Origin of the sequence: Rhodococcoides kyotonense (assembly GCF_900188125.1) — a bacterium.
Classification (GTDB): domain Bacteria; phylum Actinomycetota; class Actinomycetes; order Mycobacteriales; family Mycobacteriaceae; genus Rhodococcoides; species Rhodococcoides kyotonense.
Window position 1 is genome coordinate 173,014 of the sequence record NZ_FZOW01000010.1, and the last position, 85,906, is coordinate 258,919.

The following is an 85,906-nucleotide window of genomic DNA, read 5'->3' on the forward strand; positions in this document are numbered from 1 at the left end:
GCTCGATGTGTCGATCGCTGGCTTTCTCGTTTCCCGACAGGTCGGCCGAGCTGGCTACGTTGAACTCACGAAGCAGTGTCGAGAAGGCAGGCGCGAGCCGTGCGGATCGGGTGCGCACGGCTTCGATCCTCGTGCGCACCGAGGACAGTGCCGAGCGGGCCTCTCGCTCGCGCGCCGGGGCGGCCTCGATCGCGGCCTCCAATGCTGTTGCCGCGTCGCGCACGTCGTTCGCGGCGGCCCGCGCGCCGAGCGGGTTGTTCGACGCGGTTGCCGCGTCGAGAGCGCCGACTGCCGCATCGACCGCCGACCACGCCGTCCTGACGGACGGATAACCGATGAATTTCTCGTCGGCGTCGGCGACGGCCAGCTGGGCCTTCTGCGCAACAGCTTTCGCATCCTGAGCCAGTCGCGGCGTTGCAGCGAGCATCGCGCGAGCCTGTTCGAGGTCGGTGCGGTGTGCCTCGTAGAACGAGTCGACGGCTCGGCTCGCCTCACCGAGCGCGCGGGTCGCGTTGTCGAAGGCAGCCTGAGCAGCAGGTGTGACGACCCCGTCGAACTGCTCCATCGCTGCGAGATAGGCCGCTCCGGCGGCGAAGCACTTCTTCTCGGAGTCGGACCATGCGGCCGAGATGTCGCGGTCGGGCGTCAGCGAAGTGATCGCGTCGACACCGGTCGACGCGATCGACTGACGCTTGTCCATGTCGAGAAACGCGGCGACGGCCTGGTCCTGCGATGCGCGCGCGGCGGATTCGGCTCCCCCACCACGGCGAAAGGCCCCAGGCCAGCGACTTGTCACGAGCCCGATAGTACTGACGGGAACTTCCCGATGTGGTGCGCGCGTTGGCTGAGTACAACCGGATGAACTCACACGAATCGGACAGACCACCACTACGGTGAAAGCCGTAGCGGAATCCACATCGAAAGGACTTCTCCATGGGCGTCAGCCTCAGCAAGGGCGGCAATGTCTCTCTCACCAAGGCGGCACCGAACCTGACTGCGGTCACGGTCGGGCTCGGCTGGGACATTCGTACGACGACCGGAACGGACTTCGACCTCGACGCCAGCGCCATCGCGCTGAGCACGGAGAAGAAGGCGCTCAGCGACCAGCACTTCGTGTTCTTCAACAACCTCAAGTCCCCCGACGGCTCGATCGAGCACACCGGCGACAACACCACCGGTGAGGGCGAGGGCGACGACGAGGCCATCAAGGTCGATCTGGCTGCGGTTCCGCCGAACGTCGACTCGATCACGTTCCCCGTCTCCATCTACGACGCGGATGCTCGCTCGCAGTCGTTCGGTCAGGTGCGCAACGCGTTCATTCGCGTCGTCAACCAGGCGGACAACACCGAGCTCGCGCGCTACGACCTCAGTGAGGACGCGTCCACCGAGACCGCGATGGTCTTCGGTGAGCTGTACCGCAACGGTGCGGAGTGGAAGTTCCGCGCAGTCGGTCAGGGCTACGCCTCCGGCCTCGCCGGCATCGCCCGCGACTTCGGAGTAAACGTCTAGTAAAGGCGTTCTCAAGATTGGGGATACCCCCGTTCCATCGTTCATGATGGGCGGGGGTTTTCCCGTTTCATCACGTTTTCGCCGGTAAGAGAGAAAGGCCACCGATAGTGGTTCTGCGAATATTCGGTTGGTCCATCGGAGTCACCATCGTCTCGATGGCTGTGGCTTTCCTCTACGGCGGATGGCAGGCACTGTTCCTGGTCGCAATCCTCGGTGTGCTCGAGGTGTCGCTGTCGTTCGACAACGCCGTCATCAACGCCACCGTCCTGCGCCGCATGAGCGAGTTCTGGCAGAAGATCTTCTTGACCATCGGCATCGTCATCGCCGTGTTCGGCATGCGATTGCTGTTCCCGCTCGTCATCGTCTGGGCTGCGTCGGGCAAGGGCCCGGTCGCCGCACTGGATCTGGCTCTCAACCCGCCTGCCGACGACGCCGCCTATTTCCCGGACGGGTCGCCCAGCTACGAGACGCTGCTGACGGATGCCCACCCGCAGATCGCGGCGTTCGGCGGCATGTTCCTGCTGATGCTGTTCCTGAACTTCATCTTCGAGGACCGCGACATCACATGGTTGAGCTGGCTCGAGAAGCCGCTCGCACGCATCGGACGCCTGGACCAGCTTTCCGTCGTCGTCGCAGGTCTGCTGCTCGTGCTGAGCGCCGAGTTCCTCGCCGCAGACGACAAGATTTCCACCGTGATGGTGTCCGGCGTGCTCGGCATGATCACCTACATCGCCGTCAACGGTCTCGGTGAGTTGTTCCACGTCGACGAAGAAGGCGAAGAGCCGACCGGCGGACCGTCGAACCTGGCCAAGGCCACCGGCAAAGCCGGCTTCTTCCTGTTCCTCTACCTCGAGGTGCTCGACGCGTCGTTCTCGTTCGACGGCGTCATCGGCGCGTTCGCGATCACCGCGGACCCGATCATCATCGCCCTCGGCCTCGGCTTCATCGGCGCGATGTTCGTTCGCTCGATCACCGTCTACCTCGTCCGCAAGGGCACGCTGTCGGACTACGTGTACCTCGAGCACGGCGCACACTGGGCCATCGGCGCCCTGGCAGTCATCCTGCTCGTCTCGATCGGCGTGCACATCAACGAGATCATCACCGGCCTCGTCGGCGTGTTCTTCATCGGAGCGGCGTTCATCAGTTCGATCATGCGGAACCGCAAGCTCGAATCGAAGGGTGTGGACACGCACACCCACGTCTGACGCACGCCCCCTCCGGGAGCGAATGTGGCGATTCGGACACTCGAGGTGACCGAGGGTGACATTCGCTCGGCGAGGGCGTCACCAATCATCGAGTTTCGTCAGGCCGTCCTGTAGCGCACGCGCGAACAGGGCGGCCTTCGTCGGTGCAGGTCGTCCGACCGACGAATACTTCTGCCGGATGCGCGTCAGATGCGTGTTGATGGTGCCGACGGAGATGTGTACCGATTTCGCGGCCTGAGTTTTCGAATCCGACGCGAACCACGCGATCATGACTTCGACTTCGCGGGCGCTGAGCGGCGGCTTGCGGTACAGGTGACCCTGCGGCGAGTCGTCGTCTCGAGGTGAATTCGGCGGACGTGGTGGGATCACTGGTTCGTCTCTCCTCCTCCGATCGTGTGACGCGGAGTCCATCCCCGCGCCGTCGAGCGTCCGACCGCCTGGTCTGATTTTGCCCGTTTTATCGGGTGATGTGCCACTTCGACTGTTGGGTCCGTACAAGGTCAATACGCCCGATATCCCCCTGACCTGCTGCGAATCGACTCCTGCCCTATAGTTCCTCCATGAATACCGACCGTCCGGAACCTTCCGAGATCACCTCCCGAGCCGATCTCGCGGCAGGGTTGCGAGCGCTCAGAGAGAGTTCCGGGGTCACCTATCGGGAACTCGTCGAGCGGTCCGGAGGCCTTCACGGGACCGTCAGCGGATGGTTCTCCGGTCATCACGTGCCGGTGAAGGCAAGCGCGGACATGTTCGACCGCGTCCTCTCGGTTTGCGGAGTCGACAGCAAGGCGGAACGGCAGCAGTGGTGGGAAGCCGTCGGGCGGGTTCGGTCGTCACCGGGGCGCAAGCAATCCCGCAGAGGCCCGGCGCCGTACAAGGGTCTGGAATCGTTCGACGCGGCGGACCGCGACTGGTTCTTCGGCCGCGGTGAGGTGACCGATGCGCTCGTCGAGCGGGTGGATGCCCTGGCCGCGGCGGGCGGTGGCGTCGTCGTCGTGCTCGGGGCGTCGGGATCGGGCAAGTCCTCGGTTCTGCGCGCGGGTCTCGCCGGCAGGCGAGCCGAGGTGACGGTGCGTTCCGGACTCGCCGACGTGCACGGCTTCGCGGAGAGCGAGCAGTGCGATCCGGTTCTGGTCTTCGACCAGATCGAAGAACTGTGGACGCTTGCGTCGGACGACGAGCGGACAGCATTCCTCACGTCGATCGAGCGAGTGCTCGACGGTTCCGACGTGGTCGTCGTGTTCGGTCTGCGCGCGGACTTCTATCAGAATGCCGTCGCCGAGGACGTCCTGATGCGTGGCCTCGTCGACAACCCCGTCATAGTGGGTCGGCTCGGTCCGAAGCAGGTGTCCGACGTCATCGTCGAGCCGGCGCGTAAAGCGGGAATGACCGTCGACGACGCGCTGCTTCGGGCATTGATCAAGGATTTCGAACCGCGGGGATCGACGTTCGCCCACGATCAGGGTGCGCTTCCGATGCTGTCCCATGCACTGCTCTCGACGTGGCAGCTCGCCAAGGGAACCACGTTGACGGTCGACGACTATCACGCGACGGGTGGGCTCGCAGGTGCGGTGCAGCAGAGCGCGGAGACGGTCTTCGCGTCGCTGACGACGGCCCAGCACGACCAAGCCCGGCGGATCTTCGTACGGCTTGTCAACGTCGACGACGACGTCCTGACGCGCAGGCGTGTGGCTCGAGTCGAGCTGTTTCGTGGTGACGGCGTCGATGCCGATGTCGAGTCCGTGATCGAGGCGTTCACTGCAAGCAGGTTGCTGACGGTCGAGGAAGAATCGGTGTCGGTCACTCATGAAGTGCTGCTGACGGCATGGGACCGCCTGCGCTTGTGGATCGCCGACGACCGTCAATGGCTCGTGACGCACCGCCGACTCACCGATGCTGCGGTGTTGTGGGACGAGACGGGTCGTGAGAACAGTGCGGTCCTCCCGCGGACCCGACTCGAGGCAGTGCAGGAGTCGATGGCCGAGGGTGATCGGCACGAGGATCTCAATGCCGTCGAACGTGATTTCCTCGATGCCAGCCGTGACCGAGTACACCACTTCCGAGATCGGCGTCGCCGACGTCGACGAGTGATGGAAGGACTCACGGCCGCTCTGACCGTCGTCACGATCGTCGCGGTCACGTTCGCGGGCGTTGCGTTCTTCGCGCGAGCCGACGCAGACTCGAGGCGCGCCGACGCCGAAGCTGCACTCGCAGGGCAGGTTGCCGGAACCGCCGAGAGGTTGCGAGAACTCGACCCCGGCCTGTCCGTGCATCTCGCACTGGCCGCATACGACATGAATCCGACCACTGCAGCACGATCCGCACTGCTCGACGCGTCGGCGATCCATGCGCCGGTACGCCTGCCCGGTGTCTCGGGGGAAACCCGAGCCCGAATCGACTCGACCGGAAGCACACTGGCGACGGCAGGTTCCGACGGCGTCGTGCGGCTGTGGTCCATGTCCGGCTCTTCGGCCCAGGCGCGAGGAGGTATCGATCTGGCAGGGCCCGGGTCGACGGTTGCCCTCGCGTTCGCTCCGTCGGCGCCGGTCGTTGCCGTCGGAGGTGCCGCGGGTACGAGTCTGTGGGACGTCGGCGATCCCGATTCACCCGTCGAGCTGTCGACGGTCGGGAACGTCGAGACGTCGAAGACAGTGGCATTCGGCGCCGACGGCCGTACCCTCGCGCTGGTGTCGCCGGAGGGCGCTGTTTCGCTGTGGGATGTGGCGAGCACGAGTGCACCGCGGCTCGTCGCGGAACTCGACACTGCCGGTGCGGTGAATGCCGTTGCCTTCAGCCCGGACGGGTCGGTGTTCGCGACGGCGGGAGTCGGGAGATCGATGCGTGTCTGGAACACCGTCGATCTCGACGTGCCGGTCGTCGACATCTCGTCCGACGGTTCCACCAACGACTTTCTGTCCTTGACTTTCTCTCCGGACGGTCGTTCGCTCGCTGCGGGGACGACCGCTCGAAACGTGGCTCGGTGGGCCGTCGACCCGCGCGGTGGCCTGACGGAACTTCCCGCGCTGGACGGGTTCACGAGTTACGTCAACGACGTCGCGTTCAGCTCCGACGGCTCGGAACTGGCCGCGGTCAGTTCGGACAACTCCATCCGAACCTGGGACGCGAACACCGGCGATCTCCACGAGGTGCTCCCGGGCTCGAGCGTGGCTCTGTCGGTCGCGTACAGCCCCGACGACTCCGTGTTGATCACCACCGGGCAGGACGGGATCACTCGGCTGTGGCCTCTGCCCGGGCCGGTGATGAGCGGTCAGACGGACACGGTCTACATCAACCCGATCGACGGCGACGGCACGCGGCTGGTGGCGGGCGTCGGCGCCCGCGGCGACGGGCTGCGTTTGTGGGACGTCACAGATCCCGACCGGCCGGTCTCCGCGTCGCGCAACCTGACGGCCGCCACACCCGACGACCCGCTGACGGGTGCCGCCGCGATGTCGTGGGACGGGACTCTGGTCGCGGGCGGAACCGCGTCGGGAGCATTTCAGTTGTGGAACGTCGAGAGCACACTCGACCCGATCCCGATCGGCGGCGCCTACCCGGCCGTACGAACCCTCGTCGGTGCCCTGGCGTTCACGCGGTCCGGGGATCTGCTCGCGGTGTCACCGCAGAACTCGACCGACATCGCGCTGTGGGACGTGCGTGAGCCGGCTCGGCCGGTCCAGCTGGCGACGTTCGAGGTGGGGAACAATCCGCAGGTGATGGCATTCAGTCCCGACGGACAGGTGCTGGCGGTTCCGACGCTGGGTGACGTGGTGGAACTGTGGGACGTCACGTCGCCGGAAGCGCCGCGCTCGACGACGACCCTCGCAGGCTTCGAGGACGACGCGTCGACTGTCGCGTTCAGTCCCGACGGCCGGATGCTCGCGGCGGGCAGCGCCGACGGATCGGTGCGCCTGTGGAACGTCGACGATCTAGAGACGCCACAGCACATCGCTCGCATCGACGGCCCGCGCGACGCGGTGTACTCGCTGGCGTTCGACCCGAGTGGTACCCGCATCGTCGCAGGTGTCGGCGGCCGGTCGATGTGGATCTGGGATATCTCCGACCCGTGGAATCCGCACACGTACGCGACGCTCACCGCCTACGGAACCAGGGTCAACGACGCCGTCTTCACCGCACGCGGCGACGCGATCGTCGGTGGCGGACCGGCCCAGGACCTCCGCGTGTGGCGAACGGATCCGGATGAGGTTCGGTCCCGAATCTGCGAGGCAGGTGGGCTGTCGATCACGCCCGACGAATGGGAGCAATACCTGCCAGGAACGACCTACCGAGAGTTGTGCTGACGGCTCAGAGATCTGCGATGTCGACGAGGCCGTCCTGCAGTGCGCGGGCGACGAGGGACGCCTTCGTCGACGCGGGCCTGCCGACCGCCGCGTACTTCGCGCGGATGCGGGTCAGGTGTGTGTTGATGGTTCCGAGCGACAGGAACAGCGACTTCGCGACTGCGGTCTTCGAATCGCAGCGGATCCAGCCTGTCAGCACCTGAATCTCGCGGTCGGTCAGCACGGGCTTGGTGAGAAACGGGCCGGTGGGCGGGGTTGCAGGCGGCAGCTGCACGGGCGGTGGAACCAAGCTCATGGTGCGCCGCGTCGACAGATCGACGACTGGGCCGACCGTGCGAGTCGCACGGACAGCTGCGGCTTCGAAGCTAGTTGACATGAGTTCTCCCCGGGTTCCTTCGGTTGTGGCAGACCACAACCACTCTGACAAGATCTTCACAGGTAACGCTCAGGCTGTCTGCCCTGAAAAATAGGGGCATTGAAACGACAACCTCACCGGCGCGCCTCCGTCGAGCCCCTCGCGCCGGTGTCGGTCAGTTCTGTGGATGCACTTCCGGCATGGGCAACCAGCCGTCTTCGACAGCACGCTTGTACAGATCGGTCTTCGTGGGCGCCGGCCGTCCGGCCTCTGCGTACTTGTTGCGGATGCGGACCAGATAGTCGTTGACCGTCTGCTCGGACAAGCCGGCAAGCCGGGCGACGCGACCGGCCTTCTCTCCCGACGCATACAGCGCGAGAATCTCGCGCTGGCGAGGACTGAGTCCGACGTCGGGCAGCTGTGGATCGCCGTCGATGGCTGCCGCCCAATCGGTGGTGACGACCTGACCGCCGCCTGCTGCACGACGAATCGCCGACACGATCGCCGCTGCTGGTTCGGATTTTCGGACGACGCCGAGGACGCCTGCGCGAGCCGCGGAACGTACGAGGAAGGGGTTCTCTGCGCTGGTGTAGACGAGCACCTGCAAGCCGCAGGAGTGCAGCTTCTCGACGTTCGCGCGAGGCGACGAACCGTCACCGAGCCGCAGGTCGAGAACCACGAGGTCGAGCGTGCCGGTCTGGGCGAGAAGTTCGTCGACCGTCGTTGCGACTGCCACGAGATCCAGATCGGACTCGTCGGCGAGGATCGCGCGAAGACCCATCGCGACGGATTCGTGATCCTCGACGAGTCCGATCCTGCGTAGCGTCACCCCGATGTCCGACGCCACCGATTCCTCTGTGCCCTGAGTCATGTTCTGCCCCTGTTCCACCGATGGGCACGATCGATCCGCCCGATCGACTAGTCGGCGGATCCGATCGGTTCGTTACGGGCCGCCGAGAAAAGGGTCAGGACGTCGCCGACGCCCGAGTTGTCCGAATCTCGGGAGCCGGCGACGGAGGATCGGCCGTGAGGCCGTCGAATCTCAGACGGGCACGCGCGAACACGAAGAACAGGACGACGAGCAGAACAGCCCGGCCCCAGACCCCGACCTCGACGAAGAACTGCTCGGTCGAGAAGTCTTCGCCGGCAGCGAGCGCAGCGAAGTACTTGAAGACGCCGATTCCCATCGACAGGTCTGCGACGAGGTACGCGACGACGAGTCCCCACGGCACCCGCAGCAGCACGAAGAACGGAATCAGCCACAGCGTGTACTGGGGTGAGTGCACCTTGTGGAACAGAAGGAAGCCGCACAGCATGGACCCGCTGACCGCAACCCACGGGTAGACGGCGTCGACCCGGGCTCTGCGCAGCCCCAGGACCAGTGCGAGTGCAAATGCAGCGAACACCAGCAGCGGCGACAACACGTCGATGGTGTTCTGGAAATTCGCTTCGGCGCGCTCGTAGTCCTCGGCCGTCATCGAATCGGTGACGTAGAAGTGTCGTACACCCCAGTACCAGATCGAATTGGTCGTGATGTCCGCCTGCCGCAGGCTCTGGAAGGCGAACGACGCCCGCCACCCTTCGTAGCCACCCAGGGCGAACGGGAGGTTGATCGCGACGACCGTCGCAGCGGCAGCACCCAGAACGGCCAGACCGCCTCGGAAGTCCCATCGACCACGGCCGCCCTCGTACACGACGTACGCGGCGAGCGGCAGCACGAACGCCCCTGGGTAGAGCTTGAGGCAGAACCCGACCGCGAGTAGGACCGACGCCAGCACTGCTCGTGTCCGCAGCGGCAGGCGCGACGCCATCACGAACACCGCTCCGACAGCCGCCGCGACGACGGGCAACTCCCAGTTGTGGAACGCGTACATGACGAGAGGCGGACCTGCAGACCACAGGAATGCGGCCCGTCCGGCGAGGCGTCCGAGCATCCATGCCGTCAGTAGGCCGAACGGTGCCAGCAACAATGCCGAGTACAGCAGGAACTCCCCGTCGGTGTGCGACGGAATCGCACCGAGCCACATCAGAACACCACTGAGGACCGGGTATTCGACGGTTCCGCCCGTCAGGACTCCGTTCGAGGTGATCGCACCGTCGACGTACGGAAACACATGGTTGTTTATGTCGCGACCGAGCCACAGGAACTGGATGTCGGAGTAGCAGACCGAGCTGTCCTTGATCGCGTCGAACGCGGTACTGCGGCCGTTCTCGTCGAACGGTGCCAACGCGCAGCGCGCCTTGTTCAGATATCCGAGAATCAGCGTGAACGCACACAGCGTCACCACGGCGATCATCGTCGCCGGTGAGGTCCGCGCCCCTGATCGCATGAAGCAAGCCTATGTCGCCGATGGCCCCGGATCGGTACCGTCATCTGATTTCGCAGGTCAGGGGCTGCTCGTGTACCCTCCAAGGGTTGCTGACGCAACGACCCTCCTGCCACGGATAGTCCGTGGCCGTTTTCACTAGTCCACAGGAGGTGATGAGGTCTTATGCGTCATTACGAATTGATGGTCATCCTGGACCCCAGTCTGGACGAGCGCACTGTCGCTCCGTCGCTGGATACGTTCCTCAACGTCGTTCGCAAGGACGGCGGCAGCGTCGACAAGGTCGATGTCTGGGGCAAGCGTCGTCTGGCCTACGAGATCGCCAAGCATGCCGAGGGCATCTACGCCGTTGTGAACATCAACGCCGAGCCTGCCACTGTCAGCGAACTCGATCGTCAGCTCGGACTCAACGAGTCGGTGCTGCGCACGAAGGTCCTGCGACAGGGCAAGTGATTGTCGTTGCTCGCCTCTAGGCTGGCATCAACAAACGACTTTCTACTGAAAGAGGAACCATGGCAGGCGAGACCGTCATCACCGTCATCGGCAATTTGACGGCAGATCCAGAACTTCGCTTCACCCCGGCCGGTGCGGCCGTGGCCAACTTCACCGTTGCGTCCACTCCGCGCACGTTCGACCGTCAGTCCAACGAATGGAAAGACGGAGACGCACTCTTCATGCGCTGCAACATCTGGCGTGAAGCTGCGGAGAACGTGGCCGAGAGCTTGACCCGCGGCTCGCGAGTGATCGTGAGCGGCAGGCTCAGGCAGCGTTCGTACGAAACGCGTGAAGGCGAGAAGCGGACTGTCGTCGAACTCGAAGTCGACGAAATCGGGCCCTCCCTGCGCTACGCCACCGCCAAGGTCAACAAGGCCAATCGCGGCGGCGGCGGTGGAGGCGGAGGCAACTTCGGTGGTTCCTCAGGCGGATCGAGCGGTGGCCGCTCGAACTCGAACTCGGGATCCAATTCCGGTGGAGACGACCCGTGGGGCAGTGCCCCGCAGGCGTCGGGCTCCTTCGGCGGCGGATCTCGCGGCGGGGACGACGAGCCTCCGTTCTAGATCCTTCGCGATCGCCGAACAACCAGACGTAACGGAGAAAGACCCATGCCGAAACCGCCATTGCGCGACAAGGTGCTCAAGAAGAAGGCGTGTTCCTTCTGCAAGGAAAAGAACACGCAGATCGATTACAAGGACACGACGCTGCTGCGTAAGTACGTCAGCGACCGCGGCAAGATCCGCGCGCGTCGAGTCACCGGCAACTGCGTCCAGCATCAGCGTGACGTGGCCGTTGCCGTGAAGAACTCGCGTGAGGTAGCTCTGCTCCCTTACGCCGCGACGGCTCGATAAGAAAGGAGCGATCACTCATGAAGCTGATCCTCACCGCTGATGTGGACAACCTCGGTGCGCCCGGCGACACCGTGGAGGTCAAGGACGGCTACGGCCGTAACTTCCTGCTGCCCCGCGGACTGGCCATCCAGGCCACCCGTGGAGCTCAGAAGCAGGTCGAAGGCATCCGCCGCGCTCAGGAAGCTCGTGCCGTCCGCGGCCTCGAGCACGCCAACGAGCTGAAGCAGGCCATCGAAGGACTCGAGTCCGTGTCGCTGTCGGTCAAGACCGCAGGCGATTCCGGCAAGCTGTTCGGCTCCGTCACCGCGTCGGACGTCGCCTCTGCCCTCAAGGCAGCCGGTGGACCCGTCGTCGACAAGCGCAGCATCGATCTGCCGAAGGCTCACATCAAGGCAACGGGCAAGCACGACGTCGTCGTGAACCTGCACCCCGATGTGGCTGCCAAGTTCAAGCTGGAGGTTGTCGGAAGCTGATTTCGGCTTCTGGCCCACAACGGCTGAAGAAAGCCCCACGAAACATTGTTTCGTGGGGCTTTTTTCGTGCCATGTCACAAACTGTCAAGGGCTGCAATCGATTCCAATTGTGAAGCAGGTCTCATGAGCGGCACCTCGAGGTCTATTTGCGTACCCTTTAACGAGGGGCGACACATGCACAGAGACAACACGACAACGACACGCACATGACCGACAGACGTCTAGACGCCCGGAGGACCTGCCGTGACAGCGACAGTGGAAAAGGATTCGGCTGACGCCGAATCATCGAAGAAGGATCCCGAGCAGCAGTCTCGGATCGGGGGAATACTCAGATACGACGTACCCGCGTCGTTGGTCGTTTTCCTTGTGGCAGTACCGCTTTCGATCGGCATCGCCGTCGCGTCGGGAGCGCCCATCATGGCCGGACTCATCGCTGCGGTGGTCGGTGGCATTCTTGCCGGCGCGCTCGGTGGATCGGCCCTCCAGGTCAGTGGTCCTGCTGCCGGCCTCACGGTGGTGGTCGCCGAGCTCGTCAATCAATTCGGTTGGGCAGTAACGTGTCTCATCACCGTAGGCGCCGGCGCAGTGCAGATAGTGTTGGGGCTCAGTAGAATTGCTCGCCATGCGCTCGCTATTTCGCCGGTCGTCGTGCATGCGATGCTCGCGGGTATCGGCGTAACCATTGCGCTGCAACAGATTCACGTTCTGCTCGGCGGCGAATCCGAGAGTTCCGCCGTCGAGAACCTGCTCGCCATCCCTACATCGGTCGCAGCCGGACAGTGGCCGTCGATCCTCGTCGGCGGCGTCGTCGTCGCACTGATGCTCATCTGGCCGAGGCTTCCAGGGGGCGCGTCCAAGGTTCCCGCTGCACTCGTCGCCGTGGTGACGGCAACGGCCATCTCGGTGTTCATGGACCTCGATGTCGAGCGAATCGACCTGCCTGGCAACCTGATCGAGGCCCTGGCGCTTCCTGGGATTCCCGATGGCCAGTGGGCCGGAATCGCGACGGGCGTCATCACGATCGCATTGATCGCCAGTGTGGAGAGCCTGCTGTCGGCAGTCGCCATCGACAAGATGCACACCGGGCCGCGTACCAACTTCGACCGCGAACTGCTCGGGCAGGGCACGGCGAACATGGTGTCCGGTGTCGCGGGTGGCCTACCCATTACCGGCGTCATCGTACGCAGCGCAAGTAATGTCAAGGCAGGAGCCAAGACTCGCGCGTCGGCAATTCTCCACGGTGTCTGGATCCTGATCTTCTCGGTCCTGTTCATCTCGGTCGTCGAACTGGTGCCGTTCGCGGCGCTCGCCGGCCTCCTCGTGATGATCGGTGTACAGCTGATCAAATTGGCGGACATCAAGATTGCGCGCAAGACCGGTGACATCGCCGTCTACGCCGTCACCGTGATCGGTGTGGTGGCACTCAATCTTCTCGAAGGTGTTCTGATCGGGCTCGCGCTCGCGATCTTCCTGGTTCTGCGACGCGTCGTCTGGGCGCACGTGCATGCCGACGAGACGGTCGACGGAACGTGGCGCGTGCACATGCAGGGTTCGTTGAGCTTCCTGTCGCTGCCGCGCTTGACGCACGTGCTGTCCTCGGTGCCCAGTGGCACCAAGGTGCACATGGAGTTGGCCGTCGACTTCCTGGATCACGCTGTGCACGAACAGCTGCACGAGTGGATACGCCAGCACGAACTCGGCGGTGGAACGGTGTACATGGAGGAGAACGGGTCGGCATCGATGGCCGCTGCGGCGGAAGGTCCGCCGAAGCGTGGACTGGCGGCAGTGCGCGGGTCGCTGGCGCCGTGGTCTGCCTGGCAGCTCAAGGACGACGCGGCGTCCGACGACAATCCGCCTGCGTTGCGTCCGGTGCTGTCCGGTGTCGCCGAATATCACCGGACACACGCCGAAGCGATCAAGCCGCATCTGGCAGGGCTGGAGGAGTTCCAGGATCCGGACACGTTCTTCCTGTGCTGCGTGGACTCGAGGGTCATGCCGAACACGATCACCAGCAGCGGGCCAGGTGACCTGTTCACGGTCCGGAACATGGGCAACATGATTCCCGCGCAGGGCCAGGACACGTCCGTCGAGGCGGCGTTGGCGTACGGCGTCGACGTTCTCGGCACCAGCTCGGTGGTCGTCTGTGGACATTCCGGCTGCGGCGCCATGAAGGCCGTCATTGCGGGTCCGGAGAAGGCAGGGGACGAGCGGGTCAGCGAATGGCTGGAGCACGGTCTGGCAAGCCTGGAGGCCTACCGAAGCGGCCATCCGGTCGGCCGTGCTGCCGAGGAGCTCGGATTCGCCGAGGGCGACCAACTGGCCATGGTCAACGTCGCGATGCAGCTGCAGACCCTGACCCGGCACCGTGTGGTCGGACGCGCCTCCGCGGAGGGCAGACTGCGAGTCACCGGCCTGTTCTTCGACATCCCGTCGGCCAGGGTCCTCCAGATCGGCACGAGAGACATCACCGTTCTGGACGGTTCGACGGTCTAGAGCTCGATCGAAACCCGCGTCGTGGATCCGTCCGTGGCGCGGGTTTCGGCGTATCCAGGCGAATGGGCGCGCAGGTTGCAACGTGTGCGTGTGCTGAAAGGTGCGCAATTCGGTAAGGACGCGGGCCCTCGAAACTTGTGACGAAACGTCTGCAAAACCGGGGACCGACTGGTCTGTATCTACTCTCGGGTAGCAAATTCGGGGCCTATGCCCGATTTTGTGAGTGTTACCAGACACTGTGACCGAATTCACTCTTCCGTTCACTTGCCATTTACTCAACACGCCCGAGTTGTCAAACTTCGACGACACGCCGCACTGTAATCCATACACAAGGCAAAAAGTTTCTACACACCCTTTGAACTGCGGAAAAGGCACCAACGCGCAGAGTTATACCCAGGTTATCCCCAGATGGTCAACACAGTTGTTCGACGCTGTCCACAATTGATCCACAGATTCATCCACAGGCCGTGTTGTGACGGGAGACTAGACCACATAACGTGCCTCCAGCGTGTCTCCGCAGCCCGAGGCGTCTGATCGGAAGCGGCGAAAGGTCGGCGTCGGCAGGGGCTGTCGGACTGGCGATGTACAACTTGTTCCGGTAGGTCGCTTCAGGTAGCGGCTGACGGTGTGGCGATGGGAAGGACGGTCGAGTTCGCGTGGCAGTTGTGGACGATCGAGGGCAGCCGGACTACTCCTCCGAGCCGCCTCCCAGTGAAGCCCCCGGTGAGGATTTCGGTCGCCAGCCACCGCAGGACATGGCTGCTGAACAATCGGTCCTCGGCGGCATGCTGCTGAGCAAGGACGCCATCGCCGACGTCCTCGAGGTCCTTCGTCCGGGCGATTTCTACCGCCCGGCACACCAGAACGTGTACGACGCGATTCTGGACCTCTACAGCCGCGGTGAGCCTGCCGACCCGGTCACCGTGTCGGCGGAGCTCGACCGTCGCGGTGAGCTCAAGCGAATCGGCGGGCCGCCCTACCTGATCACTCTGACCCAGACCGTGCCCACGGCGGCCAATGCCGGCTACTACGCGGAGATCGTCGCGGAGAAGTCGATTCTGCGCAGGCTCGTGCAGGCAGGCACCCGCATCGTGCAGTTCGGCTACGCGGGCTCGGACGGCCAAGATGTCGCCGAGGTCGTCGACCGCGCGCAGGCCGAGGTCTACGAGGTCACCGAGCGTCGTACGTCCGAGGACTTCCTCCCCCTCGAGGAGCTGCTGCAGCCGACGATGGACGAGATCGACTCCATCGCCAGCCGTGGTGGCATCTCCCTCGGTGTGCCGACGGGATTCGCCGAACTCGACGAAATCACAAACGGTCTCCACGCGGGTCAGATGATCATCGTGGCGGCGCGACCTGGTGTGGGTAAGGCTCTCGCGCTCGACACGAAGCTCCCGACGCCCGACGGCTGGACCACGATGGGCGAGGTCATGGTCGGTGACCAGCTCATCGACGCGCACGGCAAGCCCACCCGTGTCGTGGCCGCGACGGATGTCATGACCGATCGGCCGTGCTACGAGGTCGAGTTCTCCGATGGGTCGGTCATCGTTGCCGACGCGCAGCACCAGTGGCTGACGGAGACTCGCGCTTCGCGAAAGTCCGCACAGGCCGCCAAGACTCAGTACAACGGCTATCGCTCTCAGCAGACCTTCGCGGAGGTGCGTACCACCGAGGAGATCGCACAGACGGTTCGCTGCAACACCAAGGATGCGCGCCTCAACCACTCGGTGGTGAACGCCGAGGCAATCCAGTTGCCCGAGCGCGATCTCTTGGTGCCTCCCTATACGCTGGGCGCGTGGCTCGGCGACGGCTCGTCGGCATGCGCTCAGATCACCAGCGCGGACCCGGAAATCCTGACACGTATCGAGGGTGAGGATGAGTCAGGCGGCGGGCTCGAAGCAGTGGCCGCGCGCCTGCACACTATTGAGGTGTTGGGCGACAAGCACATTCCGGTCGAGTACCTGAGGAGCTCAGAGGCCCAGCGTCGAGCACTTCTCGCAGGCTTGCTCGACACGGACGGAACGGTCACCCATGGTGGCTCGGCGCAGTTCAGCGTCACCAACAAGCGTTTCGTGGACGACGTTCGCGAGCTCCTCGTCAGCCTGGGCTACCGGGTACAGATGTCGACGAAGCGAGTCAAGGGACGTCGCGAGGAGTCGTCGACTGCCTACACGCTGACATTCGCGACCGATGACGTCGTGTTCGGATTGCATCGGAAGCAGTTGCTGCACAAGGAACGTCGTGCCGCTAGCACCACGGTCCGATCGGGCTCCAGGTTCATCGTCGACGTTCGCCCGATCGCATCGGTGCCCGTTCGGTGCGTCGAGGTCGACAACGCGGACCATCTGTACCTTGCTGGTGAATCGATGATCCCGACGCACAACTCGACATTGTCGATGGATTTCATGCGCTCGTGCTCGATCAAGCACGGGATGCCGAGTGTCATTTTCTCTCTGGAAATGAGCCGCACCGAGATCGTGATGCGACTGTTGTCCGCAGAGGCGAAGATCAAGCTCGGTGACATGCGTTCGGGCAAGATGACCGACGACGACTGGACGCGGCTTGCGCGTCGTATGAGCGAGATCAGTGAAGCGCCGCTGTTCGTCGACGACTCCCCCAACCTGACGATGATGGAGATCCGCGCGAAGGCGCGTCGGTTGAAGCAGCGCAACGGTCTGAAACTCGTTGTGGTGGACTACCTTCAGCTGATGTCGTCGGGCAAGAAGGTCGAGTCACGCCAGCAGGAGGTCTCGGACTTCTCGCGTCAGCTGAAGCTGCTCGCCAAGGAACTCGAAGTTCCGGTGGTCGCGGTGTGTCAGCTCAACCGTGGCCCCGAGCAGCGCACCGACAAGAAGCCGATGGTGTCCGACCTTCGTGAGTCGGGATCGCTCGAGCAGGACGCCGACATGGTCATCCTGTTGCATCGTCCCGACGCGATCGAGCGCGACGACCCCCGTGGTGGCGAGGCGGACTTGATTCTCGGCAAGCACCGTAACGGACCGACCGCGACCATCACCGTCGCGCACCAGCTGCACCTGTCGAGGTTCGTCGACATGGCCAGGGGCTGAGCCTCGATCGATTCGGTCGCGGCGTAGAGCGTCTCGCGTCGTCGATCACGATTGTGACTGTGCCAGCGGCGGGTCCGGGATTCCCGGACCCGCCGTGGTTCGTATCAGGCGAAGGGGCAACCGACGTTGTAGTCCCAGTCGGTACCGCCGGGGCCCGTGACCTTCACCAGAACCGAGGTGTCGGTCCCCGGAGGCAGGTTGATGACGGTGCCGCCGGTGCCCTCGTTGATGTTGTCGCCGATCGATCCGGTGGTGAAGACGAGAGCGCCCTGGTAGAAGACGTCGATGACGTCCGGGATGTCATACGTCTCCCACGATATGCCGAACGACAGCGGACCACTCCGCCCCAAATCGTGGTTCGTCTGGGTGATGCCAGGCCCACCTGCGATGGTCGCGTTGTTGCAGAACTGCCGTGGAGCTGCCGATCCCGAACCCGGCAAGCTGTTGAAGATCGAGATGCCCTCGTCGAAGATCTGACGCGCGCCGCCGCGGATGTCGCCGTCGAGAATGCTGCTTCCCGCGTCGAGGAAGGCGCTACCACTGTTCACTGCGCCTTCGGCGCTGCCTGTCGTGATGTCGGCGCTGCCCGGAACGGGTTGAGCCGACGCCATTCCCGGTGCGAGTAGGGCTAGTGACGCCGCTGCGGCGACAGCGGTCAGTGCAAGATGAATTCTTCGTCCAACCAACATGTTTACTCCGACTGATGGGAGGGGCAGGGGTCGGAATCATGATGGCAGCGGTCATCCGCTTGGTATATCCGCTGATCGGCTGACCGTCGATGAATATACGTCGACGGTCAGTTCGGCTGATAGGCCCTGATGAACACGTCGACGCCGACCGTGACGGCCTTCTTGACAACGGCGTCGGATACATCGCGGGTTCCGAGTGACGTGAGGTCCGGCAATTCGACTGTAGCCAAGGCCATCAATTGTTTCGCGGCAAGCAGCGGATCGTCGATGCTCAGAACGCCGGTGTTGGCCAGCATGGCCAGGCGACCGGCGAGAGCTTCGATCACCGGATCGTGGCCGGCCTCGCGTACTGCGGTGAATACCGTTGGATCTCTTTTGATTTCAGCGTTCACCAGTCGGGACAAGGCGCTGGCGCAGTCACTCCGTTGACATGAGGTGAGCTCCACTGCCGTGCGGATGAGGCCTGCCCGCCAGTTCTTGGCGCGCACGTCGAACGACGTGACGGCGCTGATCGAGTCCGAGTTGAGGCTCCGCGCCGAGTCCGCCACCGATTCGCGGAAGAGTTCTTCCTTGCTCCCGAAGTAGCTGTAGATGGTCGGCTTCGACACCCCGGCGGCGGCCGCGATCGTGTCGATGCTGGCTCGCTCGTAGCCGACCTCGCCGAACACCGGCGCCGCGGCATCGAGAATGCTGCGGCGCTTGTCGACGCTGCGACGCCGCCCAGGGGTGCGTCGGACATCTTCGGGCGTGGTCATTCTTCGAATCCTAGAGCACTGGACAAAACTAAACCGTGTAGTAAAGTCTCGCGCCATGACGGTAAAAAGTGTTGCCGACGGAACGCCCGATCGGCTCGATCGCCGCACACAGATCCTCGTGACAGTCCTGGGAGCAGCCGCATTCGTCGCCGTACTCGACGGCACCGCGGTCACCGCTTCCCTCGGTACGCTGACCACGTCGTTCGATACCACGCTGCCGGTCGTGGTGTGGGTGACCACGGGCTACCTACTCGCCGCGGGCAGTGTCCTTCCCCTGGTCGGGTGGGCTGTCGATCGGTTCGGTGGGCGGGCGGTGTTCCTTGCGGGGCTCGGTGCCTTCGTCGCCGGATCGGTGCTCACCGGCCTTGCCTGGTCGATCGAAGCCCTGATCGTGTTCAGGGTGCTTCAAGGCTTCGGCGGCGGACTCGTCGAACCGGCCTCCATCGCAGTGGCGGCGGCGGTGGCGCCGCGAGAACATGTCGGGCGCGTGATGGGCCGCTTCTCCCTCATCATCAACATCGCACCCGTCGTCGGCCCACTGCTGGGCACGTTGTTCGCGGACAACGGCCTGTGGAGGATGATCTTCCTGATCAATCTGCCCCTCGGTGCTCTGATCGTGCTGGCAGCCGTTCGGTGGGTGCCGACGACGACGGGATCCACGACGCCACAGCCACCGGATCTTCTCGGAATGGCCTTGCTTGCACCAGGATTCGTCTTCGTATTGCTGACCGTCAACCGTTGGGGCGCAGGAGCGGACGCATACCTGGTGGTCCCGCTGGTCGTCGTCGGCGCGGTACTTCTCGGTGCATATGTCGTCCATGCTCTGCGCACCTCACGTGTACCGGTCCTCGACTTGAGGCTTTTGCGCACACCGGCTTTCGCCGCTGCGCTACTGGTGATGTGCGTCGTGGGATTCATCATGTTCTCGCAGCTGAGCATGCTTCCACTCCTCGCGGAGCAGCAGTTCGGTCTGCATGGAATCGCCCGTGGTGTCATCACGTCCGCTCTGGGCGTGGGTCTGTTGTTCTCGATGTCCAATGCCGGACGAATCAGCGATCGCGTCGGGCCGCGTCCGCTCGTGGTCGGCGGTTCGGTCCTCACGGCGCTCGGATTGGGCGCTGTCGGGGTGGTGTACGACGCGTGGCCACTCCCGGCACTCCTCGTCCTCTATGTCGTCGTGGGCCTCGGGTTCGGATGCGTTGCATCGCCGAGTTTCGCCAGCGTGTACCGAATACTGCCGCCCGAGTCGGCAGCGCAGGGAACGACGGCCCTGTTCATCGCGGTACAGCTCTTCGCTTCGGTTGGAGTGACCGTCATGGGACTGCTGCTGGACCGTGGAGGCGACAGCGTGTACTCGACGGTCTTCACTGTGCTGGCCGTGGCCGCAACCGCCGCGGCGGTCATAGGAACGAGGTTGCCGGGTAGGCCATGAAGTCGGGTTCAGGGATACAGCTCGCGCATCTCAGCGCATCGCAATCCGCGGGCTCCTTCGTCAGCACCCGTCCGGCGACGGTCGTCGCCACTGAGTGGACGTCGTCGGCGAGCGTGTCGCGTGACTTCGTATCGGATCCGTGGAGAATGGTCGTCGATCCGACTGTCGCACCGCAGTATTCGATGATTCCGTGTTCCATCTGGATACGAATGGCGTCGTGGATTCGATGACGCTCGAAGCTGTCTGCGTCGTCACCTGCAACCGGCACGAGATGGATCGTCAGCCGCTCCAGTTTCTTCTCGAAGCTGCTGCCGGGGGTGTAGTCGAATGCCCACCCGTTCACGAACACACGGTCGATCCACCCTTTGAGCAGAGCCGGGAACGACCACCAGTACATCGGGAACACCAGGATAAGGTGATCGGCTCGGTCGATGCGTTGTTGTTCTGCTGCAACAGCTTCCGGCGTCGAACCGGTTCCTCGGTAGAAGTCGAGATCGCTGGAGTCGAAACGAGGATCGAAACCCTCTGTGGCCAGGTCGGCGATGTCGACGCCACCGCCGGACGTACGCAGAGCGTCGGCTGTCGCGTGGGCAACGTGGTGCGTCAGCGAGTTCGGATCGGGGTGTGCGACCACGACGAGGCTGTTCATATAGTTTCCTTCCAACGGCGAATGCGCTATGTACCAACCGTAGGTTACTATTGGTACATAGCGCAAGGAGGTGTCCGATGGTTCGAACGAGGTTGTCGCGGTCCGAGCGGTACGACCAGCTGATCGACGTGTCGTGGTCGTTGGTGCGAGAAGAAGGCGCCGACGCGTTGACCCTCGGTCGCCTTGCCGAACGCGCGGGAGTCGCCAAACCCGTCGTGTACAGCCACTTTGCCTCTCGCGCTGCGCTATTGGCCGATCTTTACAAGGAGTTCGACGATCGTCAGGGTGTGACTCTCGAGCGGTACGTGTCGGAAGCGGATCCCACACTCGAGGGGCGGGCTGCCGCGATCGCGAATTCGTACGTCGGGTGCACACTGGCGCAGGGGCGGGAGCTGACCGGCGTGCTCGCCGCGCTGGAGGGTTCGCCGGAGTTGGAGCAGGTCAAACGGTCCGCGGAGGACGCCTATTCCGCCAGGTGTCGGGAGCTGCTCGAACCCTTTGCGGGCGCGATGGGTGTCACGCCATCGTCGTTGACGGCCATCTTCGGTGCGGCAGAGGCACTCTCGCGTGCTGCCGCATCGGACACCCTCTCTCCGGACCATGCCCGGACCGAACTCTCCGCATTGATCGTCGCGATGGTCGGTAGGGCGTAGCCGCTCGAAGTTCGACAAGGCCTATTGCCATCGCGCCTGTTCAGGACTATACGTATATGTATGCGTATAACGAGCTGGACGGTTACGATGGTCTCGTGCCCAACAAGACCATCTACGTGTCCGACGCCGACCTGCCGCTTCTCCAGCGAGCGCAGGAGCTCACCGGCGGGAACATGTCGGCGGCAATCGTCGAGGCGTTGCGCCGATTGGTCGACGTCGAGGAAGGCAAGCGCGAAGGCTTCCACGAGGTGGTCGTCCGCGTCGGACCTGGTGAGGGGCGCAAGCAGCGCTTCGTCGGAGTGCTTCTGGTCGAGTGGGGTCGCTCCACCAAGGATCGCGTCGAGGAATTCCGCGTCTACCGCGGCCGCACCGGCAAGTTCGTCGTCCATACCAAGAGATCACCCGAAACCTCCTGGACCGCAGGCGCCGACGGCTCGGCTCGTGGATGGCGCAAGCACATCAGTAGCGACCAACAGTGGAGCACGACGGCCGCGATCGCCACCCTCGAGATCGCCGACGACCTGGAAGCATTGCGCGCGTTGATCCCCGGCGAGCTGTACGCGTCGGTGGCGGACTCCGTCGCAGACCCGGTCGTCGAAGATCTCGATATCTGAACTGCTGCACCATATTCGACTGCGCATACTCGCGCATCCTCTCGCACCGCCGCCCTCGGGGTGACGCGGGCGATTCACACTGGCCCGAATGCTCGGGTCGTTCACGGGAGACCACATCATGGCCCTGTCCACTCGATCGACCGCGGTGCGTGTGCGCGGGCTTCGTAAATCCTACGGCGACAACACGATCCTCGACGGGATCGATCTCGACGTACCGGCGGGCACGGTGTTCGCACTGCTCGGCCCGAACGGTGCGGGTAAGACCACCACCGTCCACATCCTGTCCACCCTGGTCACACCGGACTCGGGTGAGGTTGTCGTCGCCGGCCACGATCGATACGAGGACCCGAACGGAATTCGGCGATCCATCGGTGTCACAGGGCAGTTCTCGGCAGTCGACAAGCTGCTGACGGTCGAGGAGAACCTGCGACTCATGGCCGATCTGCACCGTCTCGGCCGCACGGAAGGGAAGGAACGGATCGAATCGCTGCTCGATCGATTCGAACTCGCCGATGCTGCACGAAAACCGGCCGCAGCGTGCTCCGGCGGCATGCAACGCAAGCTCGACCTGGCGATGACCTTGGTCGGCGAACCGAGCGTCGTGTTTCTCGACGAGCCGACCACCGGACTTGACCCTCGTGCACGAAAAGTGCTGTGGGACATCGTTCACGAACTCGTCGCCGACGGGATCACGATCGTGCTGACCACGCAGTATCTCGACGAAGCTGATGAACTCGCAGATACGGTTGCCGTGCTCGACGACGGCCGAATCGTCGCGAAGGGCTCGCCGACAGAGCTGAAGAGGCGCGTGCACGGCGGAAGTGTCCGGCTGCATCTGGCCGACCCAGTGGCGCTGAGTCTTGCGGCACAGGCTTTTCCGGATGGAATTGTCGACATCGACACCTGCGTCCTCACGGTTGCGGGCGGTACCGACGTCGCTGAACTGCGTTCGGTACTCGATCATCTCGATCGGGCTGGCGTCGAGCCAGACCGTCTCGAGGTGACGACGCCGGACCTCGACGACGTGTTCTTCTCGCTGACCGACTCCACTTCTCGAAAGGTCGCGCCATGACATCGACGAGCCTCGCAATCAGGGACTCTGCGGTGATGTTCCGCCGCAATCTGATTCATCTCAGGCGGTACCCGAGCATGACTGCACTTCTCATCGGTATGCCGGTCGTGTTCCTCCTGCTGTTCGTGTATGTCTTCGGCGGAACTCTGGGCGCCGGATTGCCTGGAGCAGGCGGACGTGCCGCCTATCTTGCATACGTGACTCCGGCAATCGTCGTCATGGCCGCGGCCTCTGCGGCGCAAGGCACAGCGATTTCGGTCGCGACCGACATGACGGAGGGCATCATCGCGCGGTTCCGGACCATGGCCATCTCACCAGGATCCGTGCTCACCGGACATGTGGCCGCCAGTGTCGTGCAGGGACTGCTGGCGATGACAGCGCTCCTGCTCGTCGCGATCGGACTCGGGTTCAGGCCGGAAGCGAGTCCACTCGACTGGCTGGCGTTGCTGAGTGTCCTTACGATGCTGTCGCTTTCGCTGACTTGGTTGTCGGTCGCGCTCGGATTGGTATCGGACAGTGTCGAGACGGCCAGTAACCTGCCGATGTTTCTCATCATCCTTCCGTTCCTCGGTAGTGGATTCGTTCCGACGGACTCGATGCCGACGGCCCTGCGGTGGTTCGCCGAGTACCAACCGTTCACGCCCGTCATCGAAACCGTGCGCGGCTTACTGGAGGGTCAAGCACAACTCGGGACGTCGGCCCTCGCACTCGGATGGTGCGCATCGATCACCGCGGTCGGCTATCTGTGGGCGCGAGCGTCGATGCGACGGGAACGCACCCGCTGACCGACGGCGTCGGTTGTCCTCTTTCGAGGACTGTCGCGGGCACGAAGCCACGATTATCGTGTGTGTGCTGGGCGGCCGATACCGCTCTCACAACGAGATTCGATTCCCCAGGAGGACCTCATGACCGGCTTGCTCGAAGACAAGGTCGCCATCGTCACGGGCGGATCGAGTGGCATCGGGCGTGGGATCGTCGAAAAGTATGTCGCCGAGGGCGCCAAGGTGGTCATCGCAGATATCCGCGACGACGACGGTTCGGCACTTGCCGGCTCGCTCGGCTCGCAGGCCGCGTTCGTTCATTCGGATGTCACATCGGAAGAGTCGATCGACGCGACAGTCGCGTTCGCCGTCGACACCTTCGGCCACCTCGACGTGATGGTGAACAACGCAGGCGCACAAGGAGATCCAGCGACTATCCTCGACGCGCACGCCGAGGGCTTCGACAGGACAGTGGCTCTGCTCGCCAGGTCCGTCCTGCTCGGCACCAAATATGCAGCGGCTCAGTTCATCCGTCAGCACACACAGGGTTCCGTCATCTCGACCGCGAGCGCTGCTGCCATTCAGGGCGGTTGGAGTGCCGTCGGTTACACGGCGTCCAAACATGCCGTCGTCGGGTTGGTGAAGCAAGCGGCAGCAGAGCTTGGGCAGTACGGCATCCGATCCAACGCCATTGCGCCTGGAATCATCATGACTCCCATCATGTCTCGTACGTTCGGCGTCGAAGATTCCCGATCCGACGAGTTCACGGCCTTCCTGGCAGATCGCCTCGGCCCGGGGCAGCCGTCACGACGCGTCGGGTACCCGGCCGACATCGCCGGTGTTGCAACCTTCTTGGCCAGCGACCTGTCCCAGTACGTGAGCGGTACGGTCATTCCGGTCGACGGCGGTGCTACCAGTGTCACACTCGGCACCTTTGCAACGGACGTCGTGAAGGCTGCGGAAGAGTTCGTTCAGGGGTCGTAACGTCGACGTCTGGGCTTGCGCGCGGGAGCGGTCACTGTCGGCATCACGCGGAGCAGGTATTCCGCGGCTGCCGGCGCCGTGAATGCAGCGGTTCCGCCAGGGCGCAGGTAGAGCAAACCCTTCTCGACCAGATCCGTTCTGGTATGCGCACATTGGTGAGCGGTCCGCTCGAGGAGTCGTGCGGTCTCGGTCTCCTCGGTCGCGTCGACCACGGCGCGTAGGTACGACAGCTCCAGTTCCGTTGCCCGCGACAGCATGGATCCGAAGAAGCTCTTGTCCACCTTGTCCTCGAAGGCAACGGACGCCGAGGCTAGATCCTGCGGCGTCACCGTCGCACCGCGGGACTTCTCCCATAGAACGTGTCCCAAGGCGTGCACGAAGGCAGGAACGCCGCGGGTCCTGTCGAACGCCGATGCGATCGCGTCGTCGTCCCATTCCTGGCCGGTTCGCAGCAGAGCGGCGACATCCGACTCGGACAGTGGACCGAGGTCGGCGAAATCGAAGAGTCTGTTCGCGCGCACTTGGGTCTCGGGCGGAAGTGCGTCGGATCTGGGGATCCCGGCGCCGACGAGGGTGATGGGCAGCTCGCGGAGGTAGGTGCGATGCAGACCGTCGACCAGCGCTGCGAGTTGTCCGACGGTCAGGCGGTGGATCTCGTCGACGACGAACACGACGCCGGTTCCGCTTTCCTGTGCAGCCTCACCGAGCGCGAGCAGTGTTGCGGTGACATCGGCCGAGAGGTCACCAGTGTCCGCACTGCTCGGCGTCGGGAAGTCCCACCGGTCGGTGAGCGGGCTGTCCACACCCAGCGTCGACGCGAACGAGCCGAGGACTCCGGCTGCAGCTTTCGTCTTGTCGCCCCAGCGTGTCCGAGGTGAGAGCGACAACAGTGCGCTCCGGAACTCGAACGTGAATTGACGACGGAACCCCAGGTCGTCGCGTCGGGCCGCGGCGGTGTCGACGACGGCCCATCGCCGCACGCGCGCGGACTTGGCGAACTCTCGCAGCAGCGCGGTCTTGCCCATGCCCCGCAACCCGGTGATGATCTGTGATTGTCGGGGATGTCCACGGTCGAGCCCGTCGAGTAGCGAGGTGAATGCTGTGGCGAATCCCTCGCGCCCGACGAGCCGGCCAGGAACGGCGCCGAAGTCAGGTGTATAGGGGTTTTCCATACCGAAAGTTATATTGGGTCGCTCGGACTAAGTAAATCGCTGGAGCTGAACATCAGGGAAATGTCACGTCCAGCCGTGCGCGGGTCGAGCCACCGCTGGTTTCCCGGCGGCATACCGGCCGAGGTCAGTAGGGTGTAGCCGGCGGGACGAGCGACGAGTCGGGGGCGCGACCATGAGTATCCGAAGCAGGCTGGACAGTGTGAGGCCGACGCTCGTCTTCAGTGATCCCCACACGACTGACGACGGCACGACCATCGTCGGCGTCTCGTCCGTTCGTGCGGACGGATCTGCTACTGCGGTAGGTATGTTCGTCGTGTCGGGTGGACAGTGCACCTGGTCGCCGGTGGTGGATCGGACTCGAATCGCGATATTCGGCATCTCGGTCGGTCTCGTTGCGGCGACATTCTCGGCGCTGGCGGTTCTCCGACGGCCACCGTGGCCGGATCTGACGGGCACGGTCGACCTGTCGCGTTGACGGCGAATCGGTTTCGTCAGCTGGTGAGGAACGTCATCACGGTGTCGGTCTGTCCGACGATGGCGTGACCGGTATCTGGAAGGACAACGACCGAACTGTCGTCGATGAATCGTTCTGCACGACGGACTGTTTCGGTCGAGTCCATCATGACGTCCCGGTCGCCTACGATCACTCCGACAGGCACGGAGATCCCGCGGAGGTCGTCGTCGGAGAAGACCGGTAAACGTTCCGTGCGCGGCTTGAAATGCGCAAAGATCCGCACCACATCGTCGAGAACAGTTGCGGCGGAATCGCCGTCGAGTCCCGTCACGATCTGCGCGGTTCGTCGACGCCCTCGCTTCCCGAAAGCGCGTAGGAGCAGGACCTTCGGTAGCCACCCCATAGTCTGTCGACCGATGCCGCCCGGGCACAGAACGGCAAGCCGGTTCACTCGCGCGGGCCTGCGGATCGTGAAGTCCAGCGCGGTCCAACCGCCGAGCGACATTCCGACGACCGCCGCGTCGTCGATGGCGAGTGCGTCGAACACTTCGTCGAGCCACGATGCGGTGTCGTCGGTGCCCAGCGGAAGCCGGACTGCGTCACTGCCACCGGGCTCGCCGAGCATGTCGACCGCGTAGCAGCGGAAGCGGCGCGACCAGGTCGCGATGTCGCCGAGCCACGTTCCGGAATGGGAGCCGGACCCGTGCAGCAACACCAGTGGAGGGGCGTCGACGGGACCCGACGCCACGACGAAGGTGTTGCCCGCTCGCGTAGGGACGATGAGCTCCTGCGACGGCACCGGCCAGCTGTCCAGGAGTTCCCGGTACCGACGGCGAACATCGTCGGCACCCACCTGTGATGTGAAGATCTGAACGCTCGTCATGTACTCATACTGCACTAAATATCTGTAATAGGGAAGAATAAGGAACTTTCAGCCAGTATGTACCGGCGGAAGCGGTCGACCACCGCTGTCGGGCGGTGTTGCGCAGACGTGAGTGCGACGTCCGTTAGCGACCGACTGGAGCGCATAATCCCGAGGAACCCTCTGCCGGTGGAGGTTTCAGACCCTGAACCCGGGGAAACAATCCGAAGGGTATGGTTCGTCCATGGTGTGGTCACGGGGCATGGGGCGGTCGGCGGCCTACGCTGCCGTGTTGGTGGTTCTGGCCACGGGAACGGCGGCGTGCAGCGGGTCGGTACGGGCTTCGGATGAACGCTGTTCCGGCGGTGAGGCGCCGAGCGTCCGGATCACCGGCGACGAGGCGCCGCTCTGGGCCGACCGGTGGGTGCCGGGTGCGGGCGGTTCGCTGGGCGGCGGCGTCGTGACACAAGCGGGCGACGACGACAGCACATTCCAACGCGTCTATTCCTGTGTCGGTCTGGCCGACGGGACCTGGACCGCGATGTCCATGGGTAGCAGCACCACCGAACAGCGCGCTGTTCGCGTCGGTATCGAGGACTACTTCTACCGTGCCGGCGACCTGACCGTCGAGGATCGGCGTTACGCCGTCGATGTCATTGTCGCGCAGACCGATTCGGAGGAAGCGCGATTCGGCGTCGCGTTCTGGCCGCTGGTGGAGCCGCGATCGCTCGACGACATCTACGGTGGGGCGTACGTGGTTCAGCGGATGCGTGAAGCCGGGGTGTTCTGACTCGTCGCGTCGTCGGGGGCGGTGTCGGCGAGTGCCTCGATGAGGTCTCGCTGTATGTCTGTTTCCGGAACCGATGAGGCGACGACAGCGGATACGGCCAGCTGGAGTCGATGCTGCGCCTCGGTGCGGAAAGCGAGGCCGGTCTTCGGTGTGCTTTCCGCAGTGCTGGCGTAGATGATCGACCAGCATTCCGGATGATTGAGCAGTTCGGCGCTCGCGGTGTGGTCCGGAGCGACGGGCGGGCCGAACGTCAGACGGAGACCGCTGCGCTTCATCGCGCCCTCGATCACGCGGTGCAGCAGGATCTGGTCGCTTCGCTTCGGGAGCAGCAGCGGATAGGCCGCCAGCTGTTCGAGGCTCGGGTTGTCGCCTCCGGCCAGTGGATGCCCCTCGGCGAGCACCACCACGAGATCTTCGGTCCACAGTTCGGTGACGTGCAGGCTCGTCCGCTCGACACTGCCTCGGATGAGAGCCACCTGGCAGTCGCCGGACATGACCGCGTCGATTTGTTCGGCGAATCGTTTCAACACGAAGTCGATCTCTGCCTCGGGGTGGCGTTCGCGTACACGCACGATCGCAGCGAGCGCATTCGCGGCGAATGTCATGTTGCCTGCGAGGCGCAACTGATTCTGCTTGCGTGTCGTCAGTGCAAGTGCTGCCTGTTCGAGTTCGAGCATATGACGCGCAATCGACACCAATTGTGCTCCGACAACGGTCAATCGAACCGACCGCGACGACCGTTCGAACAGCGGCTCGCCCATCTCGCGTTCCAGCTTGGCTATCTGGAGACTGATTGCAGATTGCGACACGTAGCACCGCTCGGCGGCGCGCGAGAAATTCAGCTCTTCGCCGACGGCCAGAAAATATTTCAGCTGCCGTAGCTCCACGTGACCTCCATCCATGAGTTCTGCTCATCGATACTATTCCAACTTTCGCGTTGATAACGACCCCGGACACGAGTTCCATGGAGGTTGGAATCGTTCCAACAAACGTCGCGGAGAGGGAAGCAAGAAAGTGGACACGTACGAGGTCGTCATCGTCGGATCGGGATTCGGAGCACTGGCCGCCGCCAAGACTCTGGGCAAGGCGGGCGTGCGGTTCTCCCTCGTCTCCAGCACAACCGAACATCTCTTCCAGCCGTTGCTCTATCAGGCCGCGACGGGAATGCTGTCGACCGGCGAGATCGCTCCGCCGATCAGGCGCATCCTCGCCGAATACGAGTCGGCCGACGTTCGTCTCGGACGCGTCGTCGACATCGACACCGACAAGCACCAGGTCACCTACACCGCAGCAGGCGCGACGCACACCATCGGATTCGGAAAGCTCATCGTCGCAACGGGCGCTACGCAGGCGTACTTCGGCCGCGACGAGTTCAAGGACCGCACCTTCGCGCTCAAGACCGTCGACGATGCCATCGCGCTACGCGAGCAGATCCTGAGCTGCTACGAGAACGCCCATCTGGCGTCGGATCCTGCGGTCGAGAAGGATCTGCTCAGCTTCGTGGTCGTCGGTGCAGGCGCGACCGGCGTCGAACTTGCCGGGCAGATCCGCGACCTCGCGCACAGGTACTTCGCCGGCTCGTTCCCCGACATCTCCCCCGACGACGTCACCGTCACGCTGGTCGACGGCGTCAAGGACGTTCTCCCGGCCTTCGGCGGCAAGCTCAGCGCCTATGCACGCACGAAGCTCGAGAAGTCGGGAGTCGATGTCGTCACCGGAGCGATGGTCACCGACATCGCCGACGACGTGGTCACCATCCAGGACGTCGACACCAAGACGTCACGGACCATCGCTGCGAAGACAGTGATCTGGTCCGCAGGCGTGCAGGCCAGCGGCCTCGCCGCCACTGTCGCCGAACGCACCGGCTGCGACACCGACAGGGCAGGGCGACTCCTCGTGCACGACGACCTGACCGTCGGAACGTCGAAGGACGTCTACGCCATCGGCGACGTCACGTCGCTGAACGGTCTTCCCGGCCAGTCGCCCGTTGCGATGCAGCAGGGACGCCACGTCGCGAAGATGATCACCGGCAAGGTGAAGGCGGGCACCGCGTTCTCGTACGTCGACAAGGGAAGCATGTCGATCGTCGGCCGATTCAGTGCTGTTGCACGGCTTTTCGGCAAGGTCGACATGTCCGGTCCGATCGCGTGGGTCATGTGGCTCGCGGTGCACCTGATGTACATGGTCGGGTTCAGGAACCGGTACGTCGCGGTGGTGTCGTGGTTGAGCTCGTACATCGGCGACCGCCGCCCGCACTTCCAGTACACGGACAAGTGGGAAGAGGCCGAGGTGCCGGAAGAAGAACGTGCTGCGGCCTGACCGATCGTCATTCCATGACGTAGAGGACATTTCCGTCGGGGTCCGAGAACTCGAACATCGGCGGAAGGCCTTCCCACAGAAGTAGTTCGCTCACCTTCACGCCGTTGTCGGTGAGGTGTGCGTGCAGGGCAGCGGCATCGGGCGTCGTCAAACGCACTCCGGTGTCGCGCCCGGCTTCGAAGCTCGGATAGCCGGGAATCAGCGCGATCGACGCGTCCGCCGAGCTCATCTGGACCCATCGCGTCCCAAGCTCGTCGATGAAACCGTCGACCGTCGTCTCGAATCCCAGTGTCGTGCTGTAGAACTCGATGGATGCGTCTTGGTCTGTCACTGGAATGGCGATCGTTCGGACGCCTGTGATCCAGGTCGGCGTTGTATCGGTCATCGTTCCTCCTCTGTAGGGGTTCGTGACCGTATCGACCCTAGGGTCGACCGAAACTCATCGGTCGTCGAACAGGACGCCCGGATTGAGGATGCGATTCGGGTCCCAGGCGCTCTTCAACGCGTCCATGGCTCGTACCTGGACGTCGCCTCGCTGACGATTCAGCCATCGCGTCTTGACTCGCCCGATGCCGTGCTCGGCACTGACGGTTCCACCTGCCGACAGCACGTGCTCCAGAACGGCGTCCTCGAGCGCCTCGGCCACCGGCTCGGGGAACGTTCCCTCCGCGGGGAGGATGTTCACGTGAATGTTGCTCTCCGCGAAGTGGCCGAACAACACGGGAATTGCGCTCGGCTCGACTGCGTGCACGACCGACGACAGAGACTCCACGAATGCACGAAACTCTGCCGCGGGTACCCCGACATCCAGCTTGACGGGAATCCCTGCAGCGCTGATGGATTCGGTGATGCGTTCGCGGAAGGACCACAGCGTTCGACGGTCCGCCGCCGACGCGGCTACGGCGATACGGTTCTCGCTCAGCCCTGACGCCGACAGGGATTCGATCACGGGCTCCGCGACGTCGACAAGACTGCCGCCGCCGACGTGCGAGTCTCCGAGTTCGGCGAACACCCAGAAACCATCCGAGGGTAGGGGCGGCGTCGTGTCGAGTTGCGCCGCAGCACGTTCGACGGCGCTCCCCTCGGCCCACTCCAGTGCGTCGAGGCCGGGCAGAGACAGCAACGTCGTCAGCGCATCGGTGGCTGCCTGCGCGTCGGTGAAGGACATCGCGAGAACCACTCGATCACTGTGTGGTGCAACCAATTTCCACGTGACGTCGGTGATGACGGCGAGTGTGCCCTCGGATCCGACGACGAGGTCCGTCAGGTCGTATCCGGTGTTGTCCTTCCGCAGGGCCGAGCGGCGATCGATGACGTCACCGTGTGCGAGGACGGCGCGAACCCCGGAGATGCGGTCGCGCGCAGTTCCGTACCGCAACACCCGTGCGCCACCGGCATTCGTCGCCGCCACGCCTCCGACCGTCGCCGATGCGCCCGACGCCAGCGCCAGGCCCGCAGTCATGCCGTTCTCCTGCGCGAGTCGTTCCAAGTCGTGCAACGTCACGCCTGCGCCGACGGTCACCGATCCGTTCTCGCGCACGGGTCCCGTCGCCGTCAACGCCTCGGTGCTCAGCACGATGCTTCCCGAGGGCGGTACCGCACCTCCGACGAGTCCGGTGTTGCCTCCCTGCGCGACGACGGCAACCCGATGTTCGGTGCAGGCGGCCAGAATTGCGGCGACCTGCTCGACCGTCCGTGGTCGTGCGACCGCTCGTGGTGACCCTGTCCACCGGCCCGTCCAATCCGTCGAATATCGGGCCATGGCATCGACGTCGCGCAGGATCCGGCCGGGCGCAGCGGCATCGAGGGCGGCGTCGAACTCGGAGTCGAAGTCCATCAGGCCAGGCTATCGGGAGAATCGCCCGAGGACAGGGCGTCGAGCCTGCGGTGCAGGAAGCGGCGGGTGTGCGCGTCGGGCGTCAACGAGATCGCCTTGGCGTATGCCGCTGCGGCCTCGTCGACGCGGCCGAGTCGATGGAGAAGATTCGCGCGAGCTGCCCACGCGGGCTGAAAGGGTCGGTCCGTGCCGATCTCGTCGAGGATGTCCAAACCAGCTGCTGCACCGTCGATTTCGGACATCACGACGGCACGCGCCACCGATCCGCCGAGCGTCGGCGCGATCGTCTGCAGTGCAGTGTGCAGCGACGCCAGGTGCTGCCAGTCCGTGATTCCGGTGCGTCGTCGGGCGCAGTGGACGGCATCGATGGCCGCTTCGAGCTGAAACCGGCCAAGGGGTGATCCCCGCGTCGCCGACGCGTGTGCTGCGCGGAGATGGTCCTCCCCGCGCGTCAGGAGTTCCGAGTTCCACCGCGTTGTGTCCTGCTGGTGCAGAGGAACGAGGGCATCGTCGACGTAGCGCGCGGGTTGCCTGCCGACGGACAGGCAGATCAGCGCGGCGAGTCCGTGTGCCTCGGCGTTGTCGGGGAGCAGCGCGCACAGCGTTTCGGCGAGATGCAGCGCTTCGCCGGTGAGCCCGTCGCGCATCTCTGTTCCCGTGCTGTGCCAGTCGATCGCGAATGCGCCGTAGACGGCGGTCATGACGGCATCGAGTCGGCCGGGCAGTGCCGAGCGGTCGGGCAATTCGAACGAGATGTGTCCGTCGCGGATACGTTTCTTGGCCCGTCCGAGTCGGGCCGCGAGGGTCGACGACGGGAGCGCGAACGCCTGTGCGATCTGCTTCGCCGTGCACCCGAGAACGACGTCCAACATCAGGGGTGTGTGCACTGCCTGGTCGATCGCGGGGTGCGCACACACCAGCATCAACCGAAGTCGCTCGTCGGGAACGGCATCCGGATCGACGTCGTCGAAGTAGGTGGGTGCGTGGACTGCCGGATCGAGCGGTACGCCTGTCCGGTGTGCCGCCGACTTCCAGCCGTCGCGCTGCCGATTGCGAGCCGCGGTGAGCAGCCAGCCGTCGGGATTGGCGGGAACTCCGTCGCGAGGCCACGTCGTCAGTGCTCGTTCGAACGCGTCGGCCAGGGCATCTTCCGAGCCGGTGATGTCGCCGCTCGCCGCGGCGAGGATCGCGAGAAGCCGCCCGTACGACGTGCGGGCGGCGGTCTCGGCCGGCGAGGTGGGGTCGCTCAGGTCCATGACCCGTCGACGAACGACGTCGCGACGGGACGAACCTCGACGACGCCGTACTGGGTGCCTGGGCATCGTTCGGCCCACATCATCGCCGAGTCGAGATCGGGGACGTCGACGATGAACACACCGCCGAGCGCCTCCTTCGTGTCGGCGAACGGGCCGTCTTGAATCTGCAGATCGCCGTTGCGCCTCGTCACGGTCGTGGTCACGGAGTTCGTGGCAAGGACCTCCGCCGCGACGAGAACGCCTGCTGCCTGCAGCGCCTTTCCGTAGTCGCCGAATGCTTGCTGCATCTGAGCGATTGCTTCCTCGGGGATCTCACCGGCAGCGGGCTCGGCATTGTTGAGAAGAAGTGCGTAACGCATCGTGTGCTCCTGATCGCCAGAGAATGGTCGGACACAGTGATGACGATCGACCGACGTCGAGATCGACACGTCCGAGTATCTCGCTGGGCGCGCCGCGACTCCCCGATACCACGCGTTTCGGTCGCAAAGACGGATCAGGCTTCGGAAATCAGTCCTAAAGTCGGTTTGTTGCCTTATTGTGATCTTGATGTATGTTTTCCAGCCGTTCTGAAAGGTGAGCTCGGATGCCGACGACGAGCACAGCGGAGACGGTCACCCTGGGAGGGCGGCCGGCGTCGCACTGCCTGCGCAGCACACGCGATGCGACGCTCACGGTAGTCGAGCGCATTCTCGCCAGCACCGATTGCCGGGAGCTGACCGACGAGACGGGTCGCGGCGAGGTGGCCCAGATCGCTGCGCTGTGCGTCGAGCTCGCGGCCGATGTCCTGGACAGCGGGACACAGCCGTCGTCGATCGATCTGTCCCGTCTGAGGGAATCGGCCGGCAGGTGGGCGCGCGCAGGCATGCCGATCGCCCCGATCCTGCACGCGTTCCACGCAGGCTTCTCCGCGGGACTGCGCCTGGTCGCCGACACCGCAGGCCCCGGCGAACACGCCGCGCTCGTCGACGGCGCAGTGTTGATGTTCGGGCTTCTCGACGTCGTGTCCGAGGCTGTGACGTCGTCCTATCTGGACGAGTACAAAGCCGCGGCGTCGTTGATGGGCGACGTCGGGCATTCGCTGACTACCGCACTGCTGGCCGGTGATCCCAGGGCGCACCGTATCGCCGAGCGATCCGGGATCGAGCTGGCTGCGTCGTACGAGGTCGTTGCGCTGCATTTCTCGGTGCACCCCGACGAATCGGGGTCACCCGCCGAGCGGGACATCGCCGCAGGCATGAAGCAGCGCAGAATCCACGCCGCCATCGCCGACGCCGTCTCGCCGTCGCATCCACTGGCGGTGCTCAGCCCGTCGGGCGGTACGGTCCTCGTTCCCGACACGGCGCCGAACACGGTCGAGGCGATCGTGGACGGGATGAGTGCGGCAGGCGGAGTTCCGATCCATGCAGCCTCGGTGACGGCGGTACCGTCGCGCATTCCGGAGGAGGCAGAGAACGCTTACGAGCTCTTGAGGCTCGTACACAGACTCGAGTACCGGCCCGGTGTGCACCGAATCGCCGACCTCGCACTGGAATTCCAGATCGCTCGGCCCGGGGTCGGGCGGCGGCACCTGCAGAAGATCCTCGATCCTCTACGGCTCGTGCCCGATCTGCTTCCGACGCTACGCGCTTTCGTCGAGACGGAAGCCAATCGTAAGAAGGCGGCCAAACAGCTTGTGGTGCATCCCAATACCGTCGACTACCGGCTCAAGAGGATCGAGCAGATCACGGGGATCGACCCGATGAAGTCCTCGGGACTGAGGTCGCTGCATGCCGCTCTCGTCGCCGACTCGCTGGACGCTCGATGACCGTCACATCGATGTCCGCGCGCGCAGCGCTCGTCGCGATCGATTCGATGATTCCGTCCTTCCAGCCCGTGGTCTCGCTCGACACCGGTGTCGTCGTCGGAGTCGAGGCACTCGCTCGGTGGCCAACGGTGGCGGGCGTCGACCCTGCCGAGGTGTTCGCGCTCGCACGCCGCCGCGGAGTCGTCGCCGACATCGATTTCGCCTGCCGCGCAGCAGCAGTCAAGGAGGCGCGGACGTGCCTGCTCGGACGTGACCTGACGCTGTTCCTCAATTTCGAACCATCGGGCATCGGCGATCCAGCACGCACCGAGGCGCACCTCGACGCTCTCGGCGACGACTTGCACGTCGTCCTCGAAATCACCGAACGCGGGCTGGACTCCGAACCCAGCGGATTGCGCGCCATGGTCCGTGCAGCGCGGCGCCGTGGGATCACCATCGCGCTCGACGACGTCGGTTCGAACTGGAGCACGTTGGATGCGCTGCGCGTCGTCGAACCCGACATCGTCAAACTCGACGCACGTGTCCTTCGAAACCCCAGGACCATGAGGTCACGCCGAGTGCTGCGCACCGTCCGGAATTTCGTCGACGCGACAGGTGCAGTCGTCATCGCGGAGGGTATCGAATTCGAATACGACCGCAACCGCGCAGTCGAGCTCGGGGCCACTCTGGGTCAAGGGTGGTATTTCGGTGCCGCAGCTGCGATTTCGTCGATTCCCCTGGCGGGTGACCGTTGACACCGACGTAGTCGGTCCACTCCGATCCACCGCCCCCTGCATGACGTGTCGTGGAAGTACTAGGTTGGACCGATGCGAATTCTCGTGACCGCATGCGGCGGTGAAGGCCATCTCGGGCCCCTGCTTCCCTTCGTCTCGGCTGCTCGCGACCGCGGCGACGACGTTCTGCTCGTGGTGCCCCCTGCACAGGAAGACACCGCTCGTGCGACCGGTTGTCGATACGAGACAACGGGATCTCCGGACAAGGAACTGAAGAGCCGAATCCATCGGGACCTGCAATCCGGCGATCGGGAGGTCAGGGTTCGTGCGGCGGAAGTGGAGCTCTTCGGACGGCTCCTCACCGACGCGGCACTACCGACGATGCACTCGGCAGCAGAGACCTTCCGCCCCGACCTCGTCCTCCGAGAGCCCTGCGACTACGCGTCGGCGATCGTGGCGCACCGGATGGACATCCCCGTCACGACGGTCGGAATCTCACCGGGCCGCGCCGATATCTCCGGTCTGAAGCTCGCATCGGAAGTGATCGAACCGATCCAGCCCGGGACGCGTAAGTACGTCGAAGCTGCGCCGTATCTCACACGGTTCCCGATCGACGACGCGACGGGCTACCCGGACACACGGCGGTACGGGTTCCGTGTGGCGTGTGATCGGTCGACGAGCACGTCGACACCCGTCGTGTGGCTGACTTTCGGCACGGTGAACACCGCGTTCGAGCAGATCGAAGGCACGTGGACCGCAGCGCTGGAGGCGCTCGGCTCCCTCGACGTGCAGGTCGTCGCCAGTGTCGGTCGCGGCGGACGACGTTACCCGGCGCCACCGAACGTCGAGGTCGTCGACTGGGTCGAGGCGTCGGACATTCTCGGTCGCGCGAGCGCGGTGGTGTGCCACGGCGGATCCGGCACGACGCTGTCCGCTCTCGCGGCTGGCGTCCCGGTCGTCACGGTGCCGATGCTCGCGGATCAGCCGGCGAACGCGTCGATGGTCGAAAGCCTCGGCGCAGGCATCACGGTCGCACCGAAGGCGGGCACCAAGATTCAAGGGCTGACGTCGGACGACGTGCCACGGCTACGTGCGGCGGTCGAGGACGTGCTGGAGGATCGCCGGTATCGCACTGCAGCCAAGCGTGTCGCGGACCTCTACGCCACGTTGCCGACCGTCGCGGAGGCGCTCGACTCGGTGGGCTGAACCAGAGTTGCGCGTCGGATCCAGCGCCGAGGGTCGCGGGCGAACGAGAAGTCGAATCGTGCCAGCACCGTGCGCCTGGCCAACGCGACGAGGACAGCGGTGCCGGTCACGGCCATCCACGTCGGCATCGGATAGAGCGCGAGGCGTTCACCCAGCCCGAAGTGCAGTGTCTGCGCGACCATGAGGACTGCTCCCACCACGCCCACCGCCGCACACAGCGCGGACCAGATCGCGACGAGCCGTCGCTCGTGCCACAGGTGCCAGGCGATCAGGACGAGTACGACGTGTCGAGCGATGAAACCAGGCAGGACTGCACTCCAGTGCACGATCGTGCCGTCGTTGGCCGGAAACAGACCGGTCGCTGCGGTACTGACGGCGATGACGACGGCGAGCGAGAGAATCCACTTCTTCTCACGGCCACTGCGAATGTGTCTATGCAGGAAGATCGCACCGACCAGCGTCAGAGCGCCCAGCACGATGAACGACGAGTTCATGACGTCGTGCATCGGTGAGCAGGATTCGACGTCACACGTGGTGACACCGAGCGAACTGATGGAATCGCGGGCGAAGCTGTACGGCGTTTTCCATGCAGTGGCCGTGAACACTTCTGCCAACAGATAGGCGAAAGAAAGTATCCAGGCCGTCCCGGCTGCCAGATGATGCAGGTTGTGGGTTCGGCGTTCTTGACTGATGTGGAACTCCCTGTCGCGCGTCGTGCCCCGTTCGCGCCGAACGATACGTCGTCAACCTGAGAGCCTGCCCGAAATGCCCACTGCCGCTCTCAGGTTCGAACCAGAACCGAATGGTCGGTGCTTGCAGACGCGGCCGTAAGAATGTCGTCAAGACGCCCTGGTCGACGCGTAATAAGCCCGTAAGAACCGTCGATAGGTGGCGGCGGCGAGACCATGCTGGATGTCGAGCCGGTATCCCGCTGGTTCGCAATGCAACTCGCTGCAGAAGAAGGTCGAAAGCACAGTGGCCGATATCGCCTACCTCGCTGTCACGCTCGTCGGATTCTCGTCGTGCGCACTGGTGGTCCGCCTGCTCGGGGCGAGCCGATGATCACGTACACGGGACTCGTGAGCGTCGTACTCGTCGTGGCGGCGGTAGCCGTCGTCGTATACCTGCTCGTCGCGCTGCTCGATCCCGAGAGGTTCTGAGTACGTCATGAATCCCGCGCTTCTCGCGGGCCTGCAGATCGCCGTCGTGATCGCAGTGCTCGCCCTTGCCTACGTGCCGCTGGGCGACTACATGGCACGCGTGTTCGACAGCACACGCGACGGACGGGTGGAGTCGATCGTCTACCGGCTGTGCCGTATCGATCCGCGAGCCGAACAGACCTGGATCGGCTACGCCACAAGCGTTCTCGGGTTCTCGGCAGCCGGTGTGCTGTTTCTGTATGTGCTGCAACGAATTCAGGGCGTACTGCCCTTGAACGGCGGACTGTCCGGGGTGAGCCCGGCCGTCGCATTCAACACCGCGGTGTCGTTCGTCAGCAACACCAACTGGCAGTCCTACGTTCCCGAGACGACGATGTCGAACCTGACGCAGCCGCTCGGCCTCGCGGTGCAGAACTTCGTGTCCGCGGCGGTCGGTCTGGCGGTCGCGGTTGCGCTGGTGCGCGGATTCGTTCGCGTCCGAGCCGGCGGTGAGCTCGGAAATTTCTGGGTCGATCTCACCCGTGCAACCCTGCGCATCCTTCTGCCTCTTGCGTTCGTGATCGCGTTGATCCTGTTGACACAGGGCGTGATTCAGTCCTTCTCGTCCGGATTCGCCTCGACCGGACTCGACGGCTCCGTCGTGCGAAACGCGTTGGCACCCGTGGCTTCTCAGGAGGCGATCAAGGAACTGGGTACCAACGGCGGTGGAATCCTCGCAGCGAACTCGGCGCACCCGTTCGAGAATCCGACGCCGCTCAGCAACGTCGTGCAGATCATCGCGCTGCTGCTGATTCCGGTGTGCCTGACCAGAACGTTCGGCACGATGGTCGGTAGCCGCAAGCAGGGGCTGGCCATCCTCGCGGTCATGGCCACACTGTGGGGTGGCCTGCTCGCGATCACGCTTGCGGCCGAGTCCGGTACGCGGGGCATCGCGGCACAGGCAGCAGGCGCGATGATGGAGGGCAAGGAAGTCAGGTTCGGCATTCCGGGCTCGGTGTTGTTCGCGGTGTCCACCACGGGAACATCCACGGGCGCAGTCAATGCCGCACACGACAGCCTGTCACCACTGGGTGGCGGTGCAGTGCTCCTGAACATGCTCTTCGGCGAGATCGCACCCGGCGGTGTCGGCACAGGGTTGTACGGCATGTTGGTGCTCGCCGTCATTGCTGTGTTCGTCGGCGGCTTGCTCGTCGGTCGCACACCCGAGTTCCTGGGAAAGAAGCTCGGACGACGCGAGATCACGATGGCGGCCCTGTCCGTGCTCGTCATGCCGGCTCTGGTGTTGGTGGGCACGGGCGTCACGGTGATTCTGAACTCCACGAGAGCATTTCAAGGAAACTCGGGCGACCCGGGCACGCCGGGCTCGATCCACGGATTCACCGAGGTGCTCTACGCGTATGCATCGGCGGCGAACAACAACGGGAGTGCCTTCGGCGGTCTGACGGTCACGAGCGACTGGTTCCAGACATCGCTCGGGCTTGCGATGCTGTTTGGTCGGTTCCTGCCGATCGTGTTCGTGCTTGCGCTCGCGGGATCGCTCGTGAAGTCCCGGCGCACCGCATCCGATGTCGGGACACTCCCCACTACCGGTCCGCTGTTCGGCGGACTGCTGCTCGGCACCGCGGTCCTCGTCGCCGCGCTCACCTTCTTCCCCGCCCTCGCTCTGGGCCCGATCGCGGAGGCCATGCAATGACCGTCGTCACTCCACTCGAGCACCCTGTCGAACCCGAACGCGGAACACCCGTTGCAGCAGGGAAATTCGAGACCGAGCAACTGTGGACAGCCGTACCAGGGGCGTTCCGTAAGCTCGATCCGCGCCACCTCGCGCGAAACCCCGTCATGTTCGTGGTGTTCGGTGGCTCGGTAATCACGACGGTACTGGCGGTGATCGAACCGTCCGTCTTCGCGTGTTCCATCGCCGGGTGGTTGTGGTTCACGGTCCTGTTCGCGAATCTGGCCGAGTCCGTGGCGGAGGGGCGAGGGCAGGCGCAGGCAGCAAGCCTACGAAAGGTCAAGCAGGACAGTTCTGCTCGACGCAGATTGCCGAACGGGACGACCGAAGTGGTGCGCGGGACGGATCTGCGCGTCGGCGACGAGGTCGTCGTGACGGCTGGCGAGGTGATCCCTGGCGACGGAGATGTCGTCGACGGCATCGCGAGCGTCGACGAGTCGGCCATCACCGGAGAGTCGGCGCCGGTCATCCGAGAATCCGGTGGTGACCGGTCCGCGGTGACCGGGGGAACGACGGTTCTGTCCGACGAGATCGTCGTACGGATCACCGCCGCGCAGGGTGAAACGTTTGTGGACAGGATGATCGGGCTCGTCGAGGGTGCATCGAGACAGAAGACACCCAACGAGATCGCGTTGAACATTCTGTTGGCGTCGCTCACGATCGTGTTCCTGCTCGCCGTCGTCGCGATCGGTCCGATGAGCGCATACGCCGGAGAACAGCAGGATCCGGTGAGGCTCATCGCGCTGCTCGTCTGTCTGATACCGACGACCATCGGAGCGTTGTTGTCCGCCATCGGTATTGCGGGCATGGACCGCCTCGTCCAGCGGAACGTGCTGGCGATGTCCGGGCGAGCCGTCGAGGCAGCCGGCGACATCGACACGCTGTTGATGGACAAGACCGGTACCATCACGTTCGGAAACCGGCGTGCCACTGCGCTGCATCCGGCGCCGGGTGTCGACGCCGCGGAACTCGCCCGCGCAGCGCGCTTGTCGTCGTTGGCTGACGGAACACCGGAGGGCCGCAGCATCGTCGAACTCTGTTGTCGTGATTTCGAACTGGATCCGACGGCGGAGGCGTCGGAGACGGCAGGCGAGTTCGTCGCCTTCACCGCGCAGACACGGATGAGCGGTGTCGATCTCGGGGGCAACAGGATTCGCAAGGGTGCAGCAGACTCGGTCACCGCGTGGGTACGCGACAACGGCGGCGAATCGACAGGTGCCGTGAACGGCACCATCGAAGACATCGCGCAGGCGGGTGGCACTCCGCTCGTCGTTGCGGTGGCGGCGGGTGGCTCCGCCCGTGTGTTGGGCGTCGTCGCGTTGTCCGATGTCGTGAAACCAGGTATCGCGCAGCGATTCTCACAGCTGAGGGCGATGGGCATCAGGACGGTCATGGTGACCGGCGACAATCCGTTGACGGCGAGGGCCATTGCTGCCGAAGCGGGCGTCGACGACGTCCTCGCGGAGGCAACACCGGAGGACAAGCTCGCGTTGATCCGCAAGGAGCAGGAAGGCGGCAGACTCGTCGCGATGACCGGCGACGGTACCAACGACGCGCCGGCACTCGCGCAAGCGGACGTCGGGGTTGCGATGAACACCGGTACGTCCGCTGCCAAGGAAGCGGGCAACATGGTCGACCTGGACTCGGATCCGACCAAACTGATCGAGATCGTCGAGATCGGGAAACAGCTGTTGATCACCCGTGGTGCTCTGACGACGTTCTCGCTCGCGAACGATCTGGCGAAGTACTTCGCCATCCTGCCCGCGATGTTCAGCGGTCTGTACCCGCAGCTGGACGGATTGAACATCATGCGACTCGCGACGCCGGAATCCGCGATCCTGTCCGCGGTGATCTTCAATGCTCTGGTCATCGTCGTGCTGATTCCGTTGGCACTCAAAGGTGTTCGCTACCGGCCGTCGTCGGCCGCAGCCCTGCTTCGGCGCAACCTCCTGATCTACGGAGTCGGAGGCGTCGTCACGCCGTTCGTCGGCATCTGGTTCATCGACCTGCTCGTTCGTCTCATCCCCGGGATCGGTTGACATGCGATTCGTACACAGCTTCCTCCGTCAGATGCTCGCGGGGTTCGCAGTCCTCGCCGTGTTCACCGCGATACTCGGAGTCGGATACCCCGTCGCGGTGTGGGCCATCAGCCGGATCGACACCCAGTCGGCGGAAGGGTCGCCGCTCCGCGACGCCGATGGATGCGTCGTCGGGAGTGCGTTGATCGGGGTCGACCCGCAGGTGGCCGACGGCCAGGTAGCCGACGGGCAACCCGATCCGTACTTCCATGCCCGCGTCACCGGCTCCGTCGCGGACGACGACGCATTCGCACCGGGTGATCCGAGTGCTGCGCTGCCGACCAATCAGGGCCCGAGCAGTGAGGTGTTGACGACGTTCGTCGAGCAGCGGCGCGCTGCCGTCGCGGATCGGGAGAACGTCGACCCGAGTCAGGTGCCGGTGGACGCGGTGACGGGGTCGGGATCGGGCATCGATCCGGACATCAGCCCTGCCTATGCAGCGCTGCAGGTACCCAGAGTGGCGCAGGTGAACGGCATGAGCGTCGACGACGTCGAAGCGCTGGTGCGCGACTACACGGACGGCCCGCAGTACGGTGTACTCGGGGCGGCGGCGGTGAACGTTCCGCAGCTCAACGTCGCTCTCGGCTTGACTGCGCCGCACTGCAGTCCGGGGTAGGAGACGCGTATGAACCAGGAGTCTCGCGGCGAGCTGCGGATCTATCTGGGCGCGGCACCGGGCGTCGGGAAGACGTACGCGATGGTGAACGAGGCGCACCGGCGCCAGGACCGGGGATGCGACGTCGTCGCCGCACTCGTCGAGACACACGGACGCGCACTGACGGCGTCGGCGTCAGAAGGGATCGAAGTGATTCCGCCGCTGGAGATTCGCTACCGCGGAACCGTCGGATACGAACTCGATCTCGACGCCGTGCTGGCGCGTCGGCCGGACCTCGTGTTGGTCGACGAACTGGCACACACCAACACGCCCGGCTCACGGAACGCGAAGCGATGGCAGGACGTCGCGGTACTGCTCGACGCAGGTCTCGATGTCGTCTCGACCCTCAACGTGCAACATCTGGAGTCTCTGAACGACGTCGTCGAGCAGATCACCGGTATTGCGCAGCGAGAAACCGTTCCGGACAGCGTCGTTCGGGCAGCCGCGCAGGTGGAGCTCGTCGACATCACGCCGGAAGCGTTGCGAAGCAGGATGTCTCACGGAAACATCTATGCCGCGGACAAAATCGACGCGGCACTGGACAACTATTTCCGACGGGGCAACCTGACGGCGTTGCGGGAACTCGCGCTGCTGTGGATCGCCGATCAGGTCGATGCGGCGTTGGTGAAGTACCGCGCGGACAAGCACATCACGGCGACGTGGGAAGCGCGTGAGCGTGTCGTCGTCGCAGTGACGGGTGGGGCGGAGTCGGAGACACTGGTGCGTCGCGCGAGCCGTATCGCGTCCAGGTCGAGCGCTGAACTGATGGTGCTGCACGTGGTGCGCGGAGACGGTCTGTCCGGGGTATCCGCGCCGCAGATGGGCGGTGTGCGAGCGCTCGCGTCGGCGCTCGGTGCCACCATGCACAGCGTCGTCGGAGACGATGTTCCGACGACGCTGCTCGAGTTCGCACGCGGTGTCAACGCGACTCAGCTCGTCATCGGGACGTCCAGGCGGTCGCGGTTCGCGCGTATCGTCGACGAGGGAATCGGATCGTCGGTGGTCCAGCATTCGGGCACCATCGACGTGCACATGGTAACGCACGGGGAGACGGGCTTTCGTCGTCGGCGGCTCCGAATGCCTGCGGATTCACGTGTTAGACGATTGTTGTCGTGGGTGGCAGCGGTCGCGGTGCCGTGTCTCGCGGCCACAGTGCTGGCGATCGTGGATCCGCAGTTCGATTCGAGCGGCGAAAGCGCTCTGTTCTTCATGGTCGTGCTGTGTGTCGCGTTGCTGGGAGGTGTTGCGCCGGCGGCATTGTCGGCGCTCGTGGCGGGATTCCTGCTGAACTTCTTCTTCACGGCGCCGCGATACAGTTTCGCGGTCGCCGAGCCGGAGAACTTCGTCGTGACGGTCGTGTTGCTGATCGTCGCCGTCGCGGTCGCCGTCCTGGTGGACACCGCGTCGCGTAGAGCGCGAGAAGCACGCCGAGCCTCGCGCGAAGCCGAATTGTTGACGCTGTTCGCCGGATCCGTGCTGCGCGGAGCCGATCTGGATGCGTTGCTCGAACGGGTCCGCGAGACGTACGGGCAACGGTCGGTGTCGCTGATCGAAGTGTCGACCGGCGAGACGGTGGGTAGTGTCGGTGACGTGCCTCCGACCGTCGAACGTGCCGATACGCGAATCGATTCGCCCGGTGGAGATTTCACTCTCGTGCTCGCAGGGACGGCGACGCGGGCGCACGACCGACGTGTTCTTGTCGCCGTGGCGAATCAGGCCGCCGGTCTGGTACGGCAGGCGCGACTGACGGACGAGGCGGCTCGTGCGAGCGCATTGGCCGAGGCCGATGTTCTGCGCAGAGCACTGCTGTCTGCGGTGAGCCACGATCTGCGGACGCCATTGGCCGCGGTCAAGGCGGCATCGTCGTCGTTGCGCAGCACCGACATCGAGTTCTCGGCCGAGGACACCGCCGAATTGCTTGCAACCATAGACGAATCCGCAGATCAGTTGACCGCGCTTGTCGGTAACCTCCTCGACTCGTCGCGGTTGCAGGCAGGCGTCGTCCGCCCGAGTCTGCAGCCGGTGTTCGTCGAGGACGTCGTGCACCGAGCACTCGTCGGGTCCCCCACCGAACGAGTGCACGTCGATGTGGGCGACGTCGAGGTTCTTGCCGATGTGGGTCTACTCGAACGTGTCGTGGCCAACCTCGTCGACAACAGTGTGCGCCATGCGCCGGACAGCGACATCCGTATCAGTGCGGTCGCTCATGGTGATCGAGCGTCGATCATGGTGTCCGACAACGGACCAGGAGTCGCCGCAGGGACCGAAACCACGATGTTCGACGCCTTCCAACGGCTCGGGGATCGCAACAACTCGGTCGGTGTCGGGCTGGGGTTGTCCGTCGTTCGCGGATTCGCCGTTGCAATGGGTGGATCCGTCGCCGCGTCGGACACCCCGGGCGGCGGGCTGACGATCACCGTCGAACTCGGAGCGGTGACCCGATGACGGAAGCGAGGACACGAGTACTCGTCGTCGACGACGAGCCGCAGATCGTGCGGGCCCTGCGTATCAATCTTCAGGTCAGGGGCTACGAGATCGCCGTCGCAGCAACAGGTGCCGCGGCCCTTCGTGTCGCTGCCGATTTTCATCCCGAACTGGTGATCCTTGACCTGGGACTGCCCGACATCGACGGTATCGACGTCATCGGTGGTCTGCGCGGTTGGACGGACATCCCCATCGTCGTACTCTCCGCTCGAACCGATTCGGCCGACATCGTCGAAGCGCTCGATGCCGGAGCCGACGACTTCGTGACCAAGCCGTTCGGAATGGACGTGCTGCTGGCGCGTCTGCGCGCGGCCGGGCGTCGCGGTCCGCATGCCGACACGAGTGCCGTCGTCGTGACCGATGCGTTCACGGTCGACCTGTCGTCGAAAACCGTGACGCGACAGGGCGAGAAGGTCCATCTGACGCGGACCGAATGGGGTGTCCTCGAGCTACTCGCTCGCAACCGCGGGAAGCTGGTGTCACAGAGGGAATTGTTACAGGCCGTGTGGGGACCGCGTCACGAGCGTGAAACGCATTATCTACGAATCTATCTGGGCCAACTGCGGCAGAAGCTCGAGGACGACCCGTCGCACCCCCGGCACCTGATCACCGAGACCGGGATGGGATACCGTCTTCAGTAGCGCGGCGGCACTAGTTCCCCAGCACCACACCCTCCCGCCGCGGATCCGCGCCACCCGTCCAGCCGCCGTCGGTACGCTGCACCGCACTGAGACCACTGGACTGATCGGCGACGGACACTTGATGGCCCATGGCGTCGAGCTGTTTCACGACGGGGTCGTCGGGCCCGTCGACATTGGGGTGCTCGCCGCCGTAGTTGGTGGTGGGTGAATTGGCGGCGCCGAAGTCGACCATCGACACGGCCTGCTGCGGATTTATGTCCCAATCCAGTATTCCCACAAGTGTTTTGACGACGAATTGAATGATCACCGAGCCGCCGGGTGAACCGGTGACGACCGCGAGGTCACCACGAGAGCCGTCGGTGTTCCGATCGAAGACCAAGGTCGGAGCCATCGAACTGCGCGGACGCTTGCCCGGCTCGACGCGGTTTGCCAACGGAGTCCCGTCCGGCGCAGCAGGTTCGGCGGAGAAGTCCGTGAGCTGATTGTTGAGCAGGAACCCGTCGACCATGTGGAACGATCCGAACGCGGATTCGACGGTGGTGGTCATCGATGCGGCATTCCCGTAGCGGTCGACGACGGAGATGTGACTCGTTCCGTGTTCGGGTTCGGTCGACGACGCGAATTCGACCGGCCCGAAATCGCCGTGTTGCGCGGTACCCATGCTGCGTCCCGGGTCGATGAGAGCGGCACGCTCGGCGAGGTAGTCGGGGTTCAGCAGCGTGTCGGGTGTGCCGCCGGGCAGCGGGACGAAGTCCGGATCGGCGACGTAGAAGTCTCTGTCCGCGTACGCAAGCCGTTCGGCTTCGGAGATCAGGTGAACGCCTTCGGCCGTCGGCCTGCCTCCGTTGGCATCCATGTCGGTCGGTGCGTACTGGGCGAGGTCGAAGTTCGACAGAATCCCCATCGCCGACGCGACGGCTATGCCCCCGGACGACGGGCCAGGCATTCCGCAGATGTCGTGGTCGCGGTACGGCGTACAGACTGGTGTGCGGGTCTTGGCCTCGTACCCGGCGAGGTCGTCGAGGGTCAGTTGTCCCGGTGTGCGCCCTGCCGTGGTGTCCGCGGTTGCCTCGACGATCGCATCTGCGATGGTGCCGGTGTAGAAGGCGTCGGCTCCCCCGTCGGCGATGGCGGACAACGTCTTCGACATCGCCGGGTTGTTCAGGACGGTGCCCGCGGCTCTGGCCGTACCGTCGGGAAGCAGGAAGTAGTCCTTCGACGCGGGGTCGAGTGCCAGTTTCGGTGCCGAATCGGCGATCGACTGGGCCATACGCGGACTGATCTCGAACCCGTTGTCCGCCAATGCGACTGCTGGCTGGAACAACTCCGACCAGTCCTGCTTGCCGTGATCGGTGTGCGCCTGTTCGAGCATGCGCAGCACACCGGGGACGCCGATCGACCGACCACTGGACCGGGCATCCGGTTGCGGCGGCGTGCGATCGACGTCGTCGATGTACCGCAGATAGTCTCCCGTCGCACTCGCGGGTGCGGTCTCGCGGCCGTCGTACGCCTGCACCTCGCGAGATCCGGCGTCGTAGTACATCAGGAACGCGCCGCCGCCGATGCCGGACGACTGGGGTTCGACGAGACCCAGCACGGTCTGGGCGACGATCAGTGCGTCCGCCGCGGTTCCGCCGTCGCGCAGCACCTCGCAGGCCGCCTCGGTGGAGATGGGGTTGGCCGTCGACACCGCGTAGTCCCGAGTGTCGACCGGTGTCATGTCGGACCGGTACCCCGTTGCGATCTCGGGGTTGGTCGAGATGTCACCACCCGTGCCCGACGCGGCCGTGGACTGCGCGGCGCCGATGTCGCCCGCCACACAGGACGACGCGGATTCGGTGTCCTGCGTGCCGCACGCGGTCACAGGAACGAGGACCAGTGCACACATCGCTACGGTAAATCGCCGCACACCCATCGGTCGACGCTAACACCGCCACCCGAGCTATGTCCGGGTATCAGCGGGGTCCGCGTCCAACCAATGACGAAGGGGCGCAGGTCGTCCGTACAGAAAGCCCTGAGCGAAACGGCAATTGAGTGCTTCGACCGCAGCGGCCTGCGCCTCGGTCTCGACTCCTTCGGCGACGATCGACACCGGGAGCGCGCGTGCCATCGACGCGATCGCGGTGACGAGCGAGCCGGCCGACTGGTTCGACCCGATCTCCGCGACGAACGACCTGTCGATCTTCAACAACGCAATCGGCAACTGGCGCAGTCGGCTCAGCGACGAGTAGCCGACTCCGAAGTCGTCCAACACGATCAAGACATCCATCGCGGCAAGCTGTTCGAGAATCGCTTGGGCGGCACCGACGTCGTCGATGAGTGCCGTTTCGGTGACTTCGAGCGCCAGATCGGACCCGTCGAGGCCGAGTTCCTCGAGCAGAGAAGCGACCAGTGTCGGAAGCGAATTGTCGCGTAGCTGAACGGGAGAGACGTTGACCGACATCGTGACGGTCTGCCCGTGCGCCCGCAGTGTCGCGAGGTCGGTCAACGCGGTACGCAGCACCCACGCACCGATGTCCGACATCAGGTTCGTCGACTCGGCGATAGGAACGAACTCGCCGGGTGAGCGCAGTTCGCCGTCGCGATTCCATCGCACCAACGCCTCGTAGACGACGGTGTTCCGAGACATCGTCGCGACGATCGGTTGGTAGTGGACCTCGAGTTCTCCGCGTTCGACGGCACCTCGCAGCGCGGTGGCGGTCTCGATGGCTGCGGTCGACGATGCACGCAGTGACTCGTCGAAGAACTCGAATCGCGAGGCGCCCAACGCTTTCGCCTTGTACATCGCGATGTCCGCCTCACGAATGATCTCGTCGAGGTCGCGGGAGCGATGGTCGGTGGTCGCGATGCCGATCGAGGCGGTCACGTACGTCGACGCGGCGCTGAGCACGAACGGCTCGGAGATGCGGTCGATGACATCGCGTGCGACAGCTTCGATGTCGGGTCTCGCGCCCTTGCCGATGACGATGAATTCGTCACCCGCGTACCGAACGACGGTGTCCGACGACCGAACCGTCGCGCGAAGTCGTTGTGCCGCAGCGGCAATCATCTCGTCGCCGACGCGGTGGCCGTACGAGTCGTTGACGATCTTGAAGTTGTCGAGATCGACGAACAGGATGAAGATCCGGCCACTTCCTCGGTCCGACGACAGTCGTGCGAATTGCTCGTCGAGCATCGTTCGGTTGGGCAGTCCGGTCAATGCGTCGTGCGCGGCGCGGTAACGGGCGTCGTCCTCGCTTCGTGCGACGAGGCTCATGGCACGCTCGCCGCGTAGGAACGTGCCGATCAGCATGGCAGCCAACAGCGTCGACCGTACGGTCAGGTCCGCCGTCGACGCGGCTGTGCCGAGAACGGGGATGGCAGCACAGACCGCGAGAAGAACGACGACGAACACCACCTGTCGGTGGCGGTGACGAGGGGCGCCGCGCAGCCGGTGCGACATCGTTGCCATCTGCGGGTTGAGAGCCGCCAGTGCCACCGACGCATAGGCAAGCAGGTAGATGCCGTCGAGCAGCCCGGGAGACACGGCGGCGTCGTGCGACAGCGAGTACGCGTAGGCAATGTCTCCCACCAGGATCGTGACGAGAGCGAACAGCAGCAGTCGCAGTGCGCTGTTGCGTCGATCCGACGACATGAGCAGGTAGGTGGCGAGCGTGATCATGCCCGCGTCGATCGCGGGGTAGACGCCGTGTCCGACGACGGCAATGGTGCTGATTCCGGTGTCGAGCAGCGGCGCGATCAGCAGAACCCACGACAGGAACAGCGTGCCGACGGCGATGAGCGACGCGTCGATCAGCGGGGTGATGTCGTCTCTGGATCGGCGTTCGAGAATCCAGCGGGCCAGCGCGGTACCGATGAGGACGTATCCGCCCAGGGTCAGGGCATGCGACAACGCGGTGATGCCCGTGGGATAGACCGTCGGGTCGCCGCGGAGACCGACGCCGATCAGGAAGAGGGCCGATGCCCCGAACAGACACCACCACGACGTCGAATCGGCCGGTCGGTACCGGCGGATCCCGACGCTGATGGAGACGACCGAGGTCAGCGCGAAGGTCCCGAGGACGATCGACCGTATGGACGAGTCACCGACGTAGAACACCACGCTTGCGGCGACGACGACGGACAGGATCCCGGCTACCTTCGGCATGCCGGTGAGGAGTTTGGCGAGCGGCAGAACCTTCGTGTCCATCGAAGGCCCCCTTCGTGTGCACGTCGGTTTCATTGTCGAGTGATGTCGCCCCTGCTGGGAGGTTACTGTAGAAGCGCTCTGCCGTGCGTGCGACGGTGTGCGGGTGTCCGATGGCGCGGGCGGTAAAATCGACGCCCATGAGCGATGTGTCGGAGGACGTACCGGGCCAGGTGCGAGCCATGGTGGGACAGAGCTACCGCATCGACGACGTCTACGAGGTCGGAAAAGCCAAGGTCGCCGAGTTCGCGCGCGCAGTGCAGAACTTCCACCCGGCCCACTTCGACGTCGACGCCGCGGCTGCGCTCGGCCACGACGATCTCGTGGCACCGCCGACGTTCATGGCGCTCGTCGGATTCGTTGCGCAGCGGAGACTGTTCGAGGAGACACTCAGCTGTTACGCGATGCCGCAGATCCTGCAGGTGGACCAGCGGTTCGCGTTCCATCGCCCGCTGCGGGCAGGCGATCGGCTGAGCTGCGAGGTGTCCATCGTGTCGGCTCGAAAGGTCGCGGGAACGGACCTGATCGTCGTCGAGAACGACATCTTCGATCAGCGTGACCAGCCGGTCATGACGGCCACCACCACGATCGCGGCCAGCACCGATATCCAAGCGCCCGACGACTTCCTCGACGTCGTAGAGAAGATCATGATGGCCGGAACGGTCGCGGTACCGGCGATCTGACGGTAGTTTCCCAGAGCGTGAACCGCGCGCCGCTGGAGTCCAGTCCCGCCGAGATGCGTGGGCGGTGGGCTCTGTGTTCCGCACTGACAGCGGCGCAGGGCTGGCCCGATCACTCTTTCGCCCGCGACAACACCTGGCATTACGACGACGGCGGCGGCAACTGGGCGGATCTGCGTATCCTCGGCCCGGACCGTGCGATCCTCGTCGGCCACGACCACGAGTACAGCGAGACCTACTACGCCGGCGCGGCCACGTACTTCGGCGAGTCCGAAACCGACCTGCTCGCGGGAGTCCCCGCATGGTGGCGGGACTCCATCGAGGACTACATCGCCGACATCGACCGAAGCGGAATGTGGATCGGATTCGTGTACGGCTTCGAGTCCGGTGTGTGGTCGCGCGCCGAGTACACGCTGCCCGACGGCTTCGAGTCACTGAAACTTCCCGCGGTCACGCACGACGCGACGGTCGGCCACCTGACCGAATTTCTCGACGGCATCGCGCGTGACCAGGGCGTGAACGCAGTTCCCGACGCGCGGGCTGTGGCCGCGGCGATCGCAGCAGGCCCGGCAGTTACCGCGGATCAACTGCGGGAGATGTTCGGGCCTCGACAGGTCGACGTCGACGCGGCAGTAGCGGCCGCACGCACATTCGGCTGAGTCGTCAACCAAGGGTTGACGAATCTCGGATCGTCAACTTATGGTTGACGCATGACCGAACCAACGAAACTCTCCGTTCCCGTCCGGCTCGACGACCTGATCGAGGCCATCAAGAAGGTGCACACGAATGCACTCGACCAGCTGTCCGATGCCGTCGTCGCCGGCGAAGCACTCGGCGACATCGCCGATCACCTGATCGGACACTTCGTCGATCAGGCCAGACGTTCCGGCGCGTCGTGGACCGACATCGGTCGCAGCATGGGCGTCTCGAAGCAGGCGGCGCAGAAGCGCTTCGTCCCGAAGGGTGCCGATACCGACCTCGACGCCAGTCAGGGATTCAACCGCTTCACCCCTCGCGCGAAGAACGTCGTAGTTGCGTCGCAGAACGAAGCGCATGCGGCCAGGAATGCCGAAATCGCCACTGCACACCTCGTTCTCGGACTCCTCGGCGAGAAGGAATCGATTGGCACCCGGATCCTGCTCTCGGGTGATCGCACCGAACAGGCGGTCCGCGACGCGGCGTCGGGCGTGCTTCCCGAATCGGGCGCGGAATCCGCGGCGTTGATTCCCTTCGATGCCGACGCGAAGAAGGCCCTCGAACTGACCTTCCGTGAGGCCTTGCGTATGGGTCACAACTACGTCGGCACCGAACACATCCTGCTCGCGTTGCTCGAACACGAAGACGGCAAAGGTGTTCTCACCGGTCTCGGCCTCGACAAGGCCTCGGTCGAGCAGCAGGTCGCGGAGTTCCTGTCGCAGTTCGACTGACGTCCCTCGTCAGCGCACGATCCCTGCGGTCACATTGTGGACGAGCGAATCGACGAAGTCGTCGTCGAGTGGCAGGGTCGGAAGAAGCAACCGCAGGTAGCAGGCTCCCCACAACTCGTCGACGACGACCTCGAGATCGACTTCGCGCGCGATCTGTCCCGCGCGTCGGGCCGCCATGAGGCGCTCGACGGCACGTCTGCGACGCGGCCCGGCGTACGAACGGACGAATTCGTCGGCGAGAGCCGGATCGCTCTGCGCCGCACCGATCAACTCCGCGACGACGCGTCCCGACTGGTCGGCGGTCAGAAGCGAAACGAACGACCGCAGTTGGCTTTTCAGGTCCTCGACGATGTCACCGGTGTCCTCGAACGTCAGCACGTCGTCGAACGCGGTGGTGTAAGCCTCGTACGCCAGCGCCCCCGGCGACGGCCACCATTTGTACAGTGTCATCTTGCTCGTACCGGCTTGTGCCGCAACCTTGTCGAACGTGATGGACGCGAAGCCGCTGTCGACGAGCCGATCCGCGGCGGCCTTCAGTACTGCCGCACGCACTTCGCCGGCCGGCCGTCGTCCGCGGCCAGGCCGGAGAGACGTCGGCCGGTCCTTCACACCTACCCCATTTCGGTGGTCCTTCCGTGGACGAGGCTACACGGAGGCCGGACGAGCGTCGCGAAGTCGCGACGCGTACCAGCATGCTGCGGCAGCGACGATGGCGCCGACGAGCATTGCCGAGACCATCGGGATTGCGGTCTCTTCGCCGCCGAGGCCGACCAGTGGGGAAACGATTGCGGCAAGGCCGAATTGAAGCGCGCCGAGTACTGCGGAACCGGTGCCTGCGAGGTGAGGGACCTGCGCGACGGCGAGGCTCGTTGCATTGGCGAACACGAATCCGAGGCTGGCGAGGGTCAGAAACAGCAGAATCAGCATCGGCCACAAGCTGATTCCGACGATCGTGAGGATCACGAGCGCGATCGTCGTGAGGACGACGGCGCAGATTCCTCCGGTCATCATGCGATGCAGAGAAATTCGATCTGCGAGCTTGGCCGTGACGGCACTGCCCATCATCAGACCGAGAGCGTTGACGGCGAACGCTGCCGAATACTGACCGGCACTGAGCCCCAGCATGTTCTGCAGTACGAACGGCGAGGCAGAGATGTACGCGAACATCACGCTGAACGCGAACGTGAAGGTCAGCGTGTACGCGACGTAGCGCGGGTTGCGCACGACGGAGCCGATGCCGGTGATCATCTCGGTGAGACCGCCGCCGCGTCGGGCATCGGGGTGGAGCGATTCCGGAACGAACGCGATCGCGCAGACGAGCATCAGAGCCGTCAGGCCGGTGATGATCCAGAAGACCCCACGCCAGCCGATCGAGTCGACGACGGCACCGCCGATGAGCGGGGCGATGACCGGGGCGACGCCGCCGATGATCATCATGAGCCCGAACAGCTTGGCGGAGCGGCTGCCTTCGGTGCGGTCGGCGATGATCGCGCGAGAGAGCACGACGCCAGCAGCGCCCGCGAATCCTTGGACGAACCGTGCGCCGATCAGGAACTCGATCGACGGTGCGAGCGCGGCAGCAGCGCCCGCGACCAGGCAGACTGCCGAACCGACGACGAGGGGAAGCCGTCGGCCCAGCTTGTCCGACAGTGGTCCGATGACCAGCTGTCCGAGTGCGAGTCCGATGAGGAATGTCGTGAGCGTGAGCTGGATACTGCTCGCCGACGTCGACAGTTCCTCTGCCATCGCGGGGAATCCGGGCAAATACATATCGGTCGCCAACGGCGGGATGGCCGTCAGAAGCGCGAGGACGCAGATGAGCACTCCGCTCGGCGGTGCCAGGGTCCTGCTGGTGGTATCGGAAGTTTCGGTGACCATCGGAAGTAGAAGTCCATTCGAAGAAGGGGAATGAAAACGAGAATAACATATAGAAATATATGTATTCTGGTCGTGTGACTTCCCCAACCGGACCCGAGCGTGGTCCAGCGGCCCTTGCATCGGTGCTGCACGATCTCAGTTGGACCATCCAGCGACTCGATCCCGTCGAAGATCTGGGGATCGAGCGCATCCCTGCACCGGAGCTCACGATCCTCAAGGAGGTGGACCGGAGCCCCGGCGTCGGCGTCGGCGCGCTCGCGGACGTGCTCGCGATGCAACCGTCGAATGTCAGTGCTGCAGTGCGTAATCTGGTCCAGCGAGGACTCCTGACGCGTACGCCGTCACTCGAGGATCGGCGGGTCGCGCAATTGAACGTCACCGACCAGATGGTGCGTAACCGCACTCGAATCGAGGCGGCCTGGTCGTCGCGCATCACCGATGCCCTGGCCGGACTTCCCGAAGATGCTGCAGCGCAGCTCGTTTCGGTCGCACCGGCACTGCGGTTGCTGATGAACGAACTGCGTGAGCATGGTTAGGCCGGGGCCTGGAGACGCGTGTCCTCCTCGATGAAGCTGGCAACGATGCCACCCGCGGCGCGCACACCGGCTGCGGCGGAACCGATGACGTTCTCCATCGGAGCGGCGACGTTGCCTGCGGCGAACACTCCGGGGACCGACGTGTTGCCCGCCTGGTCGGCGGCGGCGAACGTCGCACCCATCGGCTGATCGCCCATCATCATCTCGGTTACTTCCAGACCGAGGCTCACCAGGATGTCCGCGTTGGCGGTGAACGTCGGCTTGGTGACGACGGCTTGGACGGGAACAGTGGTGCCGTCCGTCAACGACACACCGGTCAGTGTGTCGTTCTCGATCGCGATCTTGGCGATCTCCCCCGTCACGACACGAACGCCTGCAGCGGCGAGCTTCGCCGATTCCTCTGTGGTGGGCGCGAATTCGCGGGTGAACAGCACGACGTCGTCGACCCACTGTCGCCACATGAGCGCCTGGTGCGCAGCGAACGGACTGCCGATGATGCCGACGGTCTTCTCGCGCACCTCCCAGCCGTGACAGAACGGGCAGTGCAGAACCTCGCGTCCCCAGCGCTCGGCCAGGCCGTCGATGTCCGGAAGCTCGTCGGTGAGACCGGTCGTGACGAGCAGTCGACGTGCGGTGACCGCCGTGCCGTCGGCGAGGTCGACGGTGAACGCGGCGTCGGACTTCGTGGCCGAGATCGCCGAACCGTCGCGGATCTCGGCGCCGTACGACTGCGCCTCCTCGCGTCCCCGGCGCAGCAGCTCGAGGGGCGGAATCCCTTCGAGGCCCAGGTAATTGTGGGCGTGCTCGGCGGGGGCGTTGCGTGGCCTGCCCGCGTCGACGACGAGGACGCGTCGCCGTGCGCGGCCGAGCGTCACGGCCGCCGCCAGGCCCGCGGCGCCGCCGCCGATGATGATCACGTCGTACTCGGGGTTCGTTGTCATGGGACCACTGTGGCTCAGTACGGCAGCTATGGCAACTCTGTTTGCCAATACGGCAAAGACTGGTTCTGCGGGCTTGACCTCAACATTGGTCGAGGTTGCAGGGTGGAGTCATGACAGCAACCTACGAAGATCTGCCGGCGCTCATGACCAGAATGACCGGCGACGAAAAGCACGACGCCAGCGCTACTTCCACGCTCGATGTCATCTGGGTCCTGTATCGAGACATCCTGCACGCAGACCCGAACGATCCCGATCGCGACCGATTCTTCCTGTCCAAGGGCCACGGGCCGATGGCCTACTACGCCGTCCTCGCGGCTCACGGGTTTCTGACGCCGACGCAACTGGACACGTTCGGCGACTTCGACTCCATCCTGGGCTATCACCCGGACCGCACGCTCGTGCCCGGCGTCGAGATCTCGTCGGGCTCCCTGGGCCACGGGCTCGGTCTGGCCGCGGGCACGGCCGTCGCTCTCGGGTTACGCGGTAGCGCGGCGAGGGTGTTCGTCCTTCTCGGCGACGCGGAACTCGACGAGGGCAGCAACATCGAAGCCATCCAGTTCGCCGGGCGGGCAGGGCTGAGCACGCTCACCGCGATCGTCGTCGACAACGACTCCTCCGGGCTGGGGTGGCCGGGTGGCATCGCGAGCAGGTTCACCGTCGAAGGATGGATCGCCGACGACGTGAACGGCCGCGATCACGACGCACTTCGGCGCGCGTTGGGTGCGGGTGATTCCAGCGCGCCGCACGTCGTCGTCGCACACGTCGAAAGGAAGACATCATGACGACATCCCTTGCCGCAGAGACCGATCAGCGCGAGCGGTTCTACCGCGTCGTTCCAGAACTACTTGCCGACGACACCCGCAGAGCTCTCGTTCTCGCCGAGATCGGGGTCGCGTATCTCGACCCGCACCTGACCGACGACGTTCGACCGAGAGTGATCAATGTCGGTATCCGCGAACAACTTCTGATCTCCGTAGCCGGCGGGATGGCGCTGGCCGGGATGCGACCGATCGTGCACACGTTCCCGCCGTTCCTGATCGAACGACCCTTCGAGCAAGTGAAGCTCGACCTCGGTCATCAAGGTGTGGGGGCCGTCCTCGTCAGCTCCGGTGGTTCGTACAGCATGGCGGCCGGAGGTCAGACGCATTTCGGACATCGCGATGTCGCACTACTGGACACGTTGGACGACTGGACGATCCACGTTCCGGGTCACGCCGACGAGGCCGAGCGCGCACTCCGTCGAGCAGTGGCGTCCGACGATCGCGTCTACATCCGGCTCGACGGCAGATCGAATCGACGACGCTACTCCGAGGCCGGCGGATTCACCGTGTTGAAGCGAGGTTCGGCCGGGACGGTGATCGCAGTGGGACCGACGGCCGACAACACGCTGAAGGCCGTCGAGCATCGGGATGTCACGGTTCTGTACGCGGACACGATCCGCCCGTTCGACGCCGAGACCGTTGTGTCCACGCTGACGCTGCCCGATCTGGCGATCGTGGAACCGTACCTGGCGGGGACGTCGATTCCGCATCTGTCGGACGCTGTGAAACACGTTCCACATCGACTGCTCGGGCTAGGAGTGGAACACAAAGAACTCCGAAAGTACGGGTCACCGAAAGACCATGAACGGGCGCACGGACTCGATGTCGAAGGTCTGAAGAACCGTCTCGACGACTTCTTCGGATGAGCGCCCCGTTTCGGGGCTGAAAAGGGGCATTGGACCATCGAATGTCCAGGTCAACCAACCTGAGTCGCCTTGAAACGCACGCTGTGGTGTTGTTCACTGGTCGGGTACGGAAGAGGTCGTACACACAGCGGTCGGGGGACGATGAACAGAGCAGTAGAGCACTCGTGGCACGACAACACGTGGCGCGACGGGGACACCGTTGTCGCAGTTCGTGATCTCGGCAAACGCACGTGGTGCAGTGGGGTGCCCGCAGGTTCGGTCGGCGTGGTGGTCGACATCGATTGGCTCGGTGACCTCCGCGTCGTGTTCACCATCGAGGACTGGCTCGGGGGTCGCACGATGGTCGAGAAGGTAGTTCCCGTGTGCGACGTTCGTCAGGTTCGTCCGTACGAACGTCGCCTGACGGGAACCTGATTCCTACTTCGTGTCGGTGGCCGGGCCTTCCGGCGATGCGCCGCCTTCACCGGCCCAATCTCCCGACTCGGTACCTTCGGCAGGATCCGACTGAACATCGGAGTCGGCTCCGTCCGGCTCCTTGTCGGTGTCCACAGTGTGCGGGTTGGCAGCGTCCTTGGCAGTCATGCTCGCCCGCATACCCTGAAGTGCCGACGGTCAACCCGCGATGATGTCGCGCAGTTCGGCGGTCTTCGTCGGTGTCCATCCTTCGGGTTGCAGGATGTCGGCCCAGAGGTCGACGGCATCCTCGCCGTAATTGTGGCCGTAGCCCTGCGGTACGTCGGTGGAGAACACCATGTCGAAGGTCGTCTGCCAGAAGGTGACGAACGGGAACCACCGAACACCTGGGTCGACGTCGTCGCCGCGCGGCTCTCGCAGCCAATCAGGTTGATGCAGAATCAGATTCGGCGACCACCAGGTGATCGGATCCGACGCGTGCTGCCAGTAGACGACACGCGGCTGGGCCCACGGTGTGCCGATCTCGAGGTCCGACGGCCTGCCTGCGAAGCGCACGTTCCTGCCGTCCGCGATCACCGGCAGGATTTCGCGTGAGCCGGGATCGCGGTCGGCGGTGATCTCTGCCCACTGCTTCGTGAAGTTCGGGTTGCCGACCCACAGCGCGCCGTCGGTCCGCGCGACCATGTCGCGCGCTCCGCCGAACGCGTCCTGGCCGCCGTAGGCGCCGAGGCTCTCACCGAACGCGACCAACTTGGGCCGCGCGTCTTCCGGGAGTTCCGCGATGGCGTCGTAGATTCGGTCGAACAGTACGCGCCCCGCTTCACGCGGTGAATTACGATCGGCGAGAAAGGCAATGGGGCTCGGCAGGAACGAGTACTGCATCGACGCGATCGCAGTGTCACCGCCGTAGATGTATTCCAGCGATCCGGCGACCGACTCGTTGACCCAGCCGCGGCCCGTCGTCGTCGCCACCGCGACGACAGCGCGGTCGAACGCACCGGTGCGCTCGAGTTCGGCTACCACTCGGTCCGCTGCCTCGTCGATCGAATCGACCTCTGCTGCACCGACGTACGCACGGATCGGTGTCGACGCCGGTGCGCCGGTGAAGTTCTCGATCTCCTCGGCGGTCGGACCGGACGAGACGAAACGGCGGCCCTCCATGCCCAACGAGTCCCAGTTCTCGTAGGACTCGGGTGATCCCGAATTCTCCGGCGCTGTCGGTTGTTCCACGCCCGGGTGGCTGCCCTCGTCGGAAATCTTGGACGAGCTTGCGATGGTCGCGATGAGGACGTTGTTGACTGCGCCGTTCACGAGGAAGAGCGTGAGTACCGCGACCACCGCGATCCCGATGCCCTTGGCGACGGGGATGGGTACGAACCGTGTGCAGAGGACGGCGAGTTTCCTTGCACACCAGCGCAATCCGCGTGCACTCATCAGAAGAAGAACTGCGACGGCCACCGCCACGAAGAGAACGCCGAGATAGAGAGCCCTACCCGGTTCGTCGATCTCGACTATCCCCCGAACGATCTCCTGCCACCAGGACCCGAGAACGAGAAACAGCGGGACGACGACAACCGTGACGGCGGCGAGAGCCCACCAGCCGTAGCGTTTCGTCCTGTCGGACCATGTCGGCTTCAGACCGCACGCACGCCCGATCCACAGCAGGAGGCATCCGAGCCCGTACCCGGTCGCGACACTGATTCCGGTCGCGACGCCCTGGAGATACCAGACGCGCGGCAGAAGGGACGGCGTCATCGAGAATGCGAAGAACACGACGGCGGGGAACAACGCGGCAGGTTCGAGGCGTGCGAAGAACCGCCGCAGGCTGTGCATCGTCACATAGTAGGGTCAGATCCCGTCGATCGGGGTTCCGATGTGGTCGAAATACCGTCGGGCCGAGCGGAACACCGCGGCATGCGCGTCGTGCGTGATGATCCGATCCCACCACGCGCCGTACAGCGATTCGAATGCGTACGGCCGGACGAGCTCGACGGCGCGTCGAATGGTGTCGGGATGCTCGGGAATCAAGTTGGGATAGCTGTACATGAAACCGACCCATCGACGATCTGCGACGACGGTGAATATGTCTCCGGCACAGAGTGCGCCTCGGCCGTCGACGCCGTCGGCCCAGTGCATGACAGTGCCGCCGGCGAAGTGGACGCCCGCATTGATCAGGGTGCGTCCGGGAAGGATCTCATTGGTGTCGCCCGACCAGAACACGACGTTGTCGGTCCGGGGAACCCACTGCGCGTCGCGTTCGTGCACGTAGATCGGGGCGTCGTCGAACGCGCGACTCCACTGGGTCATCGAGCTGTAGTAGTGCGGATGCGACAGAGCGATCGCCGAGATGCCGCCGAGTTCGGTCACGCGCTGGGCGGCCGCGTCGTCGATGTAGGAGATGCAGTCCCACAGGACGTTGCCGCCCTCGCCTGGTACCAGAAGAGCTCGCTGACCGATGGCGAATGTGGGAGACGTCGCGAGGCCCCACAGACCAGGGACTTCCTCGCGGATGTCGACGGAGTAGCCGTCGCGACGCATGTCGTTCAGTGACGTCCACTGTTGGCCGTCGTAGCCGACGTACTGCCGTTCGTCCTCGCAGATGGAGCAGTGAGTACGTGCGGCGTCCTGTGGATACTGGACGCCGCACGTCACACAGAGTGGGAAATCTTCCCCCACGAAGGTCAGAGACCGAAGGGAAGGACTCCCGGAGCCAGTTCGAAACCGCTGCTGCCTGCGGAGATGGAGCCGACGCTGCCGAGGATCAAGTTGATGAAGTTGGTGATCATGAAAGTCTCGAGTCCTTACGTATGCGTGTGTGAATGACCTGGTCGAGGGTACCGGCCCTGGCCTGCCAACGGCAGCATCCGGCCTGTGAAGTATCTGCGAATATGCCGAGCCTGGCAAAGAACGTGCAACGTGCGCGTGCGCTGGAACGTGCGCGGCGGTGATCGGGTCGCGTCGGTACCCTGGGACGATCATGCGTCGTGCAGCGGTGGGACTACTGGCAGCGGGTCTCGCGCTGGCCGGGTGCGGTACGAGCCCTGAAGAAGTCGTGGCCGATTCCCCGCCCGCGATCGACTACGTCGCACTCGGGGACTCCGCTGCGTCGGGTCCGCTGATCCCTCCGTCGACGGGTACACCGGGGTGTCTGCAGTCCGGCGCCAACTATCCGCACGTTCTGGCCGGTCTGATCGGTGCGCAGACATTCGTCGACGTCTCGTGCTCGGGCGCGAGATCGGAGAACATCACGACCACCCCGCAGCAGACAAACAGTGGACCGATCCCGATCCAGCTCGACGCGCTGTCGTCGGACACGGATCTTGTCACCATCACCATCGGCGGAAACGACGTCGACCTGGTGTCTGCGGCTCGGGGCTGCGTCAACTTCTCCCCCGAGCCGAACGGGTCGTCGTGTGCCGACGCACTCACGGCAGGCGGTGACGATCGAATCGCCGACGCCATCGCCGCTGCCGCACCGAGGTGGGGTGAGACGCTGGACGCGATTGCCGAGCGTGCACCGAATGCCGACATCGTCGTCGTCGGCTACGGCACGTACGTGCAGCCCGGTGGCTGCTATGGCGTCCAGCCGGTGTGGGCGCGGGATGCGGACTACCTCCAGGCGAGCGTCGACAAATTGAACGACGCACTCGCTGCGCAAGCGGAACAGCACGATGCAGCCTTCGTCGACGTCAGACCTGTGAGCGTCGGTCACGATGCATGCGCTGCGCCCGATCAGCGCTACCTCGAAGGCGTGGTCCCGGCGAACCCGGCCGCTCCGCTGCACCCCACTGCGGCCGGAATGGCCGCGTTCGCCCAGGTCGTCGAGGATTCGCTCTAGCGGTCCACGATCGTGAAACTGGCCCGATACAACGGGGACGATCACTGCCATCGTTGACGTCATGGTGACGACGACTGCGGTGATGGGCGTGTTCGCTGTCGCGCTGGCGATGGTGCTCACGCCGGGCCCGAACATGGTGTATCTGGTGTCGCGCAGCATCTCTCAGGGACGGACTGCAGGACTGGTGTCGCTCGGAGGCGTCGCCCTCGGGTTGGTGGTGTACGTCGTGGCCACCAACCTCGGGTTGGCAGCGGTGTTCGCCGCCGTTCCTGCGCTGTACTTCGCCATCAAGATCGCCGGAGCGTGTTATCTGCTGTGGCTGGCGGTCTCGGCACTTCGCGGATCGACGACGGTGTTCGAAGTGGCTGGGCTCCAGCAGGATTCGAACCGTCGACTCTTCACGATGGGGTTGGTGACGAATCTGCTGAACCCCAAGATGGCCGTCATGTACATCTCGATCATTCCTCAGTTCGTGAATCCAGCTGCCGGACAGGTCTTTCTGCAGGGCGTCGTGCTCGGCGGAGTACAGATTCTCGTCGCGGTGACGATCAACGCACTGATCGTGATGGGAGCAGGCACGATCGCGCAGTTCTTGGCCGTGCGACCGACGTGGGCGCGGGTCCAGCGGTACCTGATGGGAACCGTCCTCGGCCTACTTGCGGTTCGACTCGTCACCGATGGCAGCCGACCGTGAGCTGTGCGCCTGCGGCGCCCATGCGCGCAATGTTGGGCCGGAGACCAACTATGCACGCACAGGCCGCGCAGCGGCATACGCCCGCCACCCACCGAACGACGTGATGTCGGCACCCTGTTCCGCGGCGTCGTAGGAGCAGCAGAAGCCCGTCACCCAGCGGCCGTCGTCGAGTTCGACGGACGTCAGCCCCATCGGCGCAGGAAGCCCGGCGAGGAACGTGCCGAGGCCTGCCGCGGAGACCCGGTACAGCTCGCCGGAGATGGGTGCGCCGTGGCCGGAACCGTGGCGGACGAGGCCCGGCTTCGGCGGTGTGGTTCCGAGGTCGACCAGTCGGTAGGCATCGGATGTGTGGACCTCGCTCACGAAGCGTGCACCGCGCTCGATCAGCTGACGATGGAGTGGAAAACCGCGCAAATGCGCGCCGACGACCAGCACGTCGACACCCTCGTCCACCAGAACCGGCGCATCCGAACCCACGATCGATGCCGCGACATCGATCGCCACCTGATCTGCGAAACCGGGGACGACGACCATGACCCCGAACGGACTTCCCGACGCCGTATCGGCACCCGGCACCGCGACGGCAGCCATGTCGAGCAGATTGCAGAAGTTGGTGAACGTGCCGAGTCGTCGGTTGATTCCGAGCGGATCCGCCTGTACCGCAGCGATTGTCGGATGCTCCGTAGTGGTCGGCAGCAACAGTCCGTCGAACCCGTCGAGTAGCTGCTCTGCGGCGCGCTTCGCGGATGTCAGCACAGCCAGGTCGTCGACGTACCGGTGCGCCGACGGCTGCTCGGCATTCCGAACGATGTGTGCCACTGTGGGATCCGCGCCTTCTGGAGCTGTGCCCAGGAACGCTCCTACCGCCGAATAGCGTTGCGCGACAATAGCGCCGTCGTACAACAGCGCGGCGGCGTCGAGCAACGGAGAGATGTCGACCTCCTCGACACCTATCCCGTCGAGCGATGCAAGCGTCCGGTCGAAGGCGTCCCGGTACTCGGGGCTCAGCGCTACCAGGTCCTCGGCACGGGGAACGGCAATGCGAGGTGTCGGCGAAGCGGACAACCGTACATCGGCGGGCCAGCAGCGACTGCGTGGATCCACTGCGTCGTAACCACTCATGACATGCGTTGCGCGCGTCGCGGTATCGAGATCGTTGGCGAGTACCGTGACGCAGTCGTAGTCGACGCATGCCGGTACGACACCCGTCGACGGAACGATGCCGAGCGTCGTCTTGATGCCGACGAGTCCATGGAACGCAGCCGGAACTCGACCGGAACCCGCTGTGTCGGTACCGATCCCGATGTCCGCGATACCCAACGCCACAGCCACGGCAGAGCCCGACGACGAACCGCCGGACACACGCTCGGGGTCCCACGCACACCGCACCGCGCCGTACGGGCTCCGCGTGCCGACGAGCCCAGTGGCGAACTGGTCGAGATTCGTCTTGCCGAGGATCAGAGCGCCCTGCTCGACAAGCCGCGCAACCGCAGTCGCTGTCGCCTCGGGGACGTACGCGAATTCGGGACACGCAGCCGTTGTGGGCAATCCGGCGACGTCGACGTTGTCCTTGACCGCGACGAGCAGACCAGCAAGGGGCAACGACGGATCGACGTCGGCCGCGTCGGCGAGCACGTCGTCCTCGGAGCGGAGAGTGATCCACACTTCGGGTCGATCTACTTCTGCAATCCGCTTGTAGGCCAGACGTACTCGCTCGGTGATGTCATGCATCGGTGCCACCCTTCTTCGTGAATTCGCCTGCAGCGGACCATGCGGTGCGTTCGGCGTCGAACGCCACCGCTTGCGTCGCGCGGAAGCTGTCGATCGATTCCGCGTTGGCGGCGAGGAACTGTTCGTGCTCGGCGAGGGAGAACTCGCCGTCGACGATCTGTACGCCACCGTCACCGCGTCCTGCTGCGGTGTCCGCGCGCAGGTCCATCAGCTCCTCGGGTTCGACGGGGTACCACGAGATGCGGTCGAAGAACCTGAGCAGCCAGGGGCTCTCGTTCTCGAAAGGCGCACTGGTGCTGGGGTATCGGTGGTTCCACACCTGCGTCGTACGTCCGACGAACTGGTATCCGCCCGGGCCCTCCATGCCGTAGATGCACAGGTATGCCCCACCGATGCCGACGGCGTTCTCGGGTGTCCACGTGCGCGCGGGGTTGTACTTGGTCGTCACGAGGCGGTGTCGCGGATCCAGCGGAGTTGCCACGGGCGCACCGAGGTAGACGTCTCCGAGTCCGAGAACCATGTACTCCGCGGCGAAGACGGTGTCGAAAACATCTGCGACGGAGTCCAACCCGTTCATGCGCCGAATGAACTCGATGTTCCACGGGCACCACGGCGCGTCGGCGCGTACGCCGTGCATGTAGCGCTCGATCGCCTCGCGGGTCGACGGATCGTCCCACGACAGCGGCATGCGGACCTGACGCGACGGCACGACGAGCTCCGACGCCGCAGGAAGGTCGTCCTCGATGTCCGAGAGCATGCCCATCAGCGTGGAGATCGGGAGAACGTCTGGGTCGACCTTGACCTGGAGCGACCGGATACCGGGCGTGAGGTCGATCAGACCCTTCGGAGCCAGCGCCTCGACGCGTTGGTGAAGCGCATGCGCACGGGCCCGTAACGTCAAGTCCAGCTTCATGTCTCCGTACTCGACGAGCACGTTGTCGTCACCGGAACGCCGGTAGGTCACGGAGGTCTCGGCATGCCGGCGAGCGAGCACGCCGTCGTCTGCGTCACCGCCACTCGAGAAGACGACGGACATGCCGGCTCGTCGTTCGACTCCCAACGACCCCAGCTTCGCGGCGTGTGCGGCTTTCACCGGCACGAACCGCACGGTGTCACCGGCCTTCAGCTGTCCGAGTTTCCAACGCTCGGCAGCCACCGTCGTGACTGGACAGACGAATCCGCCGAGGCTCGGACCGTCGGGGCCGAGCAGAATCGGTGTGTCACCGGTGAAGTCGAGCGCTCCCACGCTGTACGCGTTGTCGTGAATGTTCGACGGGTGCAGCCCAGCCTCGCCGCCGTCCTGCCGCGCCCATTCCGGCTTCGGCCCGATGAGCCGCACGCCGGTCCGGTCGGAGTTGAAGTGAACCTCGTACGACGTCGCATACAGCGTGTCGATGTCGGCTCGTGTGAAGAACTCGGGTGCACCGTGCGGCCCCTCGGTGACGGCGATGTCCCACGTCGAGGTCAGTACGGGGCGGTGTTCCATCGGGATCGATCGGATGCGGTCGCCATCGTCGGTGAACCCGGTGATCTCCAGTACGTCGCCTTCGCCGAGCGTGCCGCCGCGATGGCCGCCGAACTTGCCGAGCGTGAACGTCGATGCGCTACCGAGATAGGGCTCGACGTCGAGCGATCCCTGGATCAGGACGTAGACGCGGAGTCCCGCGCCGTCGGTCATGCCGACGTCGAGGGTGGCTCCTGCCGGAACGAGCACAGGTCGCCACTGCGCAACGGCGATGCCGTCGACCCGAACCGGGACATCCGCACCGGTGACACAGACGAAAGTGTCCGAGTCGAACGTCAAAGCTGGTCCCGCCATGGCCGATTCGATTCCTGGAGCGCCCTCGGGATTGCCGAGCGCGACGTTTCCGAGACGGAACGACAGGTCGTCCATCGGCCCCGACGGCGGCACCCCGACCTGCCAGTATCCGACGCGTCCCGGCCAGTCCTGCACCGTCGTCAGCATTCCGGGACGCACGACGGTCATCTTGCTGCCGGCTCCGCGACTGCCCGCCCCACTCACCCCGGTCACGGCCGCGTCACGATCATGCGTACCGCCGTGGGGTCGAATCCGTTGCACGGGTTGTTGATCTGCGGGCAGTTGGAGACGAGCACGAGTGTGTCGATCTCGGCGCGCAGCGACAGCGACTTGCCGGGTGCGGACAGCCCGTCCACGATGCCGAGTGTGCCGTCGGCGTCGACCGGCACGTTCATGAAGAAGTTGATGTTGGACACCAGGTCTCGCTTGCCGAGGCCCCACTTGGCGCCCTCGATCAGGAAGTTCTCGACGCAGGCGTGCTGATGCTTGGTGTGATGTCCGTAGCGAAGTGTGTTCGATTCCTGCGAGCACGCGCCGCCGACGGTGTCGTGGTTGCCGACCTCGTCGTCCACGATGGTCATCAGCGCAGTCGAATCATCGCTGCGCAGAACGGTTCCGGTGGTGAGAAACAGATTCTTCTGTGCGACGACGGTTGCAGCAGCGGAATACCGGATGCTGTGATCGCGTGCCGCGTACATCAGCGTGTCGACGGCCTGGTTGCCGTGCAGATCGACGATGGTCAGGACGTCGCCGGCCGCGACGACCGTCGACCAGGGTGCTCGGGCGTCGGCGATCTCGTCGAGTACCACCGTGTCGAGTGTCGTTGTCATTTCGTGCCTTTCGCTGCGTTCCACGCCGACTCGGTGTTCCACACGGCGCGCTGGTATTCGGGATCGGTATTGGACAAGCTGGCCAACTCGGACGAGGCATCCCATGCCAGGACTTCGAGCGGGGTCGTATCGAACGTCGGCGACGGATCGAGCGGATGCGCCGTGTTGGCGAGGAGTACGACGACGGGAAGATGAATCAGCAGATCGATCTCGGCACCTGGTCCTGCAGTCCCGGTCGAGGTCAGTGCCCCGTCGGGTTCGACGCGCACGCCGTGGAAGAAGGAGATCGACGGCGGTAGATCTCGCGGCTCCAGGCCGTGCTTCGCTGCAGCGACGGTGAACAGTTCACGTCCCGCTGGCGCGTCCGAATGCAGCGAGCCCACCGCGTATTTGGCGATATTTGCTGGGACGGACGTCGTCCCGCAGAACGCGTCGTGATGGCCCGAGCTGTCGGCGACGACGGTGGCGAGGACGCGACCCTGATCGGACAGTAGCGGATGCCCCTCGCCGAGATACGCCTGCCATGGAACCTTGACCGTGTCAGCGGCATTGAGCCGTTCCCACGGCGCATCGGCGCGATACAGCAGGAGGTGAGCGCATGCGCTGCCGTCGACGTCGCGTAGGCGCAGTCGGGTGCCTCGCGCGAGCACCTTCGTGGTGTAGCGGCCGCCGGGAACGGTGTCGGACCAGGTGAGTTCGCTGATACCGTCCGGAGCGGTCGGCCCGTCGATCGATGCTGCCTGGGCTCGTGCGTGCTGTCGTGCAGCATGTGTCGTGGCGGTGTTCATGTGATCTCAGGCTCCGATCGTGACGGGCTTCGGGTGGGCTTTGCCGCGTGGCAGGCAAGCGATGCCCACGACGACGACGGCAAGGACGGTAAGCGGTGCGGCCCACTGCAGCAGCGGGAATTCACCGGTGGGGTTGAAGATTTCGGCGCGTGGCCAGGACAGGTTGACGACCATGAGGCTGCCGTACAGCACGGCGAGAATGTTGACGGGGATGCCGAGCACGCCCAGCGAGAAGAGCTTCTTGCCTTCCGAATCGACCTCGGCGCGTGCGTGCGGCCACCCTTTCAGGCGCTGCACCAGTAGGGGCACCGTCACCATCATGTAGGCCAGGTAGATCAGCACGATGCAGACACTCGTCAGCGTCGTGAAGATCGCCGCATTGCCGACATTCACGGCAAGAACTGCGACACAGGCGAATCCGATGAGAACGGACGGCGCGATGGGAGTTCCGGTCCGAGCGTTGACCGTCGACAGCAGCTTCGACGCCGGCAGTCGGCCGTCGCGTGCCATCGAGAACATCAGGCGCGATGCGGCGGTCTGGATGGCGAGCGTGCAGATGAAGACGGCGATGGCGACGTCGATCAGGAGGACCGTTCCCCACGGCGAACTGAGAATCGAATCGAGAACGTACGGAAGCCCTTCCGCTGCGAGTCGGCCATCGGTGAGGCTCGGTGCTGCCATGAGTGCGCCGACGATCATGAGTCCGCCGCCGAGTGCGGAAGCCGACAGTGCCAGACGAATCGTGCGAGGCGCAACGCGTCGGGGATTGTGTGTTTCCTCGGCGAGCTCACCTGCCGACCCGAATCCGACCATGACGTAGGCGGCCATCAAGCCGGAAACGATCCACGCCCAGATGTAGCCGGTCTCGGTGCCTGCGGATCCCGTGTCGAGAACGACCTGCGGTCCACGCTCGGCGTGTGTGAAGAAGACGAGGACAACCGCTGCGACACCGATTATTTCGCACGTGACACCGATGCTGTTGATGCGCGACATCCAGTTGACGCCGATGCAGTTGATCGTCGTCGTCAGCACCAGAAGGACCGATCCGAGGATGACGGCGTTCGCGGCACCGCTCGGGGACGTCAGGGCAGTGTCGTCGCCGACGAACTGGAACCCGCTCCAGACACTCGGGAGGACCACTTGCAATGCGATTGCTGCTGCGGCGGCGGTGACGATCTGGGCGATGATCATGAACCATCCGGCGAACCATCCGACGATCTCACCGCCCATGCGCCTCGACCATTGATAGATCGCACCTGAAATCGGGTATCGCGCAGCGAGTTCGGCGAAGTTGAGAGCCACCATGAACTGACCGAGGAACACCAGCGGCCACGTGAAGAAGAAAGCGGGTCCACCGAAGCTGAAGCCGAGCCCGAAGAGTTGGAAGATCGTCGTCAGGATCGATACGAACGAGAAACCGGCCGCGAACGACGCGAATTTGCCGAGCGAGCGGTGAAGCTGTGGTTCGTAACCGAACTCGACGAGGTCGGAATGGTCACTGGTGGTCGCGGTCGGTGACGACGGGCCCTCTGGTGCGGGCAGAGTAGTCGAGCTCATGAACGTCTCCTGGAAGGAAGTGAGTGTGACCGCCCGTCTGCGCTGCCGGTGCGGGGTTTCTGTCACTCGATAGTTTTCCGGTCGGAATCGCCTGTTGGGTGACGCGCATGTAGCGAATGCGTGCCGCCGTGCAACATCTGTGTTTCCTATGTTTCTGTCGAATGACAGAAATTTCACAGCGGGCAATTCGATGCCAGGATGAAGCCATGGCCACCACGACCGGCGCAGGAAGACCGAGACTCAGCACGAAGAAGCGTCCGGGCGAGACGGCACGCGAGGAGATACTCGACGCGGCTGCGGAGCTGTTCACCACGCGGGGATTCACCAACACGTCGACGCGCATGATCGCCGACGCGGTCGGGATCCGGCAGGCCTCGCTCTATCACCATTTCGCCGGTAAGGACGACATGCTCGACGCACTGCTCAGCGGAACCGTCGACGAGCCGTTGGCCGTCGGGCGCCAGGTGGAGTCCAGCGACGCGTCGGCCTCGGTGAAGATGTACGCCCTTGCACTGTTCGACGCGGACCAGCTCACACGCTCGACGTGGAATCTCGGAGCGCTGTATCTGTTGCCGGAGGTGCGAGCGGACAGGTTCGAGTCGTTCCGCCGACACAGATACGCGCTGATGGATCTGTACGCCTCGCTGGCGTCGTCGATGCTCGGTGAACTCGGCGCCGATGCACTGCCCGGTACCCAGGACCTGCCCTTCCGCCTGGTCGAGACCGTCGTCAACGGGCGTGCGGACGTCGAGAACGGGAGGGTGGCGTCGACGGCGTGGAGTCCGGCTCTGATCGCCGACGCGGCCGTCCGTGTATTGGGCTGGACCGGCTCGACGGAATCGTTGCGCAGCGGGGCACGCATACTGACGGGGTGAGCGATCTACCCGATTGGGCCGAGGGCCTCGGATTGTCCCGACATCCCGAGGGCGGCTGGTTCCGCGAGACCTGGCGTAGCGACGTCGAGATTCCGCAGAACGATCTGCCCGACGGTTATGCCGGCCCCCGTTCGGCCGGGACGGCGATTCTGTTTCTTCTCCTGCCCGGTGAGCAGTCGGCGTGGCACACCGTCCGGAGCGCCGAGATATGGCTGTATCACCGCGGGAGTCCGGTGTTGCTCGAACTCGGAGGCGACGGGCCGCGCCCGGGTCCGATCACGCCGCTGACGGTCGGCCCGGATGTGCTGGCGGCCGAGTCCCCGCAATGCGTCGTGCCGGCGTCGTACTGGCAACGCGCCCGGCCGCTGGGCGACGAGCCGTCGCTCGTGTCGTGCATCGTCAGTCCCGGCTTCGACTTCGACGATTTCTCGTTGGAACAGAATGCCTAGAAAGAAGGACACGGCGGGTCCGAAAGCCGGTGTCTACGACATCGACACCGGTACGTGCGAATTGGTCAGAGACACACTCGTTTCCGACGGCTGGACCGTGCAGATCAACGGTGTGCCGAGCTCGCACATCGACATGGACGACCCCACCCAACTCGATTTCGAATACATGCGCTGGATGGCCGGTCTCGTATCCCATCACGACTTTCCAGGTCCGCGGCTGCGGACGCTGCACCTGGGTGGCGGGGCCTGCACTCTCGCACGGTATTTCGCGGCTGTGTACCCCGATGCACGTCAGGTCGTCGTCGAACTCGACGGTAGGCTCGCCGAACTCGTCCGCGAGTGGTTCGATCTGCCCCGCGCTCCGTTGCTACGCATCCGCGTCGGCGAGGCACGTGAGGTGACCGAGACGCTGACCGAGAACAGTCGCGACCTCGTCGTGCGTGACGTGTTCGCAGGCAGTACCACGCCGGAACCGTTGCAGACCAAGGAATTCACCGAGCATGTACGACGCGTCCTCGCGCCGTCCGGAATCTACGTCGTCAACTGTGGTGACACGCGGGATCTGACGCGGACGCGACGGGAAGCGTCGACGATCGGTTCGGTCTTCCCGCACACCGCGATCATCGCCGATCCGGCGATGCTGAAGGGGCGACGCTACGGCAACGTCGTCATCGCGGGCAGTGATGTCCCGTTGGCGCAGGAACCCGCCTTGGCGCGTGAGCTTCTCGGTGGCGGTGTGCCCGCGCATGTCTGGCTGGACGAGCAGGTTCGGACTTTCGCGCGGGACGCACAAGTTCTTCGAGACCCAGTATAGAAACATGTTCTACAGTGATCTTCAGACACTGACCGATCACCGTAGGAGATGCACGATGGCGCTCATCGCCCTGCTCGACCTGAAGCTGAAGCCCGAGATCCTCGACGACGCGAAGGTGGTTCTGAGCCGCGTACTCGCCGAGACTCGTGCGTTCGACGGATGTCTGGGTGTCGATGTACTGGTGGACGAGGACGACGCGACGCATTGGATCGCCTACGAGCGGTGGGAGTCGGCCGAGGCCGATGCGAAGTACCGCGAATTCCGCGCAGGGCCGGGCAAGATCACCGACCTCGGCCCGCTGCTCGCGGGCGCGCCGGGGCTGACCAAGTTCACTGTGTCCGACGTCTAGGACCCCGTCGTTCTACGACACCGTGCTTCCAGGACGCCGTGGTTCTAGGACGCCGCCGTGGGTCTAGGACACTGCCAGGGGTGGGGCTTCCGGCCGCCCGGTCAGGAATCCCTGCACCATGTCGACTCCCAGTTCGAGTGCGACACGTAGTTCGCCTGCGGTCTCGACGCCTTCCATGACGAGGGTCGACCCGACGTCGCGTGCGAATCCGGCGAGTGCTGCCGCCGCTGCTCTGCGCGTCGGGTCCTTGTCGATGCCGTGGACGAGGGCGTAATCCACCTTCAGCACATCGGGTTTGAGTTCGACGACTTGACGAAGGCCTGCGAAGCCTGCGCCGACGTCGTCGACCGAGATACGGACGCCGGCGGCGCGGAGGTCTTCCACGGAGCGCGCGACCGAACGGTAGTCGTCGACGCGTTCGTGTTCGGTGATCTCGAGATACAGCGTGCGTGAGTCGAGGTGCGGCCCGAGCCGGGTCAGCAGGTCCGTCGATCTGATGGTTTCGGCAGAGGCGTTGATGGAGACGAAGGCATCGGGCGGGAGGGTGCGCATCGTCCGCAGTGCTTCGTCGATGGCGGCGAGTTCGAGGCGTGGCCCGATGCCTGCCTGCGACGCGTCGCGGAACCAGATCAGTGGCGATCCGTGGCCGAACGGAAACCGTGACAGCGCTTCGTAACCGACGATCGCAGAGGTCGCCGTGTCGCAGATCGGTTGGAACACCATGCTCGGTCCGCCGGACTCGATCAGCGATTCGATTCTGTCGCGCACCCGCAGCGGATCGATCCTGTGAGGGACTGTCTCGTGGCGGTGAGTCTTGTTGCGGTACTGGTCGATATCGGCGAGCGCTATCAGGCGTCGGAGCTGCGCGCCGCTTGCGTCCCCTCGAATCGCGGTGTCTCCGGCTGCCCCGACGCTCGTCGTGAACGGCGGGTCGTCGAACGACTCCTCCAGTGCGTCGCGGATCCTCTGCTCGGCGGCGTCGACATGGGCTCGTGAACCGATGTGGACGCAGACGAATTCGTCGCCTCCGAGCCGGGCGACAACCGAATTCGACGACGCGGCGCCGCGGAGGCGGTCTGCGACCTCGACGAGAACGGAGTCGCCGGACGGGTGACCGTAGCGATCGTTGATGGCTTTGAACTTGTCGATATCCGTCACCACGACGCCGATGACGGTGGGCTCGGTACGTGACTCGGGAACGGTGTTGTTGAGCTTCTCGACGACCTCGAACAGACCGCGACGGTTGTGCAGGCCGGTCAGCGAGTCACGTACGGCCACTTGGGCGCGAAGACGAAGGTTGCGCAGGTACGGACGCAACGCGAACGGGACGACGAAGAGTGTTCCGAGAGTGACGAAGCGAGATGCGACCGACCACGGGTTGGCGTCGTCGAGAACGGACAGCGTTGCAAGTCCGACGAGCGAGCTCAGCGATACACACAGGTGCAACGCCAGAATGCGTGGTGACGTACCCACCGTGGCGAACACCGCGACGACGGCGAACATCGCGCACCCGGGCATTGCGATGAACGGTGAGTCGAACGCGAACAGTACTGTGAGGATTCCGACGTCGGCCCACAAAATGTAGAGGGCGGCGACGCGTCGACTCGGCCACGATCCCACACACCATGCAATCGCGACGGGGACGGTCGACAGAGCCGCTATCCCTACGATTGCCGCTTCGACGACGGTGAATTGGCCGGATGGAATCATCAGCACCCCGGCGAGGCCGAACGACAACGTCATCGCACTGATGAACAGACGTGCCCATCGCGCGCCGTCGGGTGCGGGTACCCACGACCGACCACCGAACGAGCTGGAAGGCGTGTTCGACCGAGACGCGGAAAAGTCGCCCACCGATACGCGGCCTCTCTCGTTCTTCGAACGTGCGGCGCGACGGCGTATTCCGCACACCACTCGTTCTCTGTTCCCGGTCCCGACCCGTTGAGGAAACCGTACCAGTGCAGGGTTCAGTCGTTCGTTCGAATCGATGACAAGGCTAGTCGAGTAGAAACAGGCCACTTCCGAGTGTGTGACCGTTGACCTGAACCTCGATCAGGTGTTCGCCCGGGTAGTACCGTCTCGTGGTGATCGGTCGAAACGAATGCGACTTGACGATCTGCTGACGAGATCCCGACGGCAGCGACTTCGTGGTCAGCTTGAACACTTTCGGGCTGCGTGTGCCGTTGGCCCTGACGTGGTGGATGACGTAGTCGATCGCCACGGACTGGTTCGAAGCAGACGTGTTTCCCAGATCGAAGGTGAACTCGACGCTCTCGCCGCGGACAACGGTCGTCGGTGTGACGGTCAGGTTCTCGACGGTGACCCCGACGGGCGCGGCGAAACCCAGCAGAGCCAACGCGTCGGGATGGCCTTTCTTGACGAGTGTTCTCAATGCGTGCCGGACCGACTTCGGAGTGTTCTCGTCCGGATCCGCGATCCACGCAGAAGCTTGCTCCACGACGAGTTCCGGATCGGTTCGGCTCAGATCGTTGAGATGGTTGGCGACGGATCGGCGTACGTACTCGGACTCGTCGCGGTACAGCGCGGTGAGGATGCCGCGGGTCGCATAGGGTCTCGCGGTCAGCGCCGCGACGCGTCGTGCCCACGGGAGGAACGGACGTGTGCCCTCGCTGGCGAGGCGTCGTACATGGGGGTCCGGGTGGGTGGTCCACGTCTGCGCGGTGGCCAGCGTGCGGTCGAGGTCCGCGTCCAGGAACGTTCGGATGGCGAACTCGCCGGTCAGACGTGACGTCAGTTCGGCGAGAAGCTCCAGCCCCGAATCGAATTCGGGCTTGCCTGCAGCGGTGGCGCGAACCGCGAGAGCCTCGGTGACGGGCCAGATCATCCAACCGGTGAAGCGCGAATCCGGTAGTGCGGCCCGAAGAGCGGCCTCGAAATCTCGGTAGTCGGACGGCATTTCGGACAGCAAGGCATCCCGCACGAGGCGCATACGTGTGCTCAGCGAAGCGCTGTCGAAAGACGCAACGCTCAGTTCGAGGCCGAGGCACGCTCGAAGATCGTCGACGACGGCATTGCCCAGTAGTTCGTCCGCAGTCGGCATGTCAGACCATGTCCTTTCGGGTGAGCCATCGCAGCGTCGGCCAACCGCAGAAGACCGGAAGCCAGCATGTCAGAACGCGATACAACAGGACCGACGGCACCGCGACGCTCGCCGGTAGTCCGAACGCGGCGAGTCCACCGATCAACGCGGCCTCGACGGCGCCGACGCCACCGGGTGTGGGCGCAGCCGACGCGAGCGTTCCACCGATCATCGTGACGACGGTGACGGTGACGAACGTCGTGCCACCCCCGAATGCCTCGACGCTCGCCCACAGGGCCAGTGCTGCGCCGAGTGTCGTTGCAGCGCAACCGAGAACGATGAGCAGGAACCGCTTGGGATCCTTCGCCAGTTGCCCAAGTTCACCGAACACTTCCTTCAGCTGCGGCCGAACTGCATTGCGTAGCCACCGCCGAAGCGTCGGGACGAACATGAACGTGCCGATGATGCCCAGGGCGACACCGGCGATCAGATACAGGACCGTCGGATCCGGGACGAAGTGCGCAAGATCGGCCGACGTGCCCGCGACGACACTGAAGAACACGAGAAGCGACACGTGTGTGATGACCTGTACTGACTGTTGAAGTGCCACAGCGGCTGTCGCGCGCACCGCACCGAGACCGCCCTTCTGCAGAAACCGCACGCTCAAGGCAAGTCCGCCGACGCCCGCCGGAGTCGTCGTTGCCGCAAAAGTATTGGCTACCTGCATGATCGTCAGGTTCTTGAAGCTCACCATGCCGAAAGCACACGCCCACAACGCCGCTGCTGCTCCGATGTACGTCAGCGCGGACACCGCGAGACCCAGCAGCGCCCACCACCAGTTGGCCGTCTGCAGTTCCGTGACGAACGTCGGAACCGCGCTGATGAACGGGTATGCGACGTAGACGAGCCCGATGAGCAGGACGAGTTGGATGATCTGGTTTCGCGTGAAACGTGTGACCTGCTCGGCCCGGATCTTGTCGGTGCCCGTCTGCTTCAGAACCTCGTCCTTGACGGCCATCATGACGCCCTTGCCGTCCGGCACCGATTTTCGGACGCGGGCCGGAATTGCAGAGCGTGTGAGCCTGCCCGACGCCGTCAGCACGATGTCCTCGCCGAGGGTGTCGATCGCGATCCGCACCGCGCGTTCCTCACCGAAGAGGGCCGACGTGGAGATCAACAGCTGTGCGACGTCGGATTGCATCTGCGCATCCGACGCCCCCAACTCGGCGTTGGAGAACCCGCCGAACAGCGCTTGGCCGTCGTCGTTCCTGATCTCGTCGCTACGGAGATCTCCATGCGAGATCTGCGACAGATGCAGGGTGTTCAGGCCCTTCCAGATGCTGGTGGCGAGCGCATCCGGGGACGATTCGTCGACCGGCAGGCCGCGCGGCGCGCTGTGCGCGTACAGCGCCCATCCACGCGAGAGGGATGCGACGGCGAGGGGTTTGCTGCTGGCCACGCCGAGATCGCCGATGGCGATGCCCATCAGAGCGCGATGTTCGACGGCTCGTCGCATCGACGCGTGCAGTGGCGCGAACTCGCTGTTGCGGAAGGACAACCATCGCCAGACCTGCCGGAGAGCACCGCCGCTGCGTTGGTTCTGCCCGTACATCTCGACGACGACTTCCGGTTCCGGGCCCTGGGTCGTCGCCGACAGCACGAGAGGGCCGGGGCCTGCAGGCTTCAACACCGTGAACTTCTCGACGGTGTGGCCCTTCTTGGCGAGCAGACGGGCGGCCTGATCCAACGGGACCTCGAGCGCAGGTGTTCCCACGACGAGCACGATCAGCGCGCCGATACACCAGCCAGCCGACAACCCCAGTATCGATCGCGCCGGGACGACGGTACTCACGAAGAGGTGGATCGGGACGAATGCGAGGAGCAGGAACCACCACACACGACGCCACCGGGCGGGCAGCCACGGGCCGGAGACCGTCAGCACCGCAGCAAGCATCGCGATCCAGCGGGAGTCGTCGAGGAACTGCGACAGGAAGGTGTCGAGGCGGTCCGGCACGTCGAGATGCCACTCGGGCGTCGAGATTCCGGTGCCGGTGATGGACAGCGCCAGGCCCGCGATGAGTCCGGCCGCGGCGTATCCGGCGAGAAGCTTCCACTGCCGCCCGGCGATCAGCCCGATCAGAATCCCGAACGGTAGCGCAAGAATCGCGACGCCGTACAGCAGGTAGACGAGGTTCGACTGATCCGGGCTGAGGACTCCGACGATGCCGGACACCGACGTCTCCAACGCATCCCACTGGCCTCGCGTGATCAGCGATCCAGCGATGACCGCGGCGAGCAGAACGAGCGACAGAACGACGCGCAGGATGTCGCTGGTGCGTCGAACGAGCGGCTGTAGAAGACTTCCCGTCACCGGAATGTCCCGCCCGTCAACCCGCATCTATCGTTCCCCTAGCTCGTCTGTGGGGCTCAACCTACCGCGCGAGCCTGCGACGACGTTCGTTGCGCAGGCTAGGGCGACGATACTTTCTGCCTGTCGTTCGCCCGGATCAGCAGTATTGCGGCGCCTGCAGTCGCGGCGACGAGCACCGCCAGGATCGCGGCCACCTGATGGAATGCGTGGGCGTATTCGTAAGGGAAGCCAGGGATTCCTGCAGCTGTGGCGTCGGCGCGCGGGTCGTTCGGCATGCTTGCCTTCACGAGGATCGTCAGCAGCCACGCGTACCCGGCGACGAAGAGTGCTTCGCTGCCGATGCGGAAGAGGTTCAGTACGCCCGCCGCAGTTCCGCTGCTGTGCGCGGGCACCGATGCGAGCGCTTCGCCGTCGACCAGGCCGATGGGAAGGCCGAATCCGAGTCCGAGCAGGAGCATCGGGACGACGAGCCACCAGATCGAGCTGTCCGGCCGGAACGTCAGCATTCCGAGGTCGCCGACGACCAGCGCGCCGAGACTGACATGGATCACCGTCATCGGATGTGTACGTCCGGCCGTGATCAGGCGGGCGACCACCGCCGGGGCGACGAGCACGGGAATAGTCATCGCAAGCATGAACAGTCCCGCTGGCCCGGCGCTCATCGATCCGATACCGCTCAACGCACCTGGCAGGTAGGTCAGCAGCGTCACGAATCCGATCGCGCCCGCAACGGGTACCAGGCACAGGCCGAGGAATCGTCGGTTCCGCAGTAGGCCCAGGTCGAGGCCGGGTGCGCGGTCGGTGCGAACCGCGGGCAACGTCAGAGTGCCGAGGAAGGCAGCAGCGAGAACGACTGCCTGCGCCAGGAACACACCGCGCCAGCCGATGCCGCCGACGAGGACGCCTGCGATGGACGGACCCAGCGCGAGGCCGAGCCCGTTCACGGTGCCGAAGGCTGCGAACGCTGTCGCCCGAGCGGTGCCGGTGTAGATGTTCGACAGGATCGAGGTCGCGCCGACGAGGACTGCCGCAGCGCCGATACCAGCGAGGACGCGGGCGCCGTCGAGCAGCGGCAGGTTCGGTGCAGCGGCGCTGGCGATACCTGCGAGTCCGGTCAGTGCGACGCCGATGCGGAACGAGAGGTGGTGACCTATCCGGTCGGACGTGGCGCCCCAGACGACCGTGAACAGCGCGAACGCAAGGTTGAAGCCGTTGACGACCCACTGCAGGGGACCGGGACTCTCACCGAGGTCCGCCGCAATCTCGGGCAGTGCGATCGCGGTGCCCGCAATGGACATGGGAATGACGAATTGAGCTGCGAGTACGACGGCCAGCGTCGGCTTCGAGTGCACGTGGACCCCTTAGGTACGAAAAATGTCGTACCTAGAACAGCAGATAGTTAGGTACGATGCAAGCCGTACCTCCATGTGCACGAAAATGCATAGCCGGTTATGTATTTCTGTGCACATGGCGACCGAAGGGAGCCCCAGAATGCCCGACGACGAAGGCCACCCCGACGTGTCCGAGATGGAACTCGGCTCCGTCATGTCGGCGCTGTCGGACCCGTTGCGCCGCAGGGTGATCACCGAGCTCGTCGGCGAGGACGACGGCGCCGAGCGCACGTGCATGTCGTTCGAGCTCGGAGTGTCCAAATCGACTCTGACGCACCATTTTCGCGTTCTGCGTGAGTCGGGTCTGGTGTTTCAAGTCGACCGTGGGAACAGTCGCAAGGTCACGCTCCGTCGGCGCGACGTGAACGAAAGATTCCCCGGTCTGTTGGATCTGCTGGCGAACGAGCCGTAATTCGGTGGAATCGGACACGGCGGCGGGTTAACGTCGACGAGTGCACATCGCGATGATCGGCTGTACCGCGCCGAGCCATATCTATCCGTCGCTCGGCCTGATCGCCGAGCTGGTCCGACGCGGGCATCGTGTCACCTACGCGGTCGGCGCTTCCATGCGCGACGCCGTCGAACCTGCTGGTGTGCAGGTTATTTCGTATGACTCGATACTGCCTCGAGGGGAAGAGGACTGGCCCGAGGATCCGGCGTCGGCGATGCGCGTGTTTCTCGACGAGGCGCTTCGATCCTTCCCGATTCTCACCGACTTCTACGACGCGAACCGCCCGGACCTGCTTCTCTACGACATCGGGGGCCTCGCCGCGCCCGTTCTCGGTCGGCGTTACGACGTTGCTGCAGTGCAGCTTTCGCCGACGTATGTCGCGTGGGACGGATACGAGGACGACATGGGTGAGGTCCTGACGTCGATCAGGCAGTCGCCGTCGGGTGTGGACTACCGCGACACCTACGCGACATGGTTGCAGGACAACGGTATCGATGCCGATCCGTGGGACTGGATCTCGCACCCGTCCGACGTGCTGTCGTTGATCCCGAAAGCGATGCAGCCCAACGCTGATCGTGTTCCCGCGTCGGTGCAGTTCGTCGGTCCGTGCCTCGACCCAGCGCGCCTGGCGGATCGGTGCTGGGCCCCGCCGGCCAATGACAAGGTCCTGCTCGTCTCGTTCGGCACCGGGTTCAACGAGCGCCCGGACTTCTACAGGAAGTGCATCGATGCGTTCCGGGACTCGGATTGGCATGTGGTGATGTCCATCGGCTACCGAGTCGACGCGGCATCGCTCGGCGACGTCCCGTCGAACATCGAAGTCCACCAACAGGTTCCGCAGCTGGCGGTGTTGGCGGCCGCGTCGGCGTTCGTCACGCATGCCGGAATGGGCGGATGTACCGAGGCGCTGTGGTTCGGGGTGCCGACCGTCGCGATCCCGCAAGCGGTCGATCAGTTCGGGAACGCTGCCATGCTCGAAGAGTTGGGCGTCGGGGTGCAGCTCGCAGATAGCGATGCCACTGCCGAGATTCTTCGAAATGCCGTCGACACTGTCGCCGATTCACCGGAGATCGCTGCGCGGCTGGCCGAGATCAGCGCTGACATCCGCGCACACGGCGGCATCGAGAAAGCGGCAGACGCCGTCGAAGCTAGTCTTCGAGCACGCTGACGCTCACTCCGTAGGGCAGGAACCGCACCCTGCGCGACGGGTCGGTGTTGTCCTTGTGAGCACGTAGCGCATCGAGTTCGGTGGCGTACAGCTGGTCGATGAGAGCAGGCCCGTCGTCGGACACGGTGTAGATGGCCCACACGCCGTCGCCTCTGGCGCCCGTCGTTTCGGGTTCCGGTGCGGGCCGGGCAGGCGTCTCACCGAAGAACGCGCCCCACGGCGTGCCCCCGCCCGATTGTCCGATGAACTTGCCTACTTGATCGACGACGTCGCGGATGCCGTCGCTCGCCTCCTTCGCGAAGCGATCGAAGTCCTCGGGGTCGATTCCGAATGGTCCGGATGGTCCGTTGTTGGTCATTTCTCCAGTGTGCGCCTGTTGCGCTATTGCTGCAGCTGCGACCCGATGGTGTTGTGCAGCGACCGCAGGCTGTTCTGCCCCAGCGTGACGGTCTGCGACTCGATATGACGCAGCAAATGGCCGTCGTCCAGTACCTTCTCGCTGGACTGGATGAGGACGGTTCCGGCGCCCGTGAAGTCGAACTGTCGCTCCTCGCCGCTGTTCGCGCCCAGGAATCCGCGCGCCGCACCGAGGAAATTCTGCATCCAGCCTGCGTCGAAGTGATGCGACGGCGACGGACAGTCGGCCCATCCGACGAGCGCTTCCGGATCGATACGCAGTGGCGGTTCGGCGAACATGACCTGCCCGTTCGACGACGCCAGGAACTTGCCCGTGCCGAGCAGCGTCAGGAACCCGGGCACGATCGATTGCTTGAGATCCAACGTCGGCTCGAATGCGAGAAGGTTCGACGCGCGGATCGTCAGATTGCCTTCGTCGAGGTCGTACGAATTGATGTTGAATCCACGGTCGCCCAGGATCAGCTTGCCCTGCCCCTGCGCGAGGACCCAGTCGTTGGAGTACAGCGGCGAGCTGAACCGGGCCGCAACGATGGCGGGCATCGACGTCTGCCCGAGCGGCTCGAACCGCACGTTGCCGTAGTACGCGATCATCGCGCCCTTCGACGTGAACCACGGCTGACCGGCCAGTTCGACGCAGAAGGCGTAGTCGTTGCCGGGCACGTTGTCGTTGACCGGGAGCGTGTACGGGGTGTGGATCTCTGTGCTCATAGTCGGTGCCTCAGAACTTCTGCTCGGACGCCTGGACCCAGACGGTGCCCACGCCGGTCATCTTCAGTTGCATGGCTTCACCGCTGCCGCGGCCGACGGCGTCGCGCCAGCCCACGTTGGCGGAGATATCGACCTGGATGTTGCCGATGTGGCACACATACGCCTGCGGATCGACGACGACCTGTGGGTGCTGGGGGCCGACCTGCAGCGGAATCGCGCCGCCATGTGACAGGACCGCGACGCTTCCCTGGCCGCTGAGTTGGGTGGTGAACAAGCCCTGCCCGGTCATCGCTCCCCGGACGGCACCACGAACACCGCCTTGCGACGTCAGTGCGACGACCGAGCTCTGCAGGTAGCCGTCGTGTGCGAGGAGGCGGTCTGCTTCGACGGTCAACAGCGACGACCCGTCGAGATGGATGACCTCGACGTACAGACCTGCGTGGCCGTAGAAGACCTCGCCCTGACCCTCTGCGGCCATCATCGCGACGTGTTCCCCGGACATCATCCGCCCGGCCATTCCCGCGACTCCACCCACTGTGACACCCGACCGGCCTCCGGCCTGCCCGCCGGGCATTCCTGCCGCCGATCCGCCCATCGAATGGGGGATGAAGTGGACGTCGCCGGTGTAGTAGAGCATCGCGCCCTTGCGCGCCAACACATTCTGGCCCGGGGCGAGGCTCGTCTTGACGACCTTGCTGTTGACGAGTTCGAGCGGCACGTCAGCGCTCCTCGGGTTGGATGTAGACGACGCCTTGGCCGTCGAAACGGAGCGAGAACGCCTCACCGCTGCCGCCGCCGATGGCGGAACGCCAGGTCACGTCGGTGACAAAGCTCTGGCTCAGCGGGCCGCGATGCGCAACGAAGGCATCGGGATCGACGACGAGCGGATACTGCGGATCGACGGCGAGCGCGATGAGCGGCCCTCCCTCGGACAGCAACGCGACGGCGCCGGAGCCGCTGACTACCGTCGTGAAAAGCCCTTGTCCCGACGACGCCCCCCTCAGGCCGGAGAACTTGACCTCGGTCTCGAGCTGACCCGTCAGCGCAAGAAGCTGGGATGCCTCGACGTGCATCGAATCGTTGGACAGTTCGACGATCGTGACGTCCTGCGCGTCGACGGCGAAGTAGACAGTGCCCTGCCCGGAAACCTCCATGAGAGAGAGGGATTCACCAGTCACCTTCTGTTTCAACGCTGCTCGGAATCCGCCTCCGCCGCCCATTCCTGCGTGCTTGAACGCGACGTCGCCCTCGTACGCAACCATCGATCCCGATATCGCACGCAGCGAATCACCCGTGAGATTCGCGACGAGCACTCGGTGCCCGTTCGTTGTCAGCTGAGCCACGGGGGAACTATGCCACGCGCGGTTCCCCCGTGCCAGGTGTCAGACGAGCGGCTTCAGCGTCTTTCCAGCGAGTTCGACGATTCCGGGCTGATGGCCGTTGGTGACAAGGTTGATGATGACGCCGTCGACGCCCTTGTCGAGCACGCGTGTCTTCACCTGCTCGGCCACGTCGTCGGGTGTTCCGCAGAAGTGGCGATCCGTTGCTGCCGCCTTCTCGTCGTCGGTCAGGTTCGACAGGTCGACACCGGTGGACAGCAGGTAGTCGTGCTGCAGCTGCCGAGCCTTGTCACCGTCCTCGTCGAGTATGACGAAGGCGAGGTAGCTCGTCTCCAGGTCCTTCGGGTCACGGTCGATCTCTTCGCAGCGTGCTTCGAGAGCCTTGATCTTGCGTGGCAACTCGCTTGCATTGCAGATGATGTTGAGGTGGTCGGCGAACTGAGCAGCCAAGCCGAACGTCTTCTTCTCGCCTCCGCCGCCGAGCATGATCGGCAGGTCGTCGCGGATGCGCGGCTCGTTGATGGCATCCTCGACCTGATACCAGAGGCCGTCGAACGTCGGACGCTGCCCGCGCAGCATCGGTTCGATGATCTGCAGGGCCTCGTCGAGGCGCTCGAATCGATCGGTGAACGTGCCGAATTCGAGCCCGAAGCTGTTGTGCTCCAACTCGAACCAGCCCGCGCCGATTCCGAGGATCGCACGGCCGCCGCTGACGACGTCGAGCGTCGTGACGGTCTTGGCGAGGATCGCCGGATTGCGGTAGGTGTTTCCGGTGACGAGCGCCGACAGTTGGATGGTGTCGGTCGCCGTCGCGAGTGCCGACAGCGCCGAGTAGGCCTCGAGCATCGGCTCGTCGGGCTTGCCGATTCCGGGGAGTTGGTAGAAGTGGTCCATGACGAATGCAGTGTCGAATCCTGCTGCTTCCGCCTCGCGCGCCTGCGCGATGACCGTGGGGAACAGTTCCTTCACGGAACCCGAGTAGCTGAAGTTGGGCATCTGGTAACCGAGACGAATAGTCACCTCGTCGAGGCTAGCCCTTTCTTGTGCGAGATGCGTGTCTTGTGCGAGATGCGTGGCAACGAGCACCGACGAGGTGCACCATGAGTTCATGCCGACACTCGAACTGACCCGACCACCGTTCTCCGGATTCGCCGTCGACGACATCGAGGCAGCCCGGACCTTCTACGCCGATATCCTCGGACTGACCGTCGTCGACGGTGAGATGGGGTTGATCCATCTACGGCTCAGTGATGCCTGCGAGGTGCTGATCTATCCCCGGCCCCACCACAAACCCGCCCCGTACACGATTCTGAACTTCCCCGTCGCCGACATCACGGCTGCTGTGGACGCTTTGGTATCGAAAGGAATTGTCTTTCAGCAGTATCCGGACATGGGTACCGACGAGCGTGGGATCTTTCGCGGCGGCGGTCCGCTGATCGCGTGGTTCACCGATCCGGCGGGCAACGTACTGTCGGTGCTCGAAGCCTGATTCACGCTGTGGGACTTCCGGTTTCGAGAGTTGCCATCTGCGTGCGGCGAATGCCCTGCGACGTCACCCACTCGAGTCGGACGATCTCGCCGGGTCGGCGTCCCACCATCTCGGCGGCAAGGTCGTCGGACGAGCGGATCGGCCTGCTGTCGAACGAGACGACGACGTCACCGCGTACGAGACCTGTCCGCTCGGCGGGTGAGTTGTATTCCACTCCCACGACCGCGGCCCCCTGTGACGGGTTGGCGTTCCAGGCCGACACGTCGCGAACCTGAACGCCCAGGAACGGTGTCGGGCCGACGTGAACCGTTCCTGCAGAACGACCTTCACGAACCTGGTCGACGACGGCCATGGCAGCATCGATCGGAATCGCGTACGCCTCGGGAGCCTGTGTGAGCCGTGCTTCGTCGGACAGGCCCGCAGCGTCGACACCGATGACCTGGCCCCACGCGTCGACGAGCGGCCCTCCGGAGTCACCGGCTCGGACGTCGGCATCGATCTGGATCATTCCGGTCAGCTCGTTGCGTGAACCGTCGAGGGAACTCTGCGCGGTGACGGTCCTGTCGAGCGCGACGATGGACCCCGGCGCCGGTACGAGAACGCCTGCGCCCGACGCATTTCCGATGGCCGTCACTGCATCGCCTACTGTCAGGTCAGCGGAACGCCCGATCGCGGCGACCGGTAGATCGGCTGCCGAATCCAGCTGCAGGACTGCAAGATCTCGGGTCTTGTCGTATCCCAGCACCGACGCGTCGTAGATCAGGTTGTTGCCCGTGACGGTAACGTCGGTGGCTGCCTCGATGACGTGAAAGTTGGTCAGTACGAGCCCGGCTGTGTCGACGACGAATCCGGTGCCCGCGATTCCGGAGGTGCCCCACTCGGCGGTGATGGTCACGACGGACGGGTCGACCTGCATCGACAGCTGTTCCGGGGTGAGTGGCGGCGGCAAAGGTGCCGCGACGACCGGGGGCGGTGGAGGTGCGTCGAGCACGCCTGGCATGAGCGGAGCCGCGAACACCGACGCGGCAGCAGTCAGTACGACGAGGAGTGCCGCCCTGCCAGCCGCCTGCATGAAGATCGATTATTGCGTCAGCGGGGCGTCCTGGCTAGAGCCGAGCTATCCGATTGTCTTCGGGAGGCCTTGTGCGCAGCACTGTAGGCGGCACAGGTGGTGCTTCTGTGCCGCTCACGGTGTCTATTCAGGTGTCTATTCAGGTGCCTGTTCAGGTGCCGCCCTCGGGTCAGGTGGGCGGGGCGCCGGATCGTTCGGGGTCGAGATACTCACCCGGGTGGTGATAATGATTGACACGCCCGCGTCGACTGGGGTCGACCGTCGCCGGTGCATGCCACAACGTCCGACCAGGATACTGGTGCTCGGGTCCGGCTTTCGTTGTCGCCCAGTCGGTATCGTTCGGGCCGACCAGCCGATGATGCTGATCGCACCCGAACGTCAAATCCTCGATATCGGTGCAACCACCATTCGCCCACTCGTTCACATGATGCACCTGCGACCACGTCGCCGGCCGACTGCACCCCGGATGACTGCACCCACGATCGGCAGCCATCAACACGATCCGCTGATCCTTCGACGCCAGGCGTTTCGACCGGCCCAGGTGCAGGGGCCGCCCGTCGTTGTCGAAGATCACCAGATAATGATGCGCATGCGAGGCCATCCGAATCGCATCGCGCATCTTCACCATCGAACCGGTCGCGGTGAACGCATGACCGGTCCCCGCTTCGAGGTCCTTCAACGTCATCGTCACCACCGCCGTCACCGGCAGACCCCGATGCTGCCCCAGCTTCCCCGACGCCAACATCTGCCGCAACACGACTTTCAACGCATCATGCTGACGTCGCCCCTGCCCCCGGAGATCACGCACAGCCCGGAGCTCGGCATCGACCTCGGCCTGAGCCTTCTCCGACGTAGATGTCTCCGACCTATCAGCGTCGTCATCGGGGTCATCGAACAGCGTCGGCCCCTCCTGCCCGCCGCCAGCGCTGTCGGCGTCGTCGCCGGGATTGTCGTCATCCGGGTCGTCGTCGGGTCCGTCGACGTCGGGCTTGTCGTCCGCAGGGTTGCACTTGCCGGGCTTGGCGAACTTCGAGAACACCGCCTCCATGTACGCCCGCAACTCCGCATCGACCACCCCGCTCATCGTCGACAACCCACACTCGTCCTGATGACCGAA

The 85,906-nt window shown here is 64.5% G+C and carries 84 protein-coding genes (1 of these 84 cut by a window edge); 44 read left to right on the plus strand and 40 right to left on the minus strand.

What is annotated here, in order from left to right; all coding sequences use genetic code 11:
• On the minus strand, positions 1-700 hold the 5' portion of the coding sequence (locus tag CHB96_RS17720) for a hypothetical protein (RefSeq protein ID WP_089248599.1). The gene continues 404 nt to the left of window position 1, outside the view; the window shows 700 of its 1,104 coding nt (coding positions 1-700); its start codon is at positions 698-700; its stop codon lies off the left edge, out of view.
• A 233-nt stretch (positions 701-933) separates the two neighbouring features.
• Between CHB96_RS17720 and CHB96_RS17725 the strand changes: the two genes are divergently transcribed.
• Complete coding sequence (locus CHB96_RS17725; protein WP_089248601.1) at positions 934-1,509, plus strand: TerD family protein; 576 nt, start codon at positions 934-936, stop codon at positions 1,507-1,509.
• A 107-nt stretch (positions 1,510-1,616) separates the two neighbouring features.
• Entirely contained in the window at positions 1,617-2,714 is a 1,098-nt protein-coding gene (locus tag CHB96_RS17730) for a DUF475 domain-containing protein (RefSeq protein WP_089248603.1), read from the plus strand.
• A 78-nt stretch (positions 2,715-2,792) separates the two neighbouring features.
• On the opposite strand, the gene CHB96_RS17735 is transcribed toward CHB96_RS17730, so the two are convergent.
• Positions 2,793-3,083 carry a helix-turn-helix transcriptional regulator gene (locus CHB96_RS17735; RefSeq protein ID WP_342746274.1) on the minus strand — a complete coding sequence of 97 codons (291 nt, stop codon included), beginning with the start codon at positions 3,081-3,083 and terminating at the stop codon, positions 2,793-2,795.
• Positions 3,084-3,274: 191 nt separating this feature from the next.
• On the opposite strand from CHB96_RS17735, the gene CHB96_RS17740 reads away from it, so the two are divergent.
• Positions 3,275-7,015, plus strand: a complete 3,741-nt coding sequence (locus CHB96_RS17740; protein ID WP_089248605.1) for an nSTAND1 domain-containing NTPase — start codon at positions 3,275-3,277, stop codon at positions 7,013-7,015.
• Positions 7,016-7,019: 4 nt separating this feature from the next.
• On the opposite strand, the gene CHB96_RS17745 is transcribed toward CHB96_RS17740, so the two are convergent.
• The 3 genes from CHB96_RS17745 to CHB96_RS17755 all read right to left on the minus strand — a co-directional run bounded on the left by CHB96_RS17745 (position 7,020) and on the right by CHB96_RS17755 (position 9,700).
• On the minus strand, positions 7,020-7,391 hold the full coding sequence (locus tag CHB96_RS17745; protein WP_089248607.1) for a response regulator transcription factor: 372 nt from the start codon (positions 7,389-7,391) through the stop codon (positions 7,020-7,022).
• A 154-nt stretch (positions 7,392-7,545) separates the two neighbouring features.
• The gene (locus CHB96_RS17750; RefSeq protein WP_089248775.1) at positions 7,546-8,241 is read right to left on the minus strand and encodes a response regulator transcription factor; all 696 of its coding nucleotides are present in this window, start codon (positions 8,239-8,241) and stop codon (positions 7,546-7,548) included.
• Positions 8,242-8,335: 94 nt separating this feature from the next.
• Complete coding sequence (locus CHB96_RS17755; protein ID WP_176444351.1) at positions 8,336-9,700, minus strand: glycosyltransferase family protein; 1,365 nt, start codon at positions 9,698-9,700, stop codon at positions 8,336-8,338.
• 162 nt (positions 9,701-9,862) lie between these two features.
• Here CHB96_RS17755 and rpsF point away from each other — a divergent pair, with 162 nt between their 5' ends.
• From rpsF to dnaB, 6 genes are all read left to right on the plus strand, one after another.
• Entirely contained in the window at positions 9,863-10,150 is a 288-nt protein-coding gene (gene rpsF, locus CHB96_RS17760) for a 30S ribosomal protein S6 (RefSeq protein WP_072805032.1), read from the plus strand.
• Positions 10,151-10,209: 59 nt separating this feature from the next.
• The gene (locus CHB96_RS17765) at positions 10,210-10,755 is read left to right on the plus strand and encodes a single-stranded DNA-binding protein (protein WP_089248611.1); all 546 of its coding nucleotides are present in this window, start codon (positions 10,210-10,212) and stop codon (positions 10,753-10,755) included.
• A 45-nt stretch (positions 10,756-10,800) separates the two neighbouring features.
• Positions 10,801-11,043 carry a 30S ribosomal protein S18 gene (gene rpsR / locus CHB96_RS17770; protein ID WP_019665161.1) on the plus strand — a complete coding sequence of 81 codons (243 nt, stop codon included), beginning with the start codon at positions 10,801-10,803 and terminating at the stop codon, positions 11,041-11,043.
• A gap of 17 nt (positions 11,044-11,060) precedes the next feature.
• A complete protein-coding gene (rplI, locus tag CHB96_RS17775) occupies positions 11,061-11,516 on the plus strand; it encodes a 50S ribosomal protein L9 (RefSeq protein WP_089248613.1) in 456 nt (151 codons plus the stop codon).
• A gap of 243 nt (positions 11,517-11,759) precedes the next feature.
• Positions 11,760-14,009 carry a SulP family inorganic anion transporter gene (locus CHB96_RS17780; RefSeq protein ID WP_089248615.1) on the plus strand — a complete coding sequence of 750 codons (2,250 nt, stop codon included), beginning with the start codon at positions 11,760-11,762 and terminating at the stop codon, positions 14,007-14,009.
• Between the two features lie 656 nt (positions 14,010-14,665).
• Positions 14,666-17,077 (plus strand): replicative DNA helicase, encoded by a 2,412-nt coding sequence (gene dnaB / locus CHB96_RS17785; protein ID WP_089248617.1) that lies wholly within the window; start codon positions 14,666-14,668, stop codon positions 17,075-17,077.
• A gap of 104 nt (positions 17,078-17,181) precedes the next feature.
• Here the strand turns inward: dnaB and CHB96_RS17790 are convergent, their stop codons facing one another.
• Both CHB96_RS17790 and CHB96_RS17795 read right to left on the minus strand, forming a co-directional pair.
• Positions 17,182-17,766, minus strand: coding sequence for a hypothetical protein (locus CHB96_RS17790; RefSeq protein ID WP_089248619.1), 585 nt, complete (start codon positions 17,764-17,766; stop codon positions 17,182-17,184).
• A 107-nt stretch (positions 17,767-17,873) separates the two neighbouring features.
• Positions 17,874-18,521, minus strand: a complete 648-nt coding sequence (locus CHB96_RS17795) for a TetR/AcrR family transcriptional regulator (protein WP_089248621.1) — start codon at positions 18,519-18,521, stop codon at positions 17,874-17,876.
• 55 nt (positions 18,522-18,576) lie between these two features.
• Here CHB96_RS17795 and CHB96_RS17800 point away from each other — a divergent pair, with 55 nt between their 5' ends.
• A complete protein-coding gene (locus CHB96_RS17800; RefSeq protein WP_089248623.1) occupies positions 18,577-19,953 on the plus strand; it encodes a DHA2 family efflux MFS transporter permease subunit in 1,377 nt (458 codons plus the stop codon).
• On the opposite strand, the gene CHB96_RS17805 is transcribed toward CHB96_RS17800, so the two are convergent.
• Positions 19,922-20,602, minus strand: coding sequence for an NAD(P)H-dependent oxidoreductase (locus CHB96_RS17805; protein WP_089248625.1), 681 nt, complete (start codon positions 20,600-20,602; stop codon positions 19,922-19,924). The two genes, CHB96_RS17800 and CHB96_RS17805, sit on opposite strands and share 32 nt — an antisense overlap.
• 77 nt (positions 20,603-20,679) lie before the next feature.
• Between CHB96_RS17805 and CHB96_RS17810 the strand changes: the two genes are divergently transcribed.
• The 5 genes from CHB96_RS17810 (at position 20,680) to CHB96_RS17830 (ending at position 24,686) form a co-directional block, all read left to right on the plus strand.
• Complete coding sequence (locus tag CHB96_RS17810; RefSeq protein WP_089248627.1) at positions 20,680-21,255, plus strand: TetR/AcrR family transcriptional regulator; 576 nt, start codon at positions 20,680-20,682, stop codon at positions 21,253-21,255.
• Between the two features lie 95 nt (positions 21,256-21,350).
• Positions 21,351-21,869, plus strand: a complete 519-nt coding sequence (locus tag CHB96_RS17815; RefSeq protein ID WP_089248777.1) for an EXLDI protein — start codon at positions 21,351-21,353, stop codon at positions 21,867-21,869.
• Positions 21,870-21,957: 88 nt separating this feature from the next.
• The gene (locus tag CHB96_RS17820) at positions 21,958-22,941 is read left to right on the plus strand and encodes an ABC transporter ATP-binding protein (RefSeq protein WP_245865829.1); all 984 of its coding nucleotides are present in this window, start codon (positions 21,958-21,960) and stop codon (positions 22,939-22,941) included.
• On the plus strand, positions 22,938-23,726 hold the full coding sequence (locus CHB96_RS17825; protein ID WP_089248629.1) for an ABC transporter permease: 789 nt from the start codon (positions 22,938-22,940) through the stop codon (positions 23,724-23,726). The genes CHB96_RS17820 and CHB96_RS17825 overlap by 4 nt, the downstream gene beginning before the upstream one ends.
• 120 nt (positions 23,727-23,846) lie before the next feature.
• Entirely contained in the window at positions 23,847-24,686 is an 840-nt protein-coding gene (locus CHB96_RS17830; protein ID WP_089248631.1) for a glucose 1-dehydrogenase, read from the plus strand.
• Here CHB96_RS17830 and CHB96_RS17835 read toward each other — a convergent pair.
• On the minus strand, positions 24,674-25,858 hold the full coding sequence (locus CHB96_RS17835; RefSeq protein WP_089248633.1) for an ATP-binding protein: 1,185 nt from the start codon (positions 25,856-25,858) through the stop codon (positions 24,674-24,676). The two genes, CHB96_RS17830 and CHB96_RS17835, sit on opposite strands and share 13 nt — an antisense overlap.
• A 172-nt stretch (positions 25,859-26,030) precedes the next feature.
• On the opposite strand from CHB96_RS17835, the gene CHB96_RS17840 reads away from it, so the two are divergent.
• Positions 26,031-26,333: a hypothetical protein gene (locus CHB96_RS17840; RefSeq protein ID WP_089248635.1), complete on the plus strand. Its 303-nt coding sequence runs from the start codon at positions 26,031-26,033 to the stop codon at positions 26,331-26,333.
• Between the two features lie 16 nt (positions 26,334-26,349).
• Here CHB96_RS17840 and CHB96_RS17845 read toward each other — a convergent pair whose 3' ends face one another.
• Entirely contained in the window at positions 26,350-27,195 is an 846-nt protein-coding gene (locus CHB96_RS17845; protein ID WP_089248637.1) for an alpha/beta fold hydrolase, read from the minus strand.
• A 223-nt stretch (positions 27,196-27,418) separates the two neighbouring features.
• Between CHB96_RS17845 and CHB96_RS17850 the strand changes: the two genes are divergently transcribed.
• On the plus strand, positions 27,419-27,964 hold the full coding sequence (locus tag CHB96_RS17850) for a hypothetical protein (protein WP_141136503.1): 546 nt from the start codon (positions 27,419-27,421) through the stop codon (positions 27,962-27,964).
• Here the strand turns inward: CHB96_RS17850 and CHB96_RS17855 are convergent.
• On the minus strand, positions 27,934-28,851 hold the full coding sequence (locus CHB96_RS17855; protein WP_089248781.1) for a LysR family transcriptional regulator: 918 nt from the start codon (positions 28,849-28,851) through the stop codon (positions 27,934-27,936). The two genes, CHB96_RS17850 and CHB96_RS17855, sit on opposite strands and share 31 nt — an antisense overlap.
• 127 nt (positions 28,852-28,978) lie before the next feature.
• On the opposite strand from CHB96_RS17855, the gene CHB96_RS17860 reads away from it, so the two are divergent.
• Complete coding sequence (locus tag CHB96_RS17860) at positions 28,979-30,283, plus strand: NAD(P)/FAD-dependent oxidoreductase (RefSeq protein ID WP_089248641.1); 1,305 nt, start codon at positions 28,979-28,981, stop codon at positions 30,281-30,283.
• Between the two features lie 7 nt (positions 30,284-30,290).
• On the opposite strand, the gene CHB96_RS17865 is transcribed toward CHB96_RS17860, so the two are convergent.
• Genes CHB96_RS17865 through CHB96_RS17880 form a run of 4 tightly spaced genes read right to left on the minus strand, consistent with a single transcriptional unit; the run spans position 30,291 to position 33,735 of the window.
• A complete protein-coding gene (locus CHB96_RS17865) occupies positions 30,291-30,668 on the minus strand; it encodes a VOC family protein (RefSeq protein ID WP_089248643.1) in 378 nt (125 codons plus the stop codon).
• A gap of 54 nt (positions 30,669-30,722) precedes the next feature.
• Positions 30,723-32,120 carry an FAD-binding oxidoreductase gene (locus tag CHB96_RS17870; RefSeq protein WP_089248645.1) on the minus strand — a complete coding sequence of 466 codons (1,398 nt, stop codon included), beginning with the start codon at positions 32,118-32,120 and terminating at the stop codon, positions 30,723-30,725.
• Positions 32,120-33,376, minus strand: coding sequence for an RNA polymerase sigma factor (locus CHB96_RS17875; RefSeq protein WP_089248647.1), 1,257 nt, complete (start codon positions 33,374-33,376; stop codon positions 32,120-32,122). The genes CHB96_RS17870 and CHB96_RS17875 overlap by 1 nt, the downstream gene beginning before the upstream one ends.
• Entirely contained in the window at positions 33,367-33,735 is a 369-nt protein-coding gene (locus tag CHB96_RS17880) for a YciI family protein (RefSeq protein WP_089248783.1), read from the minus strand. The genes CHB96_RS17875 and CHB96_RS17880 overlap by 10 nt, the downstream gene beginning before the upstream one ends.
• A gap of 224 nt (positions 33,736-33,959) precedes the next feature.
• Here CHB96_RS17880 and CHB96_RS17885 point away from each other — a divergent pair, with 224 nt between their 5' ends.
• The 3 genes from CHB96_RS17885 (at position 33,960) to CHB96_RS17895 (ending at position 37,099) form a co-directional block, all read left to right on the plus strand.
• Positions 33,960-35,180 (plus strand): PucR family transcriptional regulator, encoded by a 1,221-nt coding sequence (locus tag CHB96_RS17885; RefSeq protein ID WP_089248649.1) that lies wholly within the window; start codon positions 33,960-33,962, stop codon positions 35,178-35,180.
• Positions 35,177-35,914, plus strand: coding sequence for an EAL domain-containing protein (locus CHB96_RS17890; RefSeq protein WP_089248651.1), 738 nt, complete (start codon positions 35,177-35,179; stop codon positions 35,912-35,914). Before CHB96_RS17885 ends, CHB96_RS17890 begins: the two co-directional genes overlap by 4 nt.
• Positions 35,915-35,986: 72 nt before the next feature.
• On the plus strand, positions 35,987-37,099 hold the full coding sequence (locus tag CHB96_RS17895; RefSeq protein WP_089248653.1) for a glycosyltransferase: 1,113 nt from the start codon (positions 35,987-35,989) through the stop codon (positions 37,097-37,099).
• Here the strand turns inward: CHB96_RS17895 and CHB96_RS17900 are convergent.
• The gene (locus CHB96_RS17900) at positions 37,051-37,704 is read right to left on the minus strand and encodes a DUF998 domain-containing protein (protein ID WP_245865831.1); all 654 of its coding nucleotides are present in this window, start codon (positions 37,702-37,704) and stop codon (positions 37,051-37,053) included. The genes CHB96_RS17895 and CHB96_RS17900 overlap by 49 nt on opposite strands.
• Positions 37,705-37,987: 283 nt before the next feature.
• Between CHB96_RS17900 and CHB96_RS29730 the strand changes: the two genes are divergently transcribed.
• From CHB96_RS29730 to CHB96_RS17930, 7 genes are read left to right on the plus strand one after another with little or no spacing between them, the layout of a single operon-like run.
• Complete coding sequence (locus CHB96_RS29730; protein ID WP_176444352.1) at positions 37,988-38,161, plus strand: hypothetical protein; 174 nt, start codon at positions 37,988-37,990, stop codon at positions 38,159-38,161.
• A complete protein-coding gene (locus CHB96_RS29410) occupies positions 38,161-38,259 on the plus strand; it encodes a potassium-transporting ATPase subunit F (protein ID WP_141136505.1) in 99 nt (32 codons plus the stop codon). Before CHB96_RS29730 ends, CHB96_RS29410 begins: the two co-directional genes overlap by 1 nt.
• Before the next feature lie 7 nt (positions 38,260-38,266).
• Positions 38,267-39,952, plus strand: coding sequence for a potassium-transporting ATPase subunit KdpA (gene kdpA / locus CHB96_RS17910; RefSeq protein ID WP_089248659.1), 1,686 nt, complete (start codon positions 38,267-38,269; stop codon positions 39,950-39,952).
• Positions 39,949-42,030 (plus strand): potassium-transporting ATPase subunit KdpB, encoded by a 2,082-nt coding sequence (gene kdpB / locus CHB96_RS17915; RefSeq protein WP_089248661.1) that lies wholly within the window; start codon positions 39,949-39,951, stop codon positions 42,028-42,030. Before kdpA ends, kdpB begins: the two co-directional genes overlap by 4 nt.
• A 1-nt stretch (position 42,031) precedes the next feature.
• Complete coding sequence (locus tag CHB96_RS17920; protein WP_089248663.1) at positions 42,032-42,685, plus strand: potassium-transporting ATPase subunit C; 654 nt, start codon at positions 42,032-42,034, stop codon at positions 42,683-42,685.
• 9 nt (positions 42,686-42,694) lie between these two features.
• Entirely contained in the window at positions 42,695-45,169 is a 2,475-nt protein-coding gene (locus CHB96_RS17925; RefSeq protein WP_089248665.1) for a DUF4118 domain-containing protein, read from the plus strand.
• Entirely contained in the window at positions 45,166-45,849 is a 684-nt protein-coding gene (locus CHB96_RS17930) for a response regulator (RefSeq protein ID WP_089248668.1), read from the plus strand. Before CHB96_RS17925 ends, CHB96_RS17930 begins: the two co-directional genes overlap by 4 nt.
• A gap of 10 nt (positions 45,850-45,859) precedes the next feature.
• Here CHB96_RS17930 and ggt read toward each other — a convergent pair whose 3' ends face one another.
• Positions 45,860-47,737, minus strand: a complete 1,878-nt coding sequence (gene ggt / locus CHB96_RS17935; protein ID WP_176444359.1) for a gamma-glutamyltransferase — start codon at positions 47,735-47,737, stop codon at positions 45,860-45,862.
• Positions 47,738-47,791: 54 nt separating this feature from the next.
• The gene (locus tag CHB96_RS17940) at positions 47,792-50,038 is read right to left on the minus strand and encodes a putative bifunctional diguanylate cyclase/phosphodiesterase (protein WP_089248672.1); all 2,247 of its coding nucleotides are present in this window, start codon (positions 50,036-50,038) and stop codon (positions 47,792-47,794) included.
• A 137-nt stretch (positions 50,039-50,175) separates the two neighbouring features.
• Between CHB96_RS17940 and hadA the strand changes: the two genes are divergently transcribed.
• The 3 genes from hadA to CHB96_RS17955 are packed head-to-tail and all read left to right on the plus strand — an operon-like array spanning position 50,176 to position 52,142.
• Positions 50,176-50,718, plus strand: a complete 543-nt coding sequence (hadA, locus tag CHB96_RS17945; RefSeq protein ID WP_245865833.1) for a (3R)-hydroxyacyl-ACP dehydratase subunit HadA — start codon at positions 50,176-50,178, stop codon at positions 50,716-50,718.
• Positions 50,719-50,735: 17 nt separating this feature from the next.
• Positions 50,736-51,374 (plus strand): hypothetical protein, encoded by a 639-nt coding sequence (locus tag CHB96_RS17950; RefSeq protein WP_245865835.1) that lies wholly within the window; start codon positions 50,736-50,738, stop codon positions 51,372-51,374.
• Positions 51,375-51,425: 51 nt separating this feature from the next.
• The gene (locus tag CHB96_RS17955) at positions 51,426-52,142 is read left to right on the plus strand and encodes a Clp protease N-terminal domain-containing protein (RefSeq protein ID WP_089248676.1); all 717 of its coding nucleotides are present in this window, start codon (positions 51,426-51,428) and stop codon (positions 52,140-52,142) included.
• 9 nt (positions 52,143-52,151) lie between these two features.
• On the opposite strand, the gene CHB96_RS17960 is transcribed toward CHB96_RS17955, so the two are convergent.
• Positions 52,152-52,751: a TetR-like C-terminal domain-containing protein gene (locus CHB96_RS17960; protein WP_089248678.1), complete on the minus strand. Its 600-nt coding sequence runs from the start codon at positions 52,749-52,751 to the stop codon at positions 52,152-52,154.
• Positions 52,752-52,787: 36 nt separating this feature from the next.
• Positions 52,788-54,020 (minus strand): multidrug effflux MFS transporter, encoded by a 1,233-nt coding sequence (locus CHB96_RS17965; protein ID WP_089248680.1) that lies wholly within the window; start codon positions 54,018-54,020, stop codon positions 52,788-52,790.
• A gap of 74 nt (positions 54,021-54,094) precedes the next feature.
• On the opposite strand from CHB96_RS17965, the gene CHB96_RS17970 reads away from it, so the two are divergent.
• Positions 54,095-54,556 (plus strand): MarR family winged helix-turn-helix transcriptional regulator, encoded by a 462-nt coding sequence (locus CHB96_RS17970; protein ID WP_245865837.1) that lies wholly within the window; start codon positions 54,095-54,097, stop codon positions 54,554-54,556.
• Here CHB96_RS17970 and CHB96_RS17975 read toward each other — a convergent pair.
• Positions 54,553-55,497, minus strand: coding sequence for an NAD(P)/FAD-dependent oxidoreductase (locus CHB96_RS17975; protein WP_089248684.1), 945 nt, complete (start codon positions 55,495-55,497; stop codon positions 54,553-54,555). The genes CHB96_RS17970 and CHB96_RS17975 overlap by 4 nt on opposite strands.
• A 110-nt stretch (positions 55,498-55,607) precedes the next feature.
• On the opposite strand from CHB96_RS17975, the gene CHB96_RS17980 reads away from it, so the two are divergent.
• The 3 genes from CHB96_RS17980 (at position 55,608) to CHB96_RS17990 (ending at position 57,598) form a co-directional block, all read left to right on the plus strand.
• Positions 55,608-56,279 (plus strand): thiamine pyrophosphate-binding protein, encoded by a 672-nt coding sequence (locus tag CHB96_RS17980; protein ID WP_089248686.1) that lies wholly within the window; start codon positions 55,608-55,610, stop codon positions 56,277-56,279.
• Entirely contained in the window at positions 56,276-57,184 is a 909-nt protein-coding gene (locus CHB96_RS17985; protein WP_089248687.1) for a transketolase family protein, read from the plus strand. Before CHB96_RS17980 ends, CHB96_RS17985 begins: the two co-directional genes overlap by 4 nt.
• 141 nt (positions 57,185-57,325) lie before the next feature.
• On the plus strand, positions 57,326-57,598 hold the full coding sequence (locus tag CHB96_RS17990; protein WP_089248688.1) for a hypothetical protein: 273 nt from the start codon (positions 57,326-57,328) through the stop codon (positions 57,596-57,598).
• 3 nt (positions 57,599-57,601) lie between these two features.
• Here CHB96_RS17990 and CHB96_RS29735 read toward each other — a convergent pair whose 3' ends face one another.
• From CHB96_RS29735 to CHB96_RS18000, 3 genes are read right to left on the minus strand one after another with little or no spacing between them, the layout of a single operon-like run.
• A complete protein-coding gene (locus CHB96_RS29735; RefSeq protein WP_176444353.1) occupies positions 57,602-57,766 on the minus strand; it encodes a hypothetical protein in 165 nt (54 codons plus the stop codon).
• A gap of 30 nt (positions 57,767-57,796) precedes the next feature.
• Positions 57,797-59,431 carry an alpha/beta hydrolase gene (locus CHB96_RS17995; RefSeq protein ID WP_176444354.1) on the minus strand — a complete coding sequence of 545 codons (1,635 nt, stop codon included), beginning with the start codon at positions 59,429-59,431 and terminating at the stop codon, positions 57,797-57,799.
• Between the two features lie 15 nt (positions 59,432-59,446).
• Positions 59,447-60,250 (minus strand): MBL fold metallo-hydrolase, encoded by an 804-nt coding sequence (locus tag CHB96_RS18000; RefSeq protein WP_245865838.1) that lies wholly within the window; start codon positions 60,248-60,250, stop codon positions 59,447-59,449.
• A gap of 325 nt (positions 60,251-60,575) precedes the next feature.
• Between CHB96_RS18000 and CHB96_RS18005 the strand changes: the two genes are divergently transcribed.
• Together CHB96_RS18005 and CHB96_RS18010 are read left to right on the plus strand one after the other, a co-directional pair.
• On the plus strand, positions 60,576-61,436 hold the full coding sequence (locus CHB96_RS18005; protein WP_089248689.1) for an SGNH/GDSL hydrolase family protein: 861 nt from the start codon (positions 60,576-60,578) through the stop codon (positions 61,434-61,436).
• Positions 61,437-61,497: 61 nt separating this feature from the next.
• Complete coding sequence (locus CHB96_RS18010; RefSeq protein WP_089248690.1) at positions 61,498-62,130, plus strand: LysE family translocator; 633 nt, start codon at positions 61,498-61,500, stop codon at positions 62,128-62,130.
• Positions 62,131-62,178: 48 nt separating this feature from the next.
• On the opposite strand, the gene atzF is transcribed toward CHB96_RS18010, so the two are convergent.
• From atzF to CHB96_RS18035, 5 genes are read right to left on the minus strand one after another with little or no spacing between them, the layout of a single operon-like run.
• A complete protein-coding gene (gene atzF / locus CHB96_RS18015; protein ID WP_089248791.1) occupies positions 62,179-63,861 on the minus strand; it encodes an allophanate hydrolase in 1,683 nt (560 codons plus the stop codon).
• The gene (locus CHB96_RS18020) at positions 63,854-65,848 is read right to left on the minus strand and encodes a 5-oxoprolinase/urea amidolyase family protein (protein ID WP_089248793.1); all 1,995 of its coding nucleotides are present in this window, start codon (positions 65,846-65,848) and stop codon (positions 63,854-63,856) included. Before CHB96_RS18020 ends, atzF begins: the two co-directional genes overlap by 8 nt.
• Positions 65,849-65,889: 41 nt before the next feature.
• On the minus strand, positions 65,890-66,510 hold the full coding sequence (locus tag CHB96_RS18025) for an urea amidolyase associated protein UAAP2 (protein WP_089248692.1): 621 nt from the start codon (positions 66,508-66,510) through the stop codon (positions 65,890-65,892).
• Positions 66,507-67,298 carry an urea amidolyase associated protein UAAP1 gene (locus CHB96_RS18030; RefSeq protein ID WP_089248693.1) on the minus strand — a complete coding sequence of 264 codons (792 nt, stop codon included), beginning with the start codon at positions 67,296-67,298 and terminating at the stop codon, positions 66,507-66,509. Before CHB96_RS18030 ends, CHB96_RS18025 begins: the two co-directional genes overlap by 4 nt.
• A 6-nt stretch (positions 67,299-67,304) precedes the next feature.
• Positions 67,305-68,855 (minus strand): amino acid permease, encoded by a 1,551-nt coding sequence (locus CHB96_RS18035; protein WP_089248695.1) that lies wholly within the window; start codon positions 68,853-68,855, stop codon positions 67,305-67,307.
• 206 nt (positions 68,856-69,061) lie between these two features.
• Here CHB96_RS18035 and CHB96_RS18040 point away from each other — a divergent pair, with 206 nt between their 5' ends.
• The 4 genes from CHB96_RS18040 to CHB96_RS18055 are packed head-to-tail and all read left to right on the plus strand — an operon-like array spanning position 69,062 to position 71,342.
• The gene (locus CHB96_RS18040; RefSeq protein WP_089248696.1) at positions 69,062-69,730 is read left to right on the plus strand and encodes a TetR/AcrR family transcriptional regulator; all 669 of its coding nucleotides are present in this window, start codon (positions 69,062-69,064) and stop codon (positions 69,728-69,730) included.
• A complete protein-coding gene (locus tag CHB96_RS18045; RefSeq protein ID WP_089248698.1) occupies positions 69,727-70,179 on the plus strand; it encodes a cupin domain-containing protein in 453 nt (150 codons plus the stop codon). The genes CHB96_RS18040 and CHB96_RS18045 overlap by 4 nt, the downstream gene beginning before the upstream one ends.
• Positions 70,172-70,993, plus strand: a complete 822-nt coding sequence (locus tag CHB96_RS18050) for a spermidine synthase (RefSeq protein WP_089248699.1) — start codon at positions 70,172-70,174, stop codon at positions 70,991-70,993. Before CHB96_RS18045 ends, CHB96_RS18050 begins: the two co-directional genes overlap by 8 nt.
• A 55-nt stretch (positions 70,994-71,048) precedes the next feature.
• The gene (locus CHB96_RS18055; RefSeq protein ID WP_089248795.1) at positions 71,049-71,342 is read left to right on the plus strand and encodes a putative quinol monooxygenase; all 294 of its coding nucleotides are present in this window, start codon (positions 71,049-71,051) and stop codon (positions 71,340-71,342) included.
• Positions 71,343-71,405: 63 nt separating this feature from the next.
• Here the strand turns inward: CHB96_RS18055 and CHB96_RS18060 are convergent, their stop codons facing one another.
• The 4 genes from CHB96_RS18060 to CHB96_RS18075 all read right to left on the minus strand — a co-directional run bounded on the left by CHB96_RS18060 (position 71,406) and on the right by CHB96_RS18075 (position 78,105).
• Positions 71,406-73,196, minus strand: coding sequence for an EAL domain-containing protein (locus CHB96_RS18060; RefSeq protein WP_245865840.1), 1,791 nt, complete (start codon positions 73,194-73,196; stop codon positions 71,406-71,408).
• A gap of 142 nt (positions 73,197-73,338) precedes the next feature.
• Entirely contained in the window at positions 73,339-74,403 is a 1,065-nt protein-coding gene (locus CHB96_RS18065) for a DNA alkylation repair protein (RefSeq protein WP_089248701.1), read from the minus strand.
• A 1-nt stretch (position 74,404) separates the two neighbouring features.
• Positions 74,405-76,780 (minus strand): lysylphosphatidylglycerol synthase transmembrane domain-containing protein, encoded by a 2,376-nt coding sequence (locus CHB96_RS18070; protein ID WP_089248703.1) that lies wholly within the window; start codon positions 76,778-76,780, stop codon positions 74,405-74,407.
• Between the two features lie 71 nt (positions 76,781-76,851).
• Positions 76,852-78,105, minus strand: coding sequence for an MFS transporter (locus CHB96_RS18075; RefSeq protein WP_089248705.1), 1,254 nt, complete (start codon positions 78,103-78,105; stop codon positions 76,852-76,854).
• Positions 78,106-78,244: 139 nt separating this feature from the next.
• On the opposite strand from CHB96_RS18075, the gene CHB96_RS18080 reads away from it, so the two are divergent.
• A complete protein-coding gene (locus CHB96_RS18080) occupies positions 78,245-78,556 on the plus strand; it encodes an ArsR/SmtB family transcription factor (protein ID WP_089248707.1) in 312 nt (103 codons plus the stop codon).
• 40 nt (positions 78,557-78,596) lie between these two features.
• Complete coding sequence (locus CHB96_RS18085; RefSeq protein ID WP_217899962.1) at positions 78,597-79,763, plus strand: macrolide family glycosyltransferase; 1,167 nt, start codon at positions 78,597-78,599, stop codon at positions 79,761-79,763.
• On the opposite strand, the gene CHB96_RS18090 is transcribed toward CHB96_RS18085, so the two are convergent.
• From CHB96_RS18090 to CHB96_RS18110, 5 genes are read right to left on the minus strand one after another with little or no spacing between them, the layout of a single operon-like run.
• Positions 79,744-80,121, minus strand: a complete 378-nt coding sequence (locus CHB96_RS18090) for an Rv0313 family protein (protein ID WP_089248709.1) — start codon at positions 80,119-80,121, stop codon at positions 79,744-79,746. The genes CHB96_RS18085 and CHB96_RS18090 overlap by 20 nt on opposite strands.
• Before the next feature lie 23 nt (positions 80,122-80,144).
• Positions 80,145-80,888 carry an AIM24 family protein gene (locus CHB96_RS18095; protein WP_089248711.1) on the minus strand — a complete coding sequence of 248 codons (744 nt, stop codon included), beginning with the start codon at positions 80,886-80,888 and terminating at the stop codon, positions 80,145-80,147.
• 10 nt (positions 80,889-80,898) lie between these two features.
• A complete protein-coding gene (locus tag CHB96_RS18100) occupies positions 80,899-81,606 on the minus strand; it encodes an AIM24 family protein (protein ID WP_089248713.1) in 708 nt (235 codons plus the stop codon).
• Position 81,607: 1 nt separating this feature from the next.
• Positions 81,608-82,231: an AIM24 family protein gene (locus tag CHB96_RS18105; RefSeq protein WP_281254427.1), complete on the minus strand. Its 624-nt coding sequence runs from the start codon at positions 82,229-82,231 to the stop codon at positions 81,608-81,610.
• A 39-nt stretch (positions 82,232-82,270) separates the two neighbouring features.
• Entirely contained in the window at positions 82,271-83,248 is a 978-nt protein-coding gene (locus CHB96_RS18110) for an LLM class F420-dependent oxidoreductase (RefSeq protein WP_176444355.1), read from the minus strand.
• Positions 83,249-83,336: 88 nt separating this feature from the next.
• Between CHB96_RS18110 and CHB96_RS18115 the strand changes: the two genes are divergently transcribed.
• Positions 83,337-83,717: a VOC family protein gene (locus CHB96_RS18115; RefSeq protein WP_089248719.1), complete on the plus strand. Its 381-nt coding sequence runs from the start codon at positions 83,337-83,339 to the stop codon at positions 83,715-83,717.
• 1 nt (position 83,718) lies between these two features.
• Here the strand turns inward: CHB96_RS18115 and CHB96_RS18120 are convergent, their stop codons facing one another.
• Complete coding sequence (locus CHB96_RS18120) at positions 83,719-84,789, minus strand: S1C family serine protease (protein ID WP_089248721.1); 1,071 nt, start codon at positions 84,787-84,789, stop codon at positions 83,719-83,721.
• A gap of 169 nt (positions 84,790-84,958) precedes the next feature.
• Positions 84,959-85,906, minus strand: a 948-nt coding sequence (locus CHB96_RS18125) for an HNH endonuclease signature motif containing protein (protein ID WP_141136504.1), incomplete at its 5' end; no start/stop codon positions are given.

Excerpts from the sequence above, each read along its gene's own strand:
- ggt (WP_176444359.1), bottom strand. The coding sequence starts at position 47,737 with ATGTGTGCACTGGTCCTCGTTCCTGTGACCGCGTGCGGCACGCAGGAC.
- CHB96_RS18020 (WP_089248793.1), bottom strand. The coding sequence starts at position 65,848 with ATGACCGTCGTGCGTCCCGGAATGCTGACGACGGTGCAGGACTGGCCG.
- CHB96_RS17990 (WP_089248688.1), top strand. The coding sequence starts at position 57,326 with ATGAACAGAGCAGTAGAGCACTCGTGGCACGACAACACGTGGCGCGAC.
- CHB96_RS18050 (WP_089248699.1), top strand. The coding sequence starts at position 70,172 with ATGCCTAGAAAGAAGGACACGGCGGGTCCGAAAGCCGGTGTCTACGAC.
- kdpB (WP_089248661.1), top strand. The coding sequence starts at position 39,949 with ATGACCGTCGTCACTCCACTCGAGCACCCTGTCGAACCCGAACGCGGA.
- CHB96_RS17765 (WP_089248611.1), top strand. The coding sequence starts at position 10,210 with ATGGCAGGCGAGACCGTCATCACCGTCATCGGCAATTTGACGGCAGAT.
- CHB96_RS17825 (WP_089248629.1), top strand. The coding sequence starts at position 22,938 with ATGACATCGACGAGCCTCGCAATCAGGGACTCTGCGGTGATGTTCCGC.
- CHB96_RS18030 (WP_089248693.1), bottom strand. The coding sequence starts at position 67,298 with ATGAACACCGCCACGACACATGCTGCACGACAGCACGCACGAGCCCAG.
- CHB96_RS17800 (WP_089248623.1), top strand. The coding sequence starts at position 18,577 with ATGACGGTAAAAAGTGTTGCCGACGGAACGCCCGATCGGCTCGATCGC.
- CHB96_RS17805 (WP_089248625.1), bottom strand. The coding sequence starts at position 20,602 with ATGAACAGCCTCGTCGTGGTCGCACACCCCGATCCGAACTCGCTGACG.
- CHB96_RS17865 (WP_089248643.1), bottom strand. The coding sequence starts at position 30,668 with ATGACCGATACAACGCCGACCTGGATCACAGGCGTCCGAACGATCGCC.
- CHB96_RS17880 (WP_089248783.1), bottom strand. The coding sequence starts at position 33,735 with ATGCGTTACGCACTTCTTCTCAACAATGCCGAGCCCGCTGCCGGTGAG.
- kdpA (WP_089248659.1), top strand. The coding sequence starts at position 38,267 with ATGAATCCCGCGCTTCTCGCGGGCCTGCAGATCGCCGTCGTGATCGCA.
- CHB96_RS18055 (WP_089248795.1), top strand. The coding sequence starts at position 71,049 with ATGGCGCTCATCGCCCTGCTCGACCTGAAGCTGAAGCCCGAGATCCTC.
- CHB96_RS17850 (WP_141136503.1), top strand. The coding sequence starts at position 27,419 with ATGGTGTGGTCACGGGGCATGGGGCGGTCGGCGGCCTACGCTGCCGTG.
- CHB96_RS17980 (WP_089248686.1), top strand. The coding sequence starts at position 55,608 with ATGACAGCAACCTACGAAGATCTGCCGGCGCTCATGACCAGAATGACC.
- CHB96_RS17965 (WP_089248680.1), bottom strand. The coding sequence starts at position 54,020 with ATGGTCACCGAAACTTCCGATACCACCAGCAGGACCCTGGCACCGCCG.
- CHB96_RS17955 (WP_089248676.1), top strand. The coding sequence starts at position 51,426 with ATGACCGAACCAACGAAACTCTCCGTTCCCGTCCGGCTCGACGACCTG.
- CHB96_RS18005 (WP_089248689.1), top strand. The coding sequence starts at position 60,576 with ATGCGTCGTGCAGCGGTGGGACTACTGGCAGCGGGTCTCGCGCTGGCC.
- CHB96_RS18090 (WP_089248709.1), bottom strand. The coding sequence starts at position 80,121 with ATGACCAACAACGGACCATCCGGACCATTCGGAATCGACCCCGAGGAC.
- CHB96_RS17890 (WP_089248651.1), top strand. The coding sequence starts at position 35,177 with ATGACCGTCACATCGATGTCCGCGCGCGCAGCGCTCGTCGCGATCGAT.
- CHB96_RS17790 (WP_089248619.1), bottom strand. The coding sequence starts at position 17,766 with ATGTTGGTTGGACGAAGAATTCATCTTGCACTGACCGCTGTCGCCGCA.
- rpsF (WP_072805032.1), top strand. The coding sequence starts at position 9,863 with ATGCGTCATTACGAATTGATGGTCATCCTGGACCCCAGTCTGGACGAG.
- rplI (WP_089248613.1), top strand. The coding sequence starts at position 11,061 with ATGAAGCTGATCCTCACCGCTGATGTGGACAACCTCGGTGCGCCCGGC.
- CHB96_RS17995 (WP_176444354.1), bottom strand. The coding sequence starts at position 59,431 with ATGCACAGCCTGCGGCGGTTCTTCGCACGCCTCGAACCTGCCGCGTTG.
- CHB96_RS18065 (WP_089248701.1), bottom strand. The coding sequence starts at position 74,403 with ATGCCGACTGCGGACGAACTACTGGGCAATGCCGTCGTCGACGATCTT.
- CHB96_RS17820 (WP_245865829.1), top strand. The coding sequence starts at position 21,958 with ATGCTCGGGTCGTTCACGGGAGACCACATCATGGCCCTGTCCACTCGA.
- CHB96_RS17885 (WP_089248649.1), top strand. The coding sequence starts at position 33,960 with ATGCCGACGACGAGCACAGCGGAGACGGTCACCCTGGGAGGGCGGCCG.
- CHB96_RS17810 (WP_089248627.1), top strand. The coding sequence starts at position 20,680 with ATGGTTCGAACGAGGTTGTCGCGGTCCGAGCGGTACGACCAGCTGATC.
- CHB96_RS17870 (WP_089248645.1), bottom strand. The coding sequence starts at position 32,120 with ATGGACTTCGACTCCGAGTTCGACGCCGCCCTCGATGCCGCTGCGCCC.
- CHB96_RS17840 (WP_089248635.1), top strand. The coding sequence starts at position 26,031 with ATGAGTATCCGAAGCAGGCTGGACAGTGTGAGGCCGACGCTCGTCTTC.
- CHB96_RS17920 (WP_089248663.1), top strand. The coding sequence starts at position 42,032 with ATGCGATTCGTACACAGCTTCCTCCGTCAGATGCTCGCGGGGTTCGCA.
- CHB96_RS17745 (WP_089248607.1), bottom strand. The coding sequence starts at position 7,391 with ATGTCAACTAGCTTCGAAGCCGCAGCTGTCCGTGCGACTCGCACGGTC.
- CHB96_RS17985 (WP_089248687.1), top strand. The coding sequence starts at position 56,276 with ATGACGACATCCCTTGCCGCAGAGACCGATCAGCGCGAGCGGTTCTAC.
- CHB96_RS18025 (WP_089248692.1), bottom strand. The coding sequence starts at position 66,510 with ATGACAACGACACTCGACACGGTGGTACTCGACGAGATCGCCGACGCC.
- CHB96_RS17975 (WP_089248684.1), bottom strand. The coding sequence starts at position 55,497 with ATGACAACGAACCCCGAGTACGACGTGATCATCATCGGCGGCGGCGCC.
- CHB96_RS17795 (WP_089248621.1), bottom strand. The coding sequence starts at position 18,521 with ATGACCACGCCCGAAGATGTCCGACGCACCCCTGGGCGGCGTCGCAGC.
- atzF (WP_089248791.1), bottom strand. The coding sequence starts at position 63,861 with ATGCATGACATCACCGAGCGAGTACGTCTGGCCTACAAGCGGATTGCA.
- CHB96_RS17725 (WP_089248601.1), top strand. The coding sequence starts at position 934 with ATGGGCGTCAGCCTCAGCAAGGGCGGCAATGTCTCTCTCACCAAGGCG.
- hadA (WP_245865833.1), top strand. The coding sequence starts at position 50,176 with ATGAGCGATGTGTCGGAGGACGTACCGGGCCAGGTGCGAGCCATGGTG.
- CHB96_RS17895 (WP_089248653.1), top strand. The coding sequence starts at position 35,987 with ATGCGAATTCTCGTGACCGCATGCGGCGGTGAAGGCCATCTCGGGCCC.
- CHB96_RS17940 (WP_089248672.1), bottom strand. The coding sequence starts at position 50,038 with ATGGACACGAAGGTTCTGCCGCTCGCCAAACTCCTCACCGGCATGCCG.
- CHB96_RS17755 (WP_176444351.1), bottom strand. The coding sequence starts at position 9,700 with ATGCGATCAGGGGCGCGGACCTCACCGGCGACGATGATCGCCGTGGTG.
- CHB96_RS17830 (WP_089248631.1), top strand. The coding sequence starts at position 23,847 with ATGACCGGCTTGCTCGAAGACAAGGTCGCCATCGTCACGGGCGGATCG.
- CHB96_RS17875 (WP_089248647.1), bottom strand. The coding sequence starts at position 33,376 with ATGGACCTGAGCGACCCCACCTCGCCGGCCGAGACCGCCGCCCGCACG.
- CHB96_RS29735 (WP_176444353.1), bottom strand. The coding sequence starts at position 57,766 with ATGACTGCCAAGGACGCTGCCAACCCGCACACTGTGGACACCGACAAG.
- CHB96_RS18070 (WP_089248703.1), bottom strand. The coding sequence starts at position 76,780 with ATGCGGGTTGACGGGCGGGACATTCCGGTGACGGGAAGTCTTCTACAG.
- CHB96_RS17930 (WP_089248668.1), top strand. The coding sequence starts at position 45,166 with ATGACGGAAGCGAGGACACGAGTACTCGTCGTCGACGACGAGCCGCAG.
- CHB96_RS18095 (WP_089248711.1), bottom strand. The coding sequence starts at position 80,888 with ATGAGCACAGAGATCCACACCCCGTACACGCTCCCGGTCAACGACAAC.
- rpsR (WP_019665161.1), top strand. The coding sequence starts at position 10,801 with ATGCCGAAACCGCCATTGCGCGACAAGGTGCTCAAGAAGAAGGCGTGT.
- CHB96_RS17835 (WP_089248633.1), bottom strand. The coding sequence starts at position 25,858 with ATGGAAAACCCCTATACACCTGACTTCGGCGCCGTTCCTGGCCGGCTC.
- CHB96_RS17925 (WP_089248665.1), top strand. The coding sequence starts at position 42,695 with ATGAACCAGGAGTCTCGCGGCGAGCTGCGGATCTATCTGGGCGCGGCA.
- CHB96_RS18035 (WP_089248695.1), bottom strand. The coding sequence starts at position 68,855 with ATGAGCTCGACTACTCTGCCCGCACCAGAGGGCCCGTCGTCACCGACC.
- CHB96_RS18040 (WP_089248696.1), top strand. The coding sequence starts at position 69,062 with ATGGCCACCACGACCGGCGCAGGAAGACCGAGACTCAGCACGAAGAAG.
- CHB96_RS18120 (WP_089248721.1), bottom strand. The coding sequence starts at position 84,789 with ATGCAGGCGGCTGGCAGGGCGGCACTCCTCGTCGTACTGACTGCTGCC.
- CHB96_RS18115 (WP_089248719.1), top strand. The coding sequence starts at position 83,337 with ATGCCGACACTCGAACTGACCCGACCACCGTTCTCCGGATTCGCCGTC.
- CHB96_RS17750 (WP_089248775.1), bottom strand. The coding sequence starts at position 8,241 with ATGACTCAGGGCACAGAGGAATCGGTGGCGTCGGACATCGGGGTGACG.
- CHB96_RS17740 (WP_089248605.1), top strand. The coding sequence starts at position 3,275 with ATGAATACCGACCGTCCGGAACCTTCCGAGATCACCTCCCGAGCCGAT.
- CHB96_RS18010 (WP_089248690.1), top strand. The coding sequence starts at position 61,498 with ATGGTGACGACGACTGCGGTGATGGGCGTGTTCGCTGTCGCGCTGGCG.
- CHB96_RS17845 (WP_089248637.1), bottom strand. The coding sequence starts at position 27,195 with ATGACGAGCGTTCAGATCTTCACATCACAGGTGGGTGCCGACGATGTT.
- CHB96_RS18080 (WP_089248707.1), top strand. The coding sequence starts at position 78,245 with ATGCCCGACGACGAAGGCCACCCCGACGTGTCCGAGATGGAACTCGGC.